Origin of the sequence: Mesorhizobium sp. M1D.F.Ca.ET.231.01.1.1, assembly GCF_003999155.2 — a bacterium.
Lineage (GTDB): Bacteria > Pseudomonadota > Alphaproteobacteria > Rhizobiales > Rhizobiaceae > Mesorhizobium.
In genome coordinates this window covers 454,454-566,305 of record NZ_RZOZ02000003.1, presented here as the reverse complement: position 1 = coordinate 566,305, position 111,852 = coordinate 454,454, and the positions used below count along the sequence as shown (strand labels likewise).

The 111,852-nt window shown below is 64.5% G+C and carries 111 protein-coding genes, 1 tRNA gene and 2 pseudogenes (1 of these 114 running past the window's edge); 59 read left to right on the top strand and 55 right to left on the bottom strand.

The genetic code is table 11. From position 1 onward, the window contains the following. Window positions 1-105: 105 nt before the first annotated feature. Window positions 106-1,033 (top strand): annotated as a pseudogene (locus EN874_RS12260) (DMT family transporter). A 57-nt stretch (window positions 1,034-1,090) separates the two neighbouring features. Here EN874_RS12260 and EN874_RS12255 read toward each other — a convergent pair. From EN874_RS12255 to EN874_RS12245, 3 genes are all read right to left on the bottom strand, one after another. After that, entirely contained in the window at window positions 1,091-1,351 is a 261-nt protein-coding gene (locus tag EN874_RS12255; RefSeq protein ID WP_127424969.1) for a helix-turn-helix transcriptional regulator, read from the bottom strand. A gap of 92 nt (window positions 1,352-1,443) precedes the next feature. Further along, window positions 1,444-2,145, bottom strand: a complete 702-nt coding sequence (locus EN874_RS12250) for a phosphatase PAP2 family protein (RefSeq protein ID WP_127424968.1) — start codon at window positions 2,143-2,145, stop codon at window positions 1,444-1,446. Between the two features lie 19 nt (window positions 2,146-2,164). After that, window positions 2,165-2,503, bottom strand: a complete 339-nt coding sequence (locus EN874_RS12245; RefSeq protein WP_126086665.1) for a hypothetical protein — start codon at window positions 2,501-2,503, stop codon at window positions 2,165-2,167. 359 nt (window positions 2,504-2,862) lie between these two features. On the opposite strand from EN874_RS12245, the gene EN874_RS12240 reads away from it, so the two are divergent. Then, window positions 2,863-4,860 carry a PhoX family phosphatase gene (locus EN874_RS12240; protein ID WP_127424967.1) on the top strand — a complete coding sequence of 666 codons (1,998 nt, stop codon included), beginning with the start codon at window positions 2,863-2,865 and terminating at the stop codon, window positions 4,858-4,860. Between the two features lie 85 nt (window positions 4,861-4,945). On the opposite strand, the gene EN874_RS12235 is transcribed toward EN874_RS12240, so the two are convergent. After that, window positions 4,946-5,626: a GNAT family N-acetyltransferase gene (locus tag EN874_RS12235; RefSeq protein WP_127424966.1), complete on the bottom strand. Its 681-nt coding sequence runs from the start codon at window positions 5,624-5,626 to the stop codon at window positions 4,946-4,948. Next, window positions 5,623-6,120: a MarR family transcriptional regulator gene (locus EN874_RS12230; protein ID WP_127424965.1), complete on the bottom strand. Its 498-nt coding sequence runs from the start codon at window positions 6,118-6,120 to the stop codon at window positions 5,623-5,625. Before EN874_RS12230 ends, EN874_RS12235 begins: the two co-directional genes overlap by 4 nt. A gap of 225 nt (window positions 6,121-6,345) precedes the next feature. Between EN874_RS12230 and EN874_RS12225 the strand changes: the two genes are divergently transcribed. After that, window positions 6,346-7,383 (top strand): phosphatidylglycerol lysyltransferase domain-containing protein, encoded by a 1,038-nt coding sequence (locus tag EN874_RS12225; RefSeq protein ID WP_127424964.1) that lies wholly within the window; start codon window positions 6,346-6,348, stop codon window positions 7,381-7,383. A 254-nt stretch (window positions 7,384-7,637) separates the two neighbouring features. Here the strand turns inward: EN874_RS12225 and EN874_RS12220 are convergent, their stop codons facing one another. Both EN874_RS12220 and EN874_RS12215 read right to left on the bottom strand, forming a co-directional pair. Beyond that, entirely contained in the window at window positions 7,638-8,399 is a 762-nt protein-coding gene (locus tag EN874_RS12220) for an ABC transporter permease (RefSeq protein ID WP_127425049.1), read from the bottom strand. 14 nt (window positions 8,400-8,413) lie between these two features. Beyond that, the gene (locus EN874_RS12215; RefSeq protein WP_127424963.1) at window positions 8,414-9,340 is read right to left on the bottom strand and encodes an ABC transporter ATP-binding protein; all 927 of its coding nucleotides are present in this window, start codon (window positions 9,338-9,340) and stop codon (window positions 8,414-8,416) included. Window positions 9,341-9,633: 293 nt separating this feature from the next. Here EN874_RS12215 and EN874_RS12210 point away from each other — a divergent pair, with 293 nt between their 5' ends. Both EN874_RS12210 and EN874_RS12205 read left to right on the top strand, forming a co-directional pair. Then, window positions 9,634-10,995 carry a cytochrome ubiquinol oxidase subunit I gene (locus EN874_RS12210; RefSeq protein WP_127424962.1) on the top strand — a complete coding sequence of 454 codons (1,362 nt, stop codon included), beginning with the start codon at window positions 9,634-9,636 and terminating at the stop codon, window positions 10,993-10,995. 4 nt (window positions 10,996-10,999) lie between these two features. Continuing rightward, entirely contained in the window at window positions 11,000-12,004 is a 1,005-nt protein-coding gene (locus EN874_RS12205; RefSeq protein ID WP_127424961.1) for a cytochrome d ubiquinol oxidase subunit II, read from the top strand. Window positions 12,005-12,200: 196 nt separating this feature from the next. Here EN874_RS12205 and msrA read toward each other — a convergent pair whose 3' ends face one another. From msrA to EN874_RS12185, 4 genes are all read right to left on the bottom strand, one after another. Continuing rightward, the gene (gene msrA, locus EN874_RS12200) at window positions 12,201-12,935 is read right to left on the bottom strand and encodes a peptide-methionine (S)-S-oxide reductase MsrA (protein ID WP_127424960.1); all 735 of its coding nucleotides are present in this window, start codon (window positions 12,933-12,935) and stop codon (window positions 12,201-12,203) included. Window positions 12,936-13,128: 193 nt separating this feature from the next. Continuing rightward, the gene (locus tag EN874_RS12195; RefSeq protein WP_127424959.1) at window positions 13,129-13,431 is read right to left on the bottom strand and encodes a hypothetical protein; all 303 of its coding nucleotides are present in this window, start codon (window positions 13,429-13,431) and stop codon (window positions 13,129-13,131) included. An 86-nt stretch (window positions 13,432-13,517) separates the two neighbouring features. Beyond that, on the bottom strand, window positions 13,518-14,219 hold the full coding sequence (locus EN874_RS12190) for a DUF1223 domain-containing protein (protein ID WP_127424958.1): 702 nt from the start codon (window positions 14,217-14,219) through the stop codon (window positions 13,518-13,520). Window positions 14,220-14,383: 164 nt separating this feature from the next. Beyond that, complete coding sequence (locus EN874_RS12185; RefSeq protein WP_127424957.1) at window positions 14,384-15,508, bottom strand: TadE/TadG family type IV pilus assembly protein; 1,125 nt, start codon at window positions 15,506-15,508, stop codon at window positions 14,384-14,386. Between the two features lie 180 nt (window positions 15,509-15,688). On the opposite strand from EN874_RS12185, the gene lepA reads away from it, so the two are divergent. The 15 genes from lepA to EN874_RS12105 all read left to right on the top strand — a co-directional run bounded on the left by lepA (window position 15,689) and on the right by EN874_RS12105 (window position 31,205). Then, window positions 15,689-17,494 (top strand): translation elongation factor 4, encoded by a 1,806-nt coding sequence (gene lepA / locus EN874_RS12180; protein WP_127424956.1) that lies wholly within the window; start codon window positions 15,689-15,691, stop codon window positions 17,492-17,494. Between the two features lie 85 nt (window positions 17,495-17,579). Beyond that, complete coding sequence (locus EN874_RS12175; protein WP_210235986.1) at window positions 17,580-18,626, top strand: DNA cytosine methyltransferase; 1,047 nt, start codon at window positions 17,580-17,582, stop codon at window positions 18,624-18,626. Between the two features lie 50 nt (window positions 18,627-18,676). Continuing rightward, entirely contained in the window at window positions 18,677-19,765 is a 1,089-nt protein-coding gene (locus tag EN874_RS12170) for a DUF262 domain-containing protein (protein WP_127424954.1), read from the top strand. Beyond that, the gene (locus tag EN874_RS12165; protein WP_127424953.1) at window positions 19,749-20,495 is read left to right on the top strand and encodes an MAE_28990/MAE_18760 family HEPN-like nuclease; all 747 of its coding nucleotides are present in this window, start codon (window positions 19,749-19,751) and stop codon (window positions 20,493-20,495) included. Before EN874_RS12170 ends, EN874_RS12165 begins: the two co-directional genes overlap by 17 nt. 155 nt (window positions 20,496-20,650) lie before the next feature. Then, window positions 20,651-21,058, top strand: a complete 408-nt coding sequence (vsr, locus tag EN874_RS12160) for a DNA mismatch endonuclease Vsr (protein ID WP_348631726.1) — start codon at window positions 20,651-20,653, stop codon at window positions 21,056-21,058. A 91-nt stretch (window positions 21,059-21,149) separates the two neighbouring features. After that, window positions 21,150-21,662, top strand: a complete 513-nt coding sequence (locus EN874_RS33695) for a hypothetical protein (protein ID WP_168247425.1) — start codon at window positions 21,150-21,152, stop codon at window positions 21,660-21,662. Continuing rightward, window positions 21,659-22,183, top strand: a complete 525-nt coding sequence (locus EN874_RS12150) for a hypothetical protein (protein WP_127424952.1) — start codon at window positions 21,659-21,661, stop codon at window positions 22,181-22,183. The genes EN874_RS33695 and EN874_RS12150 overlap by 4 nt, the downstream gene beginning before the upstream one ends. Window positions 22,184-22,611: 428 nt before the next feature. After that, window positions 22,612-22,959, top strand: coding sequence for a hypothetical protein (locus tag EN874_RS12145; RefSeq protein ID WP_127424951.1), 348 nt, complete (start codon window positions 22,612-22,614; stop codon window positions 22,957-22,959). 179 nt (window positions 22,960-23,138) lie between these two features. Continuing rightward, on the top strand, window positions 23,139-23,510 hold the full coding sequence (locus EN874_RS12140) for a hypothetical protein (RefSeq protein ID WP_127424950.1): 372 nt from the start codon (window positions 23,139-23,141) through the stop codon (window positions 23,508-23,510). Window positions 23,511-23,680: 170 nt separating this feature from the next. Further along, window positions 23,681-24,307 (top strand): CDGSH iron-sulfur domain-containing protein, encoded by a 627-nt coding sequence (locus tag EN874_RS12135; RefSeq protein WP_127424949.1) that lies wholly within the window; start codon window positions 23,681-23,683, stop codon window positions 24,305-24,307. 60 nt (window positions 24,308-24,367) lie between these two features. Then, a complete protein-coding gene (locus EN874_RS12130; protein WP_127424948.1) occupies window positions 24,368-24,670 on the top strand; it encodes a cupredoxin family copper-binding protein in 303 nt (100 codons plus the stop codon). A gap of 274 nt (window positions 24,671-24,944) precedes the next feature. Beyond that, window positions 24,945-26,981 (top strand): hydantoinase/oxoprolinase family protein, encoded by a 2,037-nt coding sequence (locus tag EN874_RS12125; protein WP_127424947.1) that lies wholly within the window; start codon window positions 24,945-24,947, stop codon window positions 26,979-26,981. A 175-nt stretch (window positions 26,982-27,156) separates the two neighbouring features. Then, window positions 27,157-29,331 carry a malate synthase G gene (locus EN874_RS12120; protein WP_127424946.1) on the top strand — a complete coding sequence of 725 codons (2,175 nt, stop codon included), beginning with the start codon at window positions 27,157-27,159 and terminating at the stop codon, window positions 29,329-29,331. 653 nt (window positions 29,332-29,984) lie between these two features. Next, entirely contained in the window at window positions 29,985-30,575 is a 591-nt protein-coding gene (locus tag EN874_RS12110) for a DUF308 domain-containing protein (protein WP_245513527.1), read from the top strand. 30 nt (window positions 30,576-30,605) lie between these two features. Continuing rightward, window positions 30,606-31,205, top strand: a complete 600-nt coding sequence (locus tag EN874_RS12105) for a TetR/AcrR family transcriptional regulator (protein WP_127425045.1) — start codon at window positions 30,606-30,608, stop codon at window positions 31,203-31,205. Between the two features lie 49 nt (window positions 31,206-31,254). Here EN874_RS12105 and EN874_RS12100 read toward each other — a convergent pair whose 3' ends face one another. The 5 genes from EN874_RS12100 to EN874_RS12080 form a co-directional block, all read right to left on the bottom strand. Then, window positions 31,255-32,784, bottom strand: coding sequence for a YifB family Mg chelatase-like AAA ATPase (locus tag EN874_RS12100; protein WP_127424945.1), 1,530 nt, complete (start codon window positions 32,782-32,784; stop codon window positions 31,255-31,257). A 166-nt stretch (window positions 32,785-32,950) separates the two neighbouring features. After that, entirely contained in the window at window positions 32,951-34,018 is a 1,068-nt protein-coding gene (locus EN874_RS12095; RefSeq protein WP_127424944.1) for a cyclic nucleotide-gated potassium channel, read from the bottom strand. A gap of 114 nt (window positions 34,019-34,132) precedes the next feature. Continuing rightward, a complete protein-coding gene (gshB, locus tag EN874_RS12090; protein WP_127424943.1) occupies window positions 34,133-35,074 on the bottom strand; it encodes a glutathione synthase in 942 nt (313 codons plus the stop codon). A 132-nt stretch (window positions 35,075-35,206) separates the two neighbouring features. Further along, complete coding sequence (locus tag EN874_RS12085; RefSeq protein WP_126086636.1) at window positions 35,207-35,581, bottom strand: GtrA family protein; 375 nt, start codon at window positions 35,579-35,581, stop codon at window positions 35,207-35,209. Then, entirely contained in the window at window positions 35,581-36,591 is a 1,011-nt protein-coding gene (locus tag EN874_RS12080) for a glycosyltransferase (protein WP_127424942.1), read from the bottom strand. Before EN874_RS12080 ends, EN874_RS12085 begins: the two co-directional genes overlap by 1 nt. A gap of 237 nt (window positions 36,592-36,828) precedes the next feature. On the opposite strand from EN874_RS12080, the gene EN874_RS12075 reads away from it, so the two are divergent. The 6 genes from EN874_RS12075 to EN874_RS12050 all read left to right on the top strand — a co-directional run bounded on the left by EN874_RS12075 (window position 36,829) and on the right by EN874_RS12050 (window position 42,881). Continuing rightward, window positions 36,829-38,178, top strand: a complete 1,350-nt coding sequence (locus EN874_RS12075) for an EAL domain-containing protein (protein WP_127424941.1) — start codon at window positions 36,829-36,831, stop codon at window positions 38,176-38,178. A gap of 337 nt (window positions 38,179-38,515) precedes the next feature. After that, entirely contained in the window at window positions 38,516-39,283 is a 768-nt protein-coding gene (locus tag EN874_RS12070) for an SDR family oxidoreductase (RefSeq protein ID WP_127424940.1), read from the top strand. Beyond that, entirely contained in the window at window positions 39,280-40,215 is a 936-nt protein-coding gene (locus EN874_RS12065; protein WP_245513528.1) for a 2-dehydro-3-deoxygalactonokinase, read from the top strand. Before EN874_RS12070 ends, EN874_RS12065 begins: the two co-directional genes overlap by 4 nt. Next, entirely contained in the window at window positions 40,212-40,850 is a 639-nt protein-coding gene (locus EN874_RS12060) for a 2-dehydro-3-deoxy-6-phosphogalactonate aldolase (protein WP_127424938.1), read from the top strand. Before EN874_RS12065 ends, EN874_RS12060 begins: the two co-directional genes overlap by 4 nt. Beyond that, the gene (locus EN874_RS12055; protein ID WP_127424937.1) at window positions 40,850-41,722 is read left to right on the top strand and encodes an SMP-30/gluconolactonase/LRE family protein; all 873 of its coding nucleotides are present in this window, start codon (window positions 40,850-40,852) and stop codon (window positions 41,720-41,722) included. Before EN874_RS12060 ends, EN874_RS12055 begins: the two co-directional genes overlap by 1 nt. A 94-nt stretch (window positions 41,723-41,816) precedes the next feature. Further along, entirely contained in the window at window positions 41,817-42,881 is a 1,065-nt protein-coding gene (locus tag EN874_RS12050) for a D-alanine:D-lactate ligase-like protein (protein WP_127424936.1), read from the top strand. Between the two features lie 255 nt (window positions 42,882-43,136). Here the strand turns inward: EN874_RS12050 and EN874_RS12045 are convergent, their stop codons facing one another. The 6 genes from EN874_RS12045 to dnaK all read right to left on the bottom strand — a co-directional run bounded on the left by EN874_RS12045 (window position 43,137) and on the right by dnaK (window position 48,932). After that, window positions 43,137-43,424, bottom strand: a complete 288-nt coding sequence (locus tag EN874_RS12045; protein WP_126089640.1) for a DUF1330 domain-containing protein — start codon at window positions 43,422-43,424, stop codon at window positions 43,137-43,139. A 22-nt stretch (window positions 43,425-43,446) separates the two neighbouring features. Beyond that, on the bottom strand, window positions 43,447-44,160 hold the full coding sequence (pyrF, locus tag EN874_RS12040) for an orotidine-5'-phosphate decarboxylase (RefSeq protein ID WP_126086630.1): 714 nt from the start codon (window positions 44,158-44,160) through the stop codon (window positions 43,447-43,449). After that, window positions 44,160-44,756, bottom strand: a complete 597-nt coding sequence (locus EN874_RS12035) for an NADPH-dependent FMN reductase (protein WP_127424935.1) — start codon at window positions 44,754-44,756, stop codon at window positions 44,160-44,162. Before EN874_RS12035 ends, pyrF begins: the two co-directional genes overlap by 1 nt. A gap of 188 nt (window positions 44,757-44,944) precedes the next feature. Further along, the gene (gene pmtA / locus EN874_RS12030) at window positions 44,945-45,550 is read right to left on the bottom strand and encodes a phospholipid N-methyltransferase PmtA (RefSeq protein WP_127424934.1); all 606 of its coding nucleotides are present in this window, start codon (window positions 45,548-45,550) and stop codon (window positions 44,945-44,947) included. Between the two features lie 113 nt (window positions 45,551-45,663). Beyond that, a complete protein-coding gene (dnaJ, locus tag EN874_RS12025; RefSeq protein WP_127424933.1) occupies window positions 45,664-46,794 on the bottom strand; it encodes a molecular chaperone DnaJ in 1,131 nt (376 codons plus the stop codon). 221 nt (window positions 46,795-47,015) lie between these two features. Next, window positions 47,016-48,932, bottom strand: a complete 1,917-nt coding sequence (gene dnaK, locus EN874_RS12020; RefSeq protein ID WP_127424932.1) for a molecular chaperone DnaK — start codon at window positions 48,930-48,932, stop codon at window positions 47,016-47,018. A 569-nt stretch (window positions 48,933-49,501) separates the two neighbouring features. Here dnaK and EN874_RS12015 point away from each other — a divergent pair. Further along, window positions 49,502-50,122, top strand: a complete 621-nt coding sequence (locus EN874_RS12015; RefSeq protein WP_127424931.1) for a L,D-transpeptidase — start codon at window positions 49,502-49,504, stop codon at window positions 50,120-50,122. 45 nt (window positions 50,123-50,167) lie between these two features. Here EN874_RS12015 and EN874_RS12010 read toward each other — a convergent pair whose 3' ends face one another. The 5 genes from EN874_RS12010 to EN874_RS11990 form a co-directional block, all read right to left on the bottom strand. Further along, the gene (locus EN874_RS12010) at window positions 50,168-50,962 is read right to left on the bottom strand and encodes an inositol monophosphatase family protein (RefSeq protein WP_127424930.1); all 795 of its coding nucleotides are present in this window, start codon (window positions 50,960-50,962) and stop codon (window positions 50,168-50,170) included. A gap of 71 nt (window positions 50,963-51,033) precedes the next feature. Beyond that, window positions 51,034-52,032 (bottom strand): LLM class flavin-dependent oxidoreductase, encoded by a 999-nt coding sequence (locus EN874_RS12005; protein ID WP_127424929.1) that lies wholly within the window; start codon window positions 52,030-52,032, stop codon window positions 51,034-51,036. Between the two features lie 3 nt (window positions 52,033-52,035). Continuing rightward, entirely contained in the window at window positions 52,036-52,956 is a 921-nt protein-coding gene (locus tag EN874_RS12000; protein WP_245513529.1) for an arylamine N-acetyltransferase, read from the bottom strand. Between the two features lie 11 nt (window positions 52,957-52,967). After that, window positions 52,968-54,134, bottom strand: coding sequence for an AI-2E family transporter (locus EN874_RS11995; RefSeq protein ID WP_127424928.1), 1,167 nt, complete (start codon window positions 54,132-54,134; stop codon window positions 52,968-52,970). A 108-nt stretch (window positions 54,135-54,242) separates the two neighbouring features. Then, the gene (locus EN874_RS11990) at window positions 54,243-55,289 is read right to left on the bottom strand and encodes an LLM class flavin-dependent oxidoreductase (protein ID WP_127424927.1); all 1,047 of its coding nucleotides are present in this window, start codon (window positions 55,287-55,289) and stop codon (window positions 54,243-54,245) included. Window positions 55,290-55,515: 226 nt separating this feature from the next. On the opposite strand from EN874_RS11990, the gene EN874_RS11985 reads away from it, so the two are divergent. Next, on the top strand, window positions 55,516-55,944 hold the full coding sequence (locus EN874_RS11985) for a DUF6481 family protein (RefSeq protein ID WP_126086620.1): 429 nt from the start codon (window positions 55,516-55,518) through the stop codon (window positions 55,942-55,944). Window positions 55,945-56,009: 65 nt separating this feature from the next. Here the strand turns inward: EN874_RS11985 and sugE are convergent, their stop codons facing one another. Next, window positions 56,010-56,324, bottom strand: a complete 315-nt coding sequence (gene sugE / locus EN874_RS11980) for a quaternary ammonium compound efflux SMR transporter SugE (protein WP_126086619.1) — start codon at window positions 56,322-56,324, stop codon at window positions 56,010-56,012. 288 nt (window positions 56,325-56,612) lie between these two features. Further along, a complete protein-coding gene (locus EN874_RS34815; protein WP_082953831.1) occupies window positions 56,613-56,738 on the bottom strand; it encodes a hypothetical protein in 126 nt (41 codons plus the stop codon). 257 nt (window positions 56,739-56,995) lie between these two features. Here EN874_RS34815 and EN874_RS11970 point away from each other — a divergent pair, with 257 nt between their 5' ends. After that, the gene (locus EN874_RS11970; protein WP_127424926.1) at window positions 56,996-57,955 is read left to right on the top strand and encodes a cation diffusion facilitator family transporter; all 960 of its coding nucleotides are present in this window, start codon (window positions 56,996-56,998) and stop codon (window positions 57,953-57,955) included. Between the two features lie 35 nt (window positions 57,956-57,990). Further along, window positions 57,991-58,395 (top strand): GFA family protein, encoded by a 405-nt coding sequence (locus tag EN874_RS11965; protein WP_127424925.1) that lies wholly within the window; start codon window positions 57,991-57,993, stop codon window positions 58,393-58,395. A gap of 12 nt (window positions 58,396-58,407) precedes the next feature. Here EN874_RS11965 and EN874_RS11960 read toward each other — a convergent pair whose 3' ends face one another. After that, window positions 58,408-59,658 (bottom strand): DNA recombination protein RmuC, encoded by a 1,251-nt coding sequence (locus tag EN874_RS11960; RefSeq protein WP_127424924.1) that lies wholly within the window; start codon window positions 59,656-59,658, stop codon window positions 58,408-58,410. 103 nt (window positions 59,659-59,761) lie between these two features. Here EN874_RS11960 and def point away from each other — a divergent pair, with 103 nt between their 5' ends. From def to truA, 7 genes and pseudogenes are all read left to right on the top strand, one after another. Further along, complete coding sequence (def, locus tag EN874_RS11955; RefSeq protein WP_126086615.1) at window positions 59,762-60,292, top strand: peptide deformylase; 531 nt, start codon at window positions 59,762-59,764, stop codon at window positions 60,290-60,292. Between the two features lie 252 nt (window positions 60,293-60,544). Beyond that, window positions 60,545-61,504: pseudogene (locus EN874_RS11950) on the top strand (IS1595 family transposase); the annotation flags it as partial. 1,122 nt (window positions 61,505-62,626) lie between these two features. Continuing rightward, a complete protein-coding gene (locus EN874_RS11940; RefSeq protein WP_168247426.1) occupies window positions 62,627-62,914 on the top strand; it encodes a plasmid stabilization protein in 288 nt (95 codons plus the stop codon). Next, window positions 62,911-63,336 (top strand): type II toxin-antitoxin system VapC family toxin, encoded by a 426-nt coding sequence (locus EN874_RS11935; RefSeq protein WP_127424922.1) that lies wholly within the window; start codon window positions 62,911-62,913, stop codon window positions 63,334-63,336. The genes EN874_RS11940 and EN874_RS11935 overlap by 4 nt, the downstream gene beginning before the upstream one ends. Before the next feature lie 42 nt (window positions 63,337-63,378). Continuing rightward, complete coding sequence (gene fmt, locus EN874_RS11930) at window positions 63,379-64,314, top strand: methionyl-tRNA formyltransferase (RefSeq protein ID WP_127424921.1); 936 nt, start codon at window positions 63,379-63,381, stop codon at window positions 64,312-64,314. Continuing rightward, complete coding sequence (locus EN874_RS11925; RefSeq protein ID WP_127424920.1) at window positions 64,311-64,817, top strand: N-acetyltransferase; 507 nt, start codon at window positions 64,311-64,313, stop codon at window positions 64,815-64,817. The genes fmt and EN874_RS11925 overlap by 4 nt, the downstream gene beginning before the upstream one ends. Window positions 64,818-64,908: 91 nt before the next feature. Then, on the top strand, window positions 64,909-65,724 hold the full coding sequence (truA, locus tag EN874_RS11920) for a tRNA pseudouridine(38-40) synthase TruA (protein WP_127424919.1): 816 nt from the start codon (window positions 64,909-64,911) through the stop codon (window positions 65,722-65,724). 215 nt (window positions 65,725-65,939) lie between these two features. Here the strand turns inward: truA and EN874_RS11905 are convergent, their stop codons facing one another. Continuing rightward, complete coding sequence (locus EN874_RS11905) at window positions 65,940-66,545, bottom strand: transporter (protein WP_126089638.1); 606 nt, start codon at window positions 66,543-66,545, stop codon at window positions 65,940-65,942. A 2-nt stretch (window positions 66,546-66,547) separates the two neighbouring features. After that, entirely contained in the window at window positions 66,548-67,747 is a 1,200-nt protein-coding gene (gene dapE / locus EN874_RS11900; RefSeq protein ID WP_127424918.1) for a succinyl-diaminopimelate desuccinylase, read from the bottom strand. Window positions 67,748-67,863: 116 nt separating this feature from the next. Here dapE and EN874_RS11895 point away from each other — a divergent pair, with 116 nt between their 5' ends. Continuing rightward, on the top strand, window positions 67,864-68,898 hold the full coding sequence (locus tag EN874_RS11895; RefSeq protein WP_127424917.1) for a 2-dehydropantoate 2-reductase: 1,035 nt from the start codon (window positions 67,864-67,866) through the stop codon (window positions 68,896-68,898). Here EN874_RS11895 and EN874_RS11890 read toward each other — a convergent pair. From EN874_RS11890 to dapD, 3 genes are all read right to left on the bottom strand, one after another. Beyond that, window positions 68,873-69,574, bottom strand: a complete 702-nt coding sequence (locus EN874_RS11890) for a hypothetical protein (RefSeq protein ID WP_127424916.1) — start codon at window positions 69,572-69,574, stop codon at window positions 68,873-68,875. The genes EN874_RS11895 and EN874_RS11890 overlap by 26 nt on opposite strands. A gap of 9 nt (window positions 69,575-69,583) precedes the next feature. After that, window positions 69,584-69,961: a DUF805 domain-containing protein gene (locus EN874_RS11885; RefSeq protein WP_168247427.1), complete on the bottom strand. Its 378-nt coding sequence runs from the start codon at window positions 69,959-69,961 to the stop codon at window positions 69,584-69,586. Window positions 69,962-70,104: 143 nt separating this feature from the next. Further along, complete coding sequence (gene dapD / locus EN874_RS11875; RefSeq protein ID WP_126086605.1) at window positions 70,105-70,959, bottom strand: 2,3,4,5-tetrahydropyridine-2,6-dicarboxylate N-succinyltransferase; 855 nt, start codon at window positions 70,957-70,959, stop codon at window positions 70,105-70,107. 143 nt (window positions 70,960-71,102) lie between these two features. Here dapD and EN874_RS11870 point away from each other — a divergent pair, with 143 nt between their 5' ends. Further along, window positions 71,103-71,942 (top strand): LOG family protein, encoded by an 840-nt coding sequence (locus EN874_RS11870; protein ID WP_127424914.1) that lies wholly within the window; start codon window positions 71,103-71,105, stop codon window positions 71,940-71,942. Between the two features lie 15 nt (window positions 71,943-71,957). Here EN874_RS11870 and EN874_RS11865 read toward each other — a convergent pair whose 3' ends face one another. Further along, window positions 71,958-72,578 carry a response regulator transcription factor gene (locus EN874_RS11865; RefSeq protein ID WP_245468275.1) on the bottom strand — a complete coding sequence of 207 codons (621 nt, stop codon included), beginning with the start codon at window positions 72,576-72,578 and terminating at the stop codon, window positions 71,958-71,960. Between the two features lie 480 nt (window positions 72,579-73,058). Then, window positions 73,059-73,733 carry a sensor histidine kinase gene (locus EN874_RS11860; RefSeq protein WP_168247428.1) on the bottom strand — a complete coding sequence of 225 codons (675 nt, stop codon included), beginning with the start codon at window positions 73,731-73,733 and terminating at the stop codon, window positions 73,059-73,061. A gap of 281 nt (window positions 73,734-74,014) precedes the next feature. Here EN874_RS11860 and EN874_RS11855 point away from each other — a divergent pair, with 281 nt between their 5' ends. From EN874_RS11855 to EN874_RS11845, 3 genes are all read left to right on the top strand, one after another. Then, window positions 74,015-74,431 (top strand): hypothetical protein, encoded by a 417-nt coding sequence (locus EN874_RS11855; protein ID WP_189394111.1) that lies wholly within the window; start codon window positions 74,015-74,017, stop codon window positions 74,429-74,431. 173 nt (window positions 74,432-74,604) lie between these two features. Next, window positions 74,605-75,057 (top strand): hypothetical protein, encoded by a 453-nt coding sequence (locus EN874_RS11850; protein ID WP_127424912.1) that lies wholly within the window; start codon window positions 74,605-74,607, stop codon window positions 75,055-75,057. Next, window positions 75,057-75,575: a hypothetical protein gene (locus tag EN874_RS11845; protein ID WP_127424911.1), complete on the top strand. Its 519-nt coding sequence runs from the start codon at window positions 75,057-75,059 to the stop codon at window positions 75,573-75,575. Before EN874_RS11850 ends, EN874_RS11845 begins: the two co-directional genes overlap by 1 nt. A gap of 61 nt (window positions 75,576-75,636) precedes the next feature. On the opposite strand, the gene EN874_RS11840 is transcribed toward EN874_RS11845, so the two are convergent. After that, a complete protein-coding gene (locus tag EN874_RS11840) occupies window positions 75,637-76,344 on the bottom strand; it encodes a pyrimidine 5'-nucleotidase (RefSeq protein ID WP_127424910.1) in 708 nt (235 codons plus the stop codon). 150 nt (window positions 76,345-76,494) lie between these two features. Between EN874_RS11840 and EN874_RS11835 the strand changes: the two genes are divergently transcribed. From EN874_RS11835 to EN874_RS11830, 3 genes are all read left to right on the top strand, one after another. Beyond that, window positions 76,495-77,256, top strand: a complete 762-nt coding sequence (locus EN874_RS11835; RefSeq protein ID WP_127424909.1) for a GGDEF domain-containing protein — start codon at window positions 76,495-76,497, stop codon at window positions 77,254-77,256. A 166-nt stretch (window positions 77,257-77,422) separates the two neighbouring features. Beyond that, window positions 77,423-77,596: a hypothetical protein gene (locus EN874_RS33690; RefSeq protein ID WP_168247429.1), complete on the top strand. Its 174-nt coding sequence runs from the start codon at window positions 77,423-77,425 to the stop codon at window positions 77,594-77,596. Then, window positions 77,593-79,032, top strand: a complete 1,440-nt coding sequence (locus EN874_RS11830; RefSeq protein WP_127424908.1) for a GMC family oxidoreductase — start codon at window positions 77,593-77,595, stop codon at window positions 79,030-79,032. The genes EN874_RS33690 and EN874_RS11830 overlap by 4 nt, the downstream gene beginning before the upstream one ends. 80 nt (window positions 79,033-79,112) lie before the next feature. Here the strand turns inward: EN874_RS11830 and EN874_RS33685 are convergent, their stop codons facing one another. Then, on the bottom strand, window positions 79,113-79,280 hold the full coding sequence (locus EN874_RS33685) for a hypothetical protein (RefSeq protein ID WP_168247430.1): 168 nt from the start codon (window positions 79,278-79,280) through the stop codon (window positions 79,113-79,115). A 95-nt stretch (window positions 79,281-79,375) separates the two neighbouring features. Here EN874_RS33685 and EN874_RS11825 point away from each other — a divergent pair, with 95 nt between their 5' ends. Then, a complete protein-coding gene (locus EN874_RS11825; RefSeq protein ID WP_127424907.1) occupies window positions 79,376-79,867 on the top strand; it encodes a MarR family transcriptional regulator in 492 nt (163 codons plus the stop codon). 102 nt (window positions 79,868-79,969) lie between these two features. Here the strand turns inward: EN874_RS11825 and phhA are convergent, their stop codons facing one another. Beyond that, entirely contained in the window at window positions 79,970-80,803 is an 834-nt protein-coding gene (gene phhA / locus EN874_RS11820; protein WP_127424906.1) for a phenylalanine 4-monooxygenase, read from the bottom strand. Between the two features lie 139 nt (window positions 80,804-80,942). Between phhA and EN874_RS11815 the strand changes: the two genes are divergently transcribed. Both EN874_RS11815 and EN874_RS11810 read left to right on the top strand, forming a co-directional pair. Then, entirely contained in the window at window positions 80,943-81,416 is a 474-nt protein-coding gene (locus EN874_RS11815; protein WP_126086594.1) for an Lrp/AsnC family transcriptional regulator, read from the top strand. A 350-nt stretch (window positions 81,417-81,766) separates the two neighbouring features. Beyond that, complete coding sequence (locus EN874_RS11810; RefSeq protein WP_127424905.1) at window positions 81,767-83,746, top strand: GGDEF and EAL domain-containing protein; 1,980 nt, start codon at window positions 81,767-81,769, stop codon at window positions 83,744-83,746. A gap of 269 nt (window positions 83,747-84,015) precedes the next feature. Here EN874_RS11810 and EN874_RS11805 read toward each other — a convergent pair whose 3' ends face one another. The 3 genes from EN874_RS11805 to EN874_RS11795 form a co-directional block, all read right to left on the bottom strand. After that, window positions 84,016-85,077, bottom strand: a complete 1,062-nt coding sequence (locus tag EN874_RS11805) for a class I SAM-dependent methyltransferase (protein ID WP_127424904.1) — start codon at window positions 85,075-85,077, stop codon at window positions 84,016-84,018. Window positions 85,078-85,454: 377 nt separating this feature from the next. Beyond that, on the bottom strand, window positions 85,455-86,348 hold the full coding sequence (argB, locus tag EN874_RS11800; protein ID WP_040971090.1) for an acetylglutamate kinase: 894 nt from the start codon (window positions 86,346-86,348) through the stop codon (window positions 85,455-85,457). Between the two features lie 87 nt (window positions 86,349-86,435). Continuing rightward, window positions 86,436-87,932 (bottom strand): amidase, encoded by a 1,497-nt coding sequence (locus EN874_RS11795; RefSeq protein ID WP_127424903.1) that lies wholly within the window; start codon window positions 87,930-87,932, stop codon window positions 86,436-86,438. Between the two features lie 164 nt (window positions 87,933-88,096). Here EN874_RS11795 and EN874_RS11790 point away from each other — a divergent pair, with 164 nt between their 5' ends. The 4 genes from EN874_RS11790 (at window position 88,097) to msrB (ending at window position 90,807) form a co-directional block, all read left to right on the top strand. Further along, window positions 88,097-88,636: a sigma-70 family RNA polymerase sigma factor gene (locus EN874_RS11790; protein ID WP_126086589.1), complete on the top strand. Its 540-nt coding sequence runs from the start codon at window positions 88,097-88,099 to the stop codon at window positions 88,634-88,636. Next, entirely contained in the window at window positions 88,633-89,355 is a 723-nt protein-coding gene (locus EN874_RS11785) for an anti-sigma factor (RefSeq protein WP_127425043.1), read from the top strand. The genes EN874_RS11790 and EN874_RS11785 overlap by 4 nt, the downstream gene beginning before the upstream one ends. A 195-nt stretch (window positions 89,356-89,550) precedes the next feature. Beyond that, window positions 89,551-90,108, top strand: coding sequence for a fasciclin domain-containing protein (locus EN874_RS11780; protein ID WP_127424902.1), 558 nt, complete (start codon window positions 89,551-89,553; stop codon window positions 90,106-90,108). Between the two features lie 195 nt (window positions 90,109-90,303). Continuing rightward, the gene (msrB, locus tag EN874_RS11775) at window positions 90,304-90,807 is read left to right on the top strand and encodes a peptide-methionine (R)-S-oxide reductase MsrB (protein ID WP_127424901.1); all 504 of its coding nucleotides are present in this window, start codon (window positions 90,304-90,306) and stop codon (window positions 90,805-90,807) included. Between the two features lie 190 nt (window positions 90,808-90,997). On the opposite strand, the gene EN874_RS11770 is transcribed toward msrB, so the two are convergent. Further along, complete coding sequence (locus EN874_RS11770; RefSeq protein WP_127424900.1) at window positions 90,998-92,602, bottom strand: DHA2 family efflux MFS transporter permease subunit; 1,605 nt, start codon at window positions 92,600-92,602, stop codon at window positions 90,998-91,000. 132 nt (window positions 92,603-92,734) lie between these two features. Then, a complete protein-coding gene (locus EN874_RS11765) occupies window positions 92,735-93,919 on the bottom strand; it encodes an HlyD family secretion protein (protein WP_127424899.1) in 1,185 nt (394 codons plus the stop codon). A gap of 135 nt (window positions 93,920-94,054) precedes the next feature. Between EN874_RS11765 and EN874_RS11760 the strand changes: the two genes are divergently transcribed. Together EN874_RS11760 and EN874_RS11755 are read left to right on the top strand one after the other, a co-directional pair. Further along, window positions 94,055-94,753 (top strand): TetR/AcrR family transcriptional regulator, encoded by a 699-nt coding sequence (locus tag EN874_RS11760; RefSeq protein WP_127424898.1) that lies wholly within the window; start codon window positions 94,055-94,057, stop codon window positions 94,751-94,753. Window positions 94,754-94,969: 216 nt separating this feature from the next. Beyond that, complete coding sequence (locus EN874_RS11755) at window positions 94,970-97,378, top strand: DNA translocase FtsK (RefSeq protein ID WP_127424897.1); 2,409 nt, start codon at window positions 94,970-94,972, stop codon at window positions 97,376-97,378. A gap of 68 nt (window positions 97,379-97,446) precedes the next feature. Here EN874_RS11755 and yihA read toward each other — a convergent pair whose 3' ends face one another. The 5 genes from yihA to rpmH all read right to left on the bottom strand — a co-directional run bounded on the left by yihA (window position 97,447) and on the right by rpmH (window position 101,355). Beyond that, a complete protein-coding gene (gene yihA, locus EN874_RS11750; protein WP_127424896.1) occupies window positions 97,447-98,118 on the bottom strand; it encodes a ribosome biogenesis GTP-binding protein YihA/YsxC in 672 nt (223 codons plus the stop codon). After that, window positions 98,115-98,753: a CatB-related O-acetyltransferase gene (locus tag EN874_RS11745; protein ID WP_127424895.1), complete on the bottom strand. Its 639-nt coding sequence runs from the start codon at window positions 98,751-98,753 to the stop codon at window positions 98,115-98,117. Before EN874_RS11745 ends, yihA begins: the two co-directional genes overlap by 4 nt. Window positions 98,754-99,022: 269 nt before the next feature. Next, on the bottom strand, window positions 99,023-100,843 hold the full coding sequence (gene yidC, locus EN874_RS11740) for a membrane protein insertase YidC (protein ID WP_127424894.1): 1,821 nt from the start codon (window positions 100,841-100,843) through the stop codon (window positions 99,023-99,025). Between the two features lie 7 nt (window positions 100,844-100,850). Beyond that, entirely contained in the window at window positions 100,851-101,204 is a 354-nt protein-coding gene (rnpA, locus tag EN874_RS11735) for a ribonuclease P protein component (protein WP_127424893.1), read from the bottom strand. Window positions 101,205-101,220: 16 nt separating this feature from the next. Beyond that, window positions 101,221-101,355, bottom strand: coding sequence for a 50S ribosomal protein L34 (gene rpmH, locus EN874_RS11730; RefSeq protein WP_008833937.1), 135 nt, complete (start codon window positions 101,353-101,355; stop codon window positions 101,221-101,223). A gap of 255 nt (window positions 101,356-101,610) precedes the next feature. Here rpmH and EN874_RS11725 point away from each other — a divergent pair, with 255 nt between their 5' ends. The 4 genes from EN874_RS11725 (at window position 101,611) to EN874_RS11710 (ending at window position 104,464) form a co-directional block, all read left to right on the top strand. Next, the gene (locus EN874_RS11725; RefSeq protein ID WP_127424892.1) at window positions 101,611-103,104 is read left to right on the top strand and encodes a HAMP domain-containing sensor histidine kinase; all 1,494 of its coding nucleotides are present in this window, start codon (window positions 101,611-101,613) and stop codon (window positions 103,102-103,104) included. A 181-nt stretch (window positions 103,105-103,285) separates the two neighbouring features. Next, window positions 103,286-103,362 (top strand) — tRNA-Arg (locus EN874_RS11720). Window positions 103,363-103,612: 250 nt separating this feature from the next. After that, window positions 103,613-103,885, top strand: a complete 273-nt coding sequence (locus EN874_RS11715) for a hypothetical protein (RefSeq protein WP_126086578.1) — start codon at window positions 103,613-103,615, stop codon at window positions 103,883-103,885. A 204-nt stretch (window positions 103,886-104,089) separates the two neighbouring features. After that, window positions 104,090-104,464, top strand: a complete 375-nt coding sequence (locus EN874_RS11710; protein ID WP_245513530.1) for an AraC family transcriptional regulator — start codon at window positions 104,090-104,092, stop codon at window positions 104,462-104,464. A 120-nt stretch (window positions 104,465-104,584) separates the two neighbouring features. On the opposite strand, the gene EN874_RS11705 is transcribed toward EN874_RS11710, so the two are convergent. The 3 genes from EN874_RS11705 to EN874_RS11695 all read right to left on the bottom strand — a co-directional run bounded on the left by EN874_RS11705 (window position 104,585) and on the right by EN874_RS11695 (window position 106,996). Next, a complete protein-coding gene (locus tag EN874_RS11705; RefSeq protein ID WP_127424891.1) occupies window positions 104,585-105,361 on the bottom strand; it encodes an alpha/beta hydrolase in 777 nt (258 codons plus the stop codon). 98 nt (window positions 105,362-105,459) lie between these two features. Then, the gene (locus tag EN874_RS11700; RefSeq protein WP_127425042.1) at window positions 105,460-106,506 is read right to left on the bottom strand and encodes an alpha/beta hydrolase; all 1,047 of its coding nucleotides are present in this window, start codon (window positions 106,504-106,506) and stop codon (window positions 105,460-105,462) included. A 73-nt stretch (window positions 106,507-106,579) separates the two neighbouring features. Then, complete coding sequence (locus EN874_RS11695) at window positions 106,580-106,996, bottom strand: organic hydroperoxide resistance protein (protein WP_127425041.1); 417 nt, start codon at window positions 106,994-106,996, stop codon at window positions 106,580-106,582. A 251-nt stretch (window positions 106,997-107,247) separates the two neighbouring features. Here EN874_RS11695 and EN874_RS11690 point away from each other — a divergent pair, with 251 nt between their 5' ends. Beyond that, window positions 107,248-110,073 carry a winged helix-turn-helix domain-containing protein gene (locus EN874_RS11690; RefSeq protein ID WP_245513531.1) on the top strand — a complete coding sequence of 942 codons (2,826 nt, stop codon included), beginning with the start codon at window positions 107,248-107,250 and terminating at the stop codon, window positions 110,071-110,073. Between the two features lie 129 nt (window positions 110,074-110,202). Here EN874_RS11690 and EN874_RS11685 read toward each other — a convergent pair whose 3' ends face one another. Then, window positions 110,203-111,381, bottom strand: coding sequence for an MFS transporter (locus EN874_RS11685; RefSeq protein ID WP_127424889.1), 1,179 nt, complete (start codon window positions 111,379-111,381; stop codon window positions 110,203-110,205). A gap of 22 nt (window positions 111,382-111,403) precedes the next feature. Further along, on the bottom strand, window positions 111,404-111,852 hold the 3' end of the coding sequence (locus EN874_RS11680; RefSeq protein ID WP_245513532.1) for an FAD-binding oxidoreductase. It continues 850 nt past the right edge of the window; the window shows 449 of its 1,299 coding nt (coding positions 851-1,299); the start codon falls outside the window, past its right edge; its stop codon occupies window positions 111,404-111,406.

Below are 111,852 nucleotides of genomic sequence, written 5' to 3'. Positions count from 1 at the left end.
ATTGGCCCCCCATATCCGGGATTGGCCGCCATATCGGGGATTGGACCGGCGTATCGACGGCGCTGCCATCTGGCCGCGCCGTCCGCCGCGGGATATCCGGCTGGCATGAGCGAAGCCGTGAATAGATCAAGCCTGGCCGGCGCCGTTTCCCCGACGATCCCGGTGCTCGTATGCGCGCTGGCGATCTTCCTGCTGTCCGGGATGGATGCGGCGATGAAGTCCCTGGTCATCGCGGTGGGCGTCTACAACACGGTGCTGTGGCGCAGCATGGTCTCGACCTTGGTCGCGGGCGCGGCCTGGTCGGCAGGGCCGCGCTCGAAGCCGACATTTCCGGTGCTGAGGCTGCATGCGCTGCGTGCCGCGATTGTCTGCACGGTCCTGCTCTTGTTCTTCTGGGGTCTCGCCAGGCTGCCGCTCGCCGAGGCGATCGGGCTCAGCTTCGTCGCGCCGCTGTTCGCTCTTTTCCTCGCCGCGCTGTTGCTGGGCGAACGTATAAGGCGGCAGGCCGTGTGGGCGTCGCTCGCCGGCATCGCGGGCGTCGCGATCATATTGGCCGGCCAGTTCGGCCAGGCCGGCCAGGCGCAGGATGCCCTGCTTGGCACCGCCGCGGTGCTCGTATCGACGGTGTTCTATGCCTACAATCTGATCCTCTCCCGGCGACAGGCGCTGCTGGCCAAGCCGGTCGAGATCATGCTGTTCCAGAACCTTTACGTCGCGATCATCCTTGGTCTCGCCGCGCCGTGGCTCGCCGTCGCGCTGGCGAGGGATCTCTGGCTCCCCCTGGTCGGGGTGGCGGGGCTGTCGCTCGCCGGCCAATTCCTGATGAGCTGGTCCTATGCCCGTGCCGAAGCGCAATATCTGATCCCGACGGAATACTCGGCCTTCATCTGGGCGATCGGGCTTGGCTGGTTCCTCTTCGGCGAGGAGGTGGCCTGGACCACGCTGGCAGGGTGCATGCCTGATCGTCGCCGGCTGCCTGATCGCCGCGCGCGCAAACCCGAAACTGGCCGAGCCGATCGAAGCGGCAGTCTGAGCATCTCACTGCCGGCCGGTTGCCGCGACGTCGTTTCCGTTTGATGTCGGTTGCGGGTCAGCCCTGCGCCGCGCTTGCCTTGAGCCGCACGCCCCTCCCGCCGCGCTCGCTGGCCTGGTTCTCGCCGATCAGCTCCACGCCGATTTCGTCGAGTGCCTGGATGACCTTCGTCAGCGAATCGACGACGCCCCGCACGACGCCTTCGCTGGCTTCCATGCGCTGTATGGTCGGAAGCGAAACCCCGGCGCGCTCGGCGAGCGTTCTCTGGTCGATGCCGGCCAGTGCCCTCGCAGCGCGCATCTGTGCGGCAGTCATCATCGGCCGAAATCCATGTCTGTATGTGCGATATCGATGTATAATATAAATATTACAATGTCTCAAGCATCATCGAGAGTTGGCTTGGGCGCGCATCAATCGCTGTCGGCCACCACCTTGCGCCGCTGCAGCAGGCGCGCCGCCAGCCAGCACAGCATGGCCCAGGCGAAGCCTGCGCACCAGCCGGCAAGCACGTCCGACGGCCAATGCACGCCGAGATAGACGCGGCTGGTTCCGACCAGCACCGTGACGAGCACGGCCAGCGCCAGCACGAAGACCTTGGTCGTGCGGTCCGGCAGGAAGCGGGCCGCCAGCGAGCCAAGAGTAAGATACGTCACCGCCGAGAGCATGGCATGGCCGCTGGGGAAGGAGAGCGAAGTCTCGCTGACCAGATGCGAGACGAGGTCTGGCCGCGGCCGGTCGACCTCGAACTTGAGCAGGCTGGACAGCACCTGTCCGCCGGCAATGGCCACGAACACCAGCAGCGCCGTGCTCGGCCGCCGGATCAGCACCAGGTAGATGATGGCCGCGCTGGTGATCAGCACCAGCACGCTGGTGCTGCCGAGCGCGGTGATGTCGCGCATCGCGCCCTGAAGCCAGGGAGGACCGATCGGGCTGTCCGGCTGTCCGGCATGGCGGAAGGCGAGCAGGATCTCCGTGTCGAAGGCGTGCGGCGTGGTGGCGCGCGCCACCTCCATGAGCTCCAGCAGGCCCCACAGCCCGCAGGCGATCGCCAGTCCGGCCAGGAGCACCGGGAATTCCATTCTGTTGAGCAACGCGTTGGCGGCCGATTTCATTCGAGTGCCCTGGGTCCGGCTACAGCCGCTGCATATAGGGCCCGAGCGTGATCAGCGCGACCGCGGCGATCGCCAGCACGACGCCGGTCGCCTGCAATGCGTTCAATCGCTCGCCGAAGAAGACCAGTGCCACGACATTCACCGACACCAACTGGATCACGGCCGACAGGCTGAACGATACCGACATGCCGAACTCGCGGATCAGCCTGAGCATGATCAGATTGCCGGCTGAATAGAGCGCGAGCGTCAAAAGGATCTTGGTCAGGCTCGGCGCCAGTCCCCATTGTTTGGCCGCCATCGCCGCCAGCAGGAAGATCACCGTCGAAACGCCAAGCTGCGCCAATCCCCAGAAACTCACCTTTTCAGCCCTCCTGAAGCGGCCTTCGCCGCGCCCGTCGCCGCACTTGTTTCCGAAGCGCGCGAAGCCGTCAAGCTGATCGCATCGGGCAAGGCGCGCCGCGACGGGATCGAAGCCGGATGTCGCAAAATACGCCGCGCAGCCATGGTTGGCACCCTTGGCCGAGGCCGCTCGTGGGTCGGCTCGCCGGGTTGTCGTGCCCGTGATCGGCACCGGCGCATGCGCGGCCGCAGGCGAACAATCGTCAGTCGGCAAATCGACCTTGCTTGATCGTGCCGATGTCACGAAAATGTGATCGGCCGCCTGTAGGGATCGACAGGTCACACATTCCAGCCACCTCAAGAGCCAGAGGACAGCTTATGACCCAATCCCCTGAGAACCGCTTCCGCACCAGCCTGCTCGAGGAAAATGACGGCCCGCCCGTCAATCCCACCGACAACCGCACCATGGGCGAGATCATCGCCGCGCGCTTCTCGCGCCGCGGTTTCCTCAAGGGTTCGCTGGCCGTCTCGGCCATTGCCGCCACCGTCAGCCCGCTTGCGCTCGTCGCGGCAGACGATGCGCGCGCCGCCGAAGGTTCCGCCTTCAAGTTCGAGGAGCTCGAGGCCGGCATCGACGACAAGCACCATGTGGCGCCGGGCTACGACGCCGACGTGCTGTTGCGGTGGGGCGACCCGCTCTTCGCCGATTCGCCGGAATTCGATCCGACCAAACAGGCGGCCGAGGCCCAGGCAAAACAGTTCGGCTACAACAACGACTATGTCGGCTATATCCCGATCGATGGCTCGGCCGAGCATGGCCTCCTGGTCGTCAATCACGAATACACCAACCCGCATCTGATGTTCCCCGGTATCGTCAAGATCGTCGAGAAGGACGGCAAGAAGGCCGCCGAGGTGGCGCCGCTCTCGAAGGAGCAGGTCGATGTCGAGATGGCGGCGCATGGCGGCACCATCGTCGAGATCCGCAAGGAAGGCGGCAAATGGCAGGTGGTGCGCGACGGCAAGTTCAACCGCCGCATCATGTCCACCACCGAAATGGCGCTTTCCGGCCCGGTCGCCGGGCATGATCGCGTCAAGACCAATGCCGATCCGTCCGGCGCCAAGGTCATCGGCACCTTCAACAATTGCGCTGGCGGCGTCACCCCCTGGGGCACCTATGTGATGGCCGAGGAGAACATCCACGGCTATTTCTCGGGCGATTTGCCGGAAGGCCACAAGGAAGCCGCCAACTACAAGCGCCTCGGCATTCCGGAAGGCGCCTATGAATGGGGCGCCCACTACGACCGCTTCAACCTTGCCAAGGAGCCGAACGAGCCCAACCGCTTCGGCTGGATCGTCGAGGTCGACGTCAACGATCCGACTTCGGTGCCGAGGAAGCGAACCGCCATGGGCCGCTTCAAGCATGAGGGCGCCGAATCGATCGTCGCCAAGGATGGCCGCGTCGTCTTCTATCTCGGCGACGACGAGCGCTTCGACTATGTCTACAAATTCGTCACCAAGGGCACGTTCAACCCGAGCGACCGCGCGGCCAACATGAACCTGCTCGACGACGGCACGCTGCATGTGGCGAAGTTCGCCGAGGACGGCTCGGTCGAATGGATGCCGATCGTCTTTGGCCAGGGCCCGCTGACGGCGGAGAACGGTTTCGCCGGCCAGGCCGACGTGCTGATCGAGACCCGCCGCGCCGCCGACCTGCTCGGCGCCACCAAGATGGACCGCCCGGAAGACATCCAGCCCAATGCCGGCAACGGAAAGGTCTATGTCATGCTGACCAACAATTCCAAGCGCAAGGCCGACCAGGTCGACGCGGCCAACCCGCGGGCCGCGAACGCCTTCGGTCACATCATCGAGGTCGTCGAGGACGGCGGCGACTTCGCCGCCACCAAGGGCAAGTGGGAAGTGCTGTTGAAATGCGGCGATCCTTCCGTTGCCGATGTCGGCGCCACCTTCTCGACCGCGACCACAGCCCATGGTTGGTTCGGCATGCCCGACAATTGCACCGTCGATTCCGCCGGCCGGCTCTGGGTCGCCACCGACGGCCAGGGCCCGAAGGCCACCGGCCGCACCGACGGCCTGTGGGCGGTCGACACCGAGGGCGCCGCACGGGCGACGTCAAAGCTGTTCTTCCGCGTGCCGATCGGCGCCGAAATGTGCGGCCCGCTGTTCGCGCCGGACGATCAGACCGCTTTCGTTTCCGTCCAGCATCCGGGCGACGGCGGCGAGGACTGGGAGGGCTTTGGCCGTCCGTCCTACTATGAGGATCCGTCGACCCGCTGGCCGGACTTCAAGGCGGACATGCCGGTGCGGCCTTCTGTCGTCGCCATCACCAGGCAGGGCGGCGGCAAGATCGGGGTGTGACCGGCTGAGGCATGGAGAGCCATCGCAGACGTCGGGGATTGGCTGAGGCCTCCGACGTCGTCGATGGGCATCCGCGACTCCCCAGCTACCCCGCGCGTCGAACCACGGCCATGTTCAGGGTGGTTCTCAACCGGAAGCCGATAGACTCGTAGAGGCCGATGGCCAGAGCGTTGTTGTCATAGGCGTGGAGATAGGGAACCTCGCCCCGCGCCATGATCCGGTTTGCCACGATGAGCGACAGCAGCCTGGCCAGGCCGCCGCCGCGGAAATCCGGATGCGTGCACACGCCGCTGAGTTCGGAATAGCCGGGCTGCTTCATGCGCTCGCCGGCCATCGCCGCCAGCCTGCCGTCGATCTTCACACCCCAGAACTCGCCGAGGCTCAAGGCCTCCAGTGTGAACGGGCCCGGCTTGGTGAGCGATGCGAGCGCGAGCATCTCGGCCGCATCGTCCCGCGTCAGCGGTTGCACACCCTGGTCGGACACTGCCTGCACCGGCCGCTCGGCAACCATCTGCACGAGGGACGCGGTCGAAACCGCGGCAAGCGCGGCAGGCAGGGCGATCGGATCCGTCTGGACCAGGATCGCGCTTTCAAGCGGCGGGAGCAGTTTGCCGAGGGCCAGCAGGCTTTCCGCATCGTCGGCCGCGGTGGCGGCGAAGGGAACGATCGACGGCCGGTACCGCCGGGCAAAATTGTCGCCTTCCGCGAGAGCCTGATGGCGCGTCGCAAGCGCGCTCCAGATGGGACGGTCGAGAACGTGTTTCATCGCACGACGGCCTTGGCACCGGCTTCGTCCACGCGGCGGTCGAGCGGGATCGCCGCCAACCGATCCTCGATGGCGGCGAGCTGGCCGAGCAGCGGTCCGGAGAGGTCCGCGCACAGCTCCGCGACCGCGCCCTCGATGCGTGGCCAGACGTCGCGCTTGGCGGTGTCGACCAGCCGCCGGCCGCTCGCCGAGAGGGAGACGATCCTGCGTCGCTGGTCGTCGTTCGATTGCATGACCTCGACCAGGCCGAGGTCGGCCAGCAGCGACACGCTTCGCGTCACGCCCGGCTGCGCGATGCCGAGGGATTGCGCCAGTTCGCCGACCGGCAGCGGCCCCAGTCGGTCGAGCGCGGCGAGCAAGGGGTACTGGCTCGACTGGATCCGCACATCCAGGCGGTCGAGCACGCGCTGCGTGTCGGCCTGCAGCTGCTCGCCGATGCGCTTCAGCCTGCTGCCGAGGCAGAGAAAGCCGAGGGACCGCAGAATGTCTTCCATAGGCAACCCGCCGGAGCAGAACCATAACTTGATATATAACATCACATGGAATTTGGCAAGGTGGCTTGGCAAGCATGGTCAGTGCCGGCTTCCGACGGCGGACATTCCCTCTTCATTCGCGGTCGATAGCATCCTATATGGCGCTGGCGACATGATCGGTCGCGCCAGGCGACTGATTCGAGGCCCGCGGGCCGCGGGTCCCTGTTCATCGGCACGCGGAAGCTCATGCCCTCCCTGCGTATCCATATCGACAGGTTTCTCGAAGGTGCGGCGCCCAAGGTGCCGCGCCGCGAGCTGACACATCTCGAGCGCCTGGCGCTGGTTCGCCGGCATGGCGATTTCTCGCTCGCCTATTCCACCGCCGTGCAGCAGAAGCTGTCCTATTTCAGCGACGGCGACGGCTACATCGCCTTCGGCACCAAGATGAAGCACCATTTCGCCCTCGGCGATCCGGTGGTCGATCCGGCCGGCAGGCCCGGCTACATCAAGCGCTTCGTCGAGGCTGCCGGCGGCCCCTGGTTCGTCCAGATCGGCGCCGCCACGGCAAAGGCGCTGGCCGGGCTCGGCTATCAGGTCAACCGGCTCGGCATCGACACCCGGCTGCACCTGCCGGCGCATGATTTTTCCGGCAAGCGCAACGAAACCGTGCGCTATTCCGAGCGCTGGCTGGCGAAGAAGGGCTTCACCTTCTCCGAGGACAAGGCCAACATGCTGCTGGCCGAGGTTTCGCGGCTGTCCGAGAACTGGCGCGGCGAGCGCATCGTCAAGCGCTGGGAGATGGGCTTCCTCAACCGTCCTTTCGCCGACCATCTCGGTGCCGACATGCGCCGCTTCGTCCTGCATGGCCCCGAAGGCGAGCTCGTCGCCATCCTCGATTTCGATCCGCTGTTCAGCGGCGGCAAGGTCATCGGCTACACCACGGCCTTCAAGCGCAAGCATGTCGACGCCACCTCGCATGCCGAAATCGGGCTGACCAAATACGCCGTCGACCGCTTTCGCGAGGAAGGCATTTCGGTCGTCACGCTCGGCCTGTCGCCGCTGCTCGACGTGGAGCCGAGCGGCTATGCCGAATCGAATTTCTGGCGCGGCGCCTTCCAGCGCGCCTACCAGTCGCCCTGGGTCAACCGCTCGCGCTTCAACCTGCAGGGCCAGGCCGCCTTCAAGCGCCGCTTCCACGGCCAGGAGGAGCCGACCTACATCGCCTTCCGCAAAGGAACGCTGATGGAGATGCTGGGGCTGCTGCGGCTGATGAAGGCGATTTAGAACGTCGCGCGGTTGGCCGAATCCTCGCAACTTCGTCATCCTAGGGCGAAGCAGCCGCGAAGCGGCGTCGCGGAGACCCTGGGATCCATGCCGTTACATCAGCCGAGGGATACTAGAAGCGGATTTTGCACCGGGGGCAGCGTTTCGAGGTCACGGCATGGATCCTCGGGTCAAGCCCGAGGATGACGACAGGACAGGAGTTCCGGCCAATCACGAAAGCTTGCGCGCTCTCCATTTCGGGAACACGGCAGCCCTCAGTTCCTCAACCGATACCCGGTCTTGAAGATCCACGCCACGATCCCAATGCAGGCGGCCAAAAACACCAGCGTCATGCCGAGGCTGACGCCGACCGAGACGTCCGCCTTGCCGTAAAAGCTCCAGCGGAAACCGCTGATCAGGTAGACGACCGGGTTGAACAGCGTGACCGTCTTCCAGATGCCGGGCAGCATGTGGATGGAATAGAAGCTGCCGCCGAGGAAGGTGAGCGGCGTGACGATCAGCAGCGGCACCAGCTGCAGCTGCTCGAACGTCTTTGCCCAGATGCCGATGATGAAGCCGAACAGGCTGAAGGTCACCGCCGTCAGCACCAGGAAGGCGACCATCCAGAACGGATGCTCGATCCTGAGCGGCACGAACAGTGCCGCGGTGGCCAAGATGATCAGGCCGAGCAGGATCGACTTGGTCGCCGCGCCCCCGACATAGGCGATGATGATCTCGAGATAGGAGACCGGCGCCGACAACAGCTCGTAGATCGAGCCGACGAATTTCGGGAAGTAGATGGCGAAGGAGGCGTTCGAGATCGACTGCGTCAAAAGCGAAAGCATCATCAGCCCCGGCACGATGAAGGCGCCGTAGCTGATGCCATCGATCTCGGTGATGCGCGAGCCGATGGCCGAGCCGAAGACGACGAAATAGAGCGATGTCGAGATGACCGGCGAGATGATGCTCTGCAGCACCGTGCGGAAGGCGCGCGCCATCTCCACCCGGTAGATCGCCCAGACTGCACGAAGGTTCATGGCCGCGCGCGGGTTCATGGCTCTTGCCTCAGAAGATTGACGAAGATCTCTTCGAGCGAGCTGTTCTTGGTGTCGAGGTCGCGGAACTGGATGCCGGCGGCCTCGAGGTCGCGGATCAGCGAGGCGACGCCCGGCCGGTCGCTCTGGTTGTCATAGATGTAGGTGAGCTGGTCGCCGTCGGGAGACAGCTCCAGCGCATAGCGCGACAGCCCGTCCGGCAGCGCGGTGAGTGGCGCGCGCAATTCCAGCGTCATCTGCTTGCGGCCGAGCTGGCGCATCAATTCGGCCTTGCCTTCGACCAGGATGATCTCGCCCTTGTTGATGACGCCGACGCGGTCGGCCATCGCCTCGGCCTCTTCGATGTAATGCGTGGTCAGGATGATGGTGACGCCGTCCTCGCGCAGGCGCCGCACCATCGCCCACATGTCCTGGCGCAATTCGACGTCGACGCCGGCCGTCGGCTCGTCGAGGAACAGCACGCGCGGCTCGTGCGACAGCGCCTTGGCGATCATCAGCCGGCGCTTCATGCCGCCCGAAAGCGTGATCGCCTTGGCGTCCTTCTTGTCCCACAGCGAGAGGTCGCGCAGCACCTTCTCGGCGAATTCCTTGTTCGGCGCCTTGCCGAACAGGCCGCGGCTGTAGTTCACCGTCGCCCAGACCGTCTCGAAGGCGTCGATGGTGAGCTCCTGCGGCACCAGCCCGATCAGGTTGCGCGCGGCGCGATAGTCCTTGCCGATGTCGTGCCCGTCCACGGTGACCGTGCCCGACGATCGGTTGACGATGCCGCACACGATCGAGATCAGCGTCGTCTTGCCGGCGCCGTTCGGCCCGAGCAGCGCGAAGATCTCGCCGCGCTCGATATCGAGGTTGATTTCCTTCAACGCCTTGAAGCCGGTGGCATAGGTTTTCGTGACACCGGAAATCGAGATGATGGATGACATGCTGAAAAACGGCCGGCTGGAAAACGTGACCTGATATAGGTCGGATGGCGTTTTATGCAAACCGGCAATCGACGGTTTTCCTGACAGTTCCGGCCACGCGCCTCTCGCCGGCCGGCGGCGCAACGGCGTTGCGCGACCCCCCGGCGTCGAGAAGCCGTCACGCGCCAGGTCTATCCAGTCCGGGACGGCTGCCGCCTGGCGCTGCGACAACGCGCCTCGCGTGACGCCGCGCCGCTTTGACCGATGTGCCTTCGAGGCCTATCCTCGAAGAATAGCAGCAGCCGGAGTCGCCCATGGACCCGCTCATTCTGTCGCGTATCCAGTTCGGCGCGAATATTTCATTCCATATCCTGTTTCCGGCGATCACCATTGCACTTGGCTGGGTGCTGCTGTTCTTCAAGCTACGCTACAACGCCACGGGCGATTCCGCCTGGATGCGCGCTTATTTCACCTGGGTGAAGATTTTCGCGCTGTCCTTCGCCATGGGCGTCGTCTCCGGCGTCACCATGAGCTTCCAGTTCGGCACCAACTGGCCGGGCTATATGGAAACGGTCGGCAACATCGCCGGCCCGCTGCTGGCCTATGAGGTGCTCACCGCCTTCTTCCTCGAGGCTGCCTTCCTCGGCATCATGCTGTTCGGCTTCCGCCGCGTCTCCAACCGCATCCACACGCTGGCGACCGTGCTGGTGGCGGGCGGCACCACTGTCTCGGCCTTCTGGATCATCGCGCTGAATTCCTGGATGCAGACGCCGGCCGGCTTCGCGATGATCGACGGCAAGGCGCATGCGCTCGACTGGTGGGCGGTCGTCTTCAATCCGTCCATGCCTTACCGGCTGGTCCACATGCTGCTCGCCTCCGGGCTCACCGTCTCGTTCCTGATCGCCGGCCTGTCGGCGCTGCGCTACCTCTACGGCGACCGCTCGGAATCGATGTGGAAAGCGCTGCGCACCGGCGTCTTCACCGCCGCCATCCTGATCCCGATCCAGATCTTCGCCGGCGACCAGCACGGCTTGAACACGCTCGAGCATCAGCCGCAGAAGATCGCCGCCATGGAGGCGAACTGGAACACCGGGCCCAACGTGCCGCTGGTGCTGTTCGCCTGGCCCGATGAGGCGGCCAAGGAGAACCGGTTCGAGCTCACTATTCCCGATGGCGCCAGCGTTGTGCTGCGTCACTCGCCAAGCGGCGTCGTGCCGGGCCTGAACGACTATCCCGGCAACCACCCGCCGGTGTTCCCGGTGTTCTGGGGTTTCCGCATCATGGTCGGCACCGGCATATTGATGCTGATCGTCTCCTGGTCGGCCGCCTTCTTCCTCAAGCGCCGCCACAGCCTGCCGAAGCCGCTGGCCCTCATCATGGTGCCGATGGCGCTGTCCGGCTGGCTGGCGACGCTGGCCGGCTGGTACACGACCGAGATCGGCCGCCAGCCCTGGCTGGTCACCGGCGTGCTGAAGACGGCGGATGCCGTCGGCCCGGTCGCCGGCAGCCATGTCGCGCTGACCCTGGCCGTCTACCTCATCCTCTATGTGCTGCTTTTGATCGCTTATCTCAGCGTGCTGGTGCATCTGGCGCTGAAGGCGGCCAAGGACGGCGACGCCTCGCCGCTGCCGGGCGCCATGAATGCGGCCCTTTCGCAGCAAGCCGCTGGGGAGTGAAACGATGAGCTTCGACTGGCCGACCGCGCTTCCGCTGATCTTCGCCGGCCTGATGGGCCTCGCCATCCTGATCTACGTCATCCTCGACGGCTTCGATCTCGGCATCGGCATCCTGTTCAGCGTCGCTGAAAGCTCCGAGCAGGACACCATGATCGCCGCGATCGGCCCGTTCTGGGACGCCAACGAGACCTGGCTGGTGCTGGCCGTCGGGCTTTTGCTGGTCGCCTTCCCGATGGCGCACGGCACCATCCTGACCGCGCTCTATATCCCGGTTTTCCTGCTGCTGGTCGGGCTGATCCTGCGCGGCGTCGCCTTCGACTTCCGCGCCAAGGTGCCGGCCGGCGAGAAGCAGCGCTGGAACCGCATCTTCCTCATCGGCTCGGCGACCGCCTCGCTGGCGCAGGGCTATATGCTGGGCGTCTATGTGCTCGGCCTCGATGTCGGCCTCGGCGGCATGGCCTTCGGCGCGCTGGTCGCGCTTTGCCTCTCGGCGGCTTACGCCGCGATGGGCTCCGCCTGGCTGATCTACAAGACCGAGGGCGACCTGCAGGTCAAGGCCGTGCGCTGGCTGCGCGTCACGCTGGTGCTGACGGCGCTCGGCATGGTGGCGGTCTCCTTGGCCACGCCGTTCGCCAGCCCGCGCATCTTCGACAAGTGGTTCCTCTGGCCGCAGATGCTCTATCTCTCGCCGCTGCCGATCCTGTCGGCGCTGCTGTTCCTGTGGCTGTGGCGGCAGACCTTCCATCTGCCGCGGCCCGACGACAGCCATGCGCTGACGCCGTTCCTGACCTTGGCCGCCATCTTCGCGCTCGGCTTCGCCGGCCTCGCCTGGTCGTTCTACCCGTTCGTGGTGCCCGACAGGCTGACGATCTGGCAGGCCGCCTCGGCGCCGGAGAGCCTCGCCTTCATCCTAGTCGGCACCGTCGTCGTGCTGCCGATCATCATCTTCTATTCCTTCTATGCCTACCGGGTGTTCGGCGGGAAGGCGACGGATCTGACGTATGATTGAGGGGAGCTGGTGACAGCGTCTTTCTCCCCGTCACTATACGGGGAGAAATGCCCGGCAGGGCAATGAGGGGCAGCGCAAACCTATCAAGCAGAGCGGCAGGGTAGGCCCATCCTTTTCAATGCCGGCGCCGCCCCTCATCCGCCTGCCGGCACCTTCTCCCCGTATAGTGACGGGGAGAAGGCTCTGGATGGCATGCTCAGCTTTTGCTCGATGCCAGCACCAGCACCGGCTTTTCGCTGTAGAGCTGCGGGAACAGCGACTTCAGGTTCTCGACCTTGGGCAGGTCGTTGTAGACGATATAGGGGTAGGTCGGGTTCAGCGTCAGGAAATCCTGATGGTAGTCCTCGGCCGGATAGAAGGTCTTGCCGGTCTCCAGCGTCGTCACGATCGGCTTGCCGAACACCTTGGCCTTGTCGAGCTGCGCGATGTAGCTCTCGGCGACCTTCTTCTGCTCGTCGCTCTCGGCGAAGATCGTCGAGCGGTACTGCGTGCCCTGGTCCGGCCCCTGGTAGTTGAGCTGGGTCGGATTGTGCGCGACCGAGAAATAGACCTGCAGCAGCTGGCCATAGGTGACCTTGGAGGGATCATACGTGATCTCGACCGATTCGGCGTGCCCGGTGCGGCCGGTGCCGACGACCTCGTAGACGGCGTTCTCGGCGCTGCCGCCGGCGTAGCCGGACACAGCCTTGCTGACGCCCTTGACGTGCTGGAACACGCCCTGCACGCCCCAGAAGCAGCCGCCAGCGAAGACGGCCTTCTCCATGCCGCCGGCCGCTTTTTCATCCAGGGCCGGCGGCGGGATCACCACCGCGTCCTCGGCCGAGCGTGCGGGCGTCTGCCAGAAGGCGGCGGCCGCCGCCGTCAGCACCAGCGCCGCGAGCGGGGCCAGGAATGGCGATCGCCGTTCGGTTTTCTTTTCGATCCCAGTCATGTCTGACCTCCTTGTCGTTGTTCCAATATATACGACGGAAACCGCCGTGGGGGTTCTCACTTTGCCGTGCGGCGGCCTCGGCGGTTGGCATTTCCTCGCCCCCATGAAATGGGGGAGAGGTGGATCGGCGCGCAGCGCCGAGACGGAGCGGGGGGAGTGCCCTTTGCGATTGTCAGCCCCGCCGGCCGCCGACTTACTGCGCCGGAGCCATCGCATCGGCCGGCTTCATGGCATCCGTCGCCGGCTTCATGGCGTCGGCGGGCTTCATCCCATCCGTCGCCGGTTTCATCGCCTGGGTGCTCATCGCATCGGGCTTCATGGCGTCCGCGGGCTTCATCGCGTCGGCCGGCTTCATCGCGTCCGTCGCCGGCTTCATGGCGTCCGTCGCCATCGCGTTGGCGGGCTTCATCGCGTTGGTCGCCTCGTCGGCGCGGGCGCTGGCGGCGAAAGCCGTGGTTGCGAGCGCAAGCGCGAGCGCCGTCAGGAATCTGGTCATGGTGGTCTCCTTGGGTTGTGGCGCGCGATGCGGGCCGGATGGTGCGCTGCCGCGTCCTGCGGCGCCGCGCGAAAAGGGATGATCGATCAGTTCGCGGCGGCGGCCAGGATCGGCCCGCCGCCCGGTTGCTGCACCAGCACCGCGGTGCTCAGGCCGCCGGTTGCCGCGGGCAGCGGCAGCGTCGTGGCCTTGCCGTTCCAGCGGCCGAGCCTCTCGAGCGAATGCACGACATTGGCATGCGGCAGCGTGCGGCCGCTGTTCTCGCCGCGCGCCACCGGCACCTCGACGACGCCTTTGTCGTAGCGCACCAGCCAGACGTCGGCCGCTTCGCCGGAAACGGTGCCGGCGCCGATGCTCACCTTGCCGCCGGCAAGCGACACCTCCGGACTCTCGGCGCGGTCGGCCCTGGCAATGAGGCCCTGGATCTCGCCGGGCTTGGCGCCGACCGCGTCGGTGCGGCCGTTCACCACCACCTGCGGCGTGAACGGCCCGTCATGGCCGAGCGGCGGCTCGTAATTGACCTGGCGCTGGGTGAATTCCTGCCGGCCGAAAGTGTCCTTCCAGCCGAGATAGTCCCAATAGGTGACGTTGAAGGACAGCGCCAGCACGCCCGGCTGGTCCTTGACCTTGATCAGATTGGCATTGGCCGGCGGGCAGGACGAGCAGCCCTGGCTGGTGAACAGTTCGACCACGGTGAGCGGCTGCGCGGAAGCAGCCCCGGCCGTGGCGGCAAGCGCGACAAAAGCGGCGCCGGCGAGCCTGCCGAGCGTTGTCCTTGGTCCAGTCATGAGAAGCAGTCTCCGTTGCGGCAATGCTCTGATTTCGCCGCGGCGGAAGGCTTCGTTACAGGCTTCACCGGTTTGTGATTGGGCAATCGCCGACGCCAGAGATTGGCGAAGGCATACGCGACGTCCAATCTCCCCCACGAGGGGGGAGATCGGCAGTTCCACCGCTACTGCGTCATCACGGTTTCGGATTGGCGCTTGTTGAAGGCGCACTTGCCGGTCACGTTGTAGAAGAAGTCGGCGTTGCTGACATCGGCCGGCACGGGGTTGCCGCCGTCTTCCCAGGCCTGGTAGCTGGTCTGGTTGCAGGGCACGGCGCTGAAGATGTCGACCTTCTCGCCCGTCGCGACCTCGGGCATGTCGGTTTCGCTGGTGCCGATATAGAGCCGGTTCGAGGTGGCGGCATCGTCCGACTTCAGCGTCTGCGGATTGCCCGAGGGAACGTCCATCTGCAGGTAGAGCTTGTCCATCTGGCTGACGTCGATCGCCGCGCCGGCGCCGTTGGCCGGGTAGGTGGTGGTCGCGCAGGTGGTGTTGAAGTAGATCGTCTTGCCGGACTTGCTGTCCTTGACGCTGCCGGGGATCGAGCCGGCCGGCGGATTGCTGAAGGCGGTGAGCGAGCCGGTCGTCGTGCAGGTCTGCTGCTGGACCTGCGTCTGCGTGGTTCCGTTCACCGTGTAGACGGAGGTGGTGCCGTAGCCCTTCGGCTCGCTCACGGTGTAGCTCTTGGTGCCCACCTTATAGGTGAATTGATAGGGGACGTATTTGTAGTCGATCTTCATCAGGCTCTGCGCGTTCGTCTGCGCGAACTTGGTGCCGTAGAGATACATCGTCTTGTTCCAATAGCCCGACACCTTCGTCACCTTAAAATCGGCCTGCGTCAGCGCCGGCGTTTTGCGCACCGACGCGCCGACGCCGATGGCGACGGTCTTGATGTTGGCGATCGTCATGAAATTGGTCGGCATCGGATAGGCCGCCGTGGCGCTGAAGCTCGCCGTGCCGTCGGCGGCGACATCGACGCTCTGCAGCGTTACCGTGCCGTCCCCGTTATTGGCCGCATAGGCCTGCTGCAGCGCGACCTGCCGGTCGGCCTTCGAGGTCGTGGTCTCCATCGTGGTGATCGACAGGATCGCGGCGTCCAGCGCGTTCTGCATGTTGCTCCTGGTCGTCACCGCCGAGGTGTAGTCGACGGAAAAGCCGACCGCGATGAGCAGCGGGATCGTCATTATGACCATGATCGGCATCATCGAGCCGTTTTGGGAGCGGACGAAATCCCTTGCGGACGAAAACATTCCTTGACCCCCCAGACGCCGTCGGCAGCACAGCCCGCCTACACTCGAGGGTAGAATTATGCCTTAAAGGGATGGATGAAAGTTTAAGTTGATTTTGCGCGGCGCCCCTTTTCCCGCAAGGGGAGAAGGAAAAGGGCGCCCCGCTTGCCCCTCACCCTTGCCCCTGCTAAAGCGCGCCGCATGACGACGCCCCTAGACCACATCCGCAATTTCTCCATCGTCGCCCATATCGACCATGGCAAATCCACGCTTGCCGACCGGCTGATCCAGCTCACCGGCGCGCTGGAGGAGCGCGACATGAAGGAGCAGGTGCTGGACTCGATGGACATCGAGCGCGAGCGCGGCATCACCATCAAGGCCCAGACCGTCAGGCTGAACTACCGCGCCAGGAACGGCGAGGATTACGTGCTGAACCTCATCGACACGCCCGGCCATGTCGACTTCGCCTACGAGGTGTCGCGCTCGCTCGCCGCCTGCGAGGGCTCGCTCTTGGTGGTCGACGCCAGCCAGGGCGTCGAGGCGCAGACGCTGGCCAATGTCTACCAGGCCATCGACAACAACCACGAGATCGTCGTGGTGCTGAACAAGGTCGACCTGCCGGCGGCCGAGCCCGAGCGCATCCGCGAGCAGGTGGAGGAGGTGATCGGCCTCGACGCCTCGAATGCCGTGCTGATCTCGGCCAAGACCGGCCTCGGCGTGCCGGACGTGCTGGAGGCGATCGTCCACCAGCTGCCGCCGCCGCGCGAGGGCGACATCGCCGCGCCGCTCAAGGCGATGCTGGTCGACAGCTGGTACGACGCCTATCTCGGCGTCATCGTGCTGGTGCGCATCATCGACGGCGTGATGAAGAAGGGCCAGACCATCCGCATGATGGGCACCGGCGCGAAATATCTCGTCGAGCGCACCGGCGTCTTCAAGCCGGCCCGCGTCAACGTCGACGAGCTCGGCCCCGGCGAGTTCGGCTTCTTCACCGGCTCGATCAAGGAAGTGGCCGACACCCGCGTCGGCGACACCATCACCGAGGACCGCCGACCGACGCAAAAGGCGCTTGCCGGCTTCAAGCCGGCGCAGCCGGTGGTGTTCTGCGGCCTGTTCCCGGTCGACGCCGCCGATTTCGAGGACCTGCGCGCCGCCGTCGGCAAGCTGCGCCTCAACGATGCGTCCTTCTCTTATGAAATGGAAACCTCCGCTGCGCTCGGCTTCGGCTTCCGCTGCGGCTTCCTTGGGCTGCTGCACCTGGAGATCATCCAGGAACGGCTGGAGCGCGAGTTCAACCTCGACCTCATCGCCACCGCGCCGTCCGTCGTCTATCGCATGAACCTCATCGACGGCACGACCAAGGAATTGCACAACCCGGCCGACATGCCCGACGTGGTCAAGATCGCCTCGATCGAGGAGCCGTGGATTCGCGCCACGATCCTGACGCCCGACGACTATCTCGGCGGCATCCTGAAACTCTGCCAGGACAGGCGCGGCATCCAGGCCGATCTCTCCTATGTGGGAAAACGCGCCATGCTGACCTACGACCTGCCGCTCAACGAGGTCGTGTTCGATTTCTACGATCGGCTGAAGTCGATCTCCAAGGGCTACGCCTCCTTCGACTATCACCTGACCAACTACCGCGAGGGCGACCTGGTGAAGATGTCGATCCTGGTCAATGACGAGCCGGTCGACGCTCTATCCATGCTGGTGCATCGGTCAGCGGCGGAAAAGCGCGGCCGCGCCATGTGCGAGAAGCTGAAGGAGCTGATCCCGCAGCACCTGTTCAAGATCCCGATCCAGGCGGCCATCGGCGGCCGCATCATCGCCCGCGAGACCGTCTCGGCGCTCCGCAAGGACGTCACCGCCAAATGCTACGGCGGCGACGTCACCCGCAAGCGCAAGCTGCTCGACAAGCAGAAAGAGGGCAAGAAGCGGATGCGGCAGTTTGGGAAAGTGGATATCCCGCAGGAGGCGTTTATCCAGGCGCTGAAGATGGGCGATTGAGGGGGCGTCTTCAGGCGATTCAAAGCCTCGCGAATCAGATACTATGTTTACTATGTCTGACTCGATCACTCCGCAGAAAAAACGCATGCCCATTGTTAAGGTGGTGGACCTATTTTGCGGCGCCGGAGGCTTAGCCTATGGCTTGAAATCAGCGGGGTTTGAGATTGCAGCGGGTGTCGACCTCGATCCTGCTTGCCGCCATCCGTTTGAGACTAATTGTGGCGGTAAATTTGCCGAAAAAAGCGTCGATGATCTGACTAAGGCTGAACTCGACGGTTGGTTCGCAGGCGCGGATATTCGGGTGTTGGCTGGGTGCGCACCTTGTCAGCCGTTCTCTACCTATTCCCAAAGTCGGAAGACGCCAGACGGTAGGTGGGAGTTGCTCCGTTCGTTCCTGAAGCTAGCCATCAAAGTCAAGCCAGAAATTGTGACTATGGAGAATGTCCGTGGCTTGGCGGCCAAATCGATCTGGCGGGAGTTCGTCAAGGGACTAGAGGCATCTAATTACGAAGTGGCCTGGGACGAAGTCCTGTGTAGTGATTTTGGCGTCCCGCAAACACGAAAGAGGCTGGTATTAATTGCGTCACGTATCGGACCGATAGGTGTGCCGAAGGCTGAAGCGGGCACTAAGCAGTTGACTGTTCGAGACGCGATTGCTGCGTTGCCTCGACTAAATGCGGGGCAGGCATCCACTCACGATTCCTTGCATGTGGCATGTCGATTGAGTCCAACCAATCTGCGAAGGATCAGAGCCTCAAAGCCGGGCGGAACATGGCGAGATTGGCCGTCCGACCTCCGGGCGAGTTGCCACAAGAAGGAGACGGGCGAGACTTACCCCTCCGTCTATGGTCGCATGTCTTGGGATGACTTTGCCCCGACAATGACCACGCAGTGCTTCGGCTATGGAAATGGGAGGTTTGGGCATCCGGATCAAGATCGTGCCATTACGCTCCGCGAGGCGGCGATTTTGCAGTCATTTCCAGAAACCTATTCATTTATCCCTGATGATACTCGACCTACTTTCGATAAGGTAGGAATGTTGATCGGCAATGCAGTCCCGCCGAAATTGGGCGAAGCAATTGGGCGAAGCGTATTGGCTCACATCAATAATATTCAATCGATACAAAACTGACTTTCCTGAAGCCGCTCATGAGTCTAAAACACTGGCGCAGGGGGATACGCATGGGCAAATCCAAGACGACCGATGGCTTTGACGAATCTGCCAGAAATGCGGCAGAGCTCGAAATAATCGAGCGCTCGAAGCGAATAGACTCTTATCTCGTAGAGTTCACAATTGAATTCTTAGCAGACAAGATGAAAGACGGGGAATTCGTCGTACCTGCTTACCAGCGCGAATTTACGTGGGAGCCCTACCGCAAGTCGCGCTTTATTGAATCTGTTCTAATGGGACTGCCAATCCCATTCTTGTTTTTTTGGGAGATGCCAAACGGGCGACTTGAAGTTGTAGATGGGTCACAGCGCCTTCGCACCATTGAAGAATGGGTTCATGGCGGCCTACGCCTCGGCGAACTCGAAGAGTTGCCGGCCCTATCAAATTCCTGCTTCGCCGATCTGCTGGAATCACGACAGCGAAAAGTAAAGAATCGGTCGATAAGAGGTATCGTTCTGAACGAAAAAGCGGACGATCAAGCTCGATTTGATATGTTCGAGCGAATTAATACTGGAAGTAAAGCTGCAAACAAAGCGGAGGTGCGCCGAGGTGCACTAGGTGGGCCGTTTATCAATCTTGTGATTGAATTGGCCAAGAATACGCAGTTCGTGAAGTTGGCCCCTGTTCCACAGAAAGCCCTCCATGAGCGCGAGCGCGAGGAACTTGTGACTCGTTTCTTTGCTTATGGTGACGGGCTTGATGGTTATAAAGATCGGCCGGCTGTTTTTCTGTTTGACTATACACGGCGAATGAATGAACGCTTTCAGCAAAGTCCGGTACTGATCGATGCGTACCGATCTCGTTTCGCCAAAATGGTTAAGTTTATTGAGCAGCACAGCCCCAATGGATTCCGTAAAACCAAAACTAGCACCACAACACCGCGGGTTCGATTCGAGGGATTAGCCATCGGCTCTTACCTTGCGATGAAGGAGAACCCGAGTATCGAGGCGGACGGGCCTGAGGTCCCAGTTGCCGAGTGGGTAGACTCCGAAGCCTTCTCCAAGGTGACTACGTCAGACGGAGCGAATGTATTGTCGAAGCTACGGGCGCGTATTGACTTCGTGCGTGACAGGTTGTTGGCCGATGCCGGGACCCCTTGAAACTGCTTTTGATGAGCGCCTTTCCGAGGTTAATGCCTATCTCAGCTTTCTGGACGAACTGGAAGCGGCTGCTCTGCTAGGACCACCGAGGTTTGGCGCCGCCGGAAATCCGCTCTCGCCCCAGCAGATTCAGATTTTGAGGGCAGGCGTTTTTGTGCAGCTATATAATTTAATAGAGGCGATGATGACGCGCTGCTTAGATGCGCTCGCCTCCGCATCCTGGAACGGTGCATGGAAGGCCGCCGACCTTAATCCACATTTCCGAAAAGAGTGGGTAAAAGTGGTTGTCGCGGCCAACAAGGAACTAAACGCCGAGAACCGATTGAAGTATGCCGTTGCGATGGCCGATTTGCTAGTCAAGGCGGACCCCCTTCCAGAGTTCAAACTTGAGAAAGGTGGTGGCGGAAACTGGAGTGACACTAATATAGAAGATATGTTCCAGCGTGTCGGTTTGCGGCTAAGGCTGACACCGGCGGTAAGGGTTGCCGCAAAGCGGATATTCAGGGATAATCTTGGCCCGTTGGCCTTGGTTGTCAAACTCCGAAATGATCTCGCGCACGGATCCATTTCGTTCAGGGAATGTGGGGAAAAAGAGACCACCGCAGGTTTGAGAGAAATAGCCGAAAATACTTCTATGTACCTGAGGACTGTGGTCCGAGCCGTAGAGCGGTTTATTGACAGACATGAATTCTTGGAACCCGCAAAGCGCCCGGTGCAAGCTGCCATATAATGGGCACACATTTTTGCCTGGCTAGAAATTCTGATGACAGCTAATGCAAGGTAGGGAGTGCGGCTGAACCCTCCCCGCGTTGTACATGAGGGATGTGGCCATGAAGCCCCCCCAGCACAGGCCTAAAATCCTTGAAGCAGGTTGACCGTATCCCCGTGTCGCCAGAGCGCTCGGCGCTCATGGCGCGAGTTGGACAGCGAGATACGAAGCCTGAGACGGTTGTCCGAGGGTTGGCTCATGGCCTCGGATATCGCTTTCGGTTGCATCGGCGCGATCTTCCGGGAACTCCGGACTTAGTATTTCCTCGACTGAGGAAGGTTATTTTTGTTCACGGTTGTTTTTGGCATCGCCATCCAGGGTGTCGACTGTCAAGTGTGCCAAAAACTCGCCACGAATTCTGGCAGCAGAAATTTGTACAGAATGTTGAACGCGATAACCGCGCTGTAGGGGATATCCAGCGGCTCGGTTGGGACGTTTTGATTGTATGGGAATGCGAAACGAAAATTAAAGAAGCCTTGCAAAGTCGTCTCTCGGAGTGGCTAGCTTCTGAAGCGTGCTACTAGGGCTAACCTTGCGGAAGTAGACTCATTGAGCGCCCGCTTGGAGAACGTGTCTGCCCGAAGTACTATGCTCCCCAGCTTGGGGAGACATCACATGCGCTCCACCTCGGACACCGTCGCCGCGATCGGCCTCGCCGTCGGCGGCGCGTTGGGCATGGCGGGCACGTTCGTTGCGGGCGATGCGCTGCGCGAGACGCTGTGGACCATCGACGGCGTGGGCGTCGTCGTCGCGGCGGCGCTGCTGACGATGAAATACCAGCGGCTCGGCAATGACCTCGTCGCGGCCGGCTTCCTCACTTTCCTCGCCGGCGAAAGCCTGCTTCTGGCCGGCAATGCGGCGGGCCTGCAGGCCAGCGTGCCGTCCTATGTCGGCGGCATTGCGCTCTGGGCGGCGGGGCTCACCATGGTCAGCGCGCCGGCCACCTTCGCGCTCTGGATGCGGCTCACCGCTTTCGTCTCGGCGCTGCTCTTCGTCGTCTCGGCGGCGATGATCCTGTGGGGCGCGCCGCTGCTGCCCACCTCCTCGCCCCTGCCCGCCGCCGGCTATCCGTTCCTGGTCCTCACCTTCATCGGCTGGATCTGGACGCTGTTGAAATCGGAACCGTGAGCGGGCCGGACATGGCCGCGCCGCTCGAAATCCGCAACAGCCCCACCGGCAAGATCCTCCCGGCGCTGGGGCCGTTCCTGATCGGCGGCATTTTCGGCTTCGGCGCGCTGCAGGGCCTGGCTGCCGGCGCGAGTGGCGGGCATGTGCTGATCATCGCGCTGCTCGGCGCCGCGTGCCTTGCGCTCGGCTTCTTCATCGTGCGCGGCGCCTTCGACACCTCGGTCAAGGTCACCCTTGACAGCCAAGGTTTCCGCGATGCTCGCGCCGGCGACGTGCTGGTGCCGTGGGCGAAGGTGCGGAGCGTGCGCCTCGCCGCCGGCGGCAAGGGCGCGGCGATGCTCAATTTCGAGCTCACCGAGGAGCCGCCCGACGAAATCAAATATGCCGCCGCCAACGCCTTCGGCCTGATGCCCTTCGGCAAGACCATCGTGCATATGGAGATCTCCTCGCTCGACGCGCGCGGCGACGACATGGTCGAGGCGGTGCGCAAGTTCGCGCCGCATGTGGTGGTGCGGAAGTAGGGCCGGCCTCGCAAATCGCCGACGTCGCAGGACGAGCGGGGCGCCGAAACTGCTGATCTCCCCCCTTGAGATGTCCGGCAGGACAGAGGGGGGCGTGAAGGAACTCGGCGTTAGCCATTCGTCATCCTAGGGCGAAGCAAGGAGCGAAGCGACGCGCGCAGACCCTAGGATCCATGCCGTTACGGCAAAGTATTGCAGCGGTTACAGAATTCTGCGCCGTTGCACTCTACGCCAAACGTCACGGCATGGATCCTCGGGTCAAGCCCGAGGATGACGAATGGAGACGCCGGCGGGACACCGCCCCCCTCTGCCCTGCCCGTCCTCCGCAGCAGCTGCGCTGCAGCTGCGGAGGGTGGACCGGGCATCTCCCCCACAAGGGGGGAGATTACGCACTCCACCCGTGCTCTACTCCTCTCGGGAACCCCACCATGATTCGCATCTTCCTCGCCGCCCTTCTGCTTTCCACGCCGGCCTTTGCCGCCGACATGTCCGTCTTCGTCCGCAGCCAGCGCTCGGACGGCGTGGCGCTGGAACTCTTCAGCCGCGACAGCGAAAAAGTCTGGCCGGGCAACGACAAGGTGTTCCTCATCCGTCCGGGGGCGAAGAAATCCGTGCCGATCTCCTGCGACAATGGCGAGCACATCTGCTGGGGCGCTTGGGTGAACGGCGACGATTCCGTCACCGCCGGCGTCGGCCCCGACAACGACCGCGCTTGCGACACCTGCTGCTTCATCTGCACCGACCATTCGACCGAGACGGTGGATCTGGCGGAGTAGCGCGGGGCGTTGAAGCTGCCAATCTCCCCCCTTGTGGGGGAGATCAGCTGTCGCCGCCGCCGGCACCAATCGCCCCAAATTCAGTCAGCTATTTTTGTCGCCACCTCTTGGCATCGGCTCGCGCCATGCCATCATCCCGCAATCGGCCGTGGGGGCCGATTCGACCTCGGGGGTCTTCCATGTCCATCACCATCGCGCGCCGCGCCGCCGCCGCGCTTTCGCTTGCCGTCCTGCTCACGCCCGCCGCTCATGCCGGCGACGTCACCTTCCAGATCAGGAACAGCCACCCCAACGCCATGCGCGTCGAGCTCTACAGCCAGGACCGTGACTATGTCTGGCCGGGCAATGGCAAGGATTTCTATCTCGACGACGGCGAGACCAAGGAGCTGCCGATCTCCTGCGAGGAGGGCGAGAAGATCTGCTACGGCGCCTGGATCGACGGCGACGAGGAGACCTATTGGGGCGTCGGCCCCAACAACAAGGAAACCTGCGAGGACTGCTGCTACACCTGCAGCGGCGGCCAGACCGAGGAGATCGATCTGGAGGAGTGAGCGCGGCGCTGAAGCCGCTGATCTCCCCCCTTGTGGGGGAGATTGGCTGTCATCCAGGCCTTCGCCAATCTCCAGCGGTTGCCACAAGGGGAGAAGGGGAAGCTTGTAGCTTGACGCCCTTCCCACCCCCGCCCTAGCCTCGTCTCCACCTAACAGGAGACCCCACTCAAATGGCAGGCACGGTCGAAGGCGAGAAGATCGACGTTTCCTTCAGCGGCAGGCGCTGCATCCATTCGCGCAGTTGCGTGCTCGGCAACCCGCATGTCTTCGTGCCCAATGCCAAGGGCGAATGGATCCACCCCGATGCGGCAAGCGTCGAGAAGGTCGTGGCGCTGGCCGAGAACTGCCCGTCGGGCGCCATCACCTACAGCCGCAAGGACGGCGGGCCGCAGGAGAAGCCGCCGGTGGTCAACACCGTGCGCCTGCGCGAGAACGGCCCGCTCGCGGTCCATGCCGAGATCGTGCTCGGCGGCGAGACCTTCCATCGCGCCACGCTCTGCCGCTGCGGCCTGTCGCAGAACAAGCCGTTTTGCGACAACAGCCACATCAAGGCCGGTTTTTCCGCCACCGGCGAGCCGCCGCTGAAGGAAGCGCAGGCGCTGGAGGCTCCGGACGGCCCGCTGAACGTGACGCCCACCGCCAACGGGCCGCTGAAACTCGAAGGCAATGCCGAGATCGTCACCGGCACCGGCCACACCATCGCCCGCACCACCAAGGTGTTTCTGTGCCGTTGTGGGCACTCGGCCAACAAGCCGTTTTGCGATGGTTCGCATAAAAGAGTGGGGTTCGTGGCATGACAAGCGGTGCGCCGGCGTTAGTTTAGGAGCAGCTACACAACCCATGGGAGGAAATCCACCATGCGTACCGTGCTCGTTCTTGCCTTGCTCGCCTTCGCAATGCCCGCCTATGCCGCCAATCATGCGGTCCAGATCAAGGACATGAAATTCCATCCGGCCAAGATCAGTGTCGCCGTCGGCGACACCGTGACCTTCACCAACGCCGATTCCAAGACGCACACCGCCACGGCGGACGACGGTTCCTTCGATACCGGCCAGCTCGCCAAGGGCAAGAGAGCCAAGGTCAAAATATCGGCCGCCGGCTCGCACCCGTTCCATTGCGCGATCCACGCTTCGATGACGGGCGTGGTTACGGCGAAGTAGGAGACGCTGGCGGGGGAGCTGCTAAAAAGGTCGATCTGCAGGCAGAGGGGGGTGCTGTCCCGCCAGCGTCTCAGCTGTCAGATCTACCTTGGAGGGTTTCGCCCGTTCGACAAAAGACGAGCGCGGCGATCCTTCGCGCCCCCCTCTGGCCTGCCGGCCATCTCCCCCACAAGGGGGGAGATTACTCTCTCTATCCTTGGCCCATCCCTCCCGCCTTTATCCGCCAGCCCGTATCGGCTAAGGGCGGGGCAAGAAAATCTGGCCGGACCTTTCCATGATCGCCAAGCAATCCCCTCTCTTCCTCGGCATCGACACCGGCGGCACCTATACCGACGCCGTGCTGTGGTCGGAGGAGGGCGGGCCCCTAGATCAACCAAACAAGGGCAAGGTGCTGGCCAAGGCCAAGGCGCTCACCACCAGGCATGATCTCGCCGTCGGTATTTCCGGCGCGGTCGACGCCGTGCTGGAAAAGGCCTGCACCGATCCGGCGGCGATCAAGCTGGTCTCGATGTCGACCACTTTGGCCACCAACGCGCTGGTCGAGGGCCAGGGCGGGCGCGTGGCGCTGGTCATGATCGGCTTTTCCGAGGCCGACCTTGCGCGCGACGGGCTGAAGACGGCGCTCGGCACCGATCCGGTGGTGTTCTGCCCCGGCGGCCACGACGTGCACGGCAATGCAGCCAAGCTCGACCTCTCCGGCCTCGAGGCCGCGCTCCCCGAACTCGGGCGTTCGGTGTCGGGCTTCGCCGTCTGCGCCTATTTCGCCACCCGCAATCCGGCGCATGAGCTTTCGGCCCGCGACCTGATCCGCGAGAAGACCGGCCTGCCGGTCACCGCCAGCCACGAATTGTCGGCCAAGCTCGGCGGCCCGCGCCGCGCCCTCACCACCTTGCTCAACGCCCGCCTGATCTCGATGATCGACCGACTGGTGGCGGCGACCGAAGGCTTTCTTGGTCATCGCGGCATTGCCGCACCCCTGATGGTGGTGCGCGGCGACGGCGCGCTGGTGTCGGCGGCCTTCGCCCGCCAGCGGCCGATCGAGACCATTTTGTCAGGCCCGGCCGCCAGCCTTGTCGGCGCCCGCCACATGACCGGGCTCGACGACGCCATGGTCTCGGACATCGGCGGCACCACCACCGATGTCGCCGTGCTCGATAGCGGCCGGCCTAGGCTCGATCCGGAAGGCGCCACCGTCGGCGGCTTCCGCACCATGGTCGAGGCTGTCGCCATGCGCACCTTCGGCCTCGGCGGCGATTCCGAAGTGGCGCTGGAGGACGGCGCGCTCGATCCGGAGATCCTGCTCGGACCCCGCCGCCTGGTGCCGCTGGCGCTGGCCGGCCTGGCGCATGGCGAGGCGGTCACCGCCGAGCTGGAGCGGCAGCTGCGCGCGCCGAATCCCGGCCGCATGGACGGGCGCTTCGCCGTGCGCACCGGCGTGCCGGACCGCCTCGCCGCGGGGCTGACCGCGCCGGAAGCGAAGCTCTACGAGGCGATCGGCGCGGTGCCGTTTGCGCTCGACCGGCTGCTCACCTCCAATGCCCAGAACGCCACGCTGAACCGGCTGGTGGCGCGTGGCCTCGTGCATATCTGCGGCTTCACGCCGTCGGACGCCGCCCATGTGCTCGGCAAGCAGGCCAATTGGGACCCCGCCGCCGCCCGCCTCGGCGCCGAGCTGTTCTCCCGCCGGCGCGACGGCCGCGGCCAGGCGATCGCCGCGACGCCGGAGGCGCTCGCCGCGCGCGTGCTGGTCACGCTGACCCGCTGGTCGGCCGAATATATCCTCGAAACCGCCTTCGCCGAGGACGGGCTGGACGGCGCCGCAACCGTCGCCCATGCGCTGGTGCAGCGCGCGGTCGACGCCCATCCCGGCATCGCCCGGCTCACCGTCGCGCTCGACCGCCCGGTCATCGGCCTCGGCGCCTCGGCGCCGCTGCATTACGCCGGCCTGGCCGCGCTGGTCGGCAATGGCTGCATCGTGCCGGAGGATACCGACGTCGCCAATGCGCTCGGCGCCGTCGTCGGCCAGGTGCGCGTCTCGGCCGAAGCCCGCGTCAGCCAGCCCAAGGAAGGGCTGTTCCGCCTGGCGTCGGGGCAGACGGTGCGCGACTTCACCGACGAGGCGAAGGCCATCGCGGCAGCCGAAGCCGATGTGCGGGCGATCGCGGCGGAGCGGGCGAAAGATGCCGGCACCGACAGCGCCGAGATCGACGTCGCCACCGAGTTCAAGGTCTCGACCATCGAGGGACAGCGCATGTTCATCGAGGCGCATGTGGTGGCGGTGGCGTCAGGACGGCCGCGGATTGCGGTGTAATGGAGAGCGTAATCTCCCCCACAAGGGGGGAGATCAGCAGCGTCGCCCTCGGCGCCAGCCTTAGAAACCGTGCCCTGCTCGCCCTACTTCACCTTAAGCCGAATTGACCCTTGAACCCCGGCATGCCAAAGGCCCCCGCTAGCAAGGCCAAAGCCTACCAGTTGGAGAAGCCCTGATGACCGACCGCATCGAGATCGCCGGGTTGCAGATCGCCCGGGAGCTCCATGACTTCGTGGCCGAGGAGGCAGCGGTCGGCACCGGCATCGACCCGGAACAGTTCTGGACCGGCTTTTCCGCCATCGTCCACGACCTCGCGCCGAAGAACCGGGCGCTGCTCGCCAAACGCGATGCCATGCAGGAAAAGCTCGACGGCTGGTATCGCCAGAACGGCGCGCCAGTCGACATGGAGGGCTACAAGAGCTTCCTGAAGGAGATCGGCTATCTGGTGCCCGAGGGTCCGGCCTTCAGCGTCTCGACCGAAAATGTCGATCCCGAGATCGCGGTTGTCGCCGGGCCGCAGCTCGTGGTGCCGGTGATGAATGCGCGCTATGCGCTCAACGCCGCCAATGCCCGCTGGGGTTCGCTCTACGATGCGCTCTACGGCACCGACGCCATTCCCGAAACCGGCGGCGCCGAGAAGGGCAAGGCTTTCAATCCGGCGCGCGGCGCCAGGGTCATCGCCTGGGCGAGGGATTTCCTCGACCAGTCGGCGCCGCTGACCTCCGGCAAATGGGCCGGCGTCAACGGGCTGTCGGTGGCGAACGGGGCGCTGAAAGTGGGCGAGGGCGCCGGCGCCACCACGCTTGCCGATCCAAAACAGTTCGTCGGCTATCGCGGCGATGCCGCCACGCCGGAAGCCGTGCTGCTGGTGAAGAACGGCCTGCATATCGAGATCGTGATCGACCGCGCCAGCGGGATCGGCAAGACCGATGCGGCCGGCATCGCCGATGTCGTGCTCGAGGCCGCCCTGACCACCATCCAGGACTGCGAGGATTCGGTCGCCGCCGTGGATGCGCAGGACAAGGTCGTCGTCTATCGCAACTGGCTCGGCCTGATGAAGGGCGATCTCGCCGAAGAGATCACCAAGGGCGGCAAGAGTTTTGTCCGCACGCTCAACCCGGACCGCCGCTACACGGCGCCGAATGGCGGCCAGCTGCTTTTGCCCGGACGTTCGCTGATGCTGGTGCGTAACGTCGGCCATCTGATGACCAATCCGGCGATAACCGACCGCGACGGCCACGAGGTGCCGGAAGGCATCATGGATGCCGCGCTCACCGCGCTGATCGCGCTGCACGATGTCGGCGAAAACGGCCGCCGCGCCAACTCCCGCGCCGGCTCGATGTATGTGGTGAAGCCCAAGATGCACGGGCCGGAGGAAGTCGCCTTCGCGATCGAGATCTTCGACCGCGTCGAGGCGCTGCTCGGCATGCCGAAGAACACCATCAAGATGGGCATCATGGACGAGGAGAGGCGCACCACCGTCAACCTCAAGGAAGCGATCCGCGCTGCACGCGAGCGCGTGGTATTCATCAACACCGGCTTCCTCGACCGCACCGGCGACGAGATCCACACCTCGATGGAAGCCGGTCCGATGATCCGCAAGGGCGACATGAAGCAGGCCGCCTGGATTTCCGCCTACGAGGCCTGGAATGTCGATACCGGCTTGGAATGCGGGCTCGCCGGCCATGCCCAGATCGGCAAGGGCATGTGGGCGATGCCCGATTTGATGGCGGCCATGCTCGAGCAGAAGATCGCCCATCCGAAGGCCGGCGCCAACACCGCCTGGGTGCCGTCGCCGACGGCGGCGACCTTGCACGCCACGCACTACCACAAGGTCGACGTGCAAGCCGTGCAGGCGGCGCTGAGGAGCCGGCCGAAGGCGAAGCTCGACGACATCCTGTCCGTGCCGGTCGCGGTGCGGCCGAACTGGACGCCGGACGAGATCCAGCGCGAGCTCGACAACAATTCGCAGGGCATCCTCGGCTATGTGGTGCGCTGGATCGACCAGGGCGTCGGCTGCTCGAAGGTGCCCGATATCAACGATGTCGGCCTGATGGAGGACCGCGCGACGCTGCGCATCTCCTCGCAGCACATCGCCAACTGGCTGCGTCACAAGGTGTGCTCGGAAATCCAGGTCCGGGATTCGCTGCAGCGCATGGCGGCCATCGTCGACCGCCAGAATGTCGGCGATCCGCTCTACCGGCCGATGGCGCCGGATTTCGACGCTTCCATCGCCTTCCAGGCTGCCTGCGACCTGGTGTTCAAGGGGACGGTTCAGCCCAACGGCTACACCGAGCCGGTGCTGCACGCGCGGCGCCTGGAGCTGAAGGCGAAGGAGCGCGTGCTGTAAGCGGAACGGCGACGGCTCGTCACGGAACGTTTCCGATGAACTTCAAACCGGTATGAGGCCCTCCCACAGCAACGCTGTTGCTGGGCAACGCAAGATTGGATGCAGCGGGCTTCTTACTCTTGCGGCCTGCCTTTGCGGCAGGCTTTCGTGCGCCTTGTTTTACCCTATGGTTTCGTGTGCCATGCTTTACGACATGGTTTCGTGCGCCAGGTCCTCCTTGACCTGCGGCTGAAGCGTGCAACGCACTGCCGCCCAGCACCAGGGCCACGGCGGTCACGACCATACCTTTCCTGAACATGCCTTTCATCTCTCCTGATAGGTTCGCTTCGGCACAAGCCTATGCTGGTTCGTGTTCGCGCCATCCGGCGGCTCACGCCGCCTGCGCCATCCGCTCGGCGCTCGTCCGGTAGGAGATCGCTTCGGCGAGATGGATGCGGCCGACGGTTTCGCTGGGCGTCGAGGTCGGCGAGCGCGCACGCCACCTTCAGCACGCGATCATAGGCCTCGCTCCGACAAGGTGCGGACACGACATGCGCATCGTGGAGCCGCCTATTGCAGGAGCCGACGTCTACCAGGACCCGCACAAATGGCTTGACGAGCCAGTGTCTACCTTCTAGTAGGTAGACACCGAAACTCACTGAGAGATAGTCGTCATGTCTGCAAAAATGAGCGGTCAAAACCGCGCCCGGTCTCCGAATGGCTGGCTCAGAACCTATTATTATCTGCGGTTTGCCGTATCTGCTGCCTGGGTCGTGGCGGCGCTCACCGTCGCGAAGAGCGTTCCACCGCTCGCCGCCGTCATGCTGGTGGCCTACCCCATGTGGGATGCGCTTGCGAACTATGTCGACGCTCAGCGTAGCGGCGGGCTCCGCCGCAACAAGTCGCAGCTCCTCAATTTCGCCGTCAGCATCGTCACCGCGGTTGCGGTCGCCGTCGCGCTTGGCCGCGGCATGAACACGGTGCTTGCGGTCTATGGCGTCTGGGCCGTCGTCTCCGGCGCGTTTCAGCTTCTGACCGCGGCGCGTCGCTGGAAAACCAACGGCGCCCAGTGGGCGATGATCCTGAGCGGTGCCCAGTCGGCGCTGGCCGGCCTGTTCTTCGTGAAGATGGCCGGCGGCACGGAGGCCATCGGCATCGCCAACGTTGCGCCCTATGCCGCTTTCGGCGCCTTCTACTTCCTCGTGTCCGCGGTGTGGCTTTCGGTAAGCGATATCGTGCGGAAGTCGCCGCAAGGGGTGAGTTGAGCTTTCCTCCGCTGGACGTTAGGCATGTCCATGAACAAGCCTTCGCACACTGCCGATGATATCCTGGCCGCCGCGCGAACCTTCATCGTCGCCGGCGGCTACAACGGGTTCAGCTACGCCGATATCGCCGAGGTGATCGGTATCCGCAAGGCCAGCATCCATCACCACTTCCCCAGCAAGGTCGACCTGGTGCAAACCCTGGTCAGGCGTTACCTGGAGGATGCCGTCACGGGCATGGGAGAACTTGAGCGCAATGTGCATGAGCCGCCGGAGCTGCTTCGAACCTACGCCGGCTTCTGGGCTCGGTGCATCGAGGACGCAAGCCGGCCGTTCTGCGTCTGCGCCCTGCTTGCCAGCGAGCTTCCCGCTCTTCCGCCGGAGGTTGCCGTGGAGGTCCGGGCGTATTTTCGGTTTCTCTCAGGCTGGCTGGCCGGCGTCATCGAGCGCGGCGCCGAGCAGAAGAAATTGACAATCTCCGCCGCGCCGCGCGTCGAGGCGGAGGCCTTCATGGCGACCGTTCATGGCGCAATGCTCTCTGCGCGAGCCTACGGCGATACCTTGACGTTCGGCATGATCCTGGCGCCGACGTTGCAGAAGCTGATCCCCGGGGACCGATCGACGGTCGGCTGACAGTCGCCTGGAAAAGCGGACCCTGTGCGCTTGCGGATACCTCTTGCGATCACGCCGCCTGCGCCATCCGCTCGGCGCTCATCCGATAGGAGATCGCCTCGGCGAGATGGATCCGCCCGACGGTTTCGCTGGCATCGAGGTCGGCGAGCGTGCGCGCCACCTTCAGCACGCGGTGATAGGCCCGCGCCGAGAAGGCGAGCTTCTCGCTGGCGTCCTTGAGCAGCGTCAGCCCGGCGGCGTCGGGCCTGGCGATCTCCTCGACGATCGCCGGCGGGCAATGCGCGTTGGTGGTCACGGTCGCGCCGAGCCGTTCGAGCCGCTCGCGCTGAAGCGTGCGGGCGCGCGCCACGCGCTGCGCCACCGAAGCGCTGGTTTCGGCGCGGTCCGGCCGGATCAGGTCGCTGGCCGAAACCGCCGGCACTTCGATCCTCAGGTCGATGCGGTCGAGCAGCGGGCCGGAAATGCGCGCCTGGTATTCGGTGCGGCAGCGGTCGCCGCGCAGGCAGCGAAAGCCGGGCTCGCCCGACATGCCGCACCGGCACGGGTTCATCGCCGCCACCAGCTGGATGCGCGCCGGATAAGTGACGCGGTGGTTGGCGCGCGCGATCACGCAGTCGCCGGTCTCCAGCGGCTGGCGCAGCGCGTCCAGCGTCTGCGGCGTGAATTCCGGGAATTCGTCGAGGAACAAAACGCCGTGATGCGCCAGCGACACCTCGCCCGGCCGCACGCGCAGGCCGCCGCCCACCATCGCCGCCATCGAGGCCGAATGATGCGGGGCGCGGAACGGCCGCCGGTCGGTGAGCTTGCCTTCGCCGAGCTCGCCGGCGACGGAAGCGATCATGGAAACTTCCAGGAGCTCCTTCGGCGCCAGCGGCGGCAGGATCGAGGGCAGCCGCTGCGCCAGCATCGACTTGCCCGAGCCGGGCGGGCCGACCATCAGCAAATTGTGCCCGCCGGCGGCAGCCACTTCGAGCGCCCGCTTGGCGCTTTCCTGGCCCTTGATGTCGGCAAGGTCCGGCAGGTCGCGCGCCGCCAACTGGATACCGGCCTCCGGCCGCGACAGCACCTGGGTGCCGCGAAAGTGGTTGGCGATCGCGATCAGGCTGCGCGGCGCCAGGATGTCGAAATCCTTGCCGGCCCAGGCCGCCTCCGGCCCGCAGGCGAACGGACAGATCAGGCCCTTGCCCTCGGCGTTGGCGCCGATCGCCGCCGGCAGCGCCCCGGCCACCGCAGCTATGGTGCCGTCGAGCGACAACTCGCCGAGCACGACATAGCCGGCCAGCATGTCGCCCGGAATGGCGCCGAGCGCCGCCATCAGGCCGAGCGCGATCGGCAGGTCGTAATGGCTGCCTTCCTTGGGCAGATCCGCCGGCGCGAGGTTCACCGTCACCTTCTTCGACGGCATCGACAAACCGGACGCATGAAGTGCCGCCTGCACGCGCTCGCGGCTCTCGGCCACCGCCTTGTCCGGCAGGCCGACGATCTGCATGCCGACCTTGCCCGGCGCGATCATCACTTGCACGTCGACCGGCACGGCTTCGATGCCCTGGAAAGCCACCGTGCGAACCCGCGCCACCATCTTTTATCAAGCCCCCGGATACCGGCTCACCCCGGCCCTTGCTCGGACCGCGGGTGATATCGATCCGAGACAATCACAGATTTCGGATTTAGGCAAGAACATTACGGGAACATAGGGGGCGCCGCATGGCGACGATCCTGGGGCTGTGACCACGCACCTGGTGCCGTCAAGCCGTCGGCGCGGTGCCGCGCCGCTCGAGCGCGGTCTTGCGGATGATTTCCGCGATCTCGGGGCTGCTGCTGCACAGCATCTGGAAATCCGCCGAGTGCAGCGACAGGAGTGAGACCGCCGTGGCGGCGCTGACGGTCGCCATACGCGGTTCGCCGCTGATCAGCGCCATCTCGCCGAAGAAGGCGCCAGGGCCAAGCTCCACAGGGTTCGGCGTCGCAACGCTGACACGCCCCTCCACGACGAAGAACATCTGATCGCCGGGCTCGCCAATGCGGCAGATCACGGCGCCCGCCGGCACCATGCGAGGTCTTAGCGCGCGCACGATCTCGACCAGCACGGCCGGGCCGAGCTTCTGAAACAACGGCACGGCGGCGACCAATTGCCAATTGCGGACGAAATCCCCGCGACGGACTTCCTGATAGAAGCCGGTGGCAAGAATGCCGGCCCAGAGCGCGAAGATGCCGATGCCGCTCATCATGACCATCCCGGCAAGGACGCGGCCGGCGAAGCTCTGCGGAATCGCGTCGCCATAGCCGGTGGTGGACAGTGTGACCACCGCCCACCACATAGCCTGGGGGATGCTGCCGAACTTTACCGGCTGGATGTCGCGTTCGATGACATAGGCCGCGAGCGCGACACCGAATAGAACGACGCCGAAGAGGGTGGTGACGCCGATCAGGTTGCGTGCTTCGTTGGCCAGCACCCTGCCCAGCACTGGGAAGAAGGTCGAGTCGCGCAGCGGTTTCAGCAGCCAGACCGCACAGTAGAGGCTCCAGTCGGGCGTGCGGACGAGCAGAAATGCGGCGAGTGGAACCAGGACCGCTAGCACATCGATGGCGATTGCCGGCGCCCTGTTGCGTATGTCTCCCGGCCGTCGCTTGAGCAGCGTCGCCGCCATCTGCAGGAGATAGGCGCCCCAAATGACAGCGAGCACGGCAGCCAGGGCCAGCCTGCTTCGTCCGGACAGGTCCGGTATCGTGAGCGCAGCCACCGCCAGAAGCCCGGGCGCAGCCAGCACAGCGTTGGGCGGCGCGTAAATTCTTAGGAAAGGCAGTACCGACATTCTATGCCCACGAGCGGCTACTGCTCTGCAAAATAGGATGCCTTCGAGGCAAGCGTAAAGGTGCTTGCTGTCGCTGCGATGTGCATCACCAACGGCTCGCGTGCACGGTCGAGCCTAGGCCCGCTTCCCCTCGACGCAATCCCAGAACAGGGCTGCGATATCCGCCCCGCCGAAGCGCTGCACCTCGCGAATGCCGGTCGGCGAGGTGACGTTGATCTCGGTCATCCAGTCGCCGATCACGTCGATGCCGACCAGGATGAAGCCGCGTTCCCTGAGCGCCGGGCCGATGCGGGCGCAGATCTCGCGCTCGCGCTCCGTCAGCTCGGTCTTCTCGGCGCGGCCGCCGACATGCATGTTGGAGCGCGAATCGTGCTCGGCCGGCACGCGGTTGATGGCGCCCACGGGCTCACCGTCGACCAGGATGATGCGCTTGTCGCCCTTGCGCACCTCCTTGAGATAGCGCTGCACGATATAGGGCTCGCGGAACAGCTGACCGAACATTTCGAGCAGCGAGGCTAGATTCCGGTCGGCCTCGTGCAGATGGAAGATGCCGGCGCCGCCATTGCCGTAGAGCGGCTTGACGATGATGTCGCCGAACTCCTTGCGGAAGGCGGCCACCTCCTGAGGGTCCTTGGTGATCAGCGTCTCCGGCATCAGGTCCGGGAATTCGGTGACGAAGATCTTTTCCGGGCTGTTGCGCACCCAGGCCGGGTCGTTGACCACCAGCGTCTTCGGGTGGATGCGCTCCAGGATATGCGTGGTGGTGATGTAGTTCATGTCGAAGGGCGGATCCTGCCTGAGCAGCACCACGTCCATCTCCGAAAGGTCGGTGCGCACCTTCTCGCCCAGCGAATAGTGGCTGCCCTTCTCGTCGCGCAGCTGCATCTCCTCGACGCGCGCGAACACCTTGCCCTCGCGCATCGACAGCCGGTCGGGCGTGTAGTGGAAGAGCTTGTGGCCGCGCCGCTGCGCCTCCAGCGACAGCGCGAAGCTCGTGTCGCCGGCGATCGACACGGTGGAGACATGGTCCATCTGGACGGCGATCTTCAGCGGCATTTTCGGTCTCCATCGGAGCGGCATCCGTTTGGACGCACAAACGACGCTCCAACACTTTGAATTCTCGCATCTCTGGCGCCGATATAAGGAACTCGAAGGCTTCTGCCAATCGCGCTTGCTTGGTGCAGACGCTCAGCGATCGAAGACCAGCCGGGAATAGCCGAGGAAGGACAGCGCCATCGCAACCAGCGAGGCGACCGCCAGCGCCGCCAGCGGCGGCAGGGCGGGTAGCGCGAACAGCATGGCGCAGTAGATGAGGTAATTGGCGATGCTGGTGGCGACGCCGACGCCGCCATAGCGCGCGCCTTCCCGCGCCATGCCCCGGCTCGATGGCGCGAAGGTCAGATGGCGGTTGATCTGCCAGGTGACGGTGAGCGCGAAGCCGATCGACAGGATACGCGCGATCAGCGGTCCGAGCGGGGTGACGGCAAGCAGCAGCCAGAGCGCGGCCGCGTCGGCGACAAAGCCGATGCCGCCGGCAAGGACGAAGCGGCCAAGCCGGCCCATCAGGCCGCCCGCGAGGCCTTGCCCGGCGCCGTCTTCGGGGAGGCCTGCTCGTTGCCGCCCGCGCGCCGCCCGATGCGGCCGGCAGGGATCGAAAGATAGAAGATGCGCTTCTGTTCGGCGCGGCCGCGCGACACCGAATCGAGGATCAGGCCGGTGACCATCGCCAGCATGGATGAGAGGAGCAGGCCGACCGACAGCACCCAGGTCGGCATGCGCGGCACAAGCCCGGTCTCGGCGAACTCGACCAGCAGGGGGATCATCAGGCCGATGCTGGCCGCCAGGAAGAACAGCGCGAACGTGCCGAAGAATCGCTGCGGCTGCGTCTCCTTCACCAGCATGGCGAACATCCACAGGATCCTGGCGCCGTCCCTGAAGGTCGACAGCTTCGATGACGAGCCTTCCGGGCGGCGACCGTAGTCGAGCGCCATTTCGTTCACCGGCAGCTTGAGCTGCGAGGCATGGACCGACATTTCGGTCTCGATCTCGAAGCCGCCGGAAACCGCCGGGAAGCTCTTGACGAAGCGCCGCGAAAAGACCCGGTAGCCGGAGAAGATGTCGGTGAAATCGGCGCCGAACAGGCCCTTATAGAGCCGGTTGAAGATGCGGTTGCCGAAGGCGTGGCCGGAGCGGCCGGCATCGTCGGTCACGCCGCGCCTGGTGCCCACCACCATGTCGCAGTGCTCGGTCAAAAGCGTGTTTATCAGCTGCGGCGCATCTTCCGGCGCATAGGTGCCGTCGCCGTCGGCCATCACGTAGATGTCGGCCTCGATATCGGCGAACATGCGGCGCACCACGTTGCCCTTGCCCTGGCGCGGTTCGCGCACGACGACGGCGCCGGCGGCGCGGGCCTTGAGCGCGGTCAGGTCCTTCGAATTGTTGTCGTAGACATAGATCGCGGCGGCCGGCAGCGTTTCGCGGAAGCGCCGCACGACCTCGCCGATCGTCAGCTCCTCGTTGTAACAGGGCAGCAGCACGGCGATCACCGGCTCGTTGCGGACTTCGTGCGGCATGTCTGTCTCCGGTGCCCGGCCCTCCGGCCGCGCCGATGCCGGCCCCAATGGCGGCGTCTCCGGGCCGCTTCACTATTTATTGAAGCCGTTAAGGCCAGGTTTAAGCCCCTGTCCCCAAGCCGGCCAACCGGCCCCGGGGCTCTCCCAAGGTAATCGGAAAATCGATTTTTCCGATACTTTTCCTAAACGCTTTGCTGCCAGTCTGGCGATAAATACCGTCGTCACAACAGGGACATGATGCAAACGACGTTTGGCACCGGGCAGCCAGGCAGGGACAACACGGATCTGGCCTTCACCGATCCGCTGACCGGGCTTGGCAACCATCGTCGCTTCTTCGACAAGGTCGATCGCCTGATCAGCGACCGCGCCGACGATCCTGCGCCGTTCACCGTCGGCATCCTCGACCTCGACGGTTTCAAGCCGATCAACGACCTGTTCGGCCACAAGGCCGGCGACGACATCCTGATCCAGGTGGCGATGCGCCTGCGCGCCTCGATGGACGGCTACTCCACGGTCTGCCGTATCGGCGCCGACGAATTCGCCTTCCTCTATCCGATGGTGTTCAGCGAAGAGCAGGCGGCCGAGAAGTCGCGCATGCTGATCGAAATCCTGTCGGCCCCCTATGATGTCGGCGAGCGCACCGCGAGATTGTCGGCCTCGGTCGGCTGCTCGCTGTTCTATTCCGGCGACGAGACCACCGAGATCCTGATCAACAAGGCCGAGACCGCGCTCTACCACGCCAAGCGCTCGGGCCGCGGCCGCGTCGTCGTCTACACCCGCGAGATGGAGGAGGCCGCCAAGCGCGTCACCCGCATCGAGCAGGCGCTGCGCCGCGCCGTCTCGGCCGGCGAGGTCGAGCCGCATTTCCAGCCCATCGTCGATCTCAGCACCCGCCGCACCATCGGCTTCGAGACGCTGGCCCGCTGGACCGACCGCGATCTCGGCATGGTGCCGCCGAGCGTGTTCATTCCCATCGCCGAGGAGCGCGGCATCATCGGTCCGCTGTCGCAGCTGGTGCTGCGCAAGGCGACCGAGGCGGCGCGCAGCTGGCCGAAGGACCTGTTCCTCTCCTTCAACCTGTCGCCGTCGCAGCTCGTCGACCAGAACACCGGCCTGCACATTCTCGCCATCCTCGAGCGCACCGGCTTCGATCCGCGCCGGCTGGAGATCGAGATCACCGAAACCGGCCTGATGACCGATCCGGCTTCGGCCGAAAAGATCGTCCAGGACCTGCGCCGGGTCGGCATCCGCGTCTCGCTCGACGATTTCGGCACCGGCCAGTCCTCGCTCGGGCGTCTGCGCGAGTTCCATTTCGACAAGCTGAAGATCGACCGCGCCTTCGTCTCCTCCATCCTCGACGACCGGCCGTCGGAGCACATCATCCGCGCCATCCTCGCCATGTGCGAAGGGCTTGGCATGGACGTTGTCGCCGAAGGCATCGAGGAGGAAGCGCAGGCCGACCGCCTCGTCCAGTTCGGCTGCGCCGGCGGCCAAGGATACCTGTTCGGCAAGCCGGCCGATGCCGACGCCACGCTCGGCTATCTGCGCGATTCCTATCGCGGCGCGCTGCGCGCCAAGGCGATCTGACAAGGGTTGTTGATATTCAGGTGAGGCCGGCCTGCAAATGGCGGCCTCCTGCGCTTCCGGTGCTCACGTACTTCAAGTACTCCGCTCCGGCCTTCGCCGGCCGAAGCCCTCATAAGTGTTTCCGCTCTATGAAGGCTACGGCCGGCGTAGGCCGGTTCTCGGAAGCCACCATTTTCGACTCGGCCTGACCTGAATCTCAACAACCCTTGAGGTGGTTCCGGGGAAACGGAGGTGCAGACCTCATTTTGTCAGACATAAGCCCGAAAAACGCCTTTTCGCCCTTGCCCCCGGGGCCGGCATGGCTAGGATGCGCGCCGGCCAAAGGGAGAAAGAAATCATGATGCCATCGGCGCGTTTCGCCGACCTCGACGACGCCTCGGTGCTGATCACCGGCGGCGGTTCCGGCATCGGCGCGGCGCTGACCGAGGGCTTTCTCCGCCAGGGCGCCAAGGTTGCCTTCATCGACATAGCCGATAAGCCAAGCACGGCGCTCGTCGACCGCCTGGAGAAGGAGCTCGGCCGGCGCCCGCTCTATCTCAAGACCGACCTGCGCGACGTCGAGGCGCTGCGCGCTGCCGCGGCCAGGGCGGCGCAAACGCATGGCGATGTCACGGTGCTGGTCAACAACGCCGCGCTCGATGACCGCCATGAGGTGAAGGACGTCACGGTCGAGTTCTGGGACAACAACCTCGCGATCAACCTGCGGCCGCATTTCTTCACCGCCCAGGCAGTGGCGCCGGGCATGAAGCGCGCCGGCGGCGGCTCGATCATCAACCTCACCTCGACCTCCTACCTCATCAACCATCCGGACATGCCGGCCTACACCGCCGCCAAGGCCGGCATACTCGGCCTCACCAAGGGCCTGGCCGGCAAGCTCGGCGCCGACGGCATCCGCGTCAACGCGGTCGCGCCCGGCTGGGTGATCACCGACCGCCAGAAGGAGCTTTGGGTGACCGAGGAGAGACTTGCGGCCCATGTCGCCAAGCAATGCATCAGGCAGGCCATGCAGCCCGACGACATCGTCGGCACGGTGCTGTTCCTGGCATCGGACGCCTCGCGCATGCTGACGGCGCAGATGCTGATCGTCGACGGAGGTTTCCTGTGAGCGGCGCGCCTGCGGTCGCCGCGCTCGACTGGGGCACGACCAGGCTCCGGGCCTGGTTGCTCGACGGCAGCGGCAAGATGCTCGCCGAGCGGCGCGGCGACGACGGGCTGATCATTGCGCGTGAAAAAGGCTTCGCCGCCGTGCTGGAAGGCCACCTCGCCGCCATGGGCGCGCCGGAGGCCTTGCCCGTCATCATCTGCGGCATGGCGGGCTCCAGACAAGGCTGGATCGAGGCGCCCTATGTCACGGTGCCGGCGCCGATCGGCGCCATTCTTGGCGAGGCCGCCCGCATCGAGGGCTCAAACCGCGACATCCGCATCGTGCCGGGCCTCGCCCAGCGCCTGGCCGACGCGCCGGACGTCATGCGCGGCGAGGAAACGCAGCTCGCCGGCGCCGGTTTGCCGGCAAAGGGACGGCATCTCGTTTGCCTGCCGGGCACGCATTCGAAATGGGTTGCGGTCGAGGACGGCGCGGTCGCCGGCTTCGGCACCTGGCCGACGGGCGAGCTGTTTTCGGTGCTTGCCGCGCATTCGATCCTGAAGCATTCGCTTGGCGAGCATCCGGCTCCTGTTGCGGCGGACAGCCCGTTCTTCCGTCAATGGTGCAGCCAGGCGCTGGGCGAGGGCGGCGACGTCAGCTCGAAACTGTTTGCCATCCGCGCCGCCGGGCTGCTGCAGGACTTGAAGGCGGACGAGGCGGCGGCGTGCCTGTCCGGGCTCTTGATCGGCGGCGAGATCGCTTCGGCCAGACGCCGCTACGGCGCCGGCGAGGCTCCGGTCGTGCTGATCGCCTCCGGGGCGCTGGCCGCGCTTTACGCTGCCGCTCTCGGCTTCGCAGGCCTTGCCTTTCGGATCGTGGATGCGGATGAAGCAGTGCGCGCTGGTCTTGTCGAGGCCGCCCGCGAGAACGGCATGATCGGAGGCGCTCGATGAGCCAGACCGCACCCTTCCCGAAACTGAGGCGCGGCCTCGTCGCCATCCTGCGCGGGCTGAAGCCCGGTGAAGCGGTGGCGATCGGCAAGGCGGTTTTCGACGCCGGCATCGAGGCGATCGAGGTGCCGCTCAATTCGCCGGAGCCCTTCGCCTCCATCGCCAGCATCGCCGAAGCGCTTCCCAAGATCGCGCTGGTCGGCGCCGGCACGGTGCTGACGGCCGCCGATGTCGATGCCTTGCACAAGGCCGGCGGCCGGCTGCTGGTCAGCCCCAACATCGATGCCGAGGTCATGGGCCGCGCCATGCATCACGGCATGGTGACGATGCCCGGCGTGTTCACGCCGACCGAAGCCTTCCAGGCCATAAAGCTTGGCGCCTCGGCGCTGAAATTCTTTCCGGCGAGCGTGCTTGGCGCCGCTGGTATCGCCGCGATCCGCGCGGTGCTGCCGGCGACGACGCTGATCGGCGCCGTCGGCGGCGTTTCCGACAAGGACTTTGCCGGCTACAAGGCGGTCGGCGTCAGCGTCTTCGGCCTGGGATCGAGCCTCTACAGGCCGGGCGCCGGCGTCGAGGACGTGGCGCAGCGCGCCCGCGCCGCGGTCGCCGCCTGGGACGAAGCCTTCGGAGGGGAATGATGGACGGCGTTTCGGTTCTCAGCGACCATATCTGCGAGCTCGGCGAGGGCCCGAGCTACGATCCCGCCACCGACACGCTGTTCTGGTTCGACATCGTCAACGGCAGGCTTCTGGAAAAGCCGCTCGCCGGCGCGCTGAAGGTGCATGACCTCGGTCTTATGGCCAGCGCCATCGCCGTCATCGACGATGCCCGCCAGCTCATCGCTACCGAGAAGGGCCTCTATGTGCGCGATGTCGCGACCGGCAAGCTGACGCTCAACACACCGATCGAGGCCGACAATCCGGCGACGCGCTCCAACGATTCCCGCGTCCACCCCTGCGGCGCCTTCTGGACCGGCACGATGGGCAAGGACGAGGGCAAGGGCGCCGGCGCGATCTACTGGTTCTTCAAGGGCGAGTTGCGCCGGCTGTTTGCCGACATCACCGTCTCCAACTCGATCTGCTTTTCCGGGGACGGAACGATCGCCTATTACACCGACACGGCGACCGGCCTCCTGATGCGCGTCGCCTGCGATCCCACGACCGGCCTTCCGGCAGGCGAGCCGAAAGTGTTCGTCGATCACCGCTCGTCAAAGGGTTATGTCGATGGCTCCGTCGTCGACCGCGACGGCGTGCTATGGAACGCGGTCTGGGGCGGCAAGGCGGTGAAGGCCTATGCACCTGACGGCACGCTGCTGCGCGAGATTGCGATGCCGGTAACGCAACCGTCTTGCCCCGCCTTTGTCGGCCAGAAGGGCGACAGGATTGCGGTGACGTCGGCCTGGAAGGGCAAGGACGACAAGCAGCGCGCGCTGGACCCTCAAGCTGGCATGACCTTCCTGCTCGACTTGTCCGTCAAAGGTCGCTTGGAGCCGCGCGTGCTGATCGCCTGAGCGGCTTGCGGATTATCGCCCGGCGCGGTCGGTTTCCCGCAAGCCGATTGCAACGGCCATGCGATGGTAGCGCCTGATTTCGCTGGGAGTTTCCATGCCGCGCAACAGGCCGATGCTGATCCTTGTCCATGAGCCGGAGAAGGCCTGCTTCGACCGGCTCGTCGCCGATGGCTACCCGACTGAGCGCGCCATCGAAATCTCGTCCTATCTGGCGCAGTCGACTGATCTCGCGCCTGAGTTCGGCCAGCTCGCCGCCGCTTGCGAAAAGCGCGGCCTCGCTTTCATGGCCGTCGAGCTGAGCGGCGCGGCCGCGGCGCTGGCGGAGGCCGATCCGGCCAAAACCCTGGTTTGGACGCTGACCGACGGCATCGCCTATTTCCGGGGCGGCGCCTCGCCTGCGCTGGCGCGGCTGAACGGGCTGAAGATGATCGGCGCCGACGATTCGCTGTTCGCGCTCTGCCAGGACAAGTTCCGCTCCGGTGCCGTGCTCGGAGCGCTCGGCCTGCCGGCGCCGGCTGCAGGCCTGGCATGCAACGGCGCGTGGCTGGTCGAGCCGCCGGCCTCGGCTGCCGGTTGGTTCGTCAAGCCCAACCGGCTCGGCGCCAAGATCGGCATCTGGCCGGATTCGCGGGTCACCGATCTCGGCCATGCGCTGGAGCTTAGCCGGCGCGTCTTTGGCCACTATCGCGACGAGGTCGTCGTCCAGCCCTATGTCGCCGGCCGCAATGCGCGGGCGAGCTTCCTCGGGTTGAAGCCTCAAACCGGCGTCGAGGCGCTCGGCATCGCCTTCGTCGAGTCCGGCGGCGATTTCCAGACCATGGCCGACTCGATGGCGCTCTATGGCGACACCGGCCAGGCCGCCAGGAACGCAGGCACCTATGCCGAGCCGGAGCTCGAGCCGGTCGCCGCCAGCCAGCCGGCCGCCGATCGGGCGATCCGCGCCATCGCGCAAAGGTTGATGAATGGACTTGGCCTGGGGGACGTCTTCTCCGTCGATTTTCGGGTCGAGGCCGACGACACGATCCACCTCATCGAGTTCGAGGTTTGTCCCGGCCTGCCCTGCTTCGATTTCCGCGACTATTGCCGCAGGCAGTGGGGGCTGTGCCTGGCCGACGCAATGGCGGAAACGGCAGCCAATAGGAATAGGCTCACGTCGTGACCTTCAAGACCGGCGGAGACCCAACAACTTCGTCATTCCAGGGCGGAGCAAGGAGCGAAGCGACGCGCGCAGACCCTGGAATCCACGCCGTTACCGCGGCCGTGGAGGGCAGCGGAGCAGAATTCTGGACCGAAGCGGCGCGTTGAAGTCACGGCATGGATCCTCGGGTCTGCGCTGCGTCGCTACGCTCCTTGCTCCGCCCGTGGATGACGACAGATAGGCGGCTGATCTCCAGCATAGGCCCATACAGACGAACTAAATCCCCTCGACCAGCACGATCTCGCCGTCGGCGACCTTTTGGCGGATGGCGACGGCGCGTTGATATTCGGGCGAGTGATAGCAGTCATGCGCCGCGGCAAAGGATTCGAATTCGATGATCACGTTGCGCGCGCGGCCAGGCCCTTCGGCTTTTTCGTGCTCGCCGCCGCGCGCCAGGAATTTCGCGCCGAAGCGGTCGAAGGCGAGCTTGGCGGCGGCGACATAGTCCTTGTAGCCCTCGGCATCGCGCACATCGACGCGAGCGACCCAATATCCCTTTGGCATCATTTTTTCTCCGATTTGAAAATCAGGCGGATTGCATCTCGGTCAGGATCGCCTCGGCCGCCGCCCGCCTGTCGGCAGCGGCGACGATTGGCCGGCCGACGACGAGGTGGCTGGAGCCGTTGCGGATCGCTTGCGCCGGCGTCACCACGCGCTTCTGGTCGCCGTGGTCGCTGCCGCTCGGCCGGATGCCCGGCGTGACGACGGCCATGTCGGGGCCGACGATCCGGCGCACCGCCTCGGCCTCCTCGGCCGAGCAGACAATGCCGCCCATGCCGGCATGCAGCGCCTGTTCGGAGCGCCGCAGCACCAGCGTGTGCGGATCGTATTCATAGCCGGCGTCGATCATGTCCTGCTCGTCCATGGAGGTCAGCACGCTGACCGCCAGCAGGCAAAGGTCACTGCCTTTGGCCGCTTCCACGGCCGCCCGCATCGCCTTCGGATAGGAGTGGATGGTGAGCATCGTCATGCCCATCCTGACGATGTTTTCGACGCCCTTGGCTACCGTGTTGTCGATGTCGAGCAGCTTCATGTCGAGGAAGATCTTGGTGCCGCCGCTGGCCAGCTCGCGCGCGAAATCGAGCCCGCCGGCGAAGGCGAGCTGGTAGCCGATCTTGTAGAAGGAGACGGTGCCTTCGAGCTCGCGCACCGCCTTTTCGGCGTCCTTCAGCGTCGGCACGTCGAGGCCGACGATCAGCCTGTCGCGCATGGTCTCGCCTTGGGAACTGCCGGGGTGCATCAGGCCTCGATCCGCACCGACAGCATGCGCGAGGTTTCGATCAGTGTGCGGCATAGGCGCTCCATCGATTGGTGTAGTCTCTCGTCCCGGAACTGTCCGTCCTCGGCGAAGGCCTCATTGGCGCCGGATACCGAGCATTCCGGCGTGATCACTTCCATCTGGCAGCGCACCAGCACCGCGCGCAGATGGTTGATGCAGCGTATGCCGGCGAACTTGCCTTCGGAGGAGGAGCAAAGGCCGACGGGCTTGCCGTAAAGCGGCCGGAACGAATGGCTGCCGTCGCGCCGGATCCGGCTCACCCAGTCGATCGAGTTCTTCAAGAGCGGCGGGATCGAACCGTTATATTCGGGCGTCGCGATCAGCAGGCCGTCGTGATCCGCGATCAGCCGGCCGAGCTTCACGGCGTTTTCGGGGACGCCTTTTTCCTTTTCCAGATCCTCATCCATGATCGGCAGCGGATAGTCGCCGAGCGAGATGCGCGTCACCTCGGCGCCCTGCATGGCGAGCTCCTTCTGCGCCACGTCGGCCGTTCGGCCGCTGAAGGCGCCGGTGCGGACCGAACCGGCAAAGACGAGGATTGTGGGGATGACGGTCATTGGCCAACCTTGTTCCCGGACAGGTACAGCCAAGGGGCATTCAAATCAACGGGGGGAAGGGAGTAAGGGAGTAGGGCAGTAGGGCAGCAGGGCAGCAGGGCAGCAGGGCAGCAGGGCAGAGGAAAGAATGGCTCCAATTCCGAACTATTTCCTACTCCCCTACTGCCTTACTCCCCTATTCCCTTCTCCTAGTGCGCCTTGCGCCGGTAGATCCACAGCTGCGTCGGCGGGATGTTGCGGATGATGAAGTCGAAATGCTTGACCGTGTAGTTGCCGCGGCCGGGCGGGATCGGCGACATCGGGCCGTAGGTCAGCTGCACGATCGGCCGGCCGGCGGGGATGCGGTCGAGCAGGCTTTCGACATAGGCGACGCGCTGGGCGACCGGGAAGTTGAGCAGCGGCACGCCGGAGACGACCGAATCGAACATCATGTCGCGCTTGTCGCCGAGCGTGGCATTGAGATTGAAGGCGTCGCCCTCGATGACGTTGACGCCGGGATAGAGCCGGCGCAGGTGACGCACGAAGTCGCTCGAGTATTCGATCGCATAGAGGTTTTCCGGCTTCACGCCCTGCGCCAGGATGGCGCGGGTGATGACGCCGGTGCCTGGGCCGATCTCGAGCACCGGCAGGCCCGATTTCGGATTGACGATCGAGGCCATCTTGCGGGCGGTGATGGAGCTGGTGGGAACGATCGAGCCGACCGCTTTCGGCTTGTCGATCCAGCCTTTGAAGAACTTCAGCTCGTCGTCGAATTTTTGCGCCAGCGCTTTGCGCAATCCGGGACCACGTGCCATGTGAGCTCTCCTCAATGCTCCCCGAACCGCTACTTATCAGCTAGGTGGAACAAGGCAAGGCGTCAACCTGGCATAAGGTGTTGATGACGCTCGGGAATGTTGCCGGATAAGGATCAGTGCTCGCCGAAGGACTCGAAAAAGTCCTTCATGCGGGCGAAGAAGCCGCTCGACTGGGGCGAGTTGTCCTTCGAGGAGAGCTGCTCGAACTCTTCCAGCAGCTCGCGCTGCCGGCGCGACAGGTTCTGCGGCGTCTCGACCGCCGTCTGGATGTAGAGGTCGCCGACATTGGCCTGCCGCAGCACCGGCATGCCCTTGCCCTTCAGCCGGAACTGGCGGCCGTTCTGGGTGCCTTCCGGCACCTTCACCTTGGTCTGCGAGCCGTCGAGCGTGGTGACCTCGAACGAGCCGCCGAGGGCTGCGGTCGTCATCGAGATCGGCACCTTGCAGTAGAGGTCGGCGCCGTCGCGCTGGAAGAATTCATGCGGCTTGACCGCGAGGAAGATGTAGAGGTCGCCCGAAGGGCCGCCGCGCAGGCCGGCCTCACCCTCATTGGCAAGCCGGATGCGGGTGCCGTCCTCGATGCCGGCCGGGATGTTGACCGACAGCGAACGCTCCTCGGTGACGCGGCCCTGGCCGGCGCATTTCGGGCAAGGGTCCTTGATCGTCTGACCGCGGCCCTGGCATTGCGGGCAGGTGCGCTCGATCGAGAAGAAGCCCTGCGTTGCCCGCACCTTGCCGTGGCCGTGGCACATGGAGCAGGTGACAGGCTGCGTGCCGGGCTTGGCGCCGCTGCCCGAGCATTCCGAGCAGGAGATGGAGGCAGGCACCCGGATCTGCGCCGTCTTGCCGGAGAATGCCTCTTCCAGCGAGATTTCCATGTTGTAGCGCAGGTCGGCCCCGCGCTCGCGACCGCCCGAAGAGCGGCGCTGGCGGCCGCCCATCATGTCGCCGAAAATATCCTCGAATATGTCGGCGAAGCCGCCGGCGCCGAAGCCGTGCGCAGCGCCGTTCATGCCGCCCTGCTCGAAGGCGGCGTGGCCGAAACGGTCATAGGCCGCGCGCTTCTGCGGGTCCTTCAGCGTCTCGTAGGCCTCGTTGATTTCCTTGAACTTGTGCTCGCAGGCATGGTCGCCTGGGTTGCGGTCGGGATGGAACTGCATGGCGAGCTTGCGGAAAGCGCTCTTCAGCTCCTTGTCGTCGGCACCTTTGTGCACGCCCAGCGTTTCGTAGAAATCAGCTTTCATTTTTTCCCGCTGTCCGGATGCTCAATGTCTTCAGGCATTGTTGCGTCGTCGCCGGCACGTTGTTCGATTTAGGAGCGATGCTGCCCGGATGCCAGAGCCGGCACATGCCCGGCCCGTGTTTTTCCGTCACTTTTTCGGTCAGACTCGCATTTTTTCGTTTCAAGGTTGCAAAAAAGCCCGGCTTTGCGCCGGGCTTTTCGCATTATTTGCCGTCAGGCGGCTCAGGCCGACTTCTTCTTCTCGTCGTCTTCGTCGATCTCCTCGAAGTCGGCGTCGACCACGTCCGAATCCTTGGCGGCGTCCGCCTTGGCGTCGGCTTCGGCCGCTTCCTTCTGCGAGGCCTCGTACATGGCCTGGCCAAGCTTCATCGAAGCTTCGGCAAGCGACTGCGACTTGGCCTCGATATCGGCCACGTCGTCGCCCTCGGCGGCGGTCTTCAGCGCGCTGATGGCGTCGGCGATCGCGGTGCGATCGGCCTCCGAGACCTTGTCGCCATAGTCCTTGAGCGACTTCTCGGACGAGTGCACCAGGGATTCGGCCTGGTTGCGGGCCTCGACGAGCGCGCGGCGCTTCTTGTCGGCGTCGGCGTTGGCCTCGGCGTCCTTCACCATCTTCTCGATGTCGGCGTCGGACAGGCCGCCCGAAGCCTGGATGCGGATCTGGTGCTCCTTGCCGGTGCCCTTGTCCTTGGCCGAGACATTGACGATGCCGTTGGCGTCGATGTCGAAGGTGACCTCGATCTGCGGCACGCCGCGCGGAGCCGGCGGGATGCCGACCAGGTCGAACTGGCCGAGCATCTTGTTGTCGGCCGCCATCTCGCGCTCGCCCTGGAAGACGCGGATCGTCACCGCCGACTGCGAATCCTCAGCCGTCGAGAACACCTGGCTCTTCTTGGTCGGGATCGTGGTGTTGCGCTCGATCAGCCGGGTGAACACGCCGCCCAGCGTCTCGATGCCGAGCGACAGCGGCGTCACGTCGAGCAGCAGCACATCCTTGACGTCGCCCTGCAGCACGCCGGCCTGGATGGCGGCGCCGAGCGCCACGACCTCATCGGGGTTGACGCCCTTGTGCGGGTCCTTGCCGAAGAACTGCTTCACGATCTCCTGGATCTTGGGCATGCGGGTCATGCCGCCGACCAGCACCACCTCGTCGATCTCGCCCGCCTTCAGGCCGGCGTCCTTGAGCGCCGCCTTGCAGGGGTCGATGGTTCGCTGCACGAGATCCTCGACCAGGCTTTCGAACTTTGCCCGGGTGAGCTTCATCGTCAGGTGCTTCGGCCCGGTGGCGTCGGCGGTGATGAAGGGCAGGTTGATCTCGGTCTGCGTCGTCGACGACAGCTCGATCTTGGCCTTTTCCGCCGCTTCCTTCAGGCGCTGCAGCGCAAGCTTGTCGGCCTTGAGGTCGATGCCCTGCTCCTTCTTGAACTCGGCCGCCAGGTACTCGACCAGGCGCATGTCGAAGTCCTCGCCGCCGAGGAAGGTGTCGCCGTTGGTCGACTTCACCTCGAAGACGCCGTCGCCGATCTCGAGCACCGAAATGTCGAACGTGCCGCCGCCAAGGTCATAGACGGCGATGGTCTTGCCGTCCTTCTTCTCCAGGCCATAGGCGAGCGCGGCAGCCGTCGGCTCGTTGATGATGCGCAGCACTTCGAGGCCTGCGATCTTGCCGGCGTCCTTGGTCGCCTGGCGCTGGGCGTCGTTGAAATAGGCCGGAACGGTGATGACCGCCTTCTCGACCTTCTCGCCAAGATAGGCTTCCGCCGTTTCCTTCATCTTCTGCAGGATCATGGCCGAGATCTGGCTGGGCGACAGCTTCTTGCCGCCGGCCTCGACCCAGGCATCGCCATTGTCGCCTTTGACGATCTTGTAGGGGACAAGCTTCTTGTCCTTCTCCGTCACCGGATCGTCATAGCGGCGGCCGATCAGGCGCTTGACCGCGAAGATGGTGTTTTCAGGATTGGTGACCGCCTGGCGTTTGGCCGGCTGGCCGACGAGGCGTTCTCCGTCGCTGTTGATGGCGACGATGGAAGGGGTCGTGCGCGCGCCTTCCGCATTCTCGATAACCTTGGGCTCCTTGCCGTCCATGATGGCGATGCAGGAGTTTGTGGTTCCGAGATCGATACCGATAACTTTTGCCATTGTTCTAGTCTCTCCTCTAAGCAGGCTCTCAGGACCCTGATAAGGCGTTCCGACGAAAGCCCCTGTTCACAAGAAATTCCGCCACGGTCCCGGATTTTCAAGGCCGGACGGCTGGCGCGTATATAAGAACAGGCGGCACGGCGCGCAAGCATTCTGCGCACGGCGTCAACTGTCCGGTGGGGTTTGGCGAGCGGACCGGCACGCTCGACGCCAGGGTCGATCCATTTTTGCCCTATCTCGTTGTCCAAACGGGATTTTTCCAAAACGGGACGCCGCCCTCATGCGCCGGTTGCATGTCGGACGGGGGAAGCTGTGCCCTGGGGGCGTGACTTTGGGTCGCGAATGAGGCTGAAAACATCTTTGCCGCCATGCATCTGACGGCTGCCGGCGGACGCGAAAACGTCTGGCTGTTGTGGGAAAGGCCGCCGGGCCCGTCCGGTCGGTCCAACCCTGCGCAGGAAACGCCGGCCAGCCGGTCGGAGAAGATGGAAAGCTTGGCAATCGAGGCAGACGGGACTACGAATAGGACAAGATGCGGCAGATCGCCGGCACGAGCGCCGGCTTGGATCATGCGCGCGAAATCGGTTCTGATCGGGGTACTTGCCGGGATGCTGGCATTGTCCGGCTGCACCGCCGGCGGCGCTTTGCCGACTTCCTCACTGGCCTATGGCGGCCTCACCGACGCCGGTTTCCGCATTCCGCCGGTTCCGATCTACAAGGTCGACCAAAGGCTTCGCCGGCAGACGGTGGCTTATGCGACCGACGAGGCGCCAGGCACCATCATTGTCGATACAGGGGCGAAGTTCCTCTATTACGTGCTGGGAGACGGCCAGGCGATGCGCTACGGCATCGGCGTCGGCAAGGCGGGCTTCGAGTGGCATGGCACTGCTCATGTTGCGCGGAAGCGCGAATGGCCGGATTGGAGCGCGCCGTCCCAGATGATCGTGCGCGAGCGCAACCGGGGCCACATCATACCGGCCCATATGGAAGGCGGACTCATGAACCCGCTCGGCGCGCGGGCGCTCTATCTTTTCAACGAGAAGGGTGACACCGGATATCGCCTGCACGGCAGCCCTGAATGGTGGTCCATCGGCAAAGCCGTGTCGGCGGGCTGCATCCGCCTCATGAACCAGGACATCATCGATCTCTATGACCGGGCTGAAATCGGCACAAAGGTCATCGTGATTTGAGGTGTGTTGAGATCAAGGTGATGCCGGCCTGCAGATGCCGGGGGATCAGTGTCGGAACGCTTCCGTGCAAAGCGTGCGCAGCTTCGGAAAGATCAGCTTTCCGCCGGCGATCACCTGCGTTCCATTGCTGAGAACCGCCTTGGGATCGGGCTTCAGCACCGTGCCGCCCGCCTCCTCCACCAGTAGCATGCCGGCCAGGCAATCCCAGGCATTCATGTGCTCCTCGACATAGCCGAGCAGCCGCCCGGCCGCGGCATAGGCGAGCATCAGCGCGCCGGACGCGTTGCGGTAGAAGACGCCGCCCTCGGCCATGATCATGCTGATCAATGCTGCGACATGTTCGGTCGACGCGCGGTTCGAAAGCCCGGTTCCGACCGAGCCTTCGGAAAGTGCCGCGGCGCCGCTCGCCTCGATCGGCCGGCCGTTGACGAAGGCGCCGCCGCCGAGGCGGCCATGGAAGGTCTCGCCGGTCGAAGGCTCGTGGATGACGCCGACGACGGTCTCGCCATCCCTGGCGCAGGCGATCACCACGCACCAGGCCGGAATGCCGCGCACGAAATTGGCGGTGCCGTCGATCGGGTCGATCACCCAGACATGGCCGGTCCTGCCGGTCACCGGCGCATGCTCCTCGCCGACGATGCCGTCGGCGGGATAGGTCTCGGTGATCGCCGCGCGGATGAACATCTCGACCTCGCGGTCGCCGTCGGAGACCAGGTCCTGACGGCCCTTGCTCTCGATTGTGAGGTTGTCGAGGTCGCGAAAATATTTCAGCCCAAGCTCGCCGGCCCGGCGCGCTAGGCCGATGGCGAAATGCATGCGCTGGTCGAGGTCGTCGGTCACGGGAAGGCTCGCGCTTGAGTAAGGGCCTGCCCTTAGCAGACGAGTATGTCAGGCAAAAGCCATCGAGTTGCTCAGGCCGCTTGTGACATCGATCCATGCACATCCGCCAGGATCTCGAAGGAGCGCACCCGCGCCGCGTGGTCGAACATCTGCGCCGTCACCATCAATTCGTCGGCGCCGGTACGACGCACGAAAGCGTCGATGCCCTGGCGGACCGTCTCCGGCGAGCCGGCGACGGCGCAGGACAGCGCCTGGGCAAGCATGGTCTTGGCGACCGGATCGAGATCGCGGTCATAGTTTTGGACCGGCGGCGGCAATTGCCCGGGCCGGCCGCTGCGCAGATTGACGAAGGCCTGCTGCAGGGAGGTGAACAAAAGCCGCGCCTCGGCGTCGGTGGGCGCGGCAAAGACGTTGAGGCCGAGCATTACATAGGGCTTGTCGAGCTCAGCCGACGGCTGGAAACGGGTGCGATAGACCTCCAGCGCGTGGTCGAGCTCGGCCGGCGCGAAATGCGAGGCGAAGGCATAGGGCAGGCCGAGCAGCGCCGCGAGCTGCGCGCCGTAGAGGCTGGAGCCAAGGATCCAGACCGGCACATGCTGCCCTTCGCCCGGCACCGCGCGGATGCGCTGGCCTTCCTCGGCCGGCCGGAAGTAGCCCATCAGCTCGACCACGTCCTGGGGGAAGTTGTCGCTGGCCTCCAGGTTGCGGCGCAGCGCCCGCGCCGTCATCATGTCGGTGCCCGGCGCGCGGCCGAGGCCGAGGTCGATGCGGCCCGGGAAAAGGGCGTTGAGCGTGCCGAACTGCTCGGCGATCACCAGCGGCGCGTGGTTGGGCAGCATGATGCCGCCGGCGCCGACGCGGATCGTTCTGGTACCGCCCGCGACATGGGCGATGACGACGGAAGTCGCCGCGCTGGCGATGCCCGGCATGTTGTGGTGCTCGGCGAGCCAATAGCGCTTGTAGCCCAGCCGCTCGGCATGGCGGGCAAGGTCGAGCGAATTGGCGAGCGACTGCGAGGCATTGCTGCCTTGCGTGATCGGCGACAGGTCGAGAACCGAAAGTGCAGTCATTGATCAGGTCTCCACGATGTTCTTCTGCCGCAGCCTTGCCTCGAAGGCGGCGCGGTCGGGGATGACGATGGCGAGCTCGCTCTCCAGCACGTCGGCGAGCTCGGTCGCCGAGGCGATCTCGCGCTGCTCGCTGCGGCCGCCGAGATGATGGATCGACAACCGGTTGTTGCGCAGCCCGTAGCGCCGGTCCGGCAAAGCGCGCGCCGCGACCAGGGTCGACAGGAAATGCGAGCTCGGATGCGTCGACAGGAAATGGCTGCTCACCTGGTAGTCGACCTCGTAGGTCCGCTGCATGTCGAAGCGGTAGAGCGTGCGCCAATCGTTGTTGATATTGGCGCCGCCGATGCCCGCCTGCAGCCGAAAATGATCGCCGGTCTCGGTGATGCGGAAGGCCTCGTGCGGGGTCTGCTGTTCGAGATCCGGCTCGAGCAGCAGCGGCGCCGTCAGCGTCAGGCCGCCAAAGCCGACATCGGCAATGTATGTCTTTCCATCGAGCTCGACCCGCAACAGCATATGGCTGCGCGCCGTGATGGCATCGTCCGGCTGGCCCCACAGCACGCGGGCGGCGAGCCCGCTGACGTTGAAACTCAGCGCTCCGAGCGCATGCATGAAGATCAGATTGTGCTCGAAGCAGTATCCGCCGCGGCCTTGGCTGAAGACCTTGTCCTGCAGCGAAGCCGGATCGAGCCCGACCGAAACGCCCATCAGCGCGTCGACGTTCTCGAACGGGATCGCCTGCGGATGCTGCCGGTGCAGCGCCTTCAGCGCTGCCAGCGAAGCATCCGTCGGACCGCGATAGCCAATGCGGGCGAAATAGCCATCGATGTCGAAGGAGGCGTTGGTCATGAGAGGGAAATCCGGCTTGACCAGGCCGATATAGGCACTCGCCATGGGCGCCGCAAACAGCCGGCCGGACATGGCCATTGGACCAGGCTTTACGCGGCGCGCTTGTGGTTGTTCTCGCCAACCTCGTCGGCGACGATGGTCTGCTGCGCGGCGAGGAAGTTGCCGACATGGCTGAGGCCGTCGAAATGGTCGCAGAACACCTTGATGACGACCAGCAGCGGCACCGCCATCAGCGCGCCGACGAAGCCCCATAGCCAGGACCAGAAGGCGATGGCGATGAAGATCGCCACGGCATTGATCTCGAGCCGCCGGCCGACCACCGTCGGGGTCACGAACTGGCCCTCGACGAGGTCGCACAACAGGACGAAGGCGGGCGCCAGCAGCGCGTAGGAGATCGTATCGAAGCTGATCAGCGCGATGGTCGTGACCAGGAGGATGGTTATCAGCGCGCCGACATAGGGCAGGAAATTGAGCAACGCCGCGGCCGCGCCCCAGACCAGCGGGTTCGGCATGCCGAGCCCCCACAGGCCGAGCCCGATCACCGTGCCGAGGCCGGTATTGATGAGGGCGACGGTGAGCAGATAGTGCGAGATCTCGCGCTCGACGTCATAGACGACGCGCAGCGCCCGCTTCTTGTCGCTGAGACTGGCGAAGGACTGAACGATCTTCTCGTAGAACAAGGTGCCCGAGGCGAGCAGGAACAGCGACAGCACGAAGACGATGGTGATGCTGGTGCCGGCCCCCACTATGTTGCTGGCGGCCGTGGAGAGCATGCCGGATGGCGCCACCGCCACCTTTTGCACGTTCGGCTCCTGTGCGGTCTCGGTCAGCGCCTCGAGCTGGTGCGCGATGTCCATGACCCTTTCGAGCGGTTGCTTGAACGGCGCCAGCCTGTCGGTCAGCTGCAGGCCGATGGACGAGCTGTTGTTGATGAGATCGATGACCGGGCCGCTGAGCAGATAGCCGGCGCTGGCCACAAGGAAGACTGAGAGCAGCACCAGCAGCGTCGCGGACAGCACGTCGGGAACGCCGTGCTTGCGCAGGAAGCGCACGATCGGCGTCAGCGTCAGCGCCAGCAGGAAGGCGAGGATCACGGGCATGAAGAAAGCGCGGGCGAAATAGAGCGCCGCGGTCGTCATGAGGATGAAGATGCCGATCAGCAGCGATCGCATCAGTCGCAGTTCGGCGTGGGCTTCGGCACGTGGTTCAACGCTTTCGGCAACGCTCGCGCCCGAAGCGGTCGTCTCGGCTTTCATCGTTCCCCTCGAGCACCGCTACCGGTGCGATCGTCGAGAAAAACGTGTCCGCCGCGCCAAGGTTCCGTTAGCCGGCGGTGATGATAGAGCCTTGCCGGGCCGGCGTCTTCAGGCGGCGGGCGCAGCCTTCGCCGTCTCGCGCCGCACGATCGGCGCCACCTTGGTGCCGTAGAGCTCGATCGCCTTCATGGTCTTGGCGTGCGGCATGGTGCCGATCGCCATCTGCAGGAGGAAGCGGTCGTTGACGAAGATCTTGTGCTGGGCGACGATCTTTTCCGCCACGGCTTCAGGACTGCCGACGAACAGGGCGCCGCCGAGACCCCGCGCGTGGTCGAAATGCGCCCGCGAGGTCGGCCCCCAGCCGCGCTCGCGGCCGATGCGGTTCATCACCTCGGCCTGCGGCGCGTAGAAATCGTCGGCCGCCTTCTCCGTCGTCTCGGCGATGAAGCCGTGCACGTTGAGGCTGGTGGCGAGGGCGGCCCGATCGTTGCCGGCGCCCCTTGCCGCCTCGCGATATATGTCGAACAGCGGCGCGAAGCGGGCCGGCTCGCCGCCGATGATGGCAAGCGCCAGCGGCAGGCCGAGCATGCCGGCGCGGGCGGCGGACTGCGGCGTCCCGCCGATGGCGATCCAGATCGGCAGTTTGTCCTGGAAGGGGCGCGGATAGACGCCGCGGCCGTTGATCGGCGCGCGCAAGCGTCCCTGCCACGTCACCTTCACCTGGTCGCGGATGGCGAGCAGCAGGTCGAGCTTCTCGGCGAAGAGCTCGTCATAGTCCTCCAGATTGTAGCCGAAAAGCGGGAAGGATTCGATGAAGGAGCCGCGCCCGGCCATGATCTCGGCGCGGCCGCCGGACAGAAGGTCGAGGGTCGCGAATTGCTGGAAGACCCGCACCGGATCGTCGGAAGAGAGCACGGTGACCGCGCTGGTGAGCTTGATGCGCTTGGTCCGCTCGGCGGCCGCCGCGAGCGCCACGACCGGCACCGAGGCCGCATAGTCGGGGCGGTGATGTTCGCCGAGGCCGAACACGTCGAGCCCGACCTGGTCGGCCAGCTCGATCTCCTCAATCAGGTTGCGCAGCCGTTCATGCGGCCCGATGGCGCCCGGGCCCGGTTCCGGGCTGACATCCGCGAAAGTGTAGAGGCCGAGTTCCATGGCGATTGCATCCCGATGCGCTGGTTGAGCGTTGATTGCTGGCGCAAGACGTAGCGATCGGCCGGGTCGGCCGCCAGTGGCACGGTTTGTGAACAGTGCATCGCGCGATAGGACGTATCCCGGCGGCAACAGCGCAGATTTTCATGGCTGGCATACCGTTTTGGCGCTTGAACTCATCGCTTTCGCGCGTATGTAAGCGTCGCGAATTGACTGCAGGGAAGTGGATTTGGCTATCTACAGGGAAAAAGACATATTCGAGCGGCGCAATGCCGCGAACGAGGCGAAGAAGGCGCTCCTGGAGCGCTTCAAGGCAAAGCCGGCGGCGGATGATCCAGCGGTGCTGGCGCGTCAGGCGGAACGCAAGGCGATCCTCGCGGCCCGCGCGATCCGCGAGGCCGAGAAGGCCAGGCTGAAGCAGGAAAAGCTGGCGCGCGAAGCAGCCGAGAAGGCTGAACGCGAGGCAGCGGCAGAGGCTGACCGTATCGCTGCTGAAGAAGCGGCGGCGGCCGAGGCCAAGATCCGCGAAGCCGAGGAAACCGAACGCATCGCCCGTGTGCTTGCCGAAGAGGCCGAGCGCAAGGCCAAGCGCGATGCGCGCTACGCCGCCCGCAAGGCGCGTGTCGGCCGCACGCCTCCGGGCTTCTCCGCCCGCTAGGTTCGAGTTCGTTCGAAAAATGAATCAGGGTCGCCGGTGGCGGCCCTGAACGCGTTTGTGCCGTTTCAGGCGACGAGCTTCAGCCCGATGATGCCGCACACGATCAGGCCGATGCAGGCAAGCCGCGCCGCAGTTGCCGGCTCGCCGAGCAGCCAGATGCCGAGCAGGGCGGTGCCGACGGTGCCGATCCCCGTCCACACCGCGTAGGCAGTGCCCACAGGCAGCGCCTTCAGCGCCAGGCCGAGCAGGCCAAGGCTGACGATCATCGAGGCGACGGTGAGCGCGGTCGGCAGCGGCTTCGAGAAACCATCGGTATATTTGAGACCGATCGCCCAGCCGATCTCGAACAGGCCGGCGAAAAAGAGAAAAATCCAGGACATCGCAAACGCTCCGTCATGCCAGCATCGGTCATCCGATGCTTGGGGTGGCGGGTCGTCCCGGCCGGGTTTTTGGGGGGAGCGAGGTCGTCCTCGCGCTGGTGATATAGGGAGACGTGCTCCCCGTTCAACAAAGCACCGGCAGCATTCGGCATGCCGCCGGTTCAAATCCGCATCGAGACGGACAATGCATGTCGCCCAAAGTGCAAAGCGGTTTTGGGAGAACGACATGCATCAAAATAAAAAAGCGTGACGCCTTGAGTTCCAGCGCGGCACGCCCGCGCCGGCGGCTTACTTCTCCTTGATGCGCATCGCCTTGACCGGCGGCGCCTTCGGGGCCGGGGCCGCGGCCGGTTTCTTCGCGTCCTTCTTCGGCTTGCGGGGTTCCTTGCCCGCCTTCATCGCACCTTTCGCCATGATTCGCTCCTCCGATTGTGGGCGGGCCAAGTGAAACAAGAGAAGCGTCCGACCGCAAGAGGTCGCTTGCCGCCTCGAAAGCCGGCTTCCCGGATGTCAACCGTTTTCCCTTGATCCGCCGGCCGTGAAACAGGTGTCGGGCGGTTGGACGGGATGCGCGTCGGTGCTCCTGAACCTTGGAGCGGCTGGCGCATTGTCTGTAGAGCTTCGGCCAACTGGCCGCTAAGCTCGAATCGATCGGCGAGGGTCAGGATCGAATGGCAGGGCATGCCGGCTCGAAAAGGGTGATCTACGCGGCGCTGGCCGGCAATCTCGCGATCGCGCTGACCAAATTCGCCGCGGCCTTCTTCACCGGTTCTTCGGCGATGCTGTCGGAAGGCGTGCATTCGCTCGTCGACACCGGCAATGGCGGGCTTCTGCTTTACGGCATGCGCCGGGCCGCGCGCCCGGCCGACCGCGCGCATCCGCTCGGCCATGGCCGGGAGCTCTATTTCTGGAGCTTCATCGTCGCGCTGCTGGTTTTCGCCCTGGGCGCCGGCGTCTCCTTCTATGAAGGCGTCGTCCACGTCATGGCGCCCGAGCCCATCGTCAACGCCAGGGTCAACTACATCGTGCTTGGCCTGTCCTTCCTGTTCGAGGGCAGTTCCTGGCTGGTGGCGCTGAAGGAGTTCCGCCAGGAGAAGGGCAGTCAGGGCTGGTTCCAGGCGGTGCGCCGCAGCAAGGACCCCAGCGTCTACACAGTGCTGTTCGAGGACAGCGCGGCACTGCTCGGCCTGATCGTCGCCTTCGCCGGCATCCTCGCGTCCGGACTGCTGGAAATCCCGGAGCTCGACGGCGTCGGCTCGATCGGCATCGCGATCATCCTTGGCGCGACCGCGGCCTTTCTGGCACGCGAGAGCAAGGGGCTGCTCATGGGCGAGCCCGCCTCCCCCGAGGTGCAGCGCAAGGTCCTGGCGATCGTCGAGGATGATCCGGCGGTGCAGCGGGCGAACGGGATCCTGAGTGTCCATATCGGCCCGGAAGAAATCGTCGCCGGCCTGAGCATCGAATTCGAGGACCATCTCACCGCGCCGGAGATCGAAGCCTGCGTTGAACGCCTGGAAGCGCGGCTGAAAACCGACATGCCCGAAATCACCAGGCTGTTCGTCAAGCCGCAGGCGACTGGCACATGGGAGCGCAGGCGCAAGGCTATCGCCGAAGCCTCCGAAGAAGATTAGGTTTGAGCGAAGCAATTTTTTGGGGAGCAAGCCCGATGAAAATCGACGGCGGGTGCCACTGCGGCGCCATCACCTATGAGGCGGAGGTCGACCCGGAAAAGACCTCGATCTGCCACTGCACGGACTGCCAGCAACTGACCGGCACCGCGTTTCGCGTTACCGTGCGGGTGCCGGAGGAGGATTACCGCATCACCAAGGGCGAGCCCAAGGTCTACATCAAGACCGGGACGACCGGCGCCAAGCGGGCGCAGGGCTTCTGCGGCGAGTGCGGCTCGCATCTTTATGCCACCTCCGTCGGCGACGGCCCGAAGGTCTACGGCATCAGGACCGGCACGGCGCGCCAGCGCGATCAGCTGGTGCCGAGGACGCAATACTGGCATCGCTCGGCTCTGCACTGGCTGCCGGAATTCGAGGGCACGAGGGTGGTCGAGGAGCAGTAGTCGTTTGGCGGCTCAGTCGTCGCCTTCGACGACGCGCAACCTGAGCTGGCCGGTCTTGGAATCGGCCACGCGCGCGCCGGCCTCCACCTTGGCCGGACCGCGCGGCGGCTCGGTTTCCCCTTCGGCGAACTCTAGCGCTTCGATCTTCTGGCCGCGCTTGGTCACTTTCGACGTCGAAACGAGGATGTCGTCTATGTCCTTGCTTGCCTGGCCGAAATGCGTCTGCAGCCGGCGCACGCGCTCGTCGACGCGCGCCACGTCCTCCATCAGGCGGATGACCTCGCCCTGGATCAGATGCGCCTGCTCGCGCATGCGCGCATCCTTCAGGATTGCCTGGATCACCTGGATCGACAGCATCAAGAGCGACGGCGAGACGATGACGACGCGGGCGCGGTGCGCCTTCTGCACCACGGCCTCGAAATTCTCGTGGATCTCGGCGAACACCGATTCCGACGGCACGAACATGAAGGCGGTGTCCTGCGTCTCGCCCTGGATCAGGTATTTTTCGGCGATATCGCGGATATGCACCTCGATATCGCGGCGGAACGCCTGCGCGGCGACCTTCTGCAGGTCGGGGCTCTCGGCGGCGCGGATGGCGTTCCAAGCTTCCAGCGGAAACTTGGCGTCGATGGCAAGCATCGGCGCGCCGTTCGGCATCCGCACGAGGCAGTCCGGCCGGCTGCCGTTCGACAGGCCCGCCTGAAACTCGTAGGCGCCGTGCGGCAGCCCGTCGGCGACGATCGCCTCCATGCGCGACTGGCCGAAGGCGCCGCGCGTCTGCTTGTTGGAAAGGATCGCCTGCAGCTGCACGACCTGGCCGGCTAAAGACTGGATGTTGCCTTGCGCGGTGTCGATCACCGCCAGCCGCTCTTGCAATTTGGCCAGGCTCTCATGCGTCGATTTGGTCTGCTCGGCCATGGTCTGGCCGAGGCGGCCGGTCATGGCGTCGAGCCGCTGTCCGAGCGATTGGGTGAGCTCGGCCTGCCTGGCGCCGAACACTTCGGCGATCGCGCCCATGCGGCCCTGCATCTCGGCCTGCGCCTGCAGGATGTCCGCCATCCGCGCCTCGGTATCGCGGGCATGATCGGCCGCTTCGGCCGCGGCAACCGCGCGTGCCCCGGCAGCGCGCCACAGCGCTATGACGAGCGCCAGGAAAAACGCCAGCAGCAGAAGCCCGCCGAAGCCGAGCGCCTCGCCGAGCGTGATCGTGGTGGCGCCGAGCCGCGCGACCGGTTGCGAAAGGATGGAGGTCATGTCGTTCATGTCGGCAGCATAACCGATTCGGCCCGCCGGCACAGATCAAAACGTGAACAGGCGGATGATGTCCCGGTTGACGCTTTTCCTGCGAGGTCTTAGGTGAGACGCCATGTCGATCAAGCCGCTCATCATTCTTCCCGATCCCATCCTGCGCCAGGTTTCCAAGCCGGTGGAGCGCGTCGACGGCGATTTGCGCAAGCTCGCCGACGACATGCTGGAAACCATGTACGACGCGCCGGGCATCGGGCTGGCGGCGATCCAGGTCGGCGAGCCGCGGCGCCTGCTCGTCATCGACCTTGCCAAGGAAGGCGAGGAGCCGGCGCCGCATGTCTTCATCAATCCGGAGATCCTCGAAAGCTCCGACCAGCGCTCGGTCTATGAGGAAGGCTGCCTGTCGATCCCCGACTATTATGCCGAGGTCGAGCGTCCCGCCGCGGTGCGGGTGAAATATCTCGACCGCGACGGCAAGCTGCAGGAGATTGACGCCGAAGGCCTGATGGCGACCTGTCTGCAGCACGAGATCGACCACCTCAACGGCGTGCTGTTCATCGACCACATCTCGAAGCTGAAGCGCGACATGGTGGTGAGGAAGTTCAAGAAGCTCGCCAAGGACAAGGCGCCGGGCAAGATGGTGGGATAGGGTTATTTAAGCCGTCCACGCAAAATCCAGTCCTTCCCGAGCTCGAACGCTTTTGAACCGATCTCTAGCGCAAGCGCGCGAGACTCCGGTGAGAATATAAGAATCGTAGCGACAGCTCCCGCAAACAATGGCGTGAGATAAACTGCAAAAGATCGTTCACTTCGTTTACCGCTTATCCCGTTCGCTCAGGTGGTAACCATATCTGGTGATTCCTGATGACAGATGCCGTAGCCCTATCCTATTGGCGTCGGCATGGGCGAGGCGCTGTTTCCGACCCGGTGGAAGTACGACAGACCACCGTCGATCGAGAAGTTCGTGGAGACTTTCCACGACGACTACGCTTGCGCGGAATATCTGACCAAAAAGCGATGGCTAGGCGGCTTCGTGTGCCCGAGCTGCGGTTCCAGGAAAGGCTGGCGCCTTGAAGCGCGGCCGTGGCTGTTCGAATGCGCTGGCAAGGGAGAAAGGCCTGGATGTCGTAGGCAGACCTCGGTGATCGCTGGGACGGTCATGCAGGGCACGCACCTGCCATTGCGCAAGTGGTTCCTGGCCGCCTACCTGATGGCGACGCACTCCAACAGCATCTCCGCCCTGCAGCTCCAGCCGAAGCTCGGGGTTTCCTACAAGACGGCCTGGCTGGTGCTCCACAAGCTCCGGCGGGCCATGGTCAACCCGGAACGGACGCCACTTTCGGGAACCGTCGACGTGGACGAGTCCGCCATCCCGTATCGGCGCAAGGAGGACGCTCTGGAGCGCGGCGGCGGCAGCAGCACGGCCAACCAGATCTGGATCGCTGGCGCCGTCGAGACCGTTGGCAAGCATGGCGTCGGACGCATCAGGTTAGCTCGTATCGCCGACAGGTCGGCCGAGAGCCTCGTTCCGTTCGTCGAGGCGAACACGCTGCCGGGAACCTGGCTGCGGACGGATGACTACGCCCCTTACGATAAGGTGGAAGACCGTCGTCTAACCAAGGTGAACGTCAAGAAATCCAAGCTCCCGGCACATATCCTTCTGAAATGGCCACACGTTGTCTTCGCGAACCTGAAGAGGTGGGCGCTCGGAACGTTCCACGGATTCCGAGAGAAGCATCTCGACGCATATCTGAACGAGTTCGTGTTCCGCTGGAACAGGCGGCGGGGATTCCAGAACACCTTGGACGGGATGCTTGGGATCGGCCGCCGCATCGGGCCCGTCACCTACCGCGGGATCGTCGGCGACACGACGGAGTGGAAGAAGGCGCACATCGACCAGGTTCTTGCCATGTGCCACCCGACCAAGCAGCAGATCGTCAGCGACTTGGTGCGCTACTACCGTGCTCCCAAACTCGACGTGCTCGAGAACATGGTCTGGTGGATGAGGCGCTTGCGGGAGGAGCATCTCGATGCCCTCCTTGATTTCGGTTGGGACATCGAAGGAGTGCCGGAACTCGATGATGTTCCTCGCAGCTACGGCCGTCAGAAACCGAGGCGCGCCGTGCTCGCGCCTCGGCGCCCGGGTGAGGAGCAATTGCGCGGCGGTCGGTACAGGCATCCACCCCGTCCGCCGCGTGGGCATCTGCGGCACATCCCGTCGGGTTCGCCGATTACGCTGGCCTAAAGACTTTCCTGCAATCAATCTGCTCTGATGGAGTTCGACGCTTTGGAAATCGTGCCCGCGCTAATATGGGGCTTTTTGGTGGGCTTCGTCGGCTGGGGAGCGTACCCCCGCCTTCCAGTGCCGATAGCCAGATGGTTGCTGCAAGACGCCAGATCTAATGGTATTGCCGTCGGCATTGCGGTGGTGCTCGTTGCACTGTTCCTCATGGCCGCGATAATGTTCGCACTTTGCTTTGTGCCGCTTCTACGGAGCGCTACGCAGCATGACGTTGAGCCCCACCTATGGCGCGACCTGTACGGCCTTAGTTTTATGAGCTCATTGATCGGCTTTGTCAGTCTGGGAGTGATGCGCCGCTTTCGGCGCTGAACGGAGCACGGCTTAAGGGTTCCTGTTGCGGGCGGTGCATCTACGGCCCCTTGGAATGGCGCCAGCCGCCACTCGAAAGCGGCAGACATCACTGCCCGAATCTGTTCCACTCCCATGACTGCAGCGCTCAGGAATTGAATCGTTGCCTTCCGGCCGTTGCGAACCTTCGAGACGGCTCTCGAACTCTTCCTATATCTGGTATGTCCCTGAGCGAACGGGATAAGCGGTCTTCGTTTCAACAACTCGCCTTGCTTGAATTCTCATATGCGGAACGTATTTGAATTTAGTTAACGACTCGCAAAATCCGCAGGCTGAAATCGCATTGAACAAGCGCGATCGACGCGATATCATGATATCAGTTTGGAGGTTATCATGGGCGACATGCTAATCAGAAATGTTCCTGAGCCCCTAAAACGTGAGATCGAGCAGGCTGCCCGGAAAATTGGGCAGAGCTTGTCAGGCAAAGCCATTGATCTTCTTTGGAAGGGGATGATTGCGGAAAAAGAGGGGCGGCCGGAGGCCAATTTTTCCGCTTGGGATAGCATTCGTTCCGCATTTGCAGATGAAAGCGCGATTGACGGCGAGTTTGCTGAGATGATGAACACCATCGAAGCGGAGAGGAAGCGTGACTTCGGTCGTCAGCCAGAGGATTTTGAGTGATCCTCCTCGATACCAACGTCGTTTCCGAAGCAAGCAGAACGATACCTGACCCCAATGTGGTCGAATGGTTTCGCAGACAAGATCTGCTGAATCTCTATCTATGTGGCCCTGTCATCATGGAGCAGTCGTTCGGTGCTGAAAGATTTCTAAACAAGACCGGATCGGATCGCCATGTCCGTGCTCTCGACCATCTAATTTCGAAACAGTTTTCGGGGCGTATCCTTGAGTTTGCAGACGCGGTCCCCCGTCTTGCCGGCAGGCTCCGGGCGACCAGGGAAAGGGTAGGTCGTCCAATCAGCCTTTCCGATGCCATGATCGCAGCCATCTGCCTTGCGCATGACGCCACGCTTGCGACGCGCAACATCCGCGATTTCGATGGGCTTGACCTGAAGCTCGTAAACCCTTTTGAAGCGGGCGCCTAAATCAACGGCCGGTTTGGGCACGAAACAGGATCGCAGGACATCATGCCCCTTCGCGTCATCTTCATGGGCACGCCGGATTTTTCCGTGCCGACGCTCAGCGCGATCGCCGGGGCCGGGCATGACATCGCCGCCGTTTATACCCAGCCGCCGCGCGCCGCTGGCCGGCGCGGGCTGGAACTGACGCCCTCGCCGGTGCAGCGAGAGGCGGAGCGGCTTGGCCTCGAGGTGCGGACGCCGGCATCGCTGAAAAGCGAGCCCGAGCAGCAGGCCTTCGCCGCCTTGCGGGCCGATGTCGCGGTGGTCGTCGCCTATGGCCTGCTTCTGCCGAAACCCGTCTTGGAGGCCACCAGATTGGGCTGCCTCAACGCCCATGCCTCACTTTTGCCGCGTTGGCGCGGTGCCGCTCCCATCCAGCGCGCCATCATGGCCGGCGATGCCGAGACCGGCATGATGATCATGCGCATGGAAGAAGGTCTCGACACCGGTCCGGTGGCATTGGTTGAAAAATCGCCCATCGGACCCGATATGACCGCCGGCGAATTGCATGACCGGATGATGGACTTAGGCGCTTCGCTGATGGTGGAAGCGCTGACGCGGCTGGGGATAAATTGTCTGACATTTACCCAACAGGCGACGGAAGGGGTGACCTACGCCCGAAAGATCGATAAATCGGAGACACGCGTAGACTGGACGCGGCCTGCCGGCGAAGTCCACAATCACATTCGCGGCCTTTCGCCCTTCCCGGGCGCGTGGTGCGAGGTCGAAATTGGTGGCCGCGTGGAGCGGCTGAAACTGCTTCGCTCGACGCTTTCCAACGGCGTCGGCGAGTCGGGAGGTATTCTCGATGACCGGCTGACGGTCGCCTGCGGGTCAGGCGCGGTGCGGCTGGTCGAAGTTCAACGGGCGGGTGGAAGGCCCGCCGCCGCGCAGGAGTTTCTGCGCGGGGCCAAGGTCGAAAAAGGAACGAAACTCACATGAGCATGATGTCGATACGCGCGGCGACGCCGCGGGATCGCGAGGCGATCCGCCTCGTCGAAGAGCATGCCTTCGGCCAGCAGGCGGAGGCCGGCCTGGTCGACGCCCTGGTGGCCGGTGGCGACACCGTCGTCGAGCTGGTTGCCGAAGAAGACGGCCAGGTCGTCGGCCACATCCTGTTTTCCAGGCTTTTCGTGCAGAACGGTGGCAAGCGGTCTGCCGCCGTGGCGCTGGCGCCGCTGGCGGTCGAGCCGTCCTTCCATGGCACCGGCATCGGCGGCGCGCTGATCCGCGAGGCGCATATCCGCCTCAAGGAAGCCGGCGAGCGGCTTGCCGTGGTGCTCGGCGATCCGGCCTATTACGGCCGTTTCGGCTACACCCATGCCCGCGCCGAGAAGTTCGAGAGCGAGTACCAGGGCGAGGCGCTGCAGGCGCTGGCCTGGGGCGACGCGCCCGAGGCCGGCAAGTTGGTCTACGCTTCGGCCTTCACCGCGCTTGCCGCCTAGAGCATGATCCCGAAAAGTGGGAACCGGTTTCGGGAAAGATCATGCTCAATCGAAAAAGGGCCTCGTCGCGATCGCGGGCGGTCGTGTGAACATGCCGCGTTTTCGGCTCGACATCGAATATGACGGCAGCCAGTTCGCCGGCTGGCAGCACCAGGCAGACCAGCTATCGGTGCAGCAGGCAATCGAGCAGGCGATCGAAAAATTCTGCGGCGAAGAGGTAAGAATACGTGCCGCCGGCCGCACCGATGCCGGCGTGCATGCCACCGCGCAGGTGGCGCATGTCGATCTCGGCAAGGAATGGCCGGGCGACAAGGTGCGTGATGCCGTCAACGCCCATCTGCAGGCGGCCGGCGCGCGCGTCGCCATCTTGAAGGCGGCGGTCGTCGCCGACGATTTCGACGCGCGCTTCTCGGCCACCGGCCGCCACTACCTCTACCGCATCCTCAACCGCCGCGCGCCGTCGGCGCTGGAAAGGGGCAAGGTCTGGTGGGTGCCGAAGCGCCTCGATGCCGAGGCCATGCACGAGGCGGCGAAGGTGCTGCTCGGCAAGCATGACTTCACCACCTTCCGCTCCACCCAGTGCCAGGCCGAAAGCCCGGTCCGCACGCTTGCGCAGCTTGACGTTAGCCGCGTTGGCGACCTGATCGAGATTCGCACCTCCGCGCGCTCCTTCCTGCACAATCAGGTGCGCTCGATGGTCGGCTCCTTGCGGCGCGTCGGCGACGGCTCCTGGAGCGCCGCCGATCTCAAGGCGGCGCTCGAAGCGCGCGACCGCGCCGCCTGCGGACAGGTTGCGCCGCCGGACGGGCTGTTTCTTGTCGGCGTCGATTATCCGCAATCCGTGGGGCAGTCCGATCAGTCAGCGTCGCTCACGGCCAAATCGTCAGACCAATTCGCGCCGCCGTAGAACAGGCGCAAAATCACCACGCGCTTGGGCTCTACGATGAAGGCGACCTGCGACGCCCGACTGAACTAGTTGATCGATAAAGGCGGCTTGCTCCGCCGGCAGGCTGAATGTGCGTTTTTCGGTGGCGGATATGTGCTTCCTCCTCGGAAGTCGGTATGAAAATATCATACCTGCTCCGGCGACGGCTTGGAAGACCGCCGCTCCCGATCCGACACCTAGCCCCTCGCACCGTCCGGGATGTCGATGCCGAGCAGCGCCTGCAGCCCGAACAGGACCAGCAGCGAGGCCACGAACATGCCGGCAAACACCGCGGTGCCGACGGCGGCGCCCTTGCCGATCGTCGCGTTGGTCATGCGCCAGGTCAGCACCATCGACAGCGCGAACAGAATGAGCGAGACCAGCCCGCTGATCTCGTCGGTCGGGGACAGGAACAGCCTCAGCAGCGCCGATGGCAGCATCAGCCAGGCGATGATCGCGGAGGCCCAGTTGGAGGCGACGACATAGTGGACGAAGCGTCCGCCGATGCCGGCGCGCGGCGCCACCAGCGCCAGCGCAACCAGCGGCAGCACCCAGGAGCCGATGTCGACGGTTGCCAGCCGGATCAGCATGCTGAGCCGCCCGGCGAATGCGTTCGGATCGCCGATCTCGTTGGCGATGCCGACCCAGCCGACGATCAGCGCCGGCAGTGCCACGACTATGGCGAAGAAGGAGTTCCAGAAACCGTCCGCCGAAAGGTCGAGCATGCGCAGACCGTCGGCCTTGCCGAACATCAGCCGCCAGGCCCCGGCCAGCGAAGCGAAGGTTTCGTCCGCGGAAAGCATGGTCACGTGAGACCTTTTCCGAACCAGTCCTCGATAAAACGCTCGTAGATGCGCGTCAGCGTCTCGAGATCGGCGACCGCCACGCGTTCATCCACCATGTGCATTGTCTTGCCGACCAACCCGAACTCGACCACCGGGCAAAAATCCTTGATGAAGCGCGCATCCGACGTGCCGCCGGAGGTCGAGAGCGCCGGCGTCCTGCCGACCACCGCTGCAACCGATGCGCTCAGCGTGTCGATCAGCTTGTCGTCGCGGGTGAGAAAGACATGGCTCGGCCGGTCACGCCAGACAAGCTCGTAGTCGACCGCGGTCGTCTTGCCGGGCCGGTATTTCTTGCGGCCGGCCGCCTGGTCAAGCCGGTTGTGGATCTCGGCCTGGATGGTCTCGGCATCCCACGTGTCGTTGAAGCGGATGTTGAAGGTGGCCGTCGCCTTGGCCGGGATGACATTGGTCGCCGGGTTGCCGACATCGATCGATGTCACTTCAAGATTGGTCGGCTGGAAATCCTTCGTTCCCTTGTCGAACACCGGATGGAGCAACGCGTCAACCAGGCTGATGAGACCGCGCACCGGGTTGTCGGCAAGCTGCGGATAGGCGGCATGGCCCTGGCGTCCGTTGACGACGACGCTGCCGGAGAGCGAACCGCGCCGGCCGATCTTGACCATGTCGCCGAGCGCGTCCGGATTGGTCGGCTCGCCGACGATCGAGGCGTCCCATTTCTCGCCCTGGGCGGCCGCCCAGTCGAGCAGCTTTACCGTCCCGTTGATGGCCGGTCCTTCCTCGTCGCCGGTGATCAGCAGCGAGACCGAGCCCTTGGGACCGCCATTCTTCTCGATATGGCGCGCCACCGCGGCAATGAAGCAGGCGATGCCGCCCTTCATGTCGACGGCGCCGCGGCCATACATCTCGCCATTGGCGATCTCGGCGGCAAAGGGCGGATGCGTCCAGGCCGCGTCATCTCCGACCGGCACGACGTCGGTATGGCCGGCAAACATCAGATGCGGGCCATTGCCCGATCGCCGCGCATAGAGGTTCTCGATGTCCGGCGTGCCATCCTCCGAGAACACCGGCCGCTCGACCGAGAAGCCGAGCGGCTTCAGCATGTCTTCCAGTGCCTGCAGCGCGCCGCCCTCGGCGGGCGTCACGGAAGGGCAGCGGATCAGGGCGGCAAGGTTCTGGGCGGGATCGGTCGGCAATTTCATGGGCAAAGCGATAGTCGAAAGCAACGGGCCTGTCACGGCCGGACATGGTGGGCGAACACGCCGCCGACATTATGGTTTTCATGTCGTATAGTTGCGAGCCAAGTCGGGACGATCGCATGGCCAATGCAGACAAAACCATCGCCGTCGCCGGTGCCGGCAGCATCGGCTGCTATGTCGGCGGCTGCTTGGCGCTCGCCGGGCGAAAGGTGGTCTTCCTGGGCCGTGGCCGCATCGTCGAGGCCATGCGCAAGGACGGGCTGCGGGTCAGCGATCTCGACGGCCGCGACCGCGGCATCGGGCCTCAGGCGCTTGCCGTCACCGATGATCCCGTGATGGCGCTGCGCAACGCGGACATCATTCTGGTGACGGTAAAGAGCGGCGCGACCGGGGAGATGGCGACGCTCATTGCGACCCATGCCCGCCCCGATGCCATCGTGGTCAGCCTGCAGAATGGCGTCGACAATCCGGACAAGCTGCGCGCCGCGCTTCCGGCGCATCGCGTGCTCGCCGGCATGGTGGCGTTCAATGTCGTGCAATCGCCGGACGGCGAGGTGCCGTTCAGTGTGCGCCGCGCCAGCGACGGCATGGTGATGATCGAGGATGCCGTGTCCGGCCTTGCCGCACTGCTCGATGTCGAAGGACTCGGCGTTGAAACCCACGCCGACATGAAGGCGGTGCAGTGGAGCAAGCTCTTGATGAATCTCAACAATGCGCTGGTGGCGTTGTCCAACCTGCCGCTGGCGACCGAGCTGGCCGACCGTAACTGGCGGGTCATCCTGGCGGGCCAGATCGAAGAGGCGCTGGCAGCCATGAAGGCCGCGCGCATCGAGCCGGCGCGTATCGCTGGCCCGCCGCCATGGCTGCTGCCGAAGGTGCTCGGACTGCCGGACTGGCTGTTCGGTCTCCTGGCGCGTCGGCTGCTGGCCATCGACCCCAGGGCGCGGGCCTCGATGTGGGACGATCTGAAGCGCGGCCGGCCGACGGAGATCGACGAACTGCAGGGCGCGATCCTGCGGCTCGCTGAAAAGACCGGCGTGCCCGTGCCCCTGACCAGGCGCGTCGCGGCGCTGGTGCGTCAGGCGGAAGCGGAAAAGCGCGGCCCGCCAGGCTTGCGCCCGGATGCCGTCAGCGGCGTTCCTCGATCAGCGTGATCTTCTGCCAGATCTTGCGCGACAGGTTGGAGGCCAGGTTTTCGATGTCGTTGACCCCGTCGACGACCACGTCGTCATTGACCGACTGGGCGAACAGCGCCGCGATCTTGCCTGCGATCGACAGCATCTCCGAGCAATAGTCGAGATAGCGCGCGAGGTCGGCGGCGTTGGTGATGCGCGCCGGCGAATGCGCGGTCGGCTTGAAGTTGGCCGACAGCGTCGCTGGGTCCTTGGTCAGCTGGTGCATGTCGATGACATGGATCAGCGACCGGAGGCCATGCAGCTCGCGGAACACCTTCTTGCGCTTGATGCGCTCCTCGGCCCGCATCAGCGCCAGGAAGCCGACGACGGCGAGGATGAGCACGTTGAGGGCGGATTCGATGCCTTGCACCGACTGAACGGCGTCGCCGGGTCCGGAAAAGCGGCCGAGCGGCAGGATGGTGCCGACGAACAGGAAGACCAGCGCGCCGGCGACGACGGCGGCGACGATGACGCCGCGCAGCCACCAGATCGGCGCCTCCAGGGCCTTGGCCGATTGCGCCAGGTCGCGCGACAGCGATACCAGCTCGGCGGCCACGCCGCGCAGGCCGGCGTCCGGGAAGCGCTCGGCGACCCGCTCCTCAAGCCTTTCGGCGGTCTCGATGATCAGCTTCGGGTCGAGCGTGCGGTAGCGCATGGCGGCTGTTCAGCGGTCGGCAGGCGCATTCGTGCGGCTGCCGTAGCGATTGGATCCGGGCTGTCCCGGAAACAGGCAGAGCACCAGGAAGGCGACGATCGATACGACGGGCACGAACAGCACCAGCGCCGCGACGCCGGGCTTGTCGAGGTCGTGCAGCCGCTTCACCGCCAGCACGATGTTCGACCAAAGCGAGGCGAGGAAGGTCAGGAAGAAGACGAATGACCACATGTTGCTCTCGGCCGACCCCTCCGGCACCAGCGTGAAGCGGTAGAGCGGAAAAGCCTGCGCTAGCGCCACCAGCAACCCGCCGAGGAAATAGGCCGCGCGGCTGACGCGGCCCGAGGTTTTGAAGAAGAGCCAGATAAAGTCTGCTTTTTCAGGCAAGCGGGTCCGGTCCGTATTGATTGGCGCCTCTGGTGCCCTCGAGGATGCCGAGTTCGATCAACAGCCAGATGCCGCCGATGATGGGTATAATCAGCGCGACCGAATGTCGCGCCGGCGGAAGGTGCGTCCGTTTCCAGAAAAGATCAATCGCGCAGCAATTCGTTGATCGACGTCTTGGAGCGGGTCCTGGCGTCGACGCGCTTGACGATGACGGCGCAGTAGAGGCTCGGCCCCGGCTCGCCATTGGGCAGCGGCTTGCCGGGCAGCGATCCGGCGACCACCACCGAATTCGCCGGCACCTCGCCGTAGAAGACCTCGCCGGTGGCGCGATCGACGATCTTGGTCGACTGGCCGATGAACACGCCCATGCCGAGCACCGAGCCTTCGCGCACGATGCAGCCCTCGACCACCTCGGAGCGGGCGCCGATGAAGCAATTGTCCTCGATGATGGTCGGGCCGGCCTGCATCGGCTCCAGCACGCCGCCGATGCCGACGCCGCCCGAAAGATGCACGTTCTTGCCGATCTGCGCGCAGGAGCCGACCGAGGCCCAGGTGTCGACCATGGTGCCGGTGTCGACATAGGCGCCGACATTGACGAAGGACGGCATCAGCACCGCGCCCGGCGCGACATAGGCCGAGCGGCGCACGACCGAGGACGGCACGGCGCGGAAGCCGGCCTTCTCGAAGTCTACGGCGCTCCAGCCGTCGAACTTCGACGGCACCTTGTCCCACCACACCGCCTGGCCCGGACCGCCCTTGATGATCTCCATCGGGTTCAGCCGGAAGGAGAGCAGCACCGCCTTCTTCAGCCACTGATTGACATGCCATTTGCCGTCGTCCTGGCGCTCGGCGACGCGGGCCACGCCGCGATCGAGCAGGTCGAGCGCCGACTGGATGGCGTCGCGCGTTTCGCCGCGCGTCGCGGTCGAAATCGTGTCGCGCTCCTCGAAGGCCTTCTCGATGGTGTTTTCGAGGCTCGCCAGATCGGGCTTCGACATGAAATTGCTCCATTACAAAGCTGTTAAGGGCTGCGCCTTAACCTGTTTTGAAATCGCGCGGACCCTATGTGAAGCCTTGATGAGGGTCAATCGCGGCTGCGTCATGGGACGGCGCAAGTAAGGGAATTAGGACGGTGGATTCGATGACACCCATGGAAAAGGCCGGCTGGACGCCACTGCCGCATTCGGACGAGGATCTGGAGCGGTCGAAAAGCGTGCCGGACACGCCGCAGACGCGGGCCGAGACCTATCGCCTGGCCTGGAATGATCCCGACTTCATGACGCGGCGCGAATTGCGCCCGGTGCGCCTCCAGCTCGAGCTCTTGAAGCCGGAGATGATCCTCGCCGAACGCGGCATCCGCTCGACCGTCATCCTGTTCGGCGGCGCCAGGCTGCCGGAGCCAGGCGGCGTCGCCTGGGCGGCGAAGAACGAGACGCAGAAGCAGAACCTCGAGCTGAACAGCAAATATTACGAGGAGGCGCGCAAGTTCGCCCGGCTCTGCTCGCAGCAGTCGGCCACGTCGTACTACCGCGAATTCGTCGTCGTCACCGGCGGCGGCCCCGGCGTCATGGAAGCGGGAAACCGAGGCGCCGACGATGTCGGCGCGCCGTCGATCGGGCTCAACATCGTGCTGCCGCACGAGCAGGCGCCGAACGCCTATGTGACGCCGGAGCTCTGCTTCAACTTCCACTATTTCGCGATCCGCAAGATGCATTTCGTCATGCGCGCCAAGGCTGTCGCCGTGTTCCCGGGCGGCTTCGGCACGATGGACGAATTCTTCGAGACGCTGACGTTGATCCAGACCGGGCGCATGGAGCGCGTGCCGGTGATCCTGTTCGGCAAGGCGTTCTGGCAAAGGGCGATCGACCTCGATTTCCTGGCCGAGCAGGGCACGATCTCGCCCGGAGACCAGGACATCATCGATTTCGTCGACACCGCCGACGAAGCCTGGGACATCGTCCGCCTCTTCTATCGTCTCTAAAGCCGCGGACCGCCGCTACACCAGCTCGGCCAGCCAGCCATTCGATTGCGCGAAGCGCACGATGGCCGCGCGGGAGTGGAGCTCCAGCTTGTCGGTAGCCCGGGTCCGGTAGGTTTCGATGGTCTTTATGCTGAGATTCAGCCGCGAGGATATCTCCTTGTTGCTGTAGCCGAGCGCGACCAGCTGGATCACCGACCGCTCCCGCTGGCTGAGATTCCCTGGATCGCATTGTGTGCCGTGGCGGGGGCTCAAGATCCGCGCGGCAAGCGCCGGATCGACGTAATTGTCGCCGGCCAGCACGCATCGGATGGCCTGCAGCAGATCCGTCGCGGTCGACCGTTTGACCACGAAACCGCGCGCCCCGGCGGCCAGCACCTGGCGCAGGCAGCCGGGGTCCTCATGCGCCGTCAGCGCAATGCAGCCGAGTTCAGGGAACCGTTCGGCGAGCCGCTCGATCAACGTGACCCCGTTGACGCCGGGCAGCGAGATGTCGACCACGGCGACGTCGGGAAGGGTCTTGCCGATGCCCTCGAGGGCCTCGTCGGCATTCGCCGCCAGTCCGACGATCGTCAGATCGTCCTGGCTGTTGATCATCGCGCCCACGCCGGACAGGATGATCGGATGGTCGTCGACCACGAATATGCGCCTGCAGCACACCTTAACCTCCATCAGTCTGTCAAAGGACCCGTCACGCAGTGCGGCCCCCTGTGCTTGATGGTCTAGGCAACTGCCCCGCCTGGCGCGGGACGCCCGTCTGTTTCAGCAAAGCCGCAACGCGGCCGCAACGGGTAAGCCATCCCCCGCCTGACCCATGCCGCGGATTGTAAGCCGCTGCCAACGATTTCGGATGTGGAACGCTTCACTTAGAGCAATTCCAGGAAAAGTGTGTGACGGTTTTCCGTCCGGAGTTGCGTAAAAACAAATATTTAGAGCGGTTCGGCGATCCCGTGAAACGCCGACCCTTCTAGGGCATGATCCCGAACCGAAGCTCAGCGAAAGCAAAAAGTGGGGACCGGTTTTCGGAGAAGATCATACTCCAACAAAGGTTTGGATCAGGATGGCGATTCGACGAAACGATCATCCCGATCGGGCGCCTGCGGCAATTTGTCGGAGCGCTCAGTCGCTCAAGTGCACATCGGCATAGATGGCGGTCCCCTTGCCCTTGGCGGTTTCGACTGTCAGCTCGCCTCCGATCAAGGCAAGGCGCTCCTTCATCCCCGCAAGCCCCAGATGGTGGGGGCCGGGCGCGACGGTGCCGTCGAAGCCTTGGCCGTTGTCCTCGACCGCGAGCCGCAGTTTGTTGTCCCATATGTGGGCCGTAACGCTGACCCGGCCCGGCCGGGCATGCTTGCCGATGTTGGTGAGGGCTTCCTGCGCGATGCGATAAAGCGTCAGGGCGACTTCGGGATCGAGCGGCCGCGCCAGGGCTTCGAGATCCACGTCGCCGGGGACGCCGAGCTGAGCGCACAGCATGCTGACCAGATCCTCGAGGCAGGCGCGAAGTCCGAGGCGATCGAGGTCCGCGGGCCGCAGGCTCCAGGCGGCGTCGTGCACCCGGGCGCTCAGCTGGTCGATCAATTGAGCGGCGCGCGCGAGGCGGGCATCGAGTTCCGCCGAGTCCGCGCGGATGCTGTGCAGTTCCAGCGCGACGCTCGCCAGCATCTGGCCCAGATCATCATGCAGCTCGCGCGACAGGCGCAGGCGCTGTTCCTCCTGCACGGCAATCAGGCGTCGCGCCAGTCTCCGGCGCCGGGCCCTGTCGTCCTTGCCTGTTGCGATACCCGCCTGCATCGACCCCTTCTGTTCTCTTCGCCGTCGCGGGGCGCAAGCCGTTCGGGGGCAACGAGAAAAGGCATGAATGTCCCGGCAATATACACCCGGCATAAGCCTCCATGCCTGTCAGTTTTTTCCCGATGCCTTCATTTTTTCCTGACAAGCGCCTCAGCTGAAAAACCGGCAGACCTTGCCGATCAGCCCCGATGTTTCGCCGCCTCTTCTGCGCGCATCCTTTTTGCGTGGTTCCGGTCATCTTGTGCTGGCCGGGATGTTCAAAGCAAACCAAGGAGAACGTCATGAGGAAGATCATTCTGGCCGCGGCTGTCCTGTCGGCGCTGACTGGTACGGCATCCGCTGTCTCGATCGGCAGCGGGAACGGCAACGGCAACGGCAACGTCGGGGTCGGCAACGGCAACGGCAACGGCAATGCCAACACCGGCGCCTTCAACGGCAACTTCAACGGCAACGGCAATTTCGGTATCGGCAACGGTAACGGAAACGGCAATGCCAACATGGGCGCCTTCAACGGCAACTTCAACGGCAACCTCAATGCCGGCATCGCCAACGGCAACGGCAACGGCAACGGCAACTTCGGCCTCGGCAACGGCAACCTGAACGGCAACGCCAACTTCGGCCTGGGCAACGGCAATGCCAACGGCAACGGCAACTGGGGCGCCGGCAACGGCAACGGAAACGGCAACGGCAACCACTAGCCTCGCCACCTGATAGCGTCGCCAACCACCGGCGTCGCCGATCACCAGCGTCGAAAGACGCTCACGCTTCTGGGATCGCCGAGCCTCGCGCCCGTCCCCCACGCCAGGCTATCGCGACATGTCGCCGGCGGTCCCAGTCCCTTTTCAATCGCGGCTATGGAAGGAGTTCGCTCATGAAACCCCGCGTCCTATTGGTGCTATGGCTGGGCCTGCTGAGCGCGACCGGCGCGAAGGCCGACGGCACGACAGGCAGCCAGGCCTTCAGCACGTCCCGGATCGCTCAATCCGCCGGTCAATACGGCCAGTATATTGGTTCGAACGTCAGGGGCATGGACCCGCTCGGCTTCTCGGGCGGCAATGTCGGGTACAAGAACACCGGCAGCGGCAATATCGGCGCCTTCAACAGCGGCAGCGGCAATGTCGGCGCCTTCAACGGCAACGAGAACACCTCGCCGACGAGCGGAAACCACAACATCGGCGCCTTCAACGGCAACGGCAACACCGGCGAATATGACGGCAACACCAATGTCGGCGCCTTCAACAGCAACTTCAACGGCGGCTCGTTCAACGGCAACGGCAATGCCGGCGCGTTCAACGGCAATTTCAACGGCCGGGGAAACCGCTGATGGGCAGGCCCGGACCATCCGCATCTGTCCGGCGTGGCGAAAAGCCGGCGCCGGCGCGGCGGCGCGACGGCAACGGCCTCGCGGTCTGCGCGCTGCTTGCCGCGATCGTGGCTGCCGACGCCTCGACGGTGGTCAGGATCGCCGATCTTCCCATCGGCCGCGGATCCATCGACCACCGAGATGTCGCGCTTGCCGGTCTCGGTCTGGGCGACGCCGTCGCCTCGAACGGCAAGTGGAACTCCGGCAATTTCAACGGCAACGGCAACCGCGGCAGCTTCAACGGCAACGGCAACATCGGTAATTTCAACGGCAACGGCAATGCCGGCAGCTTCAACGGCAATGGCAACGCGGGCAGCTTCAACGGCAACGCCAATTGCGGCAGCGGCTTCGGCAACGGGTTTTCGTCCGACGGCAACGGCAACGGGAAGCGCCGGGACACGCCCGAATGGTGCCGGTTCCTGAAAAACCTGAACGGCCAACTGGGGCTGTCGCCGGGCACGATCCCGGACTTCGACTAGTCACGCCTGCCGGCCGCGGGCGGCTGCCCTTCTAACGGCGTATCGGCAATCTGGGGTTGGTTCAGGCCGGGACTTCGACGATTGCCGTCAGGAAACTGGCGAGATCGTCGGTCACGAAATCGACGTCGTCCTCGTTGGCCGGGTCGCGCTCCCAGATCTCCGAGAAAGTCGGCTCGAAATTGCGCGGCACGACCAGCACCGTCGTCATGCCGAGCGATTTCGGCACCGAGAGGTTGCGTGCCAGATCCTCGAACATCACCGCGTTGTGGCCGGTGACGGAATGCAGCTCGGCGAATCTCTCATAGGTCTGGCGCGCCGGCTTGGGGTTGAGGCCCGCCGCAACGATGTCGAAGATGTCGTCGAAATGGTCCAATATGCCCAGCTGGCGCGCCGTGCGCTCCGCATGCCTGCGGTCGCCATTGGTGAAGATGAACTTGCGGCCCGGCAGCTGCCGGATCGCGGCGCCGAGCACCGGATCGGGCACCAGCCAGGAATAGTCGATGTCGTGCACCTTCTCGAGGAAGTCGTCGGGGTCGATGCCGTGGCGCGTCATCAGCCCGTTCAGCGTCGTGCCGTACTCCAGGTAGAGCTCTTTCTGCAGCTTGCGCGCCTCCTCGCGCGAGAGCGTCAGCAGTTCGCCGACATAGGCGGTCATCTTCACGTCGATCTGCGCGAACAGATTCGAATGGTGCGGATAGAGCGTGTTGTCGAGGTCGAACACCCAATCCGTGACATGGGCAAAACCGGCGGGGTCGGGTGTCGTTGTCATGGCCTCCTTATGGCATGCGGACGCCGACTTTATCCACAACTTATGCGCGTCGCGTATGGTGAAAATAGCCCCTCGCTTCAAATTTTAACCGTCCCGGAAAGGTCGCCTTCAGCGCTTGCTGGCACAGAGGCGTTCCGTTGGGAGACAGCGATGAGTCGCATAATTTTGAAGTCCGCAGTCGTCGCGTTCGCTTCGGTCGCCGCCTCGCTCTTGCTGACGCTGGTTGTGGTCCCGGCGATGGGCTTTCCGGTCAGCCGCACCGTCTGGTTGACGGCCACGATTTGCCCTTTGATGCTCGCCTGGATCGCCAGCGCGGGCACCTTCTGGCAAAGCGACCGCTTGAAGAACGCGCATCGCGAGCTTGCCCGTGCGCATGCGCAGCTTGCCGCCGCTCACAGGCGCCTGTCGGAGAAGGCAAGCCGCGACGACATGACCGGAATGCTCAACCGCGAGACCTTCTTTGCCGCGCTCGACGGTTCCCGGCGCAAGGCCGATCGCGGCGCCCTGCTGATCATCGATGCCGATCACTTCAAGACCATCAACGACAACTTCGGTCACCTGACCGGCGACGATGCATTGCTTCTGATCGCCGGCGCCATCGAGCGCGGCGTGCGCAGCGGCGATGTGCTCGGCCGCATCGGCGGCGAGGAGTTCGCCGCCTTCCTGATCGGCGCCACCGAGCCGGAGGCAAGGCGCGTGGCCGAGCGCATCCGCCGCGAGGTCGAACTGATCCGCTTCCGCCCCGTCGACGAGCGGACCGTGCCGTTGACCGTCTCGATCGGCGGCATCACCTGTGGCGAGAGCGCCACCGTGTCGGAGCTGATGCGTGCCGCCGACCGCAGGCTCTATGAGGCCAAGCATCGCGGCCGCAACCTGTCCATTCTCGATCGCGACATTTCGGAAGCCGCCTGAGGTTCCGGGCGGGGTTGGCAATTCTTAACCTTCTGCAAATTCAACCGCGGCGATTGAGCGGTTGTAACGGGGTTTTCACCTAAACTTGGCACGGAATTAGCTTCCGAGCGGCATGTGTGCCGCCTGGGAACGGCATGCGCATCGAGCCCCTATCGAGAGACGTGTCATGAGCTATTTCATAAAGAGGATGTCGCGCCGCGTGATGCTGCAGGCGCTGATCGCGCTGCCCGCGCTGTCGCTGTTCCGCAACCAGTCCGCCGTCCCTGAGCCAAACGGGTTCGACCCTGACGAGATCGTGGAGGTCAATGGCTGGATCCTGAGGCGGAGCGATCTTGCATGATCTTCGACAGCTACGAGGCTTACAAGCAGGCGAGCTTCAAGCCCAAGGTCTGCATCCTCGGCTCCGGCCCCGCCGGCACCACGATCGCCAGGAAACTTGGCGCCGCCGGCATCCCGGTGGTTATCCTTGAGGCCGGCTCGCGCGAATTCAGCGACGAGTCGCAGGATTTCTATCGCGGCACCACGGTCGGCGACTACTATTTCGACCTCGACATCACCAGGCTGCGCTTCATGGGCGGCTCCTCCAACCACTGGGCAGGCTGGTGCCGCGTGCTCGACAAGCAGGACTTCGAGCCGAAGGCCTGGGCGCCGGACACCGCCTGGCCGATCAGCCGCGCCGATATCGAACCCCATCTGTCCGAGGTCCGTGACATTCTCGAACTGCCCGATTTCCGGCCGGATGTGCCGATTTCGGACGACATACGCTGGGTGCAGCTGATCAAGAGCGGCGCCGTGCGCTTCGGCGAGAAATTCGCCGACGAGCTCGACCGGAGCAGGAACATCGCCGTCGTGCTCAACACCTACGCGACCGAGCTCGCCGGCGACGGCAGGCGCGTCACCGGCGCCAGATTGTGGTCGAACGGCCAGGATGCCGGCGCCTTCGCGGCGGATTATTTCATCACCTGCACCGGCGGGCTGGAGAATTCCAGGCTGCTTCTGTGGTCGAACCAGCGCTCGAATGGCGGCGTCGTGCCGAACGCCGCCGCGCTCGGCCGCTACTGGATGGAGCACCCGACCTTCGAGGGCGGCAATGCCATCCTTGCCAGCTACGACAAGTTCGAGGTCGACGCCTCAAACGAAGCCTTCTTCTCGCCGACGCTCGCCGCGATGGAGCGTCTGCGGATCCTGAATTTCGGCGTCAGGCTGATCGAGATGCCTTACCCGCACGTCAAGCGGCTGATCGCGGACCTGGCCTGTACCGCGCCCGCCATGGCGGAATGGATGTCCGACCAGCTCAGCCAGCGCCTGCGTTGCGCCGCCCAGCTCTACGTCGCCTGGGAACAGGCGCCGCTCGCCTCGAACCAGATCGAGCTGTCGAAGACCGATGTCGACCACGCCGGCGTGCCGCGCATCGAATTGCACTGGCAGAAGTCGCCGCTCGAGCGCCGCACGCTGCTCGAAGGCCTGAGGCTTTTCGGCACCACATTGGCGCAGAAGAATCTCGGCCGTGTGCGCATCGCCGACTGGATCAGCAATGGCGGCGACTACCCGACGAATGAGGAGACGGCCGGTCACCACCACATGGGCGGCACCCGCATGGGCACCGATGTCCTGAAGAGCGTCGTCGACGCCAACTGCAAGGTGCATGGCATGGACAACCTCTATGTCGGCGGCTCCTCGGTGTTCTGCACCTCCGGACAGTGTAATCCGACGACCACCATCACCGCGCTCGCCTGCCGGCTGGGGGATCATCTCAGCAAGGTTATCACGGTCTGAACGGCGAAAGGCAGCGGCGCCGGCGCCGGGAAAGGCAACCGGCGCCGCCTTGGCGCGCCTTTTGCCGAAATGCCGACTCGCTACAGTCCGTACACGGCGACGCGCACCAGCACGGCCGCGGCGGCAAGCGCCACCAGCAGAATGCCGAGGCCGATGGGCGAGCCCCAGCCATACCATTCCATCGCCAGCTTGGCGTATCTGTACTCCTCGTCGTTCGAGAGCGGGGCGCGTTGTTGAATCATGCTCATTGTTCACTCCTTGTCGCCGACTTTGCCCTTGCCGTGCAAAGGCCGGTGTCGCATATTGATACGATAGTCTGAATGTTAGACAGATTGATAGTTAGATGATCAAAGTAAATTCGTCAAGCACGGATCGCGCTGAAATGACAGCGGCTGTCAGCCTCGCCGTCATGCGCTGGCAGGACGCGACGCAGGCCTATGACGAGGCGGTGGGCGTGCGGCTCGGACTGATCGCGGCCGAGCGGCATTGTCTGGGCCTGCTTTACGCCGGACCGCAATCGGCGGGCGCCGTGGCCACGGCAACGGGACTGACGCCAGCGGCCGTGACGGCGTTGATCGACCGCCTGGAGGCGCGTGGGCTCGTCACCCGCACTCGCAGCCTGGAGGACAGGCGCAAGGTGGTGATCGAGGCGACCGAACTGACCAGAGAGCTGTCGGAACGTTATTATGGCGCGATCGCGCGGGAGGGCGAGAAGGTGGTGGCGAGCTTCAGCGATGCCGAGCTTGCGACCGTGCTGCGCTTCATCAACGCCGCGCTCGAGCTGCAGAGCGAGCAGTTGGCGAGGCTCAAGGCTGAGCCGGCTTCGGCTGGCTGACGCCGGCGCGACAGGGAACGAACCAGAGCGGTTCGGCCGCTTTGTCGGCGACCGAACCGCTCTGACACCCGGCTGGGCGAAAGCCGGACCCTTGAGCGCGCTCTAGACCGTGGCCGGGTCGAGCGCCGGCTGGCCCTTGAACCGCTTCACGATGCCGGCAAGGTCGCCGCCGGCGAATGCGTCGCGCAGCGCGTCGAAGGACGGCAGCACGAAATAGGCGCGCTGGAACTTGTCGATCTCGTAACCGGTGCGCATCACCGTCTCGAGGTCGAACGGCACGTGGTGGGCGTCCTTGCTCTCGACCGCGAACTGCAACTCGGTGAAGGACGACATCAGCCCGGCGCCGAAGGCTTTCACCGGCTGGCCGGCTTCCTGGATGAGGCCGTATTCGGCGCTGTACCAGTAGAGCCGGGTGATCATCTCGTCGCCGCCGAGCGCGATCATGTCCTCGGCCTTCTCACCGTACATCTGCATGAAATCGGCGAACACCGGCTGCGTCAGGATCGGCACATGGCCGAAGAAGTCGTGGAACATGTCCGGCTCGACGATGTAGTCGAGCTCCTTGCGGCTGCGCAGCCAGTTGGTGACGGGGAAACGGCGGTTGGCGAGATGGTCGAAGAAGGGGCCCGCGGGGATCAGCCCGGGCACCGCCACGATCTCCCAGCCGGTCGCCTTGCGCAGCTTCTCGCTGACGGCGTCGAAATCCGGAATCCGGTCGAGCAGGCCAAGCGCGGCGACGCCGTCGAGATAGGAACGGTGCGCGAGCTTGCGCGTCAGCTTCGTCTGGCGGTCGCAGAGCGTGCGCCATACCGCCTGCTCCTCGGCCGAATACTCGTAGCCCTGCGCCACGGTGAAGTCGGCGCGGCACACCGAATAGTCGCCGCGAAGGCCTTGCGCCGCGCATTCGCGGGCATAGTCGGCAACGCTGATCGTCATCTGTTCCTCCTCAAAAATCGTGATCCTCGGATCGTGACGTCATCGTAGCCGCGACCGGCGAGGCAATTCAGCCTTCTTTGTAGCCGTGCGACGGATTTCGAGGTAAACTTCGCTCGATTTTAGATGCGTAGGAGTGAAAATGCCTCAGTTGGATGAGTTCGAAATAAGAATGCTCGACATCCTGCAGCGCGACGGGCGCAAGGCCGTGTCGGAGATCGCGCAGGAGATCGGCTTGTCGACCACGCCTTGCGCGCGCCGCTTCGAGGCGCTGCAGGGCGCCGGCATCATCAAGGGCTTTGCTGCCGTGCTCAGCCGGCGCGCGCTCGGCCTGACGGTCGAGGTGTTCATCCAGGTCCGCCTGGTGAGCCACAGCGACGGCTCGCCGGAAAACTTCATCGCCGCCGTGCAGCGCATGGACGAGGTCTCGTCCTGCTGGACGATGACCGGCGACCACGATTTCCTGCTGCATGTGATGGTGCCGTCGGTGGACGATCTCAACGCCTTCGTCATGCACCGGCTGATGCGGCTGCCCGGCGTGCGCGACGTCCATACCCAGCTCGTGCTGCAGAATATCAAGGGACCGGGCCACGTGCCGCTCAGCCATTTGCGCTGATGGATCGTGCTCGAACCGAATTCTGGGCTATTTCCCAGGATCAGTCGAAGTTATGGCTGAACAATCCCAAGAAAAGACACGGTTGGTGATTTGCGGCAGCATCGATGTTGTGCGCGCCTTCTCTTGCAGTCCGGAGGATGTGCGAACATGCATTACCCGGTAATTCGAGATTGCTGTATGGAGACCTTGCCGGGACGCCAGGCCGGAACGTTTGCACGATCCGTTTACCGCCGGTTAGCAACATTAGTGTCTTATAATGGATCAGGCTTGCCTTCGTCCTTCCGCAAGGACTTGACGGATTTCGCTTGCTCGAACCGTTCATGCGGAGGACGATCGCAAAGGAGCGTTGCATGCAGTTGACGGAGGATGTGGCTCGAAGGGTCACCGAAGCGATTTCACGTCCGTCGTGGAAATCAGCCGATCCGACGCTCTATGCGATGCTGCTGCAGAAGAATGCGGACCAGAATCGCAAGGTCGTGCGCTGGGGCATAGCGGCGGCCGTGTTGAGCTACATATCCTACGGCGCCTTCGACTTGTTCCTTTTCCCGGACGTCGCGGACCGTTTGATCCTGACGCGCCTGTCGTTGGGGCTGACCTTCCTGGTGCTTGTCGAACTCGTTGCCCGACGCGGTTTTGCCATCACCACACTGCACTACGTGGCTGCCCTGGCGATCGTGGCCGGCGCGATCGGGTGGCTGCTGTCGGCGCTCGGCACGTCGCATCAGGAGGCGCTGTCTCACTTCATCATCTTCGGCACGGTATTCATCCTTGGCGCCAACCTTTTCTTCAATTTCCGGCTATGGCTCTCGGCGCTGTCGTCCGCGACCGTAACAGTCGCCTTCACCGGCGCCACGCTGTTCGTGCTTCAAGCCGACCTAGCCGCCCGCCTGGTGCTTGCGACCTATTTCGCCAATTGCCTTGTTTTGTCGCTCTATCTTTCATGGCGTCTCAGCATGGAGCGGTACCATACCTTCGTGCACGCGCTTCAGGCGCAGATCCAGGAGCAGGTCGCCATCGAGAACGGTCAAAAGCTCATCGAGATCGCGGATACGGACCCGCTTACCGGGCTCAAGAACCGCAGGGCGATCGCGCGGGAATTCGCGGAGCTGTGCAAGGAATGGGCCAGGGACAATGACGAAATAGGCGTCATCCTCATGGATGTGGACTACTTCAAGCGGTTCAACGACCGGCTCGGCCATCAGGCCGGCGACGACTGCCTTATCGAGCTTGCCCGCGCCTTCGACGAGACGGCGGCGTCCAACCACGCCATCGCGGGGCGCTATGGCGGCGAGGAATTCGTCGTGCTCTGCAAGGTCGCCGGACAGGATCATCTGCGCGAGGTGACCCACCAATTCTGCCGGGCCGTCGAGGATCTGAAAATCTCCCACCCCGACCGTGACGACAAACTCAACATCGTGACGATCAGCGCCGGCGCCTCGTTGACCCGCGCCGATCAAAGCATAGAGCTTCGCATCCTGCTGCAGGAGGCCGATCGCGCGCTCTATGCTTCCAAGTTCTCGGGTCGCGCGACCTTCACGATCTATGACGCGCAGGCCATCGACCAGAAGCGCGCCAGCCAGAATCTCTCGGAACTGCTCAAGCATGCCGTTTCGGAAGGACTTGTCTCCGTTGTCTATCAGCCGATCTGCGATGCGACGTCCGGCCAGGTGCTTGGCCATGAATCGCTGATGCGGCTGCGCGACTTTGACGGCAGCGTGATCAGCCCGTCGGTGTTCATACCCGTCGCCGAGCAGACCGGCGGGATCGAGGAGCTTGGGCTGTGGCTGATCGATCGGGCCTGCGGCGACATGGTCGAGCATGGGTTGGGGGCGGTCGTGTCCGCCAACGTATCGGTCGTCCAGCTCAAGGCTCCGAATTTCCCGCTGCACATCACCGAGATCCTTGGCCGGCACGGCATGGCGCCGCATAAGCTGGCGCTGGAGGTCACCGAGGGCAGCGATATTTCCCTGGAGGCGCAGGCGGCCAGAAGCATCGAGCAGCTTCGGGCCCTTGGCGTGCAAATCTGGCTGGATGATTTCGGAACCGGATTTGCCGGTTTGGCGTGGCTGCGCCGTTTCAAGTTCGACGTCGTCAAGGTCGACCGGAGTTTCCTGCACGACTGCCAGACGGTTCGCGGCCTGAGCCTGCTGCAGGACATGGTCAGGCTTCTGCGCAACCTGGGCCACACGGTCCTTGTCGAGGGTGTCGAGACGAAAGAGCAGCAGAATTTGTTGCAGCATATGGGCATTCAGTCGGTCCAGGGCTTCCTGACCGGGCGCCCCGTTCCGATCGAAGAGATTCAGCAGGCCAGGCGGGACCTGGTCGCCTGAAGCGCGTCGCGATCTTTCAGTTTCGCTCCATGCGCTTTAGAGCGGGTCAGCGGTTCATGGAATCGCCGAACCGCTCTAAGTATTTGATTTTACGCAATTCCGGACGGAAAACCGTCACACGCTTTTCCTGGAATTGCTCTAGGTTTTTGATTTTACGCATGTCTTTGTCCCGAAGCCGGTTTCCACTTTCGGGAGACATGCTTCAAGCCGGGCCGCCGCACGGCCCGACTTGAAATCAAAATGGATTGTGAGGCGGCTCCACTGCCGCCTTATGCCGGCGCCCCGAGATCCCCGCGCTTGCGGATCTTGCCGTAGACGATGTTCCTGTTCGATCCATAGTAGACCTCGGCGTCGGCGTGGTTCTTGTCCACCGCGGCATTGATGATGTCCCACATGTCGCTCGCCGAACGCAGGATGAGCGGCCAGTCCATGAAGGTCTCCATGTAGCCGTCGGTCGTAATCTCGTCACTGAAGTTGGCGAACAGGAATTCGCCGTCCGGCTTGACCAGTTCCATGGCCCGCTGAAGCAGGCGCGCGCCGACGGGCAGCGGCAGGTAATCGTACAGGCCGGACGCATAGACGAGATCGAACGTGCCGAGCGGGTAGGCGCGCCGCAACAGGCCGCGCACGGACCCGTCCATGGCTTCCACGACCGTGCCGGCGAGGTCGCGGTTGACCGTGCCGACGCTCACCGGGTCCTGGTCGAGGCCGATCCAGCGCTTCAGTCTTTTGCCGGCCAGCGCCTTCGAGAGCTCGGCTTCCCGCAAATGGCCGCAAGCGATTGCCAGCACCTCGGCATTTTCCACCCGCGCAGCCGTTTCGTCGACCGTTCTGGCCAGTATCTCGCGGCGCTCGCGCCCCGCCACCGAGCTTGCCGCCTCGCTCGTATAGGCAAAGATCTCGCGGCCAAGGTCGCTCGATGACGCCACGATCTCGTTGGCGCTCGGATGCTTGTAGTAGATGTCCAACAGCGTCGCGTCGCCCGAATAGCCGCGCGGCTTCTCGAAGGACCAGCGCGTGAACGGATCCTGTCTCAGATATGCCGCCACGCGGTGCTGCTGGGCCAGCGGGATCAGTTCCTGCCACAGGTCCGGAGCGACGTCGCGGCGCAATTCGTGCAGTCGGCCCGCCAGGCGTTCGACGATTTGCCCCGCGGGCTCCTGGCGCGTGAAAGCCTGGTGGGCGAGGTCCAGCACGAGGGCGAGCTGGGCCGCCCGCGCCTTGAGCTCGACGGCGTCGACCGTCTCCGCGGACGCCGCCTTGTGCTTCTTGATCAACGTCGATGTGATGAGGCTTGCTTCATCGATTTTCAAGTCCGGATTGAGCGCCATATGGCCATTCCCTTGTGGTCCCCCGGCGACAATTATAGATGCACAGAGTTTTAATAAAAGTTTAGGAGAGGCTGCATTAGTTATAGCTAAAGTACGATCACCCGAAGGTTTCGACCGCCGAGAGCCACGGCGCCGTCGACCTAGGCGATGCGTACGACCTCAACGCCTTCGTGTTGCATTGGCAGACGCGTCTTCGCGGCATGCGCGAGGTTAACTGCGCGCCGGTCAAATCTGTGGCAAGGCTGCACGAAACTGCTGGACCGCGCCAAGGCGGCTTCGACTTCGGCGAAGACGACCTGCGGACCGACGCAACGGAGGTACGCCGCGTCCGTCATCGAAGACGCGCGTGCCAAGCGAAAGAAGATTGGCTGGAACCGTTACGGCACGATCAGCGTGCCGGCGCCGTGCTCGGTGAAGAGCTCGAGCAGCACCGAATGCGGCGTCTTGCCGTTGAGAATGACGACGCCTTCGACGCCGCGCTCGATCGCCTCGATGCAGGTCTCGACCTTCGGGATCATGCCGCCCGACACGGTGCCGTCCTTGATCAGGGCCTTGGCCTCGGCGACCGTCAGCTCGTCGATCAGCTTCTTGTTCTTGTCGAGCACGCCGGGCACGTCGGTGAGGAACAAGAGGCGCGAGGCGCGGCAGGCGCCGGCAATCGCCCCGGCAAAGGTGTCGGCGTTGATGTTGTAGGTATGGCCGTCGCGGCCCGGCGCCACCGGCGCCAGCACCGGGATCATTTCCGAGCGGGCGAGCAGATCCAGCAGCGTGCGGTCGACCTCGACGGGTTCGCCGACGAAGCCGAGATCGAGCACCCGCTCGATGTTGGAATCCGGGTCGATCATCGTCTTGCGCGCCTTTTCGGCGAACACCATGTTGCCGTCCTTGCCGCAGAGCCCGATCGCCCATTCGCCCTCGGCGTTGATCAGCGCCACGATCTCCTTGTTGATCGAGCCGGCCAGCACCATCTCGACGATCTCGACCGTCTTCTGGTCGGTGACGCGCAGGCCGCCCTCGAATTTGGATTCGATGCCCATCTTGTTGAGCATGGCGCCGATCTGCGGCCCGCCGCCATGCACGACGATCGGATTGACGCCCGATTGCTTCAACAGCGCGATGTCGCGGGCGAAGGCCTTGCCGAGCTCGTTGTCGCCCATGGCATGGCCGCCATACTTCACCACCACGGTCTTGTTCTCGTAGCGCTGCATGTAGGGCAGCGCCCTGGAGAGCAGCGCGGCCTGCATTTCGGCGGTGGCGGCGATGTCCGTCATCGGTATCGATCCCAGCTGGCGTGAATGGCGGCGTCTTAGCGGGAATTGCCGCAGGCCGCAAACGGCTTTGCTGTCACAATTACGAAATCAGCCGGGCGCCTTGAGCAGCGCCCGCCGCTTGAGCCACCCCGAAATCTTCTCCATCTGCGCGGCGAAGGACAAAAGCGTCTCCTCGTCGCCGGGTCGCCCGGCGGCCTGGATGCCGAGCGGCAGGCCGGCTTCGGTGACATGCACCGGCATTGCGATCGAGGGCTGGCCGCTGACATTGTGGATCGCCGGCCAGTGGGTGAACCACAGGCTCTTGTCCATCAGCTGGCCGAAAAATGATTTGATCTTGAGCAGCCCGGTGAGGTGCAATTTGTCGAGCAGGTTTTCGACGAGCTCGTCGGCGCCCTTCGGGTCCATCGCGCCGCAGGCGAGCGGCGGGTGGGCGATGATCGGCATCAGCACGGCATCGAAGCGCGCGGTCTCCTCGATCATCCGTCGCGAGGTGGCGTTGAGACGCTGTACCGCGTGATAGACTTCGCCCGCGGACAGCATTTCGCCGAGGCGGCCGAGCACGCGCGTCGCGCGCTCGACCTCGCCGGTGACGGGGCGGCCGACGCGCAGCGCTTCGGCCCGCATCATGCCTGCGACCGCCGAGGCGACGCTGCGGCAGAAATCGGCGATGAAGTCGCGGCCGATATAGGGCAGGCCGATCTCTTCCACCGTGTGCCCGCCCTCGCGCGCCAGCGCCACTGCCGTGTCGAGCGCGTGAAGCGTCTCGGCCGAGATCGGCAGGCCGAGCGGCGACTTGCGGTAGACGGCGAGGCTGAGCTTGCCCGGATCGCGCGCCGCGGCGGCGGCAAATGAGCCTTTCGGTTCCCGTGCCGCATAGGGCGACAATGGATCGGCGCCGTGCGTCAGGTCGAGCAGAAGCGCCGTGTCGCGCACCGAGCGGCTGACGGCGTGGTCGACGACCATGCCGTACCAGCTCTCGCTGACAAACGGCGTCAGCGGCACGCGGCCGCGCGAGGTCTTCAATCCGACGAGGCCGCTGCAGGCCGAAGGCACGCGGATCGAGCCGCCGCCGTCGGAGGCATGCGCGGCCGGCACCACGCCCGCCGCCACAAGCGCCGCCGATCCGCCCGACGAGCCGCCGCTGGTGTGACCGGTATTCCAGGGATTGCGGGTGATGCCGAAGCGCGCCGATTCCGTCATCAGCCGCAGCCCGTGCTCGGGCGAGGTGCTGGTGGCGATCGGAATCAAGCCCGCTGCCAGATACCGCTCGACCATCACCGAGTTGTAATCCGCCGTGAAGGCCGGGATGCGGCTGCCGCCATGGATCGGCACGCCCTTGATGCCGATGCCGAGATCCTTCAGCGCGAAAGGCACGCCGGCAAGCGGCAGCTTGCGGTCGACCGCTTTCGCCCGCGCCCTGGCGGCGTCGTAGAGCGGCGTGGCAATGGCGTTGATGTCGGGCCTTGTCGCCTCGGCGCGCGCGATCGCCGCGTCGACCAGTTCCTGCGGCGAGATCTCCCCGTTGCGCACAAGCTCGGCAAGTCCGGTCGCATCCTGTTCCCAAAGCACGCGTTCGATCGACATGCCGCTCCCCTCTTTTGGCGAAGGCTATCGCATGAAGCCGCAAATCGAAATCGGGAATCGATAGACCAACGGCCCGACGGTCTTTGGCGGATAAAGCCTCCTTTCTGACTCAGTAAGATCAGGCGGCCCGTTGCAAATAAATCGCAATCTTCTAATTTGCCTGCATGGGGCCTCAGGACATCAGCAAGCTGATCGTCCGGACTTCGATGAAGGACCGGGCTGCGTTCGATCTGCTCTACAAGCAGACCAGCGGGAAACTTTTCGGCGTCTGCCTTCGTGTCTTGAGGGACAGGGGAGATGCGGAAGAAGCGCTGCAGGAGGTCTTCGTCAAGATATGGACGAAGGCGGACCGTTTCGCGGTTTCCGATCTGAGCCCGATTTCCTGGCTGGTGGCCATTGCGCGCAACCATGCGATCGATCGCATCAGGGCGCGGCGCGGTCCTTCTGCCAACATCGACGCAGCCCTCGACGTCGCCGATCCGACGCCGGGACCTGAGGCCATGGCTGTCGCGGGCGGCGAGGCCGAACGCATCTACCATTGTCTCGACGAACTCGAGAAAGACCGGGCGGCGGCCGTCCGGGGCGCCTATCTCAACGGCGAGAGCTATGCCGAGCTGGCGGAGCGCCACAAGGTTCCGCTGAACACGATGCGGACTTGGCTGCGGCGAAGCCTGCTCAAACTGAGAGAATGTCTGGAAAGATGACGCTGGCGGAAGACAACGGACCGGAACGCGGAGGCGACGACCTGCTCGCCGCCGAATACGTTCTCGGCGTTCTAGCCGCCGACGAACGCCAGATCGCGTCCCGCCGCATCGACACCGAGACGGCGTTCGCTCGCCTGGTCGATGCCTGGGAGGTCCGCTTTGCGCCGATGGCGTCTGCCTATGCCGCGGTCGAGCCGCCGGCTTCGGTCAAGGCGGCGATCGACCGGCGGCTGTTTGCCTCTTCGGCGGCCACGTCTGCAGCCCCCGGCGCCGACCTGCTCGGGAGCCTCGCCTTCTGGCGCGGGCTTGCCGCCGCGGCGCTTGCCGCTTTGGCTGTCTTTGTCGCCCTGCCTCTCGTCAATCCGCCATTGCCGCCGCCCGAGACCAGGCTGGTCGCGTCTCTGGCCGCCGACAACAGCAGCGTCAAATACCTCGCCGTTTACGACGCCGCTCGCCATGAGGTCGGCCTCTCGCTGGTCTCCGGCGAGCGCGGCGCCGGCAAGGACTTCGAGCTGTGGATGATCGAAGGCAAGAATGCGCCGGTCTCGATGGGTGTCATCCCGGCCGGCCAGACCGCGCGCATGACTGTATCGCCGGCTGTCCAGCAGAAGCTGGCGCAAGGCGCCGTGCTTGCCGTGAGCCTCGAGCCGACCGGCGGTTCGCCGACCGGGCAGCCCACCGGTCCCGTGGTCGCCGCTGGCGACCTGAAGGGCATCTGATCGTTCTCAAAGGTTAGGCGAAGTCTATCTGCCGACGATGCGTCGTGACGCGCGCCTTCATGCGATCAAGTGAAGCGTATCTGAATTCTTCTCGACGAACAAAAAATCTTCGATGGTTGCGAAACTAAGTTTTTCCTCGTCCGTATCTCTTCGAGTTCCCACAAACGGGAAAAACAACCCGAGGAGACTGATACTATGCGTAAACTCACCACCCTTTTGCTCGCCTGCACAATCGGCCTTTCCGCGCTCGACGCCGTTGCCTATGCCGCCAATCCGATGGTCGGCGGCGCGCCGATGTATGCCAAGAAGAACATCATCGAGAATGCCGTGAATTCGAAGGACCACACCACGCTGGTTGCCGCCGTCAAGGCCGCCGGCCTCGTCGACACCCTCCAGACGCCCGGTCCGTTCACCGTCTTCGCACCGACCAACGAAGCCTTCGCGGCGCTTCCGGCCGGCACGGTCGAGACGCTGCTCAAGCCCGAGAACAAGGACAAGCTCACCAAGATCCTCACCTGCCATGTCATCGCCGCCAGGGCGATGGCCGCCGACGTCGCCAAGATGGCCAAGGCCGATGGCGGCGCGCATGAGGTCAAGACCGTCGGCGGCTGCGCGCTGACGCTGAAGTCGGAGAAGGGCAAGGTCACGGTGACCGACGAGAACGGCAATGTCGCTCATGTCACGATCGCCGACGTGCGCCAGTCGAACGGCGTCATCCACGTCATCGACAAGGTTCTTCTGCCGAAGATGTAACAAAGCGCGTGCGGCCGGCGAAGTGAGATGTGTCCCGCCGGCCGCACGGTTCTCCCTCCCACATTCCGTGCTGCCGTCAAGCGCCGCTCCGTATCGCCAGGGCTTGGGTCGACGCGGAGTGGTGCTGGGACCGTCACCGGCTTTTGATTTTCCGGCGGCGCCATAGTTTGTAACAAGACGTCAGGAGCAAAGGCCATGAACCGTCGCGACTTTCTCTGGAGCGGTGCCGCCGCCACTGCCCTCATCATGGGAACCGGAGCGGCGTTGCGCATGGGCGGCGCCAAGCCGGCTCTGGCCGCCGAGACATTCCAGGTCGTCAAGACCGACGCCGAATGGCACGCCATCCTTTCGGATGCCGCCTTCGACGTGCTGCGCAGGGAGGGCACTGAATATCCCGGCACCAGCCCGCTGCTCAACGAGCACCGCAAGGGCATCTTCGCCTGCGCCGGCTGCGACCTGCCGGTCTATCCGTCGGAGACGAAGTTCGATTCCGGCACCGGCTGGCCGAGCTTCTGGCAGGAGATCCCCAACGCCATCGGCAAGACCGAGGACCGCTCGCTCGGCATGACCCGCACCGAGGTCCACTGCCGGCGCTGCGGCGGCCATCTCGGCCATGTCTTCGACGACGGCCCGCCGCCCACCGGCTTGCGCCACTGCATCAACGGCGTGGCGCTGAGCTTCAAGCCGGCTGCGGCCTGAAGCCGTCTCTCCCGGAGCGGTTCAGCTTTTCGCAGGATCGCTGATCCGCTCTAAACATTCGTTTTTGCGCAATTCCGGACGGAAAACTGCCACGCACTTTTCCTGGGATTGCTCCAAAGAAATGACCCCGGAAATCGACGACGATTTCCGGGGTCACACGTTGAGGACGCCAGGCGGGGGTTCCGGCTCCTCAATGGCCTCCGCCGCCACCGCCGCCCTGCTGGGCCGGCTTGCTGATGAACAGCACGAAGAAGCCGAGCGTCGCGAATAGCGCCGTCAGCAGCATGAACACGTCCATGAAGGACAGCAGCGCCGCCTGCTGCTGCACCATTCCGGACAGTTTCGAGATCGCCGCGCTCGTGGCGTCGAGGCCCGCGGTCTGCTCGAAGTTCAGCGTCATGTTCTGCAGCTTCGTCTGCGCGGCCTCGCTGCCCCACTGCACGTGCTCGGACAGCCGCGCATAGTGGAAGGCGTTGCGATTGATCAGCACCGTGTTGATGATCGCCAGGCCGACGGCGCCGCCCAGGTTGCGGGTCAGGTTGAACAGCCCGGACGCGTTCTTCAGCCGCTCCGGCGGCAGCGTGCCGAGCGCGATGTTGTTGATCGGCACCATGCACAGCATCATCGAGCAGCCGCGCAGGATCTGCGGGATGAGCAGCTCCCAGAAATCCCAGTCGGCGGTCAGATGCGTCATCCACCAGGTGCCGGTGGCGAAGCCGAAGAAGCCGACCATCATCATCACCCGCAGGTCCATCTTGCTCGACAGGATGCCGGAGATGGGCGCGGTGAAGAACATCGCCAGGCCGCTGACGAACAGCGCCTCGCCGATCATCATCGAATCGTAGCCGCGGATGCGCCCCAGGAACACCGGATAGAGATACGTGAGCCCGTAAAGGCCGATGCCGACGACGAACGAGAACAGCGAGCCGAAGGCGAAGTTGACATTGCTGAAGGCCCTGAGGTCGACGATCGGCTCCTCGGCGGTGAAGACGCGCCAGAAGAATATGACCGCGCCGATGGTCATGATGATGGCGCAGGCGAACACCGCCGGCTCCTGCAGCCAGTCGTGGTTAGGGCCTTCCTCCAGCACATACTCCATGCAGCCGAGGAAGGCGGCCATGCCGACCAGGCCCCACCAGTCGAACTTCGAGAACAGCTTGAGGTTGGGCTTGTCGAAATCGATCAGCGCCCAGGCCGCGGTCGCCACCAGTATCCCGGGCACGACGTTGATCAGGAACAGCCAGTGCCAGGACATCGCGTGGCTGATGTAGCCGCCGACCGTCGGGCCGATGGTCGGCGCCAGCGTCGCCACCAGGCCGATCATCGGCGAGACGACGGCGCGGCGCGACGGCGGGAAGATGGTGAAGGCGGCCGCGAACACGCTCGGGATCATGCCGCCGCCGATAAAGCCCTGGATGGCGCGGTAGACGATCATCTGGTCGATGTTGGTGGCGGTCGCCGCAAGCGCGCTTGCCGCGGTGAAGCCGGCGGCGGCAATGGTGAACAGCACGCGCGTCGACAGCATGCGGCTGAGGAAGCCCGACAGCGGGATCATCACCACCTCGGCGATCAGGTAGGCGGTCTGCACCCACGGGATCTCGTCGGAGCTGGCGCTGAGGCCCGCCTGGATCTCGGCCAGCGATGCCGAGACGATCTGGATGTCGAGGATCGCCATGAACATGCCGAACACCATCGCCAGGAAGGCGATGACGCGGCGCACCGGCATGTGGTCGGCCGGTGCGGCGGCTGCCGGCCGTGCCGGCGCCGATCCTGCGGTGATGGTTGCGGTTGCCATGTCATGGCCTCCCTAAGGCAATTCCAGGAAACGCGCGTAGCGGTCTTCCGTACGCAATTGCGTCGAGACAAATACCAGGCAGGCGGGGCGGCTCGGCGCTCGATCGGCCACCGGGCCGCCCCCCAAAACTGCTCAGTTGGTCGTCGAGGCCGGCGCGGTGCGGCTGTCGGCGGCGACGACGACGCTCAGGCCGGCTCGCAGCTTGCCGGTCTTCAGCACGTCGGCCGGCACGTCGATGCGCACGGGCACGCGCTGCACGACCTTGGTGAAGTTGCCGGTGGCATTTTCCGGCGGCAGCAGCGAGAACACCGCGCCCGACGCCGGCGCCAGCGACGAAACCGTGCCCTCGAAGGTCTGGCCGTCGATCGCGTCGACCGTGATGCGGACCTTCTCGCCGGGCACCAGCCGGCCAAGCTGCGTCTCCTTGAAATTGCCGACGATGTAGAGCTTGTCCATCGGCACGACGACGGCGAGCTTCTGGCCGGGGCTCACGAGGTCGCCCTGCTCGACCGAGCGGTTGCCGACAACGCCGTCATAAGGCGCCTTGAGCACGGTGAAGGAAAGGTCGCGCTGGGCCTTGTCGCGGGTCAGCTGCAGCGAGGCGAGCGTGCTCGCCTGCTCCGCGCGCTGCGCTTCGAGCACGCCGATATTGGCCTGCGCCGCGGTGATCTGCGCGTCGGCGCCGGCAAGCGCGGCCTTGGCCTGGTCGAGCGCCGTCTGGGCGTCGTCCAACTGCGCCTGCGTGCCGACATGGGTCTTGACCAGCTGCGCCGCGCGAACCTGCGCGCGCGCCGCATTGTCGGCCGCCGCCTGATCCGCGATCTTCTGCGCCGCGGCCTGCGCCAGCGAGGCCTGCGCCGCCTTGGTCTGCGCGTCGATGCGGTCGAGCGTCTTCGCCAGCGTAGCGATCTGCGCCTCGGCCTGGGCAACCGCTATCTTGTAGTCGCCGTCGTCGATGACGAACAGCGGATCGCCGGCCTTGACCCTCTGGTTCTCGCTCACCAGCACCTTATCCACATAGCCGGAGATTTTCGGCGACACGAACGACATATCGGCCTGGACATAGGCATCGTCGGTGGAGATCATGAACCGGCCGTCGGTCCAGTAGTTGTAGCCATACCAGGAGCCGGCGCCGAGGAGGGCAAGCCCGATGATCGGCAACAGAAACGAGCGGACCGAGCGCTTCTTCTTGGCCGGCGCCTCGACAGGCGCGACGGGAGCGGGCTGGACGGGCAGTTCCGGCGCTTCGGTCGACGGCTGGACCCTGGCGTTGGGAAACGTGCGGACTTCGGCGGTAGCGGGCGCGTTCGAGGACATGATAATCTCTCTGGGTAAAGTCAGTCAGACTGAACCGTTCGGTTCGAATTGGTCATTGACATAATACGGAAAGAGGCCCATATCAAGTGCAAATCGAACCGCTTGGTTCGAAATATTTCGTGAGGTGTGACTTTAATGGTCGAAACGACAGCGGATAGCGATCTGCTCGACCTGCGCAAAGGCCGTCCGGCGGCAGGGCAGGATCCGGTCAAGCGGGCCCAGATCATCGAAGGCGCGCGCCGCGTCTTCATAGACAAGGGTTTCGAGGCCGCGTCGATGAACGACATCACGCGCGAGGCCGGCGTGTCGAAGGGCACGATCTACGTCTATTTCGCCAACAAGGAAGAGCTGTTCGAGGCCCTCATCGAGGAAGAGCGCGGCACCATCTTCAAGAACATGTACGAAGTGCTCGACCATTTCGACGACCTGCGCAAGACGCTGGTGAAGTTCGGCATGGTGCTGTCGTCAAAGATCACCTCGGCCAAGGTCATCCAGGCGCAGCGCACGGTGGTCGGCGCCTCCGACAGGATTCCCGAGCTTGGTGCCCGCTTCTACGAGCGTGGGCCGAAGCGCGGCCACGACAAGGTCATGGTCTTCCTCAACGAAGCCGTCGAACGCGGCCTCTTGAAGATCGACGATGTCGACCTCGCCGCCTACCAGTTCACCGAGCTGTGCTTGGCCGGCCTGTTCCGCCAATGTATCTTCTCCTATCGCACCAAGGCGCCGAGCCAGGCCGAGATCGAGCATGTCGTCCGCTCCGGCGTGAACGTCTTCCTCAAGGCCTACGGCACTGAAAAGCTTGAGGCGGAAGAGCAGGTGTCGGAACCGGCGTGAAAGCTCGAAGCGCGATGGCGAAGGATCGCGGCGTGCGTTCACCGACGCTGCGCGCGCATCGCCTGGACAGGCCTCCATGCCCGCCGGGAACGTCCTTCTTCCCGCCCGAATCGACCCGTCGATCGGCACTTTCGCGGCACCTCCGGAAGAGGTTGTTAACCATCGGTTCCTATGTCTCGGGACACGTTTGTTCGACGAATCTCGAGTGTGACACCCATGCGTTTCTCCCGTGCCAATCCTTCCGGCGTCTCTGCCTATGGCGACAACGACGACAGCCGTCCGGAAGACGCGCAGCACCATGGCGCGGCTCCAGTACCGCAAGGGCAAACGGGCCAGGTCGTCACGCTGCGAGCCGCCGTTGAATCGAACGCCGCCGATTCGGCCGGCGACGAATTCGGCCCTCCGGCCTGGCAGCAATATTTCTTCCTCGCGCCCAATGTGCGGTTCACCCGCACGCCGGATGCCGACAAGCGGCCCGCATCGCAACCGGATGATGAAGCGCCGGGCAAGGCGATGGCTCCGCGCGGCGATTCCGTCCGGCCCACGCCTGCGGCACCCCAGCCGGCCAATCCCGCCCGAGCAATTCCCGTTGCGGCCTCCACAGCTCCGGCCGGGCAGCCGCAGGCCGTCGCCGCGCCGCGGGCGGCAGCGCCTTCGGCGCAAAAGCCGCAGCCGCCGAAATTTCGCTGGTCCTACCTTTCCGACGATGCGTTTTTCGAGTTCAGCATGCCCTTGCTCGCCGAGCGCCTGGCGCGGGCACGCCTGAACGAGCCGGCGCAGCCGGCCGTTCCGTTACTGGCACACGTTGCTCCGAAGGCGCAGCCGAGACAGTCCCGCCCCATCGGCGAGGCAACGTCGTTCTACCGCGTCATCGAATGGCGCTCGAACGGGCACTCCGCGGGCTTGGCCCCGGTGACGGCACCGGCCGGCCCGCGCGCCGTCCAGCCCGCCCCAATGGAGATTGAACAGCGCGTGCCGGAAGCGGCCGTCGCCGCGCCGGTTTCCAAGCCAAGGAGCGACCGCCGGACGGCGCCGTCCCTGCCTGTCGCCGGCAAGGTCACGTCGCCGGCAGCTTCGGCCGGCTACGCGCTTCCCGCCGAGGATCTGCTGCAGATGCCGCCGGTGGGCCAGGGCTTCTACATGTCGCAGGAGCGGATGGAGCAGAACGCCGACCTGCTCGAAAGCGTGCTCGAGGATTTCGGCGTCAAGGGCGAGATCATCCACGTACGGCCGGGTCCGGTCGTCACCCTCTATGAGTTCGAGCCGGCGCCGGGCGTGAAATCCAGCCGCGTCATCGGGCTGGCCGACGACATCGCCCGCTCAATGTCGGCCATCTCGGCGCGCGTCGCCGTCGTGCCAGGCCGCAACGTCATCGGCATCGAACTGCCCAACGAAACACGGGAGACGGTCTATTTCCGCGAGCTGATCGAATCGGCCGGCTTCCGCAACACGTCCTGCAAGCTGGCGCTCGGCCTCGGCAAGACGATCGGCGGCGAGCCGGTCATCGCCGACCTGGCCAAGATGCCGCATCTGCTGGTCGCGGGCACCACCGGCTCGGGCAAGTCGGTCGCCATCAACACCATGATTCTCTCGCTGCTCTACCGGATGAAGCCGGAGGAATGCCGCCTGATCATGGTCGACCCCAAGATGCTGGAACTGTCCGTCTATGACGGCATCCCGCATCTGCTCACGCCCGTGGTCACCGATTCCAAGAAGGCGGTCACCGCGCTCAAATGGGCGGTGCGCGAGATGGAGGAGCGCTACCGCAAGATGGCGCGCCTCGGCGTGCGCAACATCGACGGTTACAACCAGCGCGCCGCAAGCGCCCGCGACAAGGGCGAGGTCGTGGTCATGCAGGTGCAGACAGGCTTCGAGAAGGGCACGGGCGAACCGCTGTTCGAGGAACGGGAGATCGACCTCGCGTCGATGCCCTACATCGTCATCATCGTCGACGAGATGGCCGACCTGATGATGGTGGCCGGCAAGGAGATCGAAGGCGCCATCCAGCGGCTCGCGCAGATGGCCCGCGCCGCCGGCATCCACCTGATCATGGCCACGCAGCGCCCGTCGGTCGATGTCATCACCGGCACCATCAAGGCCAATTTCCCCACCCGCATCTCCTTCCAGGTGACGTCCAAGATCGACAGCCGCACCATCCTCGGTGAGCAGGGCGCCGAGCAGCTGCTCGGCCAGGGCGACATGCTGCACATGGCCGGCGGCGGGCGCATCGTGCGCGTGCATGGCCCCTTCGTCTCCGACCTGGAGGTGGAGCACGTCGTGGCGCATCTGAAGGCGCAGGGGCGCCCGGAGTATCTCGACACCGTCACCGCCGACGAGGAAGCGGAGGAAGATCAGGCCGACGCGGGTCCGGTCTTCGACAAGGGCTCGATCGACGCCGAGGATGGCGACGCCCTCTACGAGGAAGCCGTCAAGGTGGTCAAGCGCGACAAGAAATGCTCGACCTCCTACATCCAGCGCCGCCTCGGCATCGGCTACAACCGCGCCGCCTCGCTGGTCGAACGCATGGAGAAGGAAGGCCTGGTCGGCGTCCCCAACCACGTCGGCAAGCGCGAAATCCTGGCCGGCCGGCGGGACCACGCGCCGGAACGCGACGAAACGGCCTGAGCAGGATAGTCAAGCCGGCGGATGCGGCTTTCGTCCTGTCTTGTCTGGCTGCGACGTTCCGGCGGACGTCAGCCGCCGTTCGCCACCAGCGCGATCGCCGCGCGCAGCTCGTCGAGCCCAGCGGCCTTTTCCGACGAGGTCGCCAGGACCGCCGGAAAGGCCGCAGGCCGTTTCTTGATCCTGGCCAGCGTCTCCTCGATCAGCTTCGGCACGCCGGCCGCCTTGATCTTGTCGGTCTTGGTCAGCACGATCTGGTAGGACACCGCCGCCTTGTCGAGCAGCGACAGCACTTCCTCGTCCTTGGCCTTGATGCCGTGGCGGGCATCGATCAGCACATAGACGCGCTTCAGCGTGACGCGTCCCTGCAGATATTCGAAGATCAGCTTCGTCCAGGCGTCGACCTTGTCCTTCGGCGCGCTGGCGTAGCCGTAGCCCGGCATGTCGACCAGCGCCATCGGCGGCAGGTCGGCGCCGTCGCCGGAGAAGCCGTCCGGCACGAAATAGTTGAGCTCCTGCGTGCGTCCCGGCGTGTTCGAGGTGCGCGCCAGCCCATTCTGGCCGACCAGCGCGTTGATCAGCGACGACTTGCCGACATTGGAGCGGCCGGCAAAGGCGATCTCCGGCGGTCCCTCCGGCGGCAGGAACTTCATCGACGGCACGCCGCGGATGAAGATCCACGCGCGGGTGAACAGCTCCGGACTTATCGCGGTTTCGTTCGTGGTTCTATCCGGCGCGTTCAAACCGCGGCCTCCAGCTTTGAAATGTCGGCGCCACGGATGGCGTCGAGGTTGCGGCCGATCCTGTCGACCGGCCAATCCCACCAGGCCGCCTTCAACAGCCGCCGCGCCGTAAACTCGTCGAAGCGCATCTTCACCACCTTGGCCGCGTTGCCGGCGACGATCGCATAGGGCGGCACGTCGTGCGTGACAACCGATTTCGCCGCGACGATGGCGCCGTGGCCGATCTTCACGCCCGGCATGATCACCGCGTCCATGCCGATCCAGACATCGTTGCCGACCACCGTGTCGCCACGGATCTCCCTCGACCATGTCTCAGGGTCGAAGCCTTCCTCCCAGCCATGGCCGAAAATGTTGAACGGGTAGGTCGAGAAGCCCGACATCGCGTGGTTGGCCCCGTTCATGATGAAGCGCGCGCCCTCGGCGATGGCGCAGAACTTGCCGATGATCAGCCTGTCGCCGATGAAGGGATAGTGGTGCAGCACGCATTTCTCGGCGAATTTGTCGGGACCGTCGGGGTCGTCGTAGTAGGTGAAGTCGCCGATCTCGATGTTCGGCGCGGTGACCAGCGGCTTCAGGAAGCCGACGCGCGGATGCATCGCAATCGGATGCTTGAGGTGGGGATTGGGTCCGGTCATTGGCTGCTCCGTCCGCCTTGCAGCGATAGCGGAGCTTATATGGACATGCGGCTGTGCGGTCTACCCGCGCAACCGGGATCCTGCGAAGCAGCGCGGGACCCCGGCCTGCCGGACGGCCTCCCAAACACCGGCGTCGTCGCACCGGAAGCCGTCCCGGCCTTATGGGGAGGACCGAAAGAATCTACGAGGAATGCCCGGCCCGAGTTTCCGGCGACGACAAAAAACCCCGGGCAGGCCCGGGGTTTTCGTTGTCGGTGATGTGACGCCGGCTACTCCGCCGGCGATGGTTTCTTGCGGAACATCGCCGCCAGATTGTCCCACAATTCGATCTTGGCGCCCTGGCGCTTCATGATCACGCCCTGCTGCAGGATCGAGAGCAGGTTGTTCCAGGCCCAGTAGATGACGAGGCCGGCGGGGAAGGAGCCCATCATGAAGGTGAAGATCACCGGCATCCAGGTGAACACCGCGGCCTGCGTCGGGTCCGGCGGCGCCGGGTTCATGCGCATCTGCAGGAACATGGTGATGCCCATCACCACCGCCCAGGCGCCGAGATGCGGCAGGAAAGCCGGCGGCGCGAAAGGCAGCAGGCCGAACAGGTTGAACACCGAGGTCGGATCGGGCGCCGCAAGGTCGTGGATCCAGCCGAAGAACGGCGCATGCCGCATCTCGATGGTGATGTAGAGCACCTTGTAGAGCGAGAAGAACACCGGAATCTGCAGCGCCACCGGCCAGCAACCGGCCAGCGGATTGATCTTCTCGGTCTTGTAGAGCTCCATCATCGCCTGCTGCTGCTTCATCTTGTCGTCCGCGTATTTCTCGCGGATTTCCAGCATCTTCGGCTGCACCTTCTTCATGTTTGCCATCGAAGCGTAGGACTTGTTGGCCAAAGGGAAGAAGATGGCCTTGACGATGATGGTGGTGGCCAGGATCGCCAGCCCGAAATTGCCGAAGAATTTGTAGAGCGTGTCGATCAGCCAGAACATCGGCTTGGTGATGAAGTGGAACCAGCCCCAGTCGATCAGGAGGTCGAAGCGCTTGATGTGGCGGTCTTCCTCGTAGGCGTTGATCTTGGCGACTTCCTTGGCACCAGCGAACACTTCAGTCTCGACCGTCGCGGACTGGCCGGCATCGACGTTGATCGCATCGGTCAGGAAATCGGACTGATAGCGGTGGCGGCCGTCCTCGAAATAGGCATAGCGCGGCTGGAACGGCTGCTTTTCGGTCGGCACCAGCGTCACCGCCCAGTATTTGTCGGTGATGCCGAGCCAGCCATCGGTCGACTTGCCGGGCTGGAACTGCTTGTCCTTCTCGATCGCCGCGTATTTGTGTTCCTGCAGGCCTTCGGTGCCGGTATAGCCTATCAGGCCCTCATGCAGCACATAGGTGCTGGCGACGGCCGGCTTGTCGTAGCGGGTGACGCGGCCGTAGTTGAACAGCGAGACGGGGACGCTGCCCGAATTCTGCACGGTATCGGAGACGGTGAACATATAGTCGTTGTCGACCGAGATGGCGCGCTTGAAGGTCAGGCCCTTGTCGTTGGTGTAGGTGAGCGTCACCGGCGTCGTCGGCGTCAGCGTCGGATTGCCGTCCACCGTCCACACCGTCTCCGCGCCCGGCACCGCTCCGGTCTTGTCGTTGCCGACGAAGCCGATCTCGGCGAAATAGCCGTTGGGCAGTGACGAGGGGTTGAGCAGCTCGATCTCGGGCGAGTTCTTGTCGACCGTCTCGCGATAGTGTTTCAGCCTCAGGTCGTCGAGGCGCGCGCCGGTGAGGTTGATCGAGCCTTCGAGGCTCGGCGTGTCGACCTTGATGCGCTTCGACGCCGCAACCGCCTGATCGCGGCCGGCCGCCGTGACGGCCTCGCTTCCCGGCACGCTCGGAACGCTGCCCGGCGCCGGAGCCTGAGTGCCAGCCGCGCCGGAATTGGCGGCGCCGCCCGCTTCCTTCTTCTGCGCCTCGGCGCGCTGCTGCTCGATGCGGGCCTGCTCGCGCTGCTGCTCCATGCGCGGGTTCATGTAGAACACCTGCCACAGCGTCAGGATCAGCACCGACAGCGCGATGGTGATGAAGAAATTGCGGTTGTTTTCCATCGAGAGCCTATCGTGTTCCGCGCAGCCGGCGGGAGAGCTCGGCCTTCAACTGGCCGAACGGAATGGCAAGCACGTCTTCGCGCCCGACGATGACATAGTCATTGCCGGGCGCCATGTCATCGGCGGCATGCGTTCGCACGGCTTCTCTGAGCCGCCGCCGGACGCGGTTGCGCACCACGGCGTTGCCGACCTTCTTGGTGACGGTGTAGCCGACGCGCGGCGAAAGGTCGTCGCCGCGGTCGAGAACCTCGACGAGAAAAAGCCGCCCGCGGCGCTTCTCGCCGCCGCGCACAGCCAGGAAATCCGCGCGTTTCAGAAGCCGCCCGGGAGTTTTCCCCTTTGGCTTGCCGGTTGCGGGCAACGATCTCGTCTTTCGTTCAGGCGCTTAGCCGCTTGCGGCCGCGATTGCGGCGGGCTGCGACGACGCCGCGGCCACCCTTGGTGGCCATGCGGGCACGGAAACCGTGCCGGCGCTTGCGGACGAGTTTGGACGGTTGGTAGGTACGCTTCATTTGTTTTAATACCGCGGCGTGCGGCCCTTCTTGATTCTGTCACTCTGTAACAGGAGCTTTGCCGGGCCGGTTTTAGGCGCGATCGAAACCGCGCCGGGACGGATGGCCCGAGCGTGAGCGGGCTTATAGAAAGAAGGATTTTGGAAGTCAATCCGGCCTGCCCAGAGGCATTTTTCATGAGGCCAAGGGTGAAATTGGCAAAAAAGCCGCAAATCGCATAACCTTGTCCGATCAAGCCTTCGTGAAAACCGCGTCATGACGAGTGAAGTCCTGTCCACGGATGAAAAGGCACGCCCGGCGGAAGCGAGTTCTCCGCGGCGGGTGCCGCTGTCGCGCGGCCTGTCGACAAAGCTTCTGCTTCTCACCATCGTCTTCGTGCTGCTCGCCGAAATCCTGATCTTCCTGCCCTGGATCGCCAGCTACCGCGTGAACTGGCTGAAGGAGCGGCTGAGCACCGCCGCCGCCGTCTCGATCGTTCTGTTGCAGGGCGAGCCCAACTCGCTGTCGCATGCCGCCCAGAACGACGTGCTGATGGCGATCGGCGCCAAGGCGATCGCGGTGCGCGACGGCGGCGTCTCGCGACTGCTGGTCGTGGCCGACATGCCGCCGAAGGTCGACGAGCATGTCGACATCGCCAATGTCGGGCTGGTCAACGGCATGACAGGCGCGCTGGAAACGCTGTTCGCCGGCGGCAACCGCATGCTGCGCGTCTTCGGTCCGGTCGGCGACAGCGACAAGGAATTCGAGCTGATCATGCCGGATCGCAGCCTGCGCAACGCGATGCTGCGCTATTCGCGCAACGTCGCCGTTGTCTCGCTGCTGATCTCGCTGTTCACCGCCATGCTCGTCTATGCGGCGATCGACCTGATCATGATCGGCCCGATCCGCACCATGACGCGCTCGATCCTGTCCTTCTCCGAAGCGCCGGACGATCCCGGGCGCATCATCTGCCCGACCGAGCGCGCCGACGAGATCGGGGTGGCCGAGCGCGAGCTGGCGCAGATGCAGGACCGGCTGCAGAAGATGCTCTCCGAGCAGAAGCACCTCGCCGACCTCGGGCTTGCCGTGTCGAAGATCAACCACGACATGCGCAACATCCTTGCCTCCGCGCAGCTGATGTCGGACCGCCTGCGCCAGGTGAAGGACCCGACCGTGCAGGCCTTTGCGCCGAAGCTCCTGCGCGCGCTCGACCGCGCCGTCGCCTATTCGGAAGGCGTGCTGGCCTATGGCCGCACGCAGGAGCCGGCGCCGTCGCGCCGGCGCCTCAGGCTGCGTCAGCTGGTCGACGACGTGCACGGCCTGCTCGACATCGAGGAAGGCATCGAGTTCATCAATGCCGTCGAGCTCACCTTCGAGGTCGACGCCGATTCCGACCAGCTGTTCCGCGTGCTCACCAATCTCTGCCGCAACGCGGTGCAGGCGATGGCCGCCGATACCGAGAGCGCGGTGGTGCGCCGGCTCGCCGTCTCGGCCGAGCGGCTTGGCAGCGTCAGCCGCATCACGGTGACGGATACCGGCCCCGGCCTGCCACCCAAGGCGCGCGAGAACCTGTTCGCCGCCTTCCGCGGCTCGGCGCGCAGCGGCGGCACCGGCCTTGGCCTTGCGATCGCCCATGAGCTGATCCGCGCCCATGGCGGTACGGTGGAGCTGGTCGAATCGATCGGCGGCCGCACCGTCTTCGCCGTCACCATCCCCGACCAGCCGGTGCGGCTGGACCAAGCGCGCGGAAGTTTGCGTCGACCGGCTTGACGCTCAGGTGAGGCCGGCCTGACCTGAATCTCGACACACCTCGAGATTGGCGAAAGCGCCTGCGACAAAACTTTTGCCGGATCGGCTTGCTTTTCCGAAATTCAGTCGTTAGGGAACACTCCACATCGCGGCCGGCCGTCTCGACCGGATCGCGGGGCTTGTGTCACACACGGCCTGTTGCGCGCCCGTAGCTCAGCTGGATAGAGCACCAGACTACGAATCTGGGGGTCAGGAGTTCGAATCTCTTCGGGCGCGCCATTCAGCCTAAGCAGCTGATCCATAAGGCTCCTCGAGCGCGGCCGCCCGAACAAAAGATAGAACTGTTTGCAGTAGCCAATTCGGGTTCGGCGGCGAATATCGGCCCGCGTGAGGGGGAACGCGCAGTTTTGACCCTAAGCGGAAGAGCTCGTTGCCAATTTACAGCCCAGCACAAACGGAGCACCTTGGGCCTTGCGAGATGGAGCGCGGCCTCTGATACGGCCGTCGGCGTCGTCGCAGGGAGGATGCCATGCCAACGATCATCGGCCATCACAACATCACAAAGGGCGCGAGACACTGGCTTACGTCACCGAAGCGGGAGGAGCTTTTCGGTCCGCTGGGGGTGACCAACATTCGAACGTTTGTTGATCCTGAAGATCCCACTCGCGTGGCGGTGATGATGGACGTTCCGGATATGAATGCCTTGCAGGCGGCGATGCAGAGCAAGGCGGCCGCCGAAGCGATGGCCTTCGACGGTGTTGTTCCGGAGTCCCTGGTGATCCTTGTGGAATCGAACGGGTAATCGCTCCGCCGGTAGGCTCCTGCTGTTCAAACGTCGCTGACCGCGGGAATTGCGGCGGCGGTTCGCTGGCATCTGCCATGATGATCCGATTACGAATTGGCACATGGCTGAAAGGGTGCAGTCCAACCGAAGGCTGGCGGCAATCCTCGCCGCGGACGTGGTCGGCTATTCGCGGATGACCGGCGCAGATGAGGCGGCGCCAGGATGCGCCACATCACCTCCAGCCAGGGTCGGGTGGCCCAGGTCGGCCGCGCCATCGCCTGGATCGGGACGAACTTCCGGGAACGTTTCAGCATCGAGCGGCTTGCCGCGGAAGTGGGCATGAGCCGGTCGAGCCTGCATGAGCATTTTCGCGTCGTGACGGCGATGACGCCGCTGCAATTCCAAAAGCAGCTCAGGCTGCAGGACGCGCGCAGCCTGATGCTGGTCCAGGACATCGACGCCACGACCGCAGCCTTCCGCGTGGGTTACGAAAGCCCGTCGCAGTTCAGCCGCGAATATCGCCGCCACTTTGGAGAACCGCCGGCGCGCGACATAGCCCGGCTGCGCGCTTCGCCGGGCCTGGCGGTGGTGGCTTGAGTTCAGCCCGCCGATGTCGGCGCATTTAGTCCAAATAGCGCCCTTGGACCTTGCCCGGGCGAGGCCCGGGCAAAAATTCAATCACTTCCGACCCACCTTGGGGCGGTCATCACGACCGCTTCATTGTGAAGCCTTCGCAGCGGCCTTCTCGATAAGCCGCGCCACTGGTTCAGGGTGCGACACCATCACCACATGCGAGGCGCCCTTGATGACCACGGTATCCCGTGAATGGGCCCGTGCAGCCATGAATGCCAAGGCTTCGGCCGGTATGTTCTTGTCGCGGTCTCCGTAGATGAACCAGGCCGGAAGCTTCTTCCACGCCGCTTCGGTTTGGATTTCGTTCAAAGCGGCTTCCTCGATGGGCCTCTGCGCCGCGGCCATCAGCCTGGCTTCGGCTTCGGGGACGTCGGCGGCGAACTGCTCGTGGAATTTGTCCTGCTGGATGTAGAGGTCCTTCCCACCGCTCGACAGGGTGACCGGCGGCGCCAGCGTCGGACCGAGCGAGCTGCCGGGAAATTTGCCGGCGAGCTGCGCGGCTGTCTCGCCCGCATCCGGCGCGAAGGCCGCGACATAGACCAGCGCCCTGACAGTCGCATGGCCGTCGGCGGCTTCGCTGATAACCGAGCCGCCGTAGGAATGCCCGACGAGGACCACAGGCGATTTGATGGAGCCAAGGACGTCGGCGACGTAGCCGGCGTCATTTTTGACGCCACGCAACGGATTGGCGACAGCCACGACGGGATAGCCATCCTTCTCCAGGATCTTGACGACGCCGTTCCAGCTCGACGAATCCGCGAACGCGCCGTGAACCAGAACGATGGTGGGTTTGTCGGCCTGCGCGTACGCATTGCTGAAAGAGGCACTGGCGATCGCCAGGGCTGCAAGCAGTGTTTTCATCTGGGTGTCCTTTAAGAGCGTGTTCGTTTGAATGTCTTGGTTGAACTGCGGCGCAAGCCCGCGTGAAGACGTAGTCGTGACCCTGATCGCGCGAGCGGCTAGAACCGGTCGACGTCGATGACCGCCTGGGCGAAGGCCTGTGGCGCCTCCTGCGGCAGGTTGTGCCCGATGCCGCCCGTGATCAACCGGTGCTCATACTTGCCCGAAAATCTCTTGGCGTAGACGCTGGGGTCCGGATGCGGCGCGCCATTGGCGTCACCTTCCATCGTAATCGTCGGCACACCGATCGTCGGAAACATGGCGAGCTGTTTTTCCAGGTCGTCGTATTTGGCTTCGCCTGAGGCCAGGCCAAGGCGCCACCGGTAATTGTGGATGACGACGTCGACATGATCCGGATTGGCGAAGGCAGCCGCGCTGCGCGCGAAAGTGGCGTCGTCGAATGTCCATTGCGGGGACGCGAGCCGCCAGATCAGCTTGGCGAAGTCGTCGGTGTTTTTCGCGTAGCCCGCACGGCCGCGCTCGGTGGCGAAATAGAACTGATACCACCATTGCAACTCGGCCTGCGGCGGCAGCGGCGCCATGTTGGCCGCCTGGCTGCCGATCAGATATCCGCTGACCGACACCATGGCCTTGCAGCGCTCCGGCCACAGCGCGGCGACGATATTGGCGGTCCGCCCGCCCCAGTCATAGCCCGCGACGACCGCCGTCTGGATGCCGAGCGCATCCATCAAGGCGATGACGTCGGCGGCGAGCGCCGCCGGCTGGCCGTTTCGGACGGTGGCGTCCGACAGAAAGCGTGTCGTGCCATAGCCGCGCAGATAGGGAATGATCACACGGTATCCTGCGTCCGCAAGCAACGGCGCGACATCGACATAGCTGTAGATGTCATAGGGCCAGCCGTGCAAAAGGATGACCGGAGGGCCGCCCGCGGGGCCGTCCTCGGCATATCCGACGTTCAGCAGGCCCGCGTCGATTTGCTTCAGGGAGGCGAACGAGGTCCTGGGCTGTGTGGTGCCGGAGGCGGTGGCGTCCGTCCGGTCGCCTTGCGCGCTCACGCCGCCGATCGCGCCGAGTTGCGCAGCCGCGAAGGTCGCAGCGGCGATGCCGAACAGGCGCCGGCGGGAATGGTCGATTTCTTCCGGGATCTTGGTTGCGTTCATTGGTGCACCGCCTTGCTGTGAGGTTTGGCCAGGACCGACCCCGAGGGTCGGGATGACATTAGATGAGGTTGATTTCGACCACGATGTTGCCGCGTGTGGCCTTCGAGTAGGGACAGGTCTGATGGGCTGCATCGACCACCGCTCGCGCGACGTTGCGGTCGAGACCCGGCAGGCTCACATTGAGGCGCGCGCCGAGGGAGTAGGCGCCTTCGTCGACGTTGAGGTCCACCTCCGCGTCGATTGCCGTTCCAGCAGGCAGCGCGACGTTCATCCTGCGAGCGGCGATCGCCATCGCGCCCTCGAAGCAGGCCGACCAGCCCGCGGCAAACAGCTGTTCCGGATTGGTGCCGCTGCCCGGGCCTCCGGGCGGCGAGAGCCGGATGTCCAGCCTCCCGTCGGAGCTCCGGGATGCCCCGTCCCGACCGCCGGTGGTGCGGACTTTGCCGGTGTAGAGTCGTTTTGTTTGTGCGAGCATGATCATTCTCCGTTAGTCGACAGCCTTGCTGCTTCGACACATAGAGAGAGGTCGCCCCGCTGGCCCGTTATGCGTTATGAGGAAGTGTTAGTGCCAGCCAGCAGCACCTCTCAGAGCAGAGTTACCGTCATGTCCCGCCGCGGATCGCCGCTTGGCGCGACGGGTCTGTCCCGAGGGATCTGCGAGCCGGGACAGTCCTCAGTCAGGCGAAGGATGACTCCATGATACGGTCGGAGCCGCGGACAACCGACATGATTTCGTTTGGTCCTTTCACCCTGGTTGTGAACGAACGGCTCCTGCTGCGCCAGGGCGTGCCGGTTGATCTTGGCGCACGCGCCTTTGACATCCTGACCACTTTGGCTGCCCGCCCGAACGAGGTCGTCAGCAAGAAGGATCTGCTGGCTCATGTCTGGCCCGATGTCACCGTGGAGGAGGGCAGCCTGCGATTTCACATGGCCAACCTGCGAAAGGCGTTGGGCGACGGCAAGGACGGCGCGCGCTACATCGCGACCCTGGCCGGACGAGGCTACTGCTTTGTGGCGCCGGTCTCGCGATCGGGCGGTCGGAAAGATGTGCCCGGCGAGGTCGTCGACAGCTATCCGCACGCCAGTCTGCCAAACCGGCTCGTCCGCATGGTGGGGCGGACCGATGATGCTGTCGCGCTGTCAACCCGGCTCATTGCAACGCGCTTCGTCACAATCGTTGGCACGGGTGGGGTCGGCAAGACGACTGCCGCGGTGGCAGTGGGGCATGATCTGGTCGAGGCCTTCGCCGGCGCCGTGCATTTCGTCGATCTGGGCGCGCTCGGCGATCCAAACCTGGTTGCGGCGACGGTGGCCTCGACACTCGGGTTGTCGCCGCAGTCCGACGACGCCATCTCCGAGTTGATCGCCTATCTCGCGGGGCGGCGGATCCTGCTGATCCTCGATACCTGCGAGCATGTCATCGACGCGGCCGCAGAGCTGGCAACCCGCATCTTCGCCGCGACGCCGCAGGCTCACATCCTCGCGACGAGCCGCGAGCCGCTTCTTGTCGAAGGGGAGCACGTCTACAAGCTGGCGCCGCTGGCATGCCCGCCGGACGATCCCGAGCTCACGGTATCGGTTGCGCAGGGCTTCCCCGCGACCCAGCTGTTCGTGGAACGCGCCGCGGCGAGCGGCGCTCGCCTCGATCTCGACGACGCGGATGCCATGGTCGTGGCCAAGATGTGCCGGAAGCTCGACGGCGTGCCGCTCGCGATCGAGCTGGCCGCCGGACGGGTTGCAAGCTACGGCCTTCAGCAGACCGCGGCCCTTCTCGAGGAACGGCTGACCCTGCTGTGGCCGGGCAAGCGCACGGCCCCGCCGCGCCAGAAGACCCTGCAGGCCACTTTGGACTGGAGCTTCGGGCTTCTGTCCGAGTTCGAGCGTCTGGTGCTTTGCCGGCTTGCCGTGTTCGTCGGCCACTTTTCGATCGAGGCCGCGCTGGCGATCGTGACGAGCCCCGCCGTCGACGAGGCTTTGGTGTTTGGTGCCATCGACAGCCTCGTGGCCAAGTCGATGGTCGCGGCACGGCCGGCCGGCGCAACGATGCGGTATAGGCTGCTCGATACCACGCGGGCCTATGCCCTCCAGCTTGAGGTCCACGATGCCGAGCTCGCGGAGCTGGCCGCCCGCCACGCTACCTACTACCTGCGATGGCTGGAGGAGACTGGAACCGAGTGGTCGACCTTGTCGAGTGCGGCACAGCGGGCTCTTCATCTCGCCGGCCTTGCGAATGTGCGAGCGGCCCTGGAATGGTGCTTCGGGCCCGGCGGGAACACCCGGCTCGGCATCCGGCTTGCCACTGCCGCGGCTCCGGTCCTCCTGTCGATGTCCCTGCTCACCGAATGCCGCCGCTGGACTGCCCAGGCAATTCTTGCCCAAGACGGCACGCATGGCGGGCCCGACGAGATGCGTCTTCAGGCGGCCTCGGGTGTGTCCCTGATGTTCACGCGCGGAGGACAGGACGCGGCGCGTGTGGCATTGAACAGAAGCCTGGCCATTGCCGAGGAACGCGGCAATGCGCTCGATCAGCTCCAGGTTTTGGGCCCATTGCAGATGTTCCACCTCCGCACCGGAGGGTTCAGGACGGCGCTCGGCTACGCGGAGCGCTGTTCCGTCATCGCCGGCACCCTCGAAGATTCCGTCTCCACGACACTGGCGCATTCGTTGATGGGGATTTCGCTCCATCTGAACGGAGAGCATGGCCGTGCGCGGACGGCGCTCGAGGAGGCGTTGCGGTACGGGCCACGTTCTGACCGGACCACGACGAACTATCTCGGCTTCGATGGCGGAATTCTCGCCGGCGCGATCCTGGCAAGGACGCTCTGGCTGCAAGGCCATCCCGATCGGGCCGTCGAGCGCGCGCTGCTGACCGTCAAGGACGCGGAAGCCTTGGACCATCCGCTGACGCTCGCCATCGCCCTGGTCTGGGCTGTCACCGTGTTCGTTTGGGTCGGCGATCTCGACCGCGCGGAGGAGCACCTGAATCGTCTTTTCTCCTGCGCCGAGCTGCATGCTCTCGGGCCTTACCTCGCCGTCGGGCGCGGCCTCCAAGGAGAACTCGCCATTCGTCGAGGCGATGCGGAAAGCGGGGTTCGGAGCCTGCAAGGCGCTCTCCAGGACCTTCACGCCGCCCCGTATGAACTGCTGACAACCCCGCTCAGCATTGCGCTCGTTCAGGGCCTCGCCGCGACGGACCGGCCCGCCGAAGCCCTGGCGCCGATCGACGAGACGATCCGATCGGTCGAGGCGAATGGGGATCTTTGCTATATGCCGGAGTTGCTGCGCGTAAAGGGAAACCTTGTTCGCGCAACGAAGCCCGGTGCCGATGACGAAGCGCAATTGTATCTTCGGCGGTCGCTCGAAATGAGCCGCGATCAGGGCGCGCGCGGTTGGGAGCTGCGTGCCGCGATCGACCTGGCGACCCTTCTGGCCGCCCGCAGCCAGCACGAAAGCGCCCGCGCTCTGCTCCAACCGCTGTTCGAGCGTTTCGCGGATGGCCCGGATTCGGCCGATCTGAAGTCTGCCGCACGCCTGTTGGCGACGCTGCGTTAAAGCAATTCCAGGAAAAGTGTGAGCGGTTTTCCGTCCGGAATTGCGTAAAAACAAATACTTAGAGCGGATCAGCGATTCTATGAATTGCTGAAACGCTCTATGAGGGCCGGAACAGGCTGTCGCCGAGGTTCAATTGGCCTGCGTTGCCGCCCGCGCCGGCAGGAGCAGCCGGCGTTCGAACTCCCACAGCAGGATCGGACACGCCAAAAGGGCGGCCGAACCGAGGCCGAGGGCTGCGCCGGCGCTGCCGGCCCAAAGCGCAAACTTGCCGCCGAGCCAGGGCGCGACGAGCATCGTGGCGTAGTACACCGTGTAGAACAGGCCCATTCCAAGCGCCCGCGTCGACGGTGTCAGGGCGCGTGTCGGCAGGCTCATGATCGCTCCGGCCGGCAGGCCGCAGACCAGGCCGAGCGCAATCAGGGTGGGCAGCGTCTCGGAACCGCGCCACAGCGCGAGAACCAGCGCCGCGAAGGCGAGGCAGCCGGCCGCCAGCATGGCATTGCGGCTCCCGGTGCGGTCCGCGAGGTAGCCGCCGATTGGAACGGACAGCGCGGCGAGCCACAGCACGATGCTGACCGCGGAGCCGGCCGCGGCGGTTGACCAGCCGCGTTCGACCAGCATTGACGGCGCGAAACTGAAGATCATGGCGAACCCGACATTGTAGAAAGCCCATATCGCGCCTGCCAGCAGCACGGCCCAGCCGGCCGTCTTTGCCAGCCGCGAGGCTTCCGCCGAAGCCGGGGCGGCGGTCTGGCTGGGCCGCCTGTAGAAAAGCCCCACCAATGCAAGCGCCGCTGCGATGAGTGCCATCACCGCGATCTGCGTCCCCGCTATGCCGAATTCCGCCTGGATCAGCGGCAGCACGAGAAGCGTGAGGGCAATGCCAATCGGCCATGAGTTGATAAAGATCGCCATTGCCGTGGCGATCTGGCGGCCGGCGAACCAGTCGACGACCATCTTGGTCATCAGCACGTTCAGCAGGACGCCGCCCACGCCGGAAATCAGCCTGCCGGTGATCTGCACGCTCCATGAAGACGAGGCGCACAGCAGGATTTCCCCCGCCAGCATCAGCGCCAGGCCGGCGAGCACGACCGCCTTGTCGCCGAAGCGCTTACCGATCGCGCCGCCGGGAAGCGCGAGCGCAACGCCCGGCGCGAAGTAGAGGCCGATGAGCACGCCGATATCGGCGAGGTTGGCGTTGAGGTCCTTGCCCAGTTCCGGCGCAATGGCCGCGATGCTCTGGAACTGCACCGCCATCGCCGCCCGGGCGACAAAGAGCACGACAAGGATCGTCCAGCGACTGCGCACGGCTTTCCTCACGGGATTGGAATTATCCAGGCCTGATATTCTGGTTCAACCGGAAGAAATTGGTCGGGTCGTATTGCTTCTTGACGGCGGCGAGGCGCGCATAATTTGCGCCGTATGCATCACGAACGCGCTCGTCACCCTCGTCGCCGAGATTGTTGGCATAGACGCCGCCGGTGGAGAATGGCCTGACCGCATTCCACAGGTCGCGCGCCCAGCTTATGTTTGCCTCGTCATCGGCCGGATTGTCCCAGATGGCGATCGGGAAGCAGTCAAGCGCCGCATCGCGATTGGCGTAGGGCGAGTGCGACGCGGGCACGCGCGCGATCGCTCCGCCGACCTGTTGGAACACCAGCAGGGACGAGCGATTGGGAGCTCTCGCGTAGCTGTCGAGCAGCGCGTCGATCGCACCATCGCTGATCTCGCGCAGGAACTGCGCCTTCCAGTAATAGCGTCGTCCGCGGGGAAAGAGGC

Bases quoted from the DNA above. Each gene is read 5' to 3' on its own strand.
- EN874_RS12255 (WP_127424969.1), bottom strand. From the start codon at position 1,351: ATGATGACTGCCGCACAGATGCGCGCTGCGAGGGCACTGGCCGGCATC.
- EN874_RS12250 (WP_127424968.1), bottom strand. From the start codon at position 2,145: ATGAAATCGGCCGCCAACGCGTTGCTCAACAGAATGGAATTCCCGGTG.
- EN874_RS12240 (WP_127424967.1), top strand. From the start codon at position 2,863: ATGACCCAATCCCCTGAGAACCGCTTCCGCACCAGCCTGCTCGAGGAA.
- EN874_RS12235 (WP_127424966.1), bottom strand. From the start codon at position 5,626: ATGAAACACGTTCTCGACCGTCCCATCTGGAGCGCGCTTGCGACGCGC.
- EN874_RS12230 (WP_127424965.1), bottom strand. From the start codon at position 6,120: ATGGAAGACATTCTGCGGTCCCTCGGCTTTCTCTGCCTCGGCAGCAGG.
- EN874_RS12225 (WP_127424964.1), top strand. From the start codon at position 6,346: ATGCCCTCCCTGCGTATCCATATCGACAGGTTTCTCGAAGGTGCGGCG.
- EN874_RS12220 (WP_127425049.1), bottom strand. From the start codon at position 8,399: ATGAACCTTCGTGCAGTCTGGGCGATCTACCGGGTGGAGATGGCGCGC.
- EN874_RS12215 (WP_127424963.1), bottom strand. From the start codon at position 9,340: ATGTCATCCATCATCTCGATTTCCGGTGTCACGAAAACCTATGCCACC.
- EN874_RS12210 (WP_127424962.1), top strand. From the start codon at position 9,634: ATGGACCCGCTCATTCTGTCGCGTATCCAGTTCGGCGCGAATATTTCA.
- EN874_RS12205 (WP_127424961.1), top strand. From the start codon at position 11,000: ATGAGCTTCGACTGGCCGACCGCGCTTCCGCTGATCTTCGCCGGCCTG.
- msrA (WP_127424960.1), bottom strand. From the start codon at position 12,935: ATGACTGGGATCGAAAAGAAAACCGAACGGCGATCGCCATTCCTGGCC.
- EN874_RS12195 (WP_127424959.1), bottom strand. From the start codon at position 13,431: ATGACCAGATTCCTGACGGCGCTCGCGCTTGCGCTCGCAACCACGGCT.
- EN874_RS12190 (WP_127424958.1), bottom strand. From the start codon at position 14,219: ATGACTGGACCAAGGACAACGCTCGGCAGGCTCGCCGGCGCCGCTTTT.
- EN874_RS12185 (WP_127424957.1), bottom strand. From the start codon at position 15,508: ATGTTTTCGTCCGCAAGGGATTTCGTCCGCTCCCAAAACGGCTCGATG.
- lepA (WP_127424956.1), top strand. From the start codon at position 15,689: ATGACGACGCCCCTAGACCACATCCGCAATTTCTCCATCGTCGCCCAT.
- EN874_RS12175 (WP_210235986.1), top strand. From the start codon at position 17,580: ATGCCCATTGTTAAGGTGGTGGACCTATTTTGCGGCGCCGGAGGCTTA.
- EN874_RS12170 (WP_127424954.1), top strand. From the start codon at position 18,677: ATGGGCAAATCCAAGACGACCGATGGCTTTGACGAATCTGCCAGAAAT.
- EN874_RS12165 (WP_127424953.1), top strand. From the start codon at position 19,749: ATGCCGGGACCCCTTGAAACTGCTTTTGATGAGCGCCTTTCCGAGGTT.
- EN874_RS33695 (WP_168247425.1), top strand. From the start codon at position 21,150: ATGCGCTCCACCTCGGACACCGTCGCCGCGATCGGCCTCGCCGTCGGC.
- EN874_RS12145 (WP_127424951.1), top strand. From the start codon at position 22,612: ATGATTCGCATCTTCCTCGCCGCCCTTCTGCTTTCCACGCCGGCCTTT.
- EN874_RS12140 (WP_127424950.1), top strand. From the start codon at position 23,139: ATGTCCATCACCATCGCGCGCCGCGCCGCCGCCGCGCTTTCGCTTGCC.
- EN874_RS12135 (WP_127424949.1), top strand. From the start codon at position 23,681: ATGGCAGGCACGGTCGAAGGCGAGAAGATCGACGTTTCCTTCAGCGGC.
- EN874_RS12130 (WP_127424948.1), top strand. From the start codon at position 24,368: ATGCGTACCGTGCTCGTTCTTGCCTTGCTCGCCTTCGCAATGCCCGCC.
- EN874_RS12125 (WP_127424947.1), top strand. From the start codon at position 24,945: ATGATCGCCAAGCAATCCCCTCTCTTCCTCGGCATCGACACCGGCGGC.
- EN874_RS12120 (WP_127424946.1), top strand. From the start codon at position 27,157: ATGACCGACCGCATCGAGATCGCCGGGTTGCAGATCGCCCGGGAGCTC.
- EN874_RS12110 (WP_245513527.1), top strand. From the start codon at position 29,985: ATGTCTGCAAAAATGAGCGGTCAAAACCGCGCCCGGTCTCCGAATGGC.
- EN874_RS12105 (WP_127425045.1), top strand. From the start codon at position 30,606: ATGAACAAGCCTTCGCACACTGCCGATGATATCCTGGCCGCCGCGCGA.
- EN874_RS12100 (WP_127424945.1), bottom strand. From the start codon at position 32,784: ATGGTGGCGCGGGTTCGCACGGTGGCTTTCCAGGGCATCGAAGCCGTG.
- EN874_RS12095 (WP_127424944.1), bottom strand. From the start codon at position 34,018: ATGTCGGTACTGCCTTTCCTAAGAATTTACGCGCCGCCCAACGCTGTG.
- gshB (WP_127424943.1), bottom strand. From the start codon at position 35,074: ATGCCGCTGAAGATCGCCGTCCAGATGGACCATGTCTCCACCGTGTCG.
- EN874_RS12085 (WP_126086636.1), bottom strand. From the start codon at position 35,581: ATGGGCCGGCTTGGCCGCTTCGTCCTTGCCGGCGGCATCGGCTTTGTC.
- EN874_RS12080 (WP_127424942.1), bottom strand. From the start codon at position 36,591: ATGCCGCACGAAGTCCGCAACGAGCCGGTGATCGCCGTGCTGCTGCCC.
- EN874_RS12075 (WP_127424941.1), top strand. From the start codon at position 36,829: ATGCAAACGACGTTTGGCACCGGGCAGCCAGGCAGGGACAACACGGAT.
- EN874_RS12070 (WP_127424940.1), top strand. From the start codon at position 38,516: ATGATGCCATCGGCGCGTTTCGCCGACCTCGACGACGCCTCGGTGCTG.
- EN874_RS12060 (WP_127424938.1), top strand. From the start codon at position 40,212: ATGAGCCAGACCGCACCCTTCCCGAAACTGAGGCGCGGCCTCGTCGCC.
- EN874_RS12055 (WP_127424937.1), top strand. From the start codon at position 40,850: ATGGACGGCGTTTCGGTTCTCAGCGACCATATCTGCGAGCTCGGCGAG.
- EN874_RS12050 (WP_127424936.1), top strand. From the start codon at position 41,817: ATGCCGCGCAACAGGCCGATGCTGATCCTTGTCCATGAGCCGGAGAAG.
- EN874_RS12045 (WP_126089640.1), bottom strand. From the start codon at position 43,424: ATGCCAAAGGGATATTGGGTCGCTCGCGTCGATGTGCGCGATGCCGAG.
- pyrF (WP_126086630.1), bottom strand. From the start codon at position 44,160: ATGCACCCCGGCAGTTCCCAAGGCGAGACCATGCGCGACAGGCTGATC.
- EN874_RS12035 (WP_127424935.1), bottom strand. From the start codon at position 44,756: ATGACCGTCATCCCCACAATCCTCGTCTTTGCCGGTTCGGTCCGCACC.
- pmtA (WP_127424934.1), bottom strand. From the start codon at position 45,550: ATGGCACGTGGTCCCGGATTGCGCAAAGCGCTGGCGCAAAAATTCGAC.
- dnaJ (WP_127424933.1), bottom strand. From the start codon at position 46,794: ATGAAAGCTGATTTCTACGAAACGCTGGGCGTGCACAAAGGTGCCGAC.
- dnaK (WP_127424932.1), bottom strand. From the start codon at position 48,932: ATGGCAAAAGTTATCGGTATCGATCTCGGAACCACAAACTCCTGCATC.
- EN874_RS12015 (WP_127424931.1), top strand. From the start codon at position 49,502: ATGCGCGCGAAATCGGTTCTGATCGGGGTACTTGCCGGGATGCTGGCA.
- EN874_RS12005 (WP_127424929.1), bottom strand. From the start codon at position 52,032: ATGACTGCACTTTCGGTTCTCGACCTGTCGCCGATCACGCAAGGCAGC.
- EN874_RS12000 (WP_245513529.1), bottom strand. From the start codon at position 52,956: ATGGCCATGTCCGGCCGGCTGTTTGCGGCGCCCATGGCGAGTGCCTAT.
- EN874_RS11995 (WP_127424928.1), bottom strand. From the start codon at position 54,134: ATGAAAGCCGAGACGACCGCTTCGGGCGCGAGCGTTGCCGAAAGCGTT.
- EN874_RS11990 (WP_127424927.1), bottom strand. From the start codon at position 55,289: ATGGAACTCGGCCTCTACACTTTCGCGGATGTCAGCCCGGAACCGGGC.
- sugE (WP_126086619.1), bottom strand. From the start codon at position 56,324: ATGTCCTGGATTTTTCTCTTTTTCGCCGGCCTGTTCGAGATCGGCTGG.
- EN874_RS34815 (WP_082953831.1), bottom strand. From the start codon at position 56,738: ATGGCGAAAGGTGCGATGAAGGCGGGCAAGGAACCCCGCAAGCCGAAG.
- EN874_RS11970 (WP_127424926.1), top strand. From the start codon at position 56,996: ATGGCAGGGCATGCCGGCTCGAAAAGGGTGATCTACGCGGCGCTGGCC.
- EN874_RS11965 (WP_127424925.1), top strand. From the start codon at position 57,991: ATGAAAATCGACGGCGGGTGCCACTGCGGCGCCATCACCTATGAGGCG.
- EN874_RS11960 (WP_127424924.1), bottom strand. From the start codon at position 59,658: ATGAACGACATGACCTCCATCCTTTCGCAACCGGTCGCGCGGCTCGGC.
- def (WP_126086615.1), top strand. From the start codon at position 59,762: ATGTCGATCAAGCCGCTCATCATTCTTCCCGATCCCATCCTGCGCCAG.
- EN874_RS11940 (WP_168247426.1), top strand. From the start codon at position 62,627: ATGGGCGACATGCTAATCAGAAATGTTCCTGAGCCCCTAAAACGTGAG.
- fmt (WP_127424921.1), top strand. From the start codon at position 63,379: ATGCCCCTTCGCGTCATCTTCATGGGCACGCCGGATTTTTCCGTGCCG.
- EN874_RS11925 (WP_127424920.1), top strand. From the start codon at position 64,311: ATGAGCATGATGTCGATACGCGCGGCGACGCCGCGGGATCGCGAGGCG.
- truA (WP_127424919.1), top strand. From the start codon at position 64,909: ATGCCGCGTTTTCGGCTCGACATCGAATATGACGGCAGCCAGTTCGCC.
- EN874_RS11905 (WP_126089638.1), bottom strand. From the start codon at position 66,545: ATGCTTTCCGCGGACGAAACCTTCGCTTCGCTGGCCGGGGCCTGGCGG.
- dapE (WP_127424918.1), bottom strand. From the start codon at position 67,747: ATGAAATTGCCGACCGATCCCGCCCAGAACCTTGCCGCCCTGATCCGC.
- EN874_RS11895 (WP_127424917.1), top strand. From the start codon at position 67,864: ATGGCCAATGCAGACAAAACCATCGCCGTCGCCGGTGCCGGCAGCATC.
- EN874_RS11890 (WP_127424916.1), bottom strand. From the start codon at position 69,574: ATGCGCTACCGCACGCTCGACCCGAAGCTGATCATCGAGACCGCCGAA.
- dapD (WP_126086605.1), bottom strand. From the start codon at position 70,959: ATGTCGAAGCCCGATCTGGCGAGCCTCGAAAACACCATCGAGAAGGCC.
- EN874_RS11870 (WP_127424914.1), top strand. From the start codon at position 71,103: ATGACACCCATGGAAAAGGCCGGCTGGACGCCACTGCCGCATTCGGAC.
- EN874_RS11860 (WP_168247428.1), bottom strand. From the start codon at position 73,733: ATGCAGGCGGGTATCGCAACAGGCAAGGACGACAGGGCCCGGCGCCGG.
- EN874_RS11855 (WP_189394111.1), top strand. From the start codon at position 74,015: ATGAGGAAGATCATTCTGGCCGCGGCTGTCCTGTCGGCGCTGACTGGT.
- EN874_RS11850 (WP_127424912.1), top strand. From the start codon at position 74,605: ATGAAACCCCGCGTCCTATTGGTGCTATGGCTGGGCCTGCTGAGCGCG.
- EN874_RS11845 (WP_127424911.1), top strand. From the start codon at position 75,057: ATGGGCAGGCCCGGACCATCCGCATCTGTCCGGCGTGGCGAAAAGCCG.
- EN874_RS11840 (WP_127424910.1), bottom strand. From the start codon at position 76,344: ATGACAACGACACCCGACCCCGCCGGTTTTGCCCATGTCACGGATTGG.
- EN874_RS11835 (WP_127424909.1), top strand. From the start codon at position 76,495: ATGAGTCGCATAATTTTGAAGTCCGCAGTCGTCGCGTTCGCTTCGGTC.
- EN874_RS33690 (WP_168247429.1), top strand. From the start codon at position 77,423: ATGAGCTATTTCATAAAGAGGATGTCGCGCCGCGTGATGCTGCAGGCG.
- EN874_RS11830 (WP_127424908.1), top strand. From the start codon at position 77,593: ATGATCTTCGACAGCTACGAGGCTTACAAGCAGGCGAGCTTCAAGCCC.
- EN874_RS33685 (WP_168247430.1), bottom strand. From the start codon at position 79,280: ATGAGCATGATTCAACAACGCGCCCCGCTCTCGAACGACGAGGAGTAC.
- EN874_RS11825 (WP_127424907.1), top strand. From the start codon at position 79,376: ATGATCAAAGTAAATTCGTCAAGCACGGATCGCGCTGAAATGACAGCG.
- phhA (WP_127424906.1), bottom strand. From the start codon at position 80,803: ATGACGATCAGCGTTGCCGACTATGCCCGCGAATGCGCGGCGCAAGGC.
- EN874_RS11815 (WP_126086594.1), top strand. From the start codon at position 80,943: ATGCCTCAGTTGGATGAGTTCGAAATAAGAATGCTCGACATCCTGCAG.
- EN874_RS11810 (WP_127424905.1), top strand. From the start codon at position 81,767: ATGCAGTTGACGGAGGATGTGGCTCGAAGGGTCACCGAAGCGATTTCA.
- EN874_RS11805 (WP_127424904.1), bottom strand. From the start codon at position 85,077: ATGGCGCTCAATCCGGACTTGAAAATCGATGAAGCAAGCCTCATCACA.
- argB (WP_040971090.1), bottom strand. From the start codon at position 86,348: ATGACGGACATCGCCGCCACCGCCGAAATGCAGGCCGCGCTGCTCTCC.
- EN874_RS11795 (WP_127424903.1), bottom strand. From the start codon at position 87,932: ATGTCGATCGAACGCGTGCTTTGGGAACAGGATGCGACCGGACTTGCC.
- EN874_RS11790 (WP_126086589.1), top strand. From the start codon at position 88,097: ATGGGGCCTCAGGACATCAGCAAGCTGATCGTCCGGACTTCGATGAAG.
- EN874_RS11785 (WP_127425043.1), top strand. From the start codon at position 88,633: ATGACGCTGGCGGAAGACAACGGACCGGAACGCGGAGGCGACGACCTG.
- EN874_RS11780 (WP_127424902.1), top strand. From the start codon at position 89,551: ATGCGTAAACTCACCACCCTTTTGCTCGCCTGCACAATCGGCCTTTCC.
- msrB (WP_127424901.1), top strand. From the start codon at position 90,304: ATGAACCGTCGCGACTTTCTCTGGAGCGGTGCCGCCGCCACTGCCCTC.
- EN874_RS11770 (WP_127424900.1), bottom strand. From the start codon at position 92,602: ATGGCAACCGCAACCATCACCGCAGGATCGGCGCCGGCACGGCCGGCA.
- EN874_RS11765 (WP_127424899.1), bottom strand. From the start codon at position 93,919: ATGTCCTCGAACGCGCCCGCTACCGCCGAAGTCCGCACGTTTCCCAAC.
- EN874_RS11760 (WP_127424898.1), top strand. From the start codon at position 94,055: ATGGTCGAAACGACAGCGGATAGCGATCTGCTCGACCTGCGCAAAGGC.
- EN874_RS11755 (WP_127424897.1), top strand. From the start codon at position 94,970: ATGCGTTTCTCCCGTGCCAATCCTTCCGGCGTCTCTGCCTATGGCGAC.
- EN874_RS11745 (WP_127424895.1), bottom strand. From the start codon at position 98,753: ATGACCGGACCCAATCCCCACCTCAAGCATCCGATTGCGATGCATCCG.
- yidC (WP_127424894.1), bottom strand. From the start codon at position 100,843: ATGGAAAACAACCGCAATTTCTTCATCACCATCGCGCTGTCGGTGCTG.
- rpmH (WP_008833937.1), bottom strand. From the start codon at position 101,355: ATGAAGCGTACCTACCAACCGTCCAAACTCGTCCGCAAGCGCCGGCAC.
- EN874_RS11725 (WP_127424892.1), top strand. From the start codon at position 101,611: ATGACGAGTGAAGTCCTGTCCACGGATGAAAAGGCACGCCCGGCGGAA.
- EN874_RS11715 (WP_126086578.1), top strand. From the start codon at position 103,613: ATGCCAACGATCATCGGCCATCACAACATCACAAAGGGCGCGAGACAC.
- EN874_RS11710 (WP_245513530.1), top strand. From the start codon at position 104,090: ATGCGCCACATCACCTCCAGCCAGGGTCGGGTGGCCCAGGTCGGCCGC.
- EN874_RS11705 (WP_127424891.1), bottom strand. From the start codon at position 105,361: ATGAAAACACTGCTTGCAGCCCTGGCGATCGCCAGTGCCTCTTTCAGC.
- EN874_RS11695 (WP_127425041.1), bottom strand. From the start codon at position 106,996: ATGCTCGCACAAACAAAACGACTCTACACCGGCAAAGTCCGCACCACC.
- EN874_RS11690 (WP_245513531.1), top strand. From the start codon at position 107,248: ATGATTTCGTTTGGTCCTTTCACCCTGGTTGTGAACGAACGGCTCCTG.